The sequence below is a fragment of the Salegentibacter profundi genome, assembly GCF_054121475.1.
The window spans coordinates 216307-331649 of record NZ_JBSYGG010000001.1; the positions used below are offsets into that span (position 1 = coordinate 216307).

A 115343-nucleotide genomic window follows, 5' to 3' on the forward strand; every position below is an offset into this window, starting at 1 on the left:
GTACTACCAGCAGGACAATCAAGTAAAATTTCCTTTGGTTTAAAGGGAGGTTTAAGCACCTTTGATGCTAATCTTGCAGGTCTTTCTGTAGTCGATCCGGGTGATCCAGCATTGCAAAATGTAAATGAAGTATTTCCTGTATTTGGTGTAGGAGCTTTCTGGTTCGGAGACAACTATTATTTAGGTGCCTCTGCCCCCAACCTTTTTACTTCAAAATACATTGAAAATGAACAAGGTCTTCAGGCATTGGGTAAAGAAGAAATTCACTATTACCTAACTGGTGGTTATGTCTTTGATATAAGCCAGGATGTACGCCTAAAACCTGCATTTATGGCAAGAGCTGTTCAAGGGGCTCAATTAGCGGTGGATGTTACTGCAAACGTGCTCCTTTACGACAGACTGGAAGCTGGAATCGGGTACAGGTTTAACGAAACTATTACGGGACTTGTGAACTTCAAGATCACTCCTTCCTTAAGAGTTGGTTATGCCTATGATCATTTTACTTCAGATTTCCTGGGGTATAATGTGGGAGGAACCCATGAGGTTATGTTATTATGGGACATCGACCTCTTCGGCCTTACAAAAGGATACGACAAATCACCTAGATTCTTCTAAAAACCGCGAAACATGAAAAATATATATAATACATTTTTATTATTGCTAATAAGCATTACTGCCATTGGACAGAGCTCCCAGATTAGAGAGGGCGATAAGCTTTTTGCGCAACGGGCGCTTATCGATGCAGCAGAGGCTTATGAGCAGGTTGTAGATAAAGACAAAGAGGTATTGCAAAACTTAGGTGATGCCTATTTCTACACCAACCAAATGGAAGATGCAGTTGAGACTTATCGACTGCTTTTCCTAAGACATGAAGCTGAAGTATCTCCTGAGTACCGATTCAGATTTGCACATGCATTACGGGGTACTGGAGAAAATGAAGAGGCTGATGAGCATATGAGCGAATTCACTGGAAAGGATGTTGATTTTGATCAGTTCCAGAGAGAACTCGATACTATCGCTCCTCATGTTTACACTACTGATCAGATTATGAACAATAGTGCAGCTGCCGATTTTGGAATTGCTTATATGGGGGACCGTATCGTTTTTGCTTCTACAAGAAATCAAGAACGTCCTATTTATCCCTGGAATAAGAAGCCTACTTTAGATTTATATAGCGCAGAAATGACCGACGAGGGTGAATTGGTTGATATCCTCCTTTTTTCCGAAGAAATCAATACAGATTCTCACGAAAGTTCTGCCACATTTAATGAGGATGGAACCGTAATGTACTTTGATCGCACCAGCGAAAAAAGAGTGAAAAACGAAGAAGGCGTACGAGTTGCTCACATTAAACTTTACCGTGCTGAATTGGTAGATGGGGCCTGGACCAACATCGAAGCGCTTCCATTCACCAGCGACGAGTACTCTACCGAACACCCTAGCCTTAGTGAAGATGAGAGCAAACTATACTTTGCCAGCGATATGCCGGGCTCCGAAGGCTCTTTCGATATCTATGTAGTAGATATTAATGAAGACGGAACTTACGGAACTCCACAAAATCTTGGTACTGGAATTAACACGCCGCAGCGCGAGCAGTTTCCCTACATCAGCGAAGAGAATGTTCTTTATTTCGCTTCAGATGGACACCAGGGATACGGAAATCTGGATGTTTTCAGAAGTGAAGGAGATTTCTCAGAAGCTCAAAACCTTGGTGCGACTGTAAACTCCAATCGTGATGACTTTGCTTTCGTTATTAAAGAAGGTGACGAAAAAGGTTACTTTGCCTCTAACAGAAGAGGAACAGACAACCTTTACTTATTTGAACGCGAAGACTACGAGCCTCCAGTTGTTGATTACGATGATCGAGAAACCAATCCTGAAACAGGAAGACAACAACTTAGAGGAGTAGGAAATATCTACTTCGATTTTGATAAAGCAACAATTAAGGACGAATCTAAGCCCACTTTAGATAAGGTTGTAGACATTATGAACAAATATCCTTCAATCGACATTGAGATAGGTTCTCACGCTGATGCCAGAGGTTCTGACCAGTATAACATGGGACTGTCTGAAAGACGTGCAGCTTCTACTCTGGAATATCTTGTTGAGAATGGAATTGACCGTAATAGGTTAACCTCTAAAGGTTATGGCGAAAGCATGCCGCTTAATGATTGTACCCAACCAACTGGTTGTACCAAAGAGCAATATGCTGTAAACCGTAGAAGCGAATTCACTATTATGAATGAGCAAGGTCAGCCTGAAGATAGAGATGACTACCAAACTAACGAGGAAGAAGTAGAAGACGAAAATTAATTCGCTTAGCTAACTAACCAACCTTTAAAAGCCCCGGAAATTCCGGGGCTTTTTGTTTGCCCTGCATGCAAACAATTCCGGGACTTGAAAGAAAGTCTGCTCACCTGATCGGAGGGAAGAGCAATGCGAAGTCAAGTGCGTCACTGGCAACGGTGGGGTGTAAAGGAAGACTTAGCAAGTTAGTGGAACATAGAGAAATCGAACCGATTCTGGCATATATTGGGGGTAAGGTTGCAAAAAGTGCCAACGCCCAAAATCCGAATGGCAATATATGTTAAAACGGATGGCTTCACTACCAGGAATGTTTTAGCTTAACAGGGGAAGCCTGATTATTCGCCTTTCTAGGCTAAGCAGAAACAAGTCGAGAGACAAGGATTTGTTATGGAAAATCAGGTGACAGATGAGTCCGTAGTAGTGAGAAAATTTGGGCCTGAGAAGCACTGGTAACAGCGTGGAGGAGAAAACCCGAATGACATTACACAAGAATCGCATAATCAGTTGTAATGACTGTCACAGATTAGATGTGACGGATGCGAAGGGATGAAGTTAAATCAAGTACAGGAAGTTCTTTAGAAGGATTAGCTATAAGCGAAGACAATCGGAATTGAAACATTCTGAGGAATTGCAGCAAAGAGGAGTGACGAGCTAACTCTGGCTGTTAATCCGCGCGAGCATTGAGTAGTAAGATTTTTTTTTTTTTTTACTGTTATAGATTGCCACAGTGCTAAAGACAACAGTATACCTTATGAACAAACAATCTATCTAATTCTGCTGAAGAAAATAAACCGTACTGCAAAGAAGAGAAAGTTTCATTATGCGAAAATGGTACAGTCTTATAGACAAGGTATATGCATTACCGAGACTGGAACAAGCCTACCGTGAGGTAAGGAAAAATAAAGGTTCCAGAGCCAAGGGAGTGGATAACCAAAGTATAGCTGATTTTAGTTCAGCTTTAGAGGAGAATTTGTGCCAACTCTCCAGGGAACTGAAAGAGGGGAGGTATAAGCCACAGCCGGTAAGGCGGGCCTATATCGACAAACCAGACGGGAGCAAGAGAGGATTGGGTATCCCAACCATCAAAGATCGTATTGTACAACAATCGCTGCTTAATGTGTTGCAACCTATCTTCGATCCCGAATTCCATCCCTCCAGTTATGGGTATCGTCCTAAACGAAGTGCTCATCACGCCATTGCCAAAGCAGAGCGCTTTAGTCGGTACTATGGTCTGGATCATGTAGCAGACATGGATTTATCCAAATGTTTTGATACTCTAGACCATCGGCTGATAGTGCAAAGCGTGGGCAAACGGGTAAGTGATGGAAAGATACTTAAACTGATAGGGAGCTTTTTAGAATCCGGCGCACTCGATGGAGAGCGCTTCACACCTACAAAGAAGGGGAGCCCACAAGGGGGAATTATCTCACCGCTCCTGATGAATATCTATCTGGACGCATTCGACCAGCATATGAAAAATTCAGGCATACGAATGGTGAGGTTCGCCGATGACGTCTTGTTGTTTGCGCCAACCAAAGCTCAAGCTGGAAAATATATGGCTAAAGCCACGAGTTATCTGGAAAAAGAGCTTCGGTTAGAAGTGAATAAAAACAAGAGCAGTCTGACAAACCTCGAAGAAGGCATTCACTATCTAGGTGTGGTAATAAAGCCCTTTGGAGTAGTGGTATCCCACAAAAGCATCAAGAGGTTCAAAAAGAAAGTAAAACTACTAACCCCTAGAACTAAAGGGCAAAGTATAGCTTTCTATATTAAAGAACTGAACCCGCTATTAAGGGGCTTTGCCAACTACTTCCGAATAGGCCTGACCAAAAAGCTGTTCCAGGATCTTTTAGGCTGGATCAGGAGAAGGTTACGAATGATGGTGATGAAAAGCTGGAAAAGTTGGAAACCTCTTCACCGACAACTAAGGCGTATGGGTTATAAGGGGAATTTTCTTAAGATATCGGTAACCCGATGGAGAAACTCCTCCACCAATTTAATACACTACGCCCTGCCAAATAAGTACTTCTCAGAACTAGGGTTGTACGCCATGGACACAGTTGAAGGGAATACTTTGCATCAGTACTATCAAACAGTACTGAATAAGATTTAACATGAGCCGTGTACGAGACCCGTATGCCCGGTTCTGTAAGAGGGATGAAGATAATAAATGCTCAAATATTTATTATCTTCACCCTACTTGATTATTTAAAAATTTTCATGGAGAACCCCTTACTCAAAGTTATATTTGTCCCCAAGCTATTTACCCTATGCCTCCAATAATTAAAGTAATAATCCCAGCTTTTAACGAAGAAGCCTCGATCGCCAAGGTAGTTGCTGAAATCCCTAATTTCGTAGAGGAAATCATCGTAGTCAGTAACAACTCTACTGATAATACCGAAAAAAATGCCCATGCAGCTGGGGCCACAGTTTTGAAAGAAGAAAGAAAAGGTTATGGTTACGCCTGCCTAAAAGGGATAGAATATCTTGAAAGACAGCATATCCAAACCAATATCATAGTCTTTCTCGATGGTGATTATAGCGACTATCCTGAGGAACTAACAAAAATTATATCTCCCATTTTAGAAAAAAATATGGATATGGTCATTGGTACCAGAGTAAAAGAATTACGGGAAAAAGGTTCTATGACCAAGCCACAGATCTTCGGAAACTGGCTTGCAACTTTTTTAATGAAATTATTTTTTGGAGCAAGATTTACAGATCTGGGACCATTCCGGGCTATTAAATTTGAAAAATTACTTGCCTTGCAAATGGAGGATAAAACCTATGGCTGGACTGTAGAGATGCAGTTGAAGGCCCACAGGAAAAATTTAAGCTATTCAGAAGTCCCGGTAAGGTATAAAAACCGTATCGGCACTTCAAAAGTTTCAGGCACCGTGAAAGGTGCTATCTTTGCAGGAGTAAAAATCCTGGGATGGATCTTTAAATACAGTTTTAAATAATGGAGATAGCAATTCTAATTTTATATACTCTTGCTCTACTGATTATTTTCATCTACAGTATATCACAACTCCAGTTATTACTAAACTTTCACAAAGCCAACAAGAAAGCCCCCACCACAGAGAAATTTGATTTAAACGAAAAAAATCAGATCCCCCTTGTAACTATTCAGCTTCCTCTTTATAATGAATTATATGTAGTCGAGCGGCTGTTGAATAATATCTCTAAAATTGAATACCCGATAGAAAAAATGGAGATCCAGGTTTTGGATGATTCCACCGATGAATCGGTAGCCATAATAGCCAAAAAAGTTTCAGCAATGAAAGAAGCTGGTTTCGACATCAAACATTTACATCGGATTACACGAACTGGTTTTAAGGCAGGGGCTTTAAAAGAAGGCTTAAAAACAGCCAAAGGGGATTTCATTGCTATTTTTGATTCCGATTTTTTACCAAAAAACAACTGGCTTCTACAAACCGTCCCTTATTTTAAAGATCCAGAAATAGGGGTGGTACAAACTCGCTGGGTTCATATCAATAGGAATTTTTCCTGGCTTACAAAAATTCAGGCTTTCGCACTCGATTTTCATTTTATTCTGGAACAAACCGGTAGAAATTTTGCTCGGCATTTCATAAATTTTAATGGTACAGCAGGGATCTGGCGAAAAGAATGTATTCTGGATGCAGGGAACTGGAGTGGCGATACCTTAACCGAGGATCTGGACCTTAGTTACCGGGCACAACTCCGAAACTGGAAATTCAAATATCTCATGGATGTTGAGACCCCAGCTGAACTCCCGGTAGCGATCAGTGCGGCAAAATCTCAACAATTCCGCTGGAATAAAGGAGCAGCCGAAAACTTCAGAAAAAATTACCGGGAACTACTCAAAGATAAATCTGCCTCCTTTAGCACCAAATTCCATGGTTTTTTCCATTTACTGAATTCCAGTATGTTTCTGATCGTATTATTACTGGCAATTTTAAGCCTCCCCGTTTTATACATAAAAAACCAGAATACACAGTTAGGCTGGTATTTTAACTGGATGGGAGGATTTCTAATAAGCACCATCATTTTTTTCTTTTGTTATTTTGCAGCCTGGAGAAAGATTCACGGTGGAGGATTTAAAAGCTTAATAAAATTTATTGGAATGTTCTTAAGCTTTTTTACCCTTGTTTTGGGATTTTCCCTGCATAATTCCATAGCAGTTATTGAAGGGCATCTAGGTAAAAGATCTGAATTTATTCGAACACCAAAATTCAATATAAATACCATTAACCAAAACTGGAAAGACAACAAATATTTAAGTAAGAGAATAGGTCCACAATTATTTTTGGAAATCGGTCTATGGCTGTATTTTGGCTTTGCTCTATATAGTGGATTCTTATTAAAAGACTTTAGCCTGGCAATTTTCCATTTAATGCTATTTATCGGTTTTGGGTTTGTGGTCTTTAAAACGGTTAAACCTTAATTGGAATAATGAAGGTATTCTTTCATAATCATCGCTTCAGTATTCTTATAGCATTAACTGGTTTCGCTTTTTATGTCTCCTTCGCTTACCAACTTGACCGAAGCAACTTCATAAAACTCATTGGCCTCTATGGAGGACTATTTTTTATGAGCGTCAAATTGATTCAGCTCAAAAAGTTCAATTTTTGGTTTCTCGCTAGCATAGCGCTCTTCTACAGGCTCATCTTTCTTTTTGCCTTACCTAGCCTATCCCAAGATTTTTTTCGTTTTATCTGGGACGGAAAACTGATTCTGGAAGGAATTAACCCTTATTTGCACCGGCCATCTGAACTCATTGGAAGTTTCCAGGGTATTTGGAATGAGCTTTATGCAGGCATGGGAGACCTAAGCTCAGGAAATTATACCAGTTATCCACCGGTAAACCAGTTTATTTTTACCCTTTCAGCTTTATTGGGCGGAAAAAGTTTACTTGGCCCTGTCCTGGTAATGCGCCTTGTTATTATTTTAGCCGATCTCGGCACGCTCTTTATCGGCAAAAGATTGCTTGAGCATCTCAATCTCCCACAGCATCAAATTTTTTGGTATATTCTGAATCCCTTTATCATCATAGAACTTACCGGAAATCTCCATTTTGAAGGGGTGATGCTGTTTTTCCTGATTCTTGGGTTGTATTTACTTCACAAAGGAAAGTGGATCTGGAGTGCAGTAGTGTTTGGAATTTCGATTTCGGTAAAATTAATTCCACTGATGTTTCTGCCATTTATTTGGAATTATTTTCAGAAAGGACAGAAACTGGAAAGTAAAAAATTAGGAGCTTATTATCTCGTGGTCGGAATTACTATTTTACTTAGTTTTCTGCCATTCCTTTCATCGGAACTAATCTCAAATTTATCATCCAGTATATTGCTCTGGTTTAAAGAATTTGAATTTAATGCCAGCATTTATTACATAATTCGTTGGATTGGTTTCGAACTTAAAGGCTATAACATTATCGCCACCACAGGAAAAATATTACCAATTGTAACACTCCTAATTATTCTCGTCTTAGCTTTCTTTAGAAGAAATAACTCTATTAAAAAAATAATAACTTCTATGCTATTAGGGGTCACAGTTTATTTCTTTCTTTCCACTACTGTGCATCCATGGTATATAGCTACTCCTCTTCTGCTTTCGGTCTTTACAAAATATCGGTTTATGATTTTATGGTCATTTCTTATATTTCTTAGTTACTTTGCTTATTCCAATGCCGAGTTTAAGGAAAATTACTGGATGCTTCTGGTAGAATATCTTACCGTTTTCAGTTATTTATTTAAAGAAATTTACAACAATGAGTTCTTAATAAAAAAGCCTGCAATTTGAATTACAGGCTCCCTTACAATTAAAAATATATCTCTTTTACATATCAAGTAAATAGGCGAATACCAGGGGTGCCACAATGGTCGCATCACTTTCTATAATATGTTTTGGTGTGTCGATATCCAGTTTACCCCAGGTAATTTTCTCATTGGGAACGGCCCCTGAATAAGAGCCGTAGCTGGTAGTAGAATCTGATATCTGACAGAAATAACTCCAGAAAGGAGTATCGGTTCTTTCCATATCCTGATACAGCATAGGCACTACACAAATTGGAAAATCTCCGGCAATACCACCTCCTATCTGGAAGAATCCAATACCTTTTTTAGAATTATCGGTGTACCAATCGGCAAGAAAGGTCATATATTCTATACCGGATTTCATAGTACTGGCTTTAAGCTCTCCTTTTAGAACATAGGATGCAAAGATATTCCCCAGGGTACTGTCTTCCCAGCCAGGCACCACCATAGGTAGATTTCTTTGGGCAGCAGCATACATCCAGGAATCTTGGATATCAATCTCGTAATGATCCTCTAAGACACCAGAAAGCAACAACTTATACAAAAATTCGTGTGGAAAGTAACGCTCCCCTTTTTCTTCAGCCTCTTTCCAGATATCTACGATTCTATGCTGAATTCTTCTGAAGGCTTCTTCTTCGGGAATACAGGTATCAGTAACCCGATTGAGGCCTTTTTCAAGCAAATTCCACTCTTCTTGAGGCGTAAGGTCACGATAATTGGGAACACGTTTATAATGAGAATGTGCCACAAGGTTCATGACATCTTCCTCCAGATTGGCCCCGGTGCAAGAAACGATATGCACCTTATCCTGGCGAATCATCTCTCCGAATATTTTACCAACCTCTGCAGTGCTCATAGCTCCAGCCAGAGAAACCAACATTTTTGATCCTCTTTGCAGCTGCTTTTCATAATCCTTAGCAGCATCTACCAAGGCGGCTGCGTTAAAATGTAAATAGTATTTTTCTATGAATTGCGAAATCGCTCCTTTATTCATCTTCGTCTTCGGGATTATGATTTAAATACTTGAATTTGTAGCTTAACATTTTATAATAAAGTTTTGCCGCAAGAAAATCAGATGATTTCTCATTTTCATTTGGAGAAAGTTCTACGATATCAAATCCTACTACATTTTTCTTCTTAAACATCAACTTGAGAAACTCTAAGGTTTCATACCAGAAAAGCCCACCTGGTTCAGGGGTTCCGGTTGAAGGCATAATAGAAGGATCGAAAGCATCCAGGTCTATCGTGATAAATACATTAGGTGTCATTTGACCTATAGCATCCTCCATCCAATCTTCATAAAGATCATCCGCAAAATAAACCTGGTTCTCATCCATATGTTCCACTTCGGAGATATCCATAGACCTTATGCCCACCTGGACCAGGTTTGTTCGTTTGCTTGCCTCGTATACCGCACAGGCGTGGTTACAAGATGATCCTTCATATTCCGGTCTAAGATCAGCGTGAGCATCCAGCTGTACCACGGTTAGATCCTCAAAACTTTCATTAAAAGCACGAATTGTTCCAATTGAAACCGAATGCTCCCCTCCGAAAATTGTAACAAACTTTTCTTGCTTTATATAATTCTTTACGGTTTTATGAACTGCTTCCACCATCTTCTCAGGAGAGGAGTTTTCTGTAACAGCCGGAGCCAAATATACTCCCTTTTTGTACACCTCACTTCGTGTCTCAATGTCATAAAGTTCCATGTTTTCTGAAGCTTCTAAAAAAGCTTTCGGGCCTTTATCTGCACCTTTTTGCCAGGAACTTGTTCCGTCATAAGGAACAGGAATTAATACCACTTTTGCATCGTCTATGCGAGAATACTTATCTGGTATCCCGGCGTAATTCTTTTTGTTCATTTTAAAAGTTGATTGAATAAGAGTTAGTTGTATAAAGTTATAAAAATTTTAGTTGCTATTATAACCAAGAATTTGCAACATATCTTCGGCTTTTTGCTGTTCACTGAATAATTCGGTCTTAAAATTCCCATCTTCATCTTTATCAATGAGGATATGTTTTGGTTGTGGGATTAAACAGTGATGTAACCCTCCATAACCACCAATAGTCTCCTGGTAGGCACCCGTGTTGAAGAATCCAATATATAGCGGTTTATCTTTTTTATACTTTGGAAGGTAGATCGCATTGACGTTTTGTTCCGAGTTGTAATAATCATCGCTATCGCAAGTCAATCCTCCCAGTAATACTCTTTCATACTCATCATTCCACCGATTTATGGCCAGCATTACGAATTTTTTGCTTATCGCCCAGGTATCGGGAAGCGTGGTTATAAATGAAGAATTAATCATATTCCATTTCTCACGGTCGTTTTGCTGTTTTTGATAAAGGATTTCATAGATAGCGCCACCACTTTCACCTACAGTAAAACTACCGAATTCAGTAAAAATATTTGGCACCTGAACTTCCGCATCATCACAGGCTAACTTTATCTGATTGATGATCTCATCTACCATATACGCATAATCGTATTCAAAATGTAGCGAATTCTTTACAGGAAAGCCCCCGCCAATATTTAAACTATCTAATGTCGGACATACCTTCTTAAGGGCGATATACACTTTTAAACACTTATTCAACTCGTTCCAGTAATAAGCAGTGTCACGAATACCTGTATTGATAAAGAAATGTAACATTTTAAGTTCTACCTGCTTATTTTCCTTGATTTTCCGGTTATAAAAAGGCACAATGTTTTTATACCCAATTCCTAAACGAGAAGTATAGAATTCAAATTTTGGTTCTTCTTCCGATGCTATTCTGATCCCGATGGGATACTTCCCTTCTATGCTATCCGACAAAAGATCAATTTCTTCGAAGTTGTCGATAATCGGGATACAGTTTTTATGGCCATTGTTAAGTAAGCGAGCAATATTTTCTATGTATTGATCTCTTTTAAAACCGTTGCAAAGCACATAAGTTTCATCTGTGATCTTCCCTTTTGCTTTTAAATTCTCAACGATATTAATATCAAAAGCTGAAGAAGTTTCAATATGAATATCATTTTTCAAGGCTTCATTCAACACGTGCTCAAAATGGGAACTCTTGGTGCAGTAGCAATAATTATAGGATCCCTTATAGGAATGTTTCTCCATGGCATCAGCAAACCATTTTTTAGCCCTTTGGATATTATAAGAAATTTTTGGCAGGTAATTAAATTTAAGGGGAGCACCGTATTTTCGTACAAGCTCCATAAGATCAATCCCGTGAAACTTTAATTCATTATCAGCCAGAGTAAATTCCTCCTGGGGAAAATAATAGGTCTGGTCTATCAGATCGTTGTATTTGGTATTCAATGATGTAGTTTAAGTGTTATAGAGGTAAAAATTAGGGATTATATTATCGCATCAAAAGATTAGATTGGTAAAATATTGTTAAGATGAATTTAAAAACCGCCTGGTCCAATCATGGAAATTTTAAAAAACCTGAGGACCTGCGGAAAAATACTCAAAGAGTATAGCCAATTTTACTGGTACATCAGAATTTAGAAATTAAAAAACCCGGATTCTCATAGGAAGATCCGGGTCAAAAATATTAAAAAACTTAATACGAATATTTTTTTTATAGCATTCCAAGATTAATTACTTCCTGTTCGGTTAGTCTTCTAAAACGTCCTCTGGGAAGGTCTTTTTTGGTGAGTCCACCGAAGACTACACGATCGAGTTTTTCGATTTCATAACCCTGGCTCTTAAACAGTCTCTGGATTACATGGTTTTTTGTGGAGTTTGTTTCCAACCCCACTTCATTTCTGGGCCTCTCAGCAATATAACTAATATCCTGAACCTTAACCTTTCCATCTTCAAGAGTTACGCCTGCTTTAATCTTATCGAGATGTTCCGGAGAAAGTGGCTTAGTTAGACTTATATGATAAATCTGCCTTATTCCGTTCTTAGGCTTTCCTAATTTTTTGGCTAAAGTACCATCATTGGTAAAAAGCAATAATCCCATTGCCTGGGTATCTAGCTTGCCAACGGGATCAAGTTTTGCTTTAGTTGCCTTAGTCATAAGATCCATAACGGTTTTACCTCCTTTTTCCATGCTTCCGGTGACATAGACGCCTTTGGGTTTATTGAGTAAAAAATATTCTGGTTTTTCCGGATTCAAGGTTCTACCGTCAAACTTTACCTCATCGGTGAGTTTTACTTTGTACCCCATCTCCGTAATGACTTTTCCGTTAACTGTTACATTTCCAGAAGAAATATAGATATCGGCATCACGGCGTGAACATATTCCAGAATTCGCTATGTATTTATTGAGCCTGATTCCATCAGCTTTTTTACCGGAAGTGGGGTTAGCAAAAACCTTGTTACCTGTCTTTTTTACCGGAGCATTTCCCCGAGTATATGATTTTTTCCGTGGTCCACCACCTTGTCTTCCGCTAATTTTTCCTCCTGAAGATTTATCGTTTCTGCTCATAAGGCTAATTTTTTGCAAAGGTACTGTATAAGTACAGATTAACTAAATTATAAAAGAATAATATAAAGAATTCAGGTTTCCTTTAAAACACACGGCCAAGTACTTCGCGAATATCGATGAGCAGGATACTGAATACTCCAGCCACAATGATCAATTTAAGAATGTTATGCAGAAACAAATATTGCCATTTTGCTTTACTGAAATAGAGAAATAACACAAAGAACATCAATAAGGCAAGAGATGTATAAAAATAATAATTCATATACCCTGTATCAAACCTAAGTAGAAGCAAAGTAGGAACTATTGCGATTAGTGTTAATACTGATAAAAAGAATTTACTCCATTTTTCTCCATAAACCACCGGTATGGTTTGATAGTTCTGCGCCAGATCCCCCTGCATATTCTCAAGATCTTTTACCAGTTCTCGCATAACGATCATAAGGTAAAGAAAGGTAGCATGTATAAAGATGACAGTCTGAAAATTCCTGTAATAGACGAAAATGACGAAAAAAGGAGTGATGGTAAGGATCGATGCAACCAGATTTCCCAAAAACAGTATTTTTTTTACCCGATGAGAATAAAGCCAAATTGCAAAAATGTATATTGAAAAGAAAACTACGGTTTTAAAAGACACATAACTTGCAAAAATAATGGCAAGTAAATTTAAAATAAAATAAACTGATAATTTTGTGCGCTGACTGACAATTCGATCCAGCATTGTTTTTTTAGGTCTGTTGATCAGGTCTTTTTCGCTATCGTAAAAGTTATTGATAATATAACCTGAAGCAATAGTAGTTGCTGAAGAAAGGATAATAAAGAATAAATTATCATCAAAGAGAATTTTCCGCAGTGGTAATTCGGGAGCAAGAATAAAAGCAGAGGTAAGATACTGGGCAATAATCAGTACCAGAATATTATATCCACGCACCACCGAAAACAAACTGAGCATTTTCAGCAACAAACGTTTGTTGGAGATGGAAACCATTATGAGGTTGTTTAGAAGTTGTAGACCACTTCTAATTTATACTCTTTTAATGCTTTTCTTGCCTTTTCTATGTCCTGTGTAAAACCGAGAATGTAACCACCCCCACCTGAACCACAGAGTTTAAGGTAATAATCATTGGTTTCAATACCTTTTTGCCAAAGCTTATGGAACTGTGCGGGAATCATAGGTTTAAAATTATCCAGCACTACGTGAGAAAGACTTTTTACATTTTTAAAAAGGGACTTTACATCTCCCTTCAAAAAGTCATCAACACAGGCATCGGTATGTTTTACGAATTGATCTTTAAGCATTCGCCTGAAGCCTTCCTGCTTCATGTTTTCCATAAAGATACCCACCATTGGCCCAGTTTCCCCCGTACTCCCGCTGTCTAGTAAAAATACGGCTCCCTGACCGTTTTCAGTCTGGGAAGGTATTCCTGCAGGTTCAATATTGTCCTTGGAATTTATAAGGATTGGAATACTTAAATAGCTGTTTAGCGGATCTAAACCTGAAGATTTCCCATGAAAAAATGATTCCATTTCCCCAAAGATCTTTTTCAGCTTTAATAATTTATCACGAGTAAGATTTTCAAGGACCGTGATTTTATCGGTAGCATACTTATCATAGATCGCTGCCACCAGGGCACCACTGCTTCCTACTCCATATCCCTGTGGGATGGTGGAATCGAAATACATTCCTTTAGCAATATCCGCCTTCAAAGAATTAAGATCGAATTTAACCAGCTCAGGATTTTCCTGTGACAGCTCCTTAAGAAAGTCGGCGAATTTACCTAAACTCCTGTTAGATTTTATAGCAACCTCAGAGGGATTCTCATCCACCTTCAAGGCACCATTATAAAAATTGTAAGGGATTGATAAACCTTTGGAATCTTTAATAATTCCATATTCTCCAAAGAGAAGGATTTTTGAATAAAATAAAGGTCCTTTCATAAGCTCAGGTATAAACTGTACCGGTTTAAGGCAGAGAAATTTGCGTAAATCTACAATTTTTTCGCTCCTTTTCCAATACTGTCGCAAATATACTGCCCTTTTTCACAATAGGCAACCAACTCATTCTTAATGAATTCCAAAACTTCTGTCGTATGTTCTTTTGGATAAAGTACATGTACATTGGCTCCGGCATCTAGAGTAAAGCAGACCGGGATTCCTGTGGATTCCCTGTAATTCCATATTCTATTGATTATTTCCAAGGTATGGGGTTTCATTAAAATAAAATAGGGGTCACTGCTCATCATCATAGCGTGTAAACTCAGTGCTTCGCTTTCTACTATGCTTATAAATTCAGCCAAATTTGCTGTCTCAAAAACCATTTGTAACTTTTCCAGATTGGCATTGGCCTGTGCAAAACGAGCTTTAGAATAAGGATGCCCATGCATCAAATTATGTCCTAGGCTACTGCTCACCTTTTTTTGGCCTTTATCTACCAGTAAAATCGTGTCTTGAAATGATTTAAAAACCTCATCCACTTTATATGGATACTTTATTCCAAAAAGATCGCTACTACCCGCTATGGCCTGGTGCTCCCCCCATTCTATGAGTTCCCCTTCAATGCTTCTACAGGCGCTCCCGGATCCTAACCTGGCAAGGAAGGATGCCTTTTTCATAAAATAATCTTCTGTTAGACCAGGATTCAACTCCCTTTCCAAACTCATAACACAAAGGGCCAGAGCACTCATTCCACTGGCTGAGGAAGCAATACCACTGCTGTGAGGAAAAGTATTTTCGGTATGAATAAAAAACTTATAATCCTTTAGAAATGGAGCATATTTTTCTATACGTTCAAAAAATCCTTTGATTTTTGGCCTAAAGTCCTCCTTTTTTTCTCCTTCAAAAAACAGTTCAAAATCAAAATTTTGACCTCTGGTTTCTTTCTTATGAAACTCAAGCCTTGTAATGGTTTTACAGTGTTGTAAAGTGAAACTCACCGATGGATTGGCCGGGATCTGATTTTCTTTCTTTCCCCAGTACTTCACCAAAGCAATATTACTTGGTGATTGCCAGGTCACCTCTCCAGATTGCAACAACTTCTGAAAATCTCCCGGAATAAAATCCTGTTCGTGCATCATAAAAAATTTTAGCAAAGATAGTTTTTAACCTGAGATTGCCCATAACATAAGTTGTATCCTGAAAGTTTCATAATTGAATTTAATTCCTATTTTAGTGGTACCTAACCAACTCGAAGATGACAAGGAAACTTCTCATACGTAGTTCTATTGCTATTGGCATTTGTTTGCTCTTCGGATTTGTGGGTGCCGTTGCCACCCAAACGGCAATGAATGGCTGGTATTCAGCTTTAGATAAATCTTGGTTTGATCTGCCAGAATGGATCTTTGGCCCGGTATGGATGTTAATGTATGTGCTTATGGGAATCTCAGCCGGGATAGTTTGGAACAGAGGTTTTTACCACAAATGGGTAAAAACGGCGCTTTACCATTTTGGATTCCAACTCCTTTTCAATGGATTTTGGTCACTGCTTTTTTTCGGGCTTAACAAACCATTTTGGGCCTTACTTACTGCCATTGTCCTGCTTATTCTGGTTATACTTACAATTAAATGGTTTAAAGTTGTAAATAATATCGCGGCCTACCTTCTCTTACCATATGCTCTCTGGGTGCTTTTAGCCCTGACTTTAAATTTTGAAGTGTGGTATCTTAATTAGCGCTCATTGCCCTGGCAGCAAGAAACGCGCCGGTCCAGGCATTTTGAAAGTTAAACCCGCCGGTAATGGCATCAATATTCAGAATTTCCCCGGCCAGAAAGAGGTTTTTATGTAATTTACTTTCGAAGGTCTTAAAATTCAACTCTTTGAGATCCACCCCACCAGCAGTAACAAATTCTTCTTTAAAAGTGCTTTTACCATTAACCTCGAATTCCCCTTCACAAAGTTGCTGGATTAAGGTTCCCAGCTGCTTTTTATTAACTTCGGACCAGGTACACTCCGAATTTATTCCTGCTTCATGTACCAAACGCTGCCATAAGCGTTTTGGAAGGTCAAATCTGTAATAATTTACCACCTTTTTTCTGGCCTCTTCAAGTTTAATGGCTTTTAATTCTTTTTTAATTTGTTCGAATTTTAACTCCGGCAACCATTTCACTCTTATTTTAAACCTATAATGCTCAGCATTAAGTTCCCGGGCACCCCAGGACGATAACTTGAGGATGGCGGGTCCGCTTAACCCCCAATGAGTGATCAGCAAGGGACCAGTACTTTCCAATTTATCCTTTTTAGAATTAAGTTCCACCCCTACAGAAGCTTCAGTGGAGATACCTGCGAGTCCTTTTATTCGGTTATCCTGAATATTAAAGGTAAACAATGAAGGTACAGCTGGAACAATTTTATGTCCAAGCCTTTCAAGCAGTTTCCACATTTTAGGATTACTCCCTGTGGCCAGCATAATTTTTTCTGCTTTAAAATCTCCCTTTTTAGTCCTTACCCTCCAGTTCTTTTCCATTTTTTCAAGGTCAAGAACCGGATGGTTTTTTAGCACATTAATCTTTAATCTTTCAGTTTCGCTCAAAAAACAATTGATTATACTATCTGAAGAATCTGAAACCGGGAAGACACGACCATCGTTTTCAATCTTTAAATCAATTCCTCTCTTTTCAAACCATTCCATAGTATCGCCTGTCATAAAACTATGAAATGGACCCAGCAATTCCTTCTGCCCACGAGGATAGTTGCGGCTAAGTTCCCTGGGGATAAATTCAGCGTGTGTCACATTACAGCGGCCTCCTCCAGAAACCCTTACCTTGGAAAGCACTTCCTTTCCTCTTTCCAGAATAACGATTTTCAACTTCCGGTTCCTATCGGCAATATTAATCGCGTTAAAGAATCCCGCGGCGCCTCCCCCGATTATAATTACATCGTATTGCTGCATTTATATATTTTAATTGACTATTGAATTCAGCCTGTCCGGAAAATCCGAAATAATACCGTCTACTCCGAAATCCTTCATTCTGATGATATCCCTAAAGTCGTTAACCGTCCAGACATTTACCTTAAATCCTGCCTGGTGGGAATAATTAACATTATCTCTGGTAATTATCCCTAGAGAAGGGTGGATGGCTTGTGCCTGCAACGATTTACCCAGATCGATAGCTTCGCTCACACTAGCCTTACTCAAAACCCCCATTGGAATTCTCTCATCAAGACGCCGAATTTGAAAGAGTTCATTTTTCTGAAAACTGGAAATGATAAAATCCTGATATTCCCAGTTTTTTTTAAAGATATAATACTTAATAATCTCCGATGTCCCTTGTGCTGTATTTAAGCCTTTGAGTTCAATATTTATTCCACATTTCCCTTCAAGAAGATCAAGAACTTCTGTGAGCAGAGGTATAGCATAATATTTCTCCACCTTAAGCAATTTCAATTCCTCCCAAGGTTTATTAGCAATTTCTCCGGTTCCATTAGTGGTACGATCCAAAGTAAAATCATGAAAAACCACGATTTCTCCAGTTTTACACCGATGGACGTCGATTTCAACTGCATCAACCCCTAAGTCAATTGCTTTTTGTATACTTTCCAGAGTGTTTTCTGCAACCAGGCCTTTGGCGCCTCTATGTCCTATTTTTAAAATAGATTTCATTGAGACAAAGGTAAAAGCTTTCCTGTAATGAATTAAGCTTTAAACAAATCTTTAGAAAGGCTTATTACTACTTAACATTTTTTTAATGTGAGGCTTCCTTAAATTTATGAATACAACTAAAACCATCTAAAATGAATAAACCAGAGAAGTTCCCAGAACAAACGCAACCTCAGCCTGGTAATGAGTATGAAATGAATCCTGAACCAGAGATCATAAGAAACAATTACCGTGGTAGTGGGAAATTAAAAGGCAAAACCGCACTTATTACAGGCGGGGATAGTGGCATTGGCCGAAGTGTAGCCGTACATTTTGCCAGGGAGGAGGCCGATATTGCAATCATTTATCTCGAAGAAGATGAAGATGCCCTAGAAACAAAAAAACTCGTTGAAAAGGAGAATCAAAAGTGCCTCATTTTAGAAGGAGATTTAAAAAAGGAAGATTTTTGTAAAACGGCAGTTCAAAAAACCATTTCCGAAATGGGCAAAATAAATATTCTGGTCAATAACGCCGCCGTACAGTTCCCGAAAGAGAATGTGCAAGATCTCAGTTCAAGGCAAGTCAAGGAAACTTTTGAAACCAATATTTTCCCATATTTCTATATTACAAAAGAGGTTTTAAAGCAAATGAATGAGACAGATTGTATTATCAACACCACCTCGGTTACTGCATACCGTGGGAGTGAGCATCTTCTGGATTATTCCAGCACTAAGGGGGCCATAGTCAGTTTCACAAGATCTCTTTCAAAGATGTTAGTGAAAAAAAATATCAGGGTCAATGGGATTGCTCCCGGTCCTATCTGGACCCCTCTTATTCCTGCAACCTTCAAAAAAGTGGCGGAATTTGGCCAGGATACCCCCATGGGTCGTGCAGGTCAGCCCAGTGAAGTAGCACCGGCCTACGTTTTTCTCGCCAGCCTGGATAGCAGTTATATTACCGGCCAGGTAATTCATATTAACGGGGGAGAAATAATCGGAGGTTAAAAAATGGCTGTCGGTTTTAATTGAAAATCATCAAAATTTATCAATAAGGAATCTGCCAGTTAAATTTTAAATATCTAAAAATGGAAAAATGGTTTGAATCCTCTACAGAATCTTTAATCGCTATAACGATAACTGCTGTCGGAATTTACTTCGCGGTCATTCTTTTCACCCGAATAGCCGGAAAACGGAGTTTTTCGAAAATGTCCAGCTTTGATTTCACGATGACTGTTGCCGTGGGATCTTTAATCGCCGCAACCATCCTGAATTCTTCCATTAGCTTGGTGGATGGAGTTACCGGTTTAGCCTCGATTTATGCTCTGCAGATCTTTATCGCATTGATACGTCGTCACACCTTCCTGCAAAAGGTAATTGATAATGCTCCCCTACTTCTTATGGATGGATCAGAAATACTGAATGAAAACCTTAAAAAAGCCCGTCTTACCCAGGGAGACCTCCGGTCTAAACTGCGGGAGGCCAACGTAACTAAGCTATCCCAGGTAAAAGCAGTGGTTTTTGAGACTACCGGTGACATCTCAGTTTTACAACACAATGATGGAAACCTGGAAGTAGAATCGTGGCTACTAAAAGACGTTGAACGATGAATTGGACCGATGTATTAGGATTGACAGCCGGATTTTGTACTACCGTGGCTGTCATACCCCAGATCAAAAAAGCCTGGAAAACCAAAAAAGTGAAGGATGTTTCTCCGGGAATGTTCACTATCTTAATTATAGGTGTTTTCTTATGGGTGATATACGGTATAACCCAAAAGGATATACCGATAATTGCCACAAACGGTGTTTCCCTGGGGTTAAATGGAATAATGCTATATCTCATGATTCGCTATCGAAACACAAATGAGGATCAATAGGTGTTAATCTTCTCAAATCTTAATTTAAAGTCTTCTTAAACCCTTGCAGAAAGTTTATGAATACCATTATTTTTAAAAAAAGTAAAAATGATGAATGCTGTAGGCGATAAAACACTAAAAAAGAAGAATTCCAGAAAAAAAACTTATAAAAAATTTCGGGAGTTTATAATGGAAAACGACCATCCATGTCTGATGGCTCAGACAGTATTCAGTATGGATAAGGCGGAAATTCATAACTATGATAATTTCGGATCTATTCAAACTGCAAGAGCGATTATAAAGGATCTCGAACAATACCTGGAAAATTACGATTTTTCCTCCAATGAATTTTACACATTTATTGCGGTTTTCCCGGATCAGGAATTTTTATCTGAAGTGAAATTTGAAACATTACTTTGGAAACAATTGCAATTAATTCATCAGGCCGATGAGAAGGACTGGGATCCAAATGTAAGCATAGACCCAGAAGATAAAAACTTCAGTTTTAGTATCGCCGGAAGATCATTTTATATTGTAGGGCTACATCCCAATAGTAGCCGAAAGGCTAGACAAAGTCCTTATCCGGCGCTCACCTTCAACTTGCATTGGCAGTTTGAAAAACTCAGGGAAATGGGAGCCTATCAAAACGTTCGGGATAAAATACGGGAACGTGACATCGAACTCCAGGGAGATTTAAATCCAATGTTAGAAGATTTTGGTCAAAGCAGTGAGGCTAGGCAATATAGTGGGCGAAAAGTTGGAGAAGATTGGAAATGTCCGTTTCTTCACGGGAAAAATAAATAAATGTACCAACCGAAGAAATACCAGAAAAAAGACCTCAGTTACATTTATAGTTTTATACAACAACATCCCTTCGCTACCTTTATTCTAAATGGATCCCGGCTTTTGGCGACTCATATTCCGGTTTTAACTGAGGGCGACTATAGAGATTTCAGACTTTACGGTCACATTGCCAATCACAATGAACAATTACAACATCTTAAAAACGGAACTGAAGTCTTGTTAATTTTTCAGGGGGCACATGGATATGTTTCTTCATCCTGGTACAAAGAAAAAGACATTAGCACATGGGATTATTCGGCTGTTCACGTCAATGCTAAGGTTATTATTCAATCAAAGCAAGAATTGGAACAATCGCTGATTAACCTGGTTCATAAATTCGAAAAGGATCAGGAAAAACCCTTATGGTACAAAGATATTCCTTCAAAGATAATTTCAGACCATTTACCACAAATTACCGGTTTTTGGTGCGAACCTTTTAAGATTGAAGGAATAGCCAAACTTCATCAGGGTCACGATTCCGAAGACCTCATACGAATCAGAAAAAAACTAAAGGAGCGTGATGACCCGATGGATCCCGTACTTGAAAAGAATTTAAGAACTGAGAATGATACAAAAGATTAATAAACAAAGTGGCGCGGCCTTTCTAATTAAAAAAGGACAAAAATTAAAGGTGATGAGCCCGGAAGCCGAACAGGTAAGTGACATGGTCTTATTTAATGGCAAGGACACCAGAGAGAAACTCTCATCTGGTAAAACCCTGGATTTTGAGGAAAGCATCCTTATTTCAAAAGGAAATTTTCTCTGGAGTAACCGAAGTCGCAAAATGATGGAGATATTGGAGGATACCAATGGGCGAAATGATTTTTTGCTCGCTCCATGCAGCCCGGAGACTTTCAAAATCATGTATGATTATAAAGGCTACCACCCGAGTTGTTTTGAAAATCTTTACCGTAACCTTGAGGAGTTTGGTATTGAACCGGATGATATCCCCACGGCATTCAATATCTTCATGAATGTACAGTTTGACAGCAAAGGAAAATTAAGAGTAGACCCTCCACTAAACAAAGCCGGAGACTATCTGCTCTTTGAAGCAAAAACAGACCTCATCGTAGGTCTCACAGCTTGTTCTGCGGAAGACAGTAATCATGGAAGTTTCAAACCAATTCATTTCGAGATTATTAGCTAAACCTCTAGAATGTGAATATATCCAGTGAAAAAGTCACATTAGTGACACAACAAGCTTAAATACGAGCTGATTGGTAAAATAAAGGCCATTCAATGACGAATGGCCTTTATAATTATCAACTGCGCTAACTTATTAAGAGACCGCTTTTAACTTGTTAATAGTAGATTTATTGAGTTTATCCGCAGCGTAATCACGATCCACAATCAGCTTTGACTGATTACTTTCAGGCATCTCGAACATCGCATCGGTAAGTATAGCCTCACAAAGGGAACGTAGTCCTCGTGCGCCAAGTTTATATTCAACAGCTTTTTCCACGATGAAATCCAGAGCTTCTTCAGTCATATCGAATTCAATATCATCCATCTCAAAGAGTTTCTGGTATTGCTTTACAATCGCATTTTTAGGCTCAGTAAGTATCGATCTAAGGGTCTTCTTATCCAGAGGATTCATATAAGTTAGGGCTGGTAACCGCCCGATAATTTCAGGAATAAGCCCAAAGTCCTTTAAATCTTTTGGAATAATATATTTAAGTAGATTAGTGCGCTCTATTTGATCTTCGTCTTTTGAGGCGCTAAAACCAACAGCCTGCATATTGAGGCGTTTACTAATGTTTCTTTCGATACCATCAAAAGCTCCACCTGCTATAAATAAAATATTTTCGGTATCGACTTCAACAAATTTCTGATCGGGGTGTTTACGTCCTCCTTTTGGAGGTACATTTACCGTCGTTCCTTCCAGTAATTTGAGCAAAGCCTGCTGAACACCTTCCCCAGATACATCCCTGGTAATTGAAGGGTTATCACTTTTCCTGGCAATTTTATCAATTTCATCGATAAATACGATTCCACGCTGTGCTTTCTCGACATTATAGTCGGCGGCCTGAAGTAATCTGGTTAAGATACCTTCTACGTCTTCTCCAACATAACCAGCTTCAGTAAGTACAGTGGCATCAACGATGGCCAAAGGCACATTCAGCATCTTTGCAATGGTTTTTGCAATAAGAGTTTTCCCGGTTCCGGTTTCCCCAACCATAATAATATTACTCTTCTGAATCTCTATATCATCATCCGATTTCGGTTGCAACAATCGTTTATAATGATTATAAACCGCCACCGACATTACTTTTTTGGTTGCCTCTTGACCAATTACATACTCATCCAAAAAGGATTTGATCTTCTTGGGTTTGCTTAACATTAGATCTGAAGAAAGCTCACGGGCCTCGCCTTGTTTTAGTTCTTCCAGAACAATGCCATGAGCTTGCTCAATGCAGCGGTCACAAATATGAGCATCCAGACCTGCGATGAGCAAATTGGTTTCAGGTTTTTTTCGTCCACAAAAGGAACATTCTAATTCTTCTTTCGCCATTTAGTTTAATTTAGTGCAAATTCAGGAAATCTGACTTGCTTAAATTATTTTCCTTCTCTCGTTAGTATCTCGTCTATCATTCCATATTCCAGTGCTTTTTCAGCTTTCATCCAGTAATCACGATCACTATCTTCCTCAATCTTCTCATAAGTCTGTCCTGAATGCTTAGCAATAATCTGGTATAACTCTTTTTTTAGAGTTAAAATCTCCCTTGCGGTAATCTCGATATCACTAGCCTGACCCTGGGCGCCTCCAAGAGGTTGATGAATCATTACCCTGGAGTGTGGCAAGCCGCTTCGTTTGTTTTTCTCTCCAGCACATAAAAGCACTGCACCCATTGAAGCCGCCATTCCCGTGCATATCGTTGCCACATCAGGCTTAATAAATTGCATGGTATCGTAAATTCCAAGTCCCGCGTAAACACTCCCTCCTGGTGAATTGATATATATTTGAATATCCTTAGAAGCATCTGTACTTTCCAAAAACAACATCTGCGCCTGTACTATATTAGCCACCTGATCACTTATTCCGGTTCCTAAAAATATAATGCGATCCATCATAAGTCGTGAAAAAACATCCATAGCCACCGCATTCATCTGGCGCTCCTCAATAATATTGGGCGTCATCCCTAATGGGTTCATACTGCTTACGATCTTAGCGTAATAATTACTATTTATGCCGTGGTGTTTGGTGGCGTATTTTTCAAATTCTTTTCCGTAGTCCATTACTATACTTTTTTCTCGTGTTAAAAAGAGGGGTTTTCTAACCCAAAAAGGCGTTATTCCAAACGGTTTAACGCCTTAAAGATAGGTATAAAATTCTGAAATTTCTTATTGATAGATCTCTTTCACAAATTCATCATAAGTCACTTCTTTCTCCTCAAATTTCATATTTTCCTTGTAAAAATCCAGAAGTTTTTCATTCATCAACTGTTCTGATAAACGCTTAACTTCATCCTGATTTGAAAGGATTCTTGCCGCGATATCATCAAGTTCCTTTTCTGAAGGATTCATTTGACCGAATTGGGCCATTTGTTGTTTGATCTTTTCATGAGAAAAGGCCTTCAGATCTTCAAAATTGACCTCAAGGTTATTATCTTTTATGATCTTTCCTTCAATTAACTGGTAACGCAGCCCTTTTTCACTCTTTTCATATTCTTCTACAGCTTCCTCTTCTGTAAGAGGTTTTTCTCCCACTGTACGAATCCATTTCTGAAGAAATTCTTTTGGAAGCTCAAATTTTGTTTCTTCAATCAAAGTTTCAGTGACATCATTCATCAACTGTTGATCACTTTGCTGTTTAAACTGCTTGGCAGCATCTTCCTTGATCTTATCCTTGAGTTCAGTTACGGATTTCACCTGATCTTTCCCAAAAAGCTTATCAAAAAGTTCCTGGTCAAGATCGGCCAACTCTCTTTTGTTTACTTCAGAAACGGTAAAATCAACCTCGATATCGAGATCATGAGCTTTATCGTGTTCTATACCAAGAAGCTCAATTAACTGGTGGTCATCCTTGAAAAGATTTTTGGTTTTCAGGGTAAGGGTATCTCCAGCCTTGGCGCCCATGAATTTATCAAGATTCTTTTTCCCGTTAATCTTTTCCAATTCCACAGAAGCCTCTTTCTGAATTCCTTCCTCCTCATTTTTGAAAGTTCCGGCAACAATATCGGCCTGATCATCAACTTCATTTTTGGAGATAAGTTTTCCATATTGTTTCTGAATAGATTCGATCTGATTATTGACCATTTTTTCATCGGCAACAATGTTATAGTTGGTAACCGGCTTTTCAAGATCAAGATTTACCTCAAATTCTGGGGCTAATCCAAGTTCGAATTCAAAACTGTATTCCTCCTTATTCCAATCGAAGTCTTCCTGCTCTTTTGGGATAGGGTTCCCTAAAACATCAAGTTTTTCCTCCGTAAGATATTTATTAAGGGCATCCTGTAGAAGTTTGTTCACCTCATCTACCAAAACTGCCTGTCCGTACTGTTTTTTCACCATTCCCATTGGAACATGGCCTTTTCTAAAACCGGGTATATTGGCGTTTTTACGGTAATCTTTTAGTATTTTCTCTACTTTAGGGGCATAGTCTTCCTTTGCGATATCAACTTTCACTACCGCATTAAGCTCATCAATATTCTCTCTGGTAATATTCATCTTGACTTGTTATAAAAATTGGAGTGCAAAATTACACTTTTTTCCCAAGCCCGCAAAGTTTCAAAATATTGAATTTCAGCCTAATTCTAATCTTTCCCAAGTAGGGAAAACAAGATGGATTGAAATAGTGATAAAAGCAGACTAAAAAGGATGGCGATAAAAAATCCATTCACTTCAAACCCACCCACGAAAGCATCAGCCAGAAGTATGATAATCGCATTTATAACCAAGAGAAAAAGTCCAAGAGTGAGAATGGTCACCGGTAATGTAAAAAGCACTAAAATAGGCTTAACCAACAAATTTAAAATTGCCAAAACGATAGCCACAATGATTGCTGTTAGGTAGCCGGCGACAGTTACGCCAGGTAAGAATTTAGCCAGTATAACAACGGCCAGAGCGGTAAGTAAAATTCTTAAAATGAAGTTCATAGCTTATGATGTTAGTTTTACAAATATGCAAAAAACGCCGGACTATCCGGCGTTTAAAGAAAATATCGATAAAGAGAGTTTTTTAATTCACCTCATCATTAAGTGTAATAGTTGGATAGTTACCTATATTAACCACAGGAACCGATGATTTATAGGTACTGTTTATCTCTTTAATCAACTCATTGGCTATTATTGCATTACCCCTGGGGGTTAAATGAATTCCGTCCAATGAAAAGACACCACCTGTAGCAAAAGTAGAAGTCGCGGTACCAGCATCAAAATTATAACCATTTTGAAAAATATCATTAAGTAAAGAATTTGCATCCAGCAAAGCCAGTCCATTGGCATCTGCAATTGCAGAAATAGCTTGATTATAGGCTGCAGTAGCATTGTTGATATTTTCAATTTCTCCGGCATCAAGCACATCGGCATCAGTTATTCCAGAAACCGCATCAAAAAGCGTATTTACCTGTTCTTGGGTTGGCTGTCCACCACTTTGAAGAACACCAAGGACCTGCATTACTTCCGGAGTTAATTTCACAGAACCATACCCCTGAGCTAAAGCTCCCTGGTCTATAGTCAAAAGCAATAATTCCTCTTCAGTCATTTGACGGAAACCAAGAGGATTCATATCTGAAGGTTCTACAGCAATCACAAATCGGTTAGGACCTTCACTAAAGGTTAAGGCATATTGACTAGCCATGGCCATGGCCTGTTCTTGGGATGCGCCTTGTTGCATTAAAACCCCTGCAAAAACCTGTGAAACAGCCTGGAAAAATCCGGTAAGGTTCCCAGCAGTTTCAGCGTCCAGCACTAAGGCATTGTTTGGTACCGTAGTAAAATATGGTGCCGAGGTTACATCTGGAATATTTACCAGTGCGCCACCGGTAGCGGTTGTAGTTAAGGTCTCCACAATTCCTGAATAAACCGAAGCAAAAACATTAGCATCCGTAATATCATTTGGGCCATAAGTCGAAGGATCTGTATTGTTGGTTTGATCTTCTCCTGTTCCACCCGAGGTAGCGTAGCCAAGCACATCATTATTCCCAATCCAAAGGGAAAAAAAGCTAGGATTCATCGCCATTGCATCAGCCAGAACTGTAGTAGAACCAGATGTAGCAAATCGGGCGAAATATGGATTTGCCATTCCAGCAGCAACTCCTTCAGTATTACCATAACCTGGTGCCACCAGATGATAGCTCTTAGCACCAGGAACACCCATATTACTGAATGGTCCTTCAAGGGTGTTCACGATATCTGTTGTAGGCTGGCTCCCTGTATAACGTTCTGGTCCAGGATTACCGTTTCCATCAACAGCCAAAACCAAACGGTTTTCTGCGATAACAGTGCCACCAAATAAAAGTCCACCAGTATTGTCTTCCACATATGGTATCGTGAACTCATTAGTTTCCTGGGTAAGCGCAAATTGTTGCGCCATTATATTAGGATAAGAATTTTTCTGACCAGTAACATACAAAGCCCCATCTGCATAACCAGCGGTTAAAGAGTTTCCAAGTGCTACATAATTTGAAAAATCCGCTTCCCCATTGCTATAAGTCCCCAACTCATCGACTGGGGTTTCCAACTCCGGTTCACAGGACAACATCCCTGCCGCCATTACTACTGCTATATATCTATAATATTTTTTCATTGTATTCAATTAGATTTTATAAGTTAAACCAAGACCAGGAATAAAAGCGGAAGTTTTATAAGAACCTTCAAAAGGCACTCTTTGTCCATCCTCACTATAGTAATCATAAGATTCATCTACTTCCTTATAACGATTATATAGGAAAGAGGCATCTATTGACAATTTGTCGTTAACATTCACAGAAAGACCACCGGTAAAACCGTGGGCATCATTTCGGGGAGTTTCAGGAGCAAAATAGCCCGATTGTACCGGGGATTCATCATAGTAATAACCTACCCTGAGGGTAAACATTTCATTGGCCAAATACTGCATTCCGAATCGATAGGTAGCCGCATCCTTATAATTCCTTGCATTTTGCGAATCAGGAATATTTGGATTTGTAAAATCAATATCTAAGGATTTATATACACTCCAGTATGTCCTATTATAATCCACAGCCAACAACCATTTATCGAGTAATTGATAAGAAATTCCAACCGAAAGTTCAGCCGGAAGCGGCAGGGAAGCGTCGAAAGTAGTATTTTCAAAAGGAGTCAAAGAAGACTTAGGGATATTTTGGAAATCCGCATCCCCATCTTCAGCATCCATTATTATCTCGGAGCGGTAATTAAGACCAAGGGTCAACCTTTCTGTTGGTTTATACATTGCACTGGCAGACCACCCAAAAGCACTTACACCACTTGCATCCACAGTAACGTTAGCCCGGTTGCCCTCAAGATCGGTTAAAGTTCTGTTCAGATTTCGGTTAAAATTCACTCCACCTGTGACATAAATTGGGCCGCCGCCAACACTTAAATTATCACTGATTTTCACCGAGGCCAGCGCCTGAATATAAATGGCCTTTAGGTCGATATTATTCACCAGGTGTGAGCCTGACCAATCAGTAGGCCACTCCACCGTACTCCCATACGGAGTATAGGCCGCAAGGCCAAGACTCAACCAATCGTTCATCCTGTAAGAAAAATAAGCATAAAAAGGAGTACCTACCGGGCTATCGGTACGATAAGTTTCTCCAAATTGTTCATTTTGCCATACTACTTCAGAGAATACAGCACTGGCCCCAACGGCCATATTAATTTTATTTTCTAAATAAACCAAGCCTGCTGGATTAAAGAAAGCGAGTTCGGCATTGTTCACTACAGCCACACCGGTATGACCCATTGCAAGAGAACGCTGACCCTGGAGACTGACCCGGTAACCTCCGGCATATGTAACGGATGCAGCCAAAGCAAAAAGGCACAGAAATAATAGTTTTTTCATAATTGAATTGGGATTAATAATGGTATTTAATAAAATAGTCTCTTCAAAAATAGAACAAATTAGAAAGTATGCAATGAATCAAAGCAATTTATTATGCATACATAATATATTTGGAGTGAATTTAAAGAAAATTCATCACGGCCTCATAAAAAGATTCACTATTCTCGGCGTGCACCCAGTGACCCGCTCCCGGAATACTGGTAATTTTTGCTTTTGGAAATTGTTCTTTTATAGTAGCCTCATCTTCTGAAGTAATATAGTCTGAAAGCTCCCCTTTGATAAATAAGGTTTCCCCCGAATATTGGTGTTTCTTTGGTAATGCTTCTCCTATTTTCTCGATATTTGTTTTTAGTGCGGAAAGATTGAGTTTAAGACTAAGCTTATCCTGTGATTCCCTTTCCAGGTTTTTTAGTAAGAACAACCTGATACCTTTGTTCGAGATAAATTCCTTTAGGAGATTTTCTGCTTCTTTTCTGGAGCCCAGGTGAGCTTCTTCCAGGGCAGTTAATCCATCTAGAATTTGCTGGTGATGAGGTGGATAATATTTAGGAGCGATGTCTACTACAATGAGTTTCTTCACCAAATCAGGGTTTTGTGCGGCTACCATCATAGCGGTTTTTCCACCCATGGAATGTCCAAGTAAAACAATCTCAGAGAGCTTATGTTGCTTACAATATGCCACTATATCATCCGCCATTATTTGATAGTCAAAGTCATCGTGATGTGGACTTTTCCCGTGATTCCTTTGGTCTACCAGATGAACCTGATACCCTGCCTTGGCAAATTGGCCACCGAGGGTTTTCCAGTTATCTCCCATCCCTAAAAAACCGTGCAAAAATAGAAATGGCGACCCCTTCCCTATGATATTTGAATGTAATTTCATGATAAGACTCCTATTTTAAAAGTTCAAGATACCTTTTTACTGTGGTTTCCAAGCCTAAATATAAAGCCTCGGAAACTAAAGCATGCCCTATTGAAACCTCATCAAGAAAGGACACTTCCTGGTTAAAATATTTCAGATTATCAAGGGAAAGATCGTGACCTGCATTGACACCCAGTCCAAGATCATGAGCTTTTCGAGCACATTCTGCGTAGGGTTTTACTCCTGCGCTGTGATTTTCAGAAAAAGACCGAGCATAGGCCTCGGTATACAATTCAATACGATCAGTCCCGGTCTTTGCAGCTCCATCGATTTGATGAACTTCTGGGTCTACAAAGATCGAAGTACGTATGCCGTTATTTTTAAACTCCGAGATAACTTCTCGTAAAAAATCAAGATGTTTCAAGGTGTCCAAGCCTGCATTAGAGGTGATTGCATCTTCAGCATCAGGAACCAAAGTAACCTGCGCAGGCTTCACTTCTAGAACGAGGTCGATAAATTTATTAATGGGATTACCTTCGATATTGAATTCTGTTTTAAGTACTGGTTTAAGCTCCCTTACATCGCTGTAACGGATATGTCTTTCATCGGGTCTCGGATGAACGGTTATTCCTTGGGCTCCAAATTTCTCTATGTCCAGAGCAGTTTGCAATACATTAGGAATATTCCCTCCGCGTGCATTTCTTAGGGTAGCAATTTTATTGATATTTACGCTTAGTTTGGTCATCATTTTGGCTTTAGATTAACAAAAATACAAACTTGCCAATGCCCTAATGAATTTTATTTTAATTAATTTGCAGAAATAAGGACAAGGGTTATGAACATAGAAGATTTTATTATTAACGATGTCTCGATTTGTCATTTCTCCGATAAAGTTGGAGAGATCCAAAATTTGTTCAATCAGCTCACCTATTCCCATCTCCCGGTAGAAAACAATGGGATCTACATGGGTTGTATTTCCGAAAATGACATCCGATGTTTTGAGGCAGATAAAACACTGGAAGATTATCAGTATGCCCTGGAAGGATTCTTCGTCAGGGAAAGCGGTTATTGGTTGGATATTCTGGATGCTTTTGCTCAAAATAACACCAATATTCTACCTGTGTTAAATGAGGAAAATAAATATTTGGGTTATGTAGAGCTCAATGAGATTATCGCGATTTTTAATGAAACACCTTTTTTAAGTGAACCGGGAAATATCATTGTCCTCGAAAAAGGATTTAAGGATTATTCCTTCAGTGAAGTGAGCCAGATTACAGAGTCCAACAATGGCAATATTCTTGGTGTTTTTGTCTCCAAATTTGAAAATGATCTTGCCCAAATCACATTGAAAATCAGCCCCACTGGCATCAACGAAATCATTCAGGCCTTCCGGCGGTACGGGTACAAAGTGGTTTCCGAGCATCAGGAAGACAGTTTCAACAAAAACCTAAAAGACCGCTCAAAATACTTAGATAAATACCTCAATATTTAATATGAAAATTGGCATCTACGGACAGTTCTATCATACCAATGCCGGAGAATATATCGGGCAGCTTTTAGAATTACTGGACAATGAAAATGTAAAAGTTATAATTGAGGAGAAGTTCTTTCAATTAATTAAACTGAATGAAACAGTCCCAGAATCAAGGAGTAATTATGAAACTTTCACCTCATTAGACAGGTCATATGACCTTTTTTTTTGCATAGGAGGAGACGGAACCATTTTAAAGTCCATCAATTATGTAAAAGATATGGAAATTCCAATTGTAGGGATCAACACCGGAAGACTGGGCTTTCTGGCCACCATACAAAAAGAGGAAATTAAAGGTACAATTCATAGCATACTAAGCAGGAATTTCAGCATTTCCCCCAGGAGTGTATTAAAAACCGAATGCCATCCCAGCACTCAGGATCCTGTATTCAACAATGTAGCTCTTAACGAAATAGCCGTTAGCCGAAAAAATACCACCTCAATGATTACCGTCGACACCTGGCTTGATGACCAATATCTAACCTCATATTGGGCAGACGGGTTAATTATTTCTACCCCAACCGGCTCTACCGGATACTCCTTAAGTTGTGGTGGTCCCGTAATCACTCCTAATACAGATTCTCTTGTAATTACCCCTATCGCACCACATAATTTAAATGCCAGACCGCTAGTTATTAAGGACAACACAAGGATTACCCTGCGAGTTTCAGGAAGGGAAGACTCCCATTTACTCTCTATGGATTCCCGAATCGCATCATTAGAGAACGACACAAAAATAACCATTACCAAAGCACCCTACACCATTAATATTGTCGAACTCAATGAACAAAGCTTCCTTTATACTCTACGTCAGAAACTTTTATGGGGTGAAGATAAACGCAATTAAGCAATAAAAGTTTTCAAAAACTGTTTATGAATATGTACAAAACTGCTCAAATTATTGTAGAGCAAACATTATTGTTATATTTGCAAACTTTTGAAAACCTATGAGGTACCTAATAGCTTTTGTAATCATGTTTGCTTACTCGGCTAACACATATTCCCAAACCTTTGAGGCAGGCCCATTTTTAGGAGGAGCTAACTACATAGGTGATGTAGGTAGAACTAATTATGTTTTACCCAATTCCCTGGTATTTGGTGGCCTTGTAAAATGGAACCGCAGCCCTAGACATGCATTTAGATTATCCTTTCTTTTCGCTGAAATTAATGCAGACGATAATAAATCTTCTGAAAATCGAAGAGTTCAAAGAGGCTATTCTTTCAGCAATAACATTGCAGAGGCATCCTTAGGTGTAGAATTTAATTTTTGGGATTTTGACCTTCATCAGGGCCATCCGCAAAGTTCGCCTTATCTTTACACCGGACTAACCTATTTTAAGGCAGATCACCTTTATTTAAAGAATGGTCGCGGTGGAAATTTGGTTAACGAAGGCACCAACTGGTCATTTGCAATCCCGATGGTCATCGGTTACAAAGAGAGCATTACCAAACATATTGTTGGGGCTTTTGAAATAGGAGCTCGTTATACATTCACCGACAACCTTGATGGTAGTTGGCCCGAAGAACTATTAGACAGGCGGGATCCGCCAATTGAATTTGGAAACCGAAATACAAACGACTGGTATGTATTTACGGGGGTGAACTTCACCTTTTCCTGGGGTCGAAGACCTTGTTATCGGAATTTTTAATATGGATTACAGAGAAAAAATCAACCTTAAAAACCTACCTGGCCATATTGCCTTAATTATGGATGGTAATGGTCGCTGGGCAAAACAACAGGGTTTTTTAAGGATTAAAGGGCACGAACAAGGCACCAAAGCAGTACGCGACGTCGTGGAAGGTGCTGCTGAGATAGGTATAGAGTACCTTACCCTTTATGCTTTCTCTACTGAAAACTGGAACAGACCTAAACTGGAAGTTCAAACCTTAATGAAGCTTCTGGTTTCTTCACTCCGGAAAGAAATTACTACCCTTCAGGAAAATAATATCCGTTTAAATGCCATTGGAAATTTAAGCAATCTCCCCAAAAAAGCATATCGCGAATTACGGGAAGTAATTGAAAAAACCAAGGATAATAATCGCATGGTCTTAACCCTGGCCTTAAGTTACGGCTCGCGGGAAGAACTAACCAGTGTAGTGAAAGAAATAAGTCTGAAAGTTAAAAACAACGAAATATCTGCTGAAGCTATTGATGAATCAGTTATAAATCAGCATCTTTACACCCGAAATTTACCAGATGTAGATTTGCTGATAAGAACAAGTGGAGAGCAGCGCATAAGCAACTTCCTTTTATGGCAGATCGCATATGCCGAGTTATATTTTACAGAACTATTATGGCCGGATTTCAGAAAAGAAAATCTTTTTGAAGCCATTTACAATTATCAAAATAGAGAACGAAGATTTGGAAAAACCAGTGAGCAACTCAGTTAGCGCATTTATGACGAAGAAGTTTATTGCACTAGTAGCATTTTGTATATTTTTAGGCACCTCCACCCAGGCTCAAGACCTGCCAATTTCCGACGGTAAAAAATACGTTTTAGGAGACATAAAAGTAACTGGTAACGTCAGTTATAACGAACAAACCGTAATTGCTTATACCGGTCTTCAAAAGGGAGAGGAAATTTATATTCCCGGAGATAAATTGAGTGGTGTCCTAAAAAAACTATGGAAGCTGGATCTTTTCAGTGATATTAACTTCTACATCACCAATGTAGAAAATGGAGTTGCCGACCTCGAACTTGAAATTCAGGAAGTTCCCAAACTTTCCAAAGTAAGAATACAGGGATTAAAAAAACGGGAAAAAGAAGAACTCCTTGAGGAAAATAAACTTAGAGAAGGTGCGAAAGTAACTGAGAACCTTATCACTACTACTAAGAATTACGTCGAAAGTAAATATCGCAAAGAAGGCTATTTTAATGCAAAAGTTTACGTGAATACTACGCCTGTTCCAGACACCGCTGATACTAAATCAAACCTGGTTAATATGGTGGTGGATGTAAATAAAGGCGACAGGGTGAAAGTTGACGAAATCGAATTTGCCGGAAATGAAAATTTTTCAGATGCAAAGCTTAAACGCAGCATGAAAAACACAAAACAGAAAAACTTCTTTAGATTCTGGAAGAGATCAAAATTCGTACAAGCAGATTACCAGGAAGACAAGCAATCTATTATCGATAAATACAAAGAAACCGGATACCGGGATGCCCGGATTGTTTCGGATAGCCTAATTAGAATAGATGACGAATCCGTAGCACTTAATCTACAAATTGAAGAGGGAGATCAATACTATATTGGTGATATAGAATTCTTAGGAAATTCAGTTTATTCCGACGATCAATTACAGCGAGTTCTCGGAATCAATAAAGGTGATATATACAATGGTGTATTACTAGACAAACGCATTATGGATCAAACCAGACCAGATGCCCAGGATCTTTCCAATCTGTATAAAAATAATGGTTATCTTTTCTCTAATATCGACCTTGTTGAAACCAATGTTTATAATGACACCATAGATTTTGAAATAAGAATTATGGAAGGTAAAGAAGCTTATTTCAATGAAATAAGAGTCACCGGAAATGACAAGACAAAAGATCATGTGATTTACCGGGAATTAAGAACCAAACCGGGACAGAAATATAGCCAGGAAGATGTTGTTTCCACGGTTAGGGAATTAGGACAGCTAGGCTTCTTTGATGCAGAACAACTCGAGCCTAATTTTGTTGACCCCAATCCCCAGACTGGTACGCTGGATCTTGAATATTCTGTAGTTGAAGCAGGAGCAAGCCAAATAGAGTTACAGGGAGGATATGGAGGAGGAGGTTTCATAGGAACTCTAGGCCTTTCCTTTAATAATTTCGCATTATCGGGTCTGTTTGATAAAGAAGCATATAAACCTCTTCCGATGGGCGATGGACAATCACTTTCTTTAAGAGCACAAGCCAGTACTTTTTACCAGACTTACAGTCTTAGTTTTATGGAACCATGGCTCGGCGGTAAAAAACCGGTTAGCCTTCAGACTTCTTTCTCTTTTACAAGGCAGTTTCTGTTTGATTATCTCACTCGTAGAGCAGATAAAAGCAGAAGTTTTGACATTCTTGGGGTAAATGTTGGTTTAGCCAAAAGGTTAACTGTGCCCGATCCCTATATTACGGTTTCTCATGCCTTAGGATTTCAAAGATATAATCTCAATAATTACAATACAGGCCTCTTTACCTTCGGGGATGGCCATTCGAATAACCTGAGTTATACTTTTGGACTTACCAGAGACAATACTTATGTTAATCCGATTTTCCCTACCGGAGGATCCAAATTTAAATTAACTGCTAAACTCACACCTCCCTATTCACTATGGAATGATGTAGATTATGCAAATCTTGGTGAACAGAGAGAATTCCAGTTAGAAGATGAAAATGGGAACCTTATTGATCGTGATGGCGGACGAGTAACACCTGAAAATGCCGTTCCGGATCAAGGAAAAATAGACCAGGAGAAATTCAACTGGTTAGAGTTCTACAAGATAAAATTTAGCGGCGAATGGTTTACACAAATCTATGACAAGCTTGTCCTACGAACTTATGCTGAATACGGTTTTCTTGGAGCTTATAATAACGATCGTGGAGTTCCACCATTTGAGCGCTTTTTCCTAGGAGGAGATGGTCTTGGAGCCTTTAGCCTTGACGGGAGGGAAACCGTTCAATTAAGAGGGTACCCCAACCAATCGGTAGTGCCTATTGACAGACCTACTGGATCGACGGATGACGGGGCTACTATTTTCAATAAGTATTCCCTTGAATTAAGATATCCCATTACTTTAAAGCCTTCTGCCTCTATTTATGCTTTAACATTTTTAGAAGCGGGTGCCTCTTATGACAATTTTAGAGATTACAATCCCTTCCAGCTTAACAGATCCGCAGGAGCAGGCCTAAGAATTTTCATGCCGGCCTTCGGTTTATTAGGTATTGATTTCGGCTATGGGTTTGACCCCATAGTTGGAGATCCAGGAGCAAATGGTTGGGAAACGCATTTTATCATTGGTCAACAGTTTTAAATTGGCATGATATTTTCTATATTCGGTAATATGAAAAAAATTCTCCTTATATCTTTAATGATCCTCATCGGGAATTTTGGGGTAAATGCCCAAAAGTCCTTCCGAATTGGTTATGTGGATATGGAGTATATTTTGGAAAATGTCCCCGAATATCAGGAAGCCTCCTCCCAGCTAGACACTAGAGTAAAAGAATGGCGAAAGGTTGCTGAAAATAACAGGAAAGAAATTCAAGCTTTAAAAGAAGAACTTGAAAATGAAAAACCGCTTCTAACCAAAGAACTTATTGAGGAAAGAGAAGAAGATATCGCCTACCGTGTAGAACAAGCTACAGAATATGAACAAAAAAGGTTTGGACCGAACGGAGATTATATCATTCAGAAAAAACAATTGGTACGGCCAATCCAGGACCAGGTATTTACTGCTGTTCAGGAAATTGCCGAAAACAGAAATTTGGATATAGTTTTTGACCGCACCTCGGAAAGTGGTATGATTTATGCCTCTCGTCAATTGGATGTAAGCGATCAGGTCCTAAGAAGCATCAACAGGGCCTCAAACCGTCGCCAATTAGATTCAAAAGAAGAAATCGAGCAATTTGAAAGAGAGGAGAATCGAACCGTAGAGGAGGATGCTGAAATTGCTGAGAAGGAAAAAGCCGTTAAGGAAAATAAAAGTGAACGCGAAGCTCTAATTGAGGAACGAAGAAGACAGCGGGATTCTATAAAAGAAGCCAGGCAAAAAGAATTTGAGGAGCGTCGTAAAAGAATTCTTGAAGAAAGACAAAGAAGAAAGGATTCTATTCAGGCAATCAGAAACCAAAAAGACACGATAAACTAAATAAATTTAACCTTTAATAATTAATATCCCTTTAAAATGAAACAATTCAAAACACTTTTTATAGCTTTAGCTTTAACTCTTGGTGCTACCGCTTTTACCAATGCGCAATCCAAAGTAGCTCACATCGCTACTCAGGAACTCGTTGAATCCATGCCTGAATACAAGAATGCCATGGATCAACTACAGAAGCTGGAAAAGACATATGATGCTGAGATAAAAGACATGTTGACCGAAGCACAAAATACGATGCAACGTTACCAGTCTGAAGCTGAAACCCAAACAGAAGAAGAGAATGCTAAACGTGCAACTGAACTTCAGGCTACTGAAAGACGAATCCAAGAGCATAGCCAGAAAGCAAGACAGGATCTTCAGAAAAAGGAAAATGATCTTATTCGCCCCATAATTGAGAAGGCACGTGAAGCCATTCAAAAAGTTGCCAGAGCTCAAGGTTACGATTATGTACTTGACTCTACTACCGGTACTGGGGTTATCCTTGCAGATGGAAAAGACCTTATGGCCGATGTGAAAAAGGAATTGGGAATGTAATTTCATTCTCGGTATCTATTCAAGAACAAATAATGAATAAAACTGCGCCCGATTGAGGCGCAGTTTTTATTTTTGTGATTATGAGTTCAACCCAACCAATTGGTATCTTTGATTCAGGTGTAGGCGGTACCTCCATTTGGAAAGAAATACACGAACTTCTTCCTTTTGAAAAAACGATCTATCTTGCCGATAGCAAAAATGCACCATATGGGGAAAAACCCATAGATGAAATTATTAGCCTTAGCAAAAAGAATACTGAAAAGCTCCTGGGAATGGGAGCAAAAACAATTGTTGTAGCCTGTAACACGGCAACAACCAATGCTATTAAAGAACTAAGAAGCACTTACAAGGTTCCATTTATCGGAATAGAGCCCGCTATTAAACCGGCTGCCTTACATTCCAGGACAAAAGCTATCGGTATTTTAGCCACCAAGGGTACTTTAAGTAGTGAACTCTTCCATAAGGCTTCAGAATTATATTCCAAAGACATAAAAATTATAGAGGTAGAAGGCAATGGCCTGGTAGAGCTTATAGAAAGCGGAAGAAAAGACTCTCATCTTACCAAAACTTTACTCATAAAACTTCTAAAGCCAATGATGAAACAATCGATAGATTATTTGGTTTTAGGATGCAGCCATTATCCATATTTAGTGCCTGTATTAAAGGAAATTCTTCCTAAAGATGTAAGGGTAATTGATTCTGGTGTAGCCGTGGCAAAACAAACGAAAATGGTGCTAAAGCAAAATAATCTTCTCGCCCCTGAAATAGGAATTCCACCCATTCCTGAATTTATCAGTAATACAAATCCAAAAGTACTTGCTTCTCTGATTGGGGCTAATCAACGAAATTACGTGGTTTCGCAGCTTGATTTTTAATTAACTGCAGGACACTTGCAATCATATCGCCCTCGGTTTTCACCGAAGTCATACCCCAGGGTTAGCTGATGAAATCCATTATTACTTAATACCATTGAATTAAATTGATGAGTGTAGGTGTAACCAAATACAAAGCGTTTATAATCTATTCCTAAAAACGGGGTTAAATACCGTAATTGTTGAGTTTTAACCTCCTGCCCCTGACTGGTATACTCAGCACCTTCAAAACTGTTTCGATAAGATAAACCTCCCCAAACCTGACCAAAATCAACTTCATGATAAAGCTTCATGTTAATATCAATATTCTTTTCAGCTGTTTGTTCACGTAATTGAAAGAGCAATGAAGGCTCATAACTCCAAGGTCCCTCGCTTTCAAAAACATACCCACTAGAAAAGAGATACTTTCGTTGGTTGCTCGGTACGGCATCGGAATAAAACAGTTCTCTTTTAACGGATAAAATATTTTTAGCTGCAAGGTGAGCATAGAAATTAAGGTAATAATAGGATAGGCCAAGATCCATATTTCCATACATGTCCGCCTGATCATCACCTCCTAAAATGGGATCAAACTCCGTAAAGCTACTCTGATCCAATCTATGCTGAATCACACCCGCATTTAAACCAAATGATAATTGATTAAGGTCAAATTCACTCCGGGAAAACCTAAGATGGTAGGCAAAAGTGAAGTAAGCCCCGATTTTCGAAAAATTCCCATTCTGGTCATTAAACAGAATTCCTCCCAACCCAACACGCTCTCCTGTACGTGCATTTACTGCAAGGGTTTGTAAGCTAGGTGCATTATCTACGTCAAACCATTGCTGCCTAGCCGTAAGCCTTATTTGATTAGAATTGGCAGCACCTGCCATGGAGGGGTGTAATAAATAAAGGTTGTCTGTAAGGTAATCAGAATAAGTTGGAATTACCTCCTGAGCATTAGCACCAAACCCTAAAAATACCAAAATAAATAAAGGTGTTTTAGAGGCGAAAATTAGCCTGACACCATTGGAAAGTTCTGAAAAACAAAAAATTAATTGAAAAACTAATCTCATAAGGAAAGTAAAGATATCGATTAGCTAAGTTTTCTTTACTACTTTTGCACAAAAATTTTACTATGAGCAATTTCCATATTAATATACAACAAACAGATAAACCCGGGATTATTAAATTTGAAGCCAACAAATTTCTTACCCGGCATAAGAGTTTTGAATTTCACAATATCGATGAGGCAAAGCAATCCCCTCTTGCACAGCAACTATTTTACCTTCCATTTGTAAAGACTGTTTATATCGCTCAAAATTTTATAGCAATTGAAAAATATGATATTGTAGAATGGGGTGATGTGCAGGAAGAAGTTGCCAGCCAGATTATGGACTACCTTAACAAAGGAGGGCTGGTGGTTGAAGAAGAAACAGAGGAGAAAAAAACGGTCCCCGTTACCGTTTATGCTGAGAGCACCCCAAATCCTGCAGTAATGAAATTCGTAGCCAATAAAAAACTAGTGCTCCAAGCAACCGAATTTAAGAATATCGATGCGGCTAAAAATGCACCATTAGCCCAAAAACTCTTCTATTTCCCTTTCGTAAAAGAGATCTTTATGGATGAGAACTATGTTTCTATTCAGAAGTATGATATTGCAACTTGGGATGAAATAACCATGGAGTTAAGGGAATTCATTCGTAATTTCATTCAGGATGGAAACGAGGTGATTACGGATGAAAGTCTGGACAAAACTGATAAAATGACCGGAACAGAAAAAGTGAAACCCCAACTTGATCTTGACAGCCTGGACGACACATCACAACAGGTGATTGCTATATTGGACGAATACATTAAACCGGCAGTTGCCAGTGATGGAGGAAATATTCTTTTCGATTCTTACAATTCACAAAGTAAAACCGTAAAAGTAATCCTCCAGGGAGCTTGCAGTGGCTGCCCCTCCTCTACCATGACCCTAAAAAGCGGTATCGAAACTATGTTACGGGATATGCTTGGCGGTAAGGTAGATTATGTAGAAGCAGTTAACGGCTGATAAATTTACAAGGTTCGCTTTGCCTCATTATTAAACTCCTGAAACAATTGAAGTAAACTCATCGTAGAACTTATCAGGTCCTTTGTTTCAAGCAATAACCCAAAATATAGCTTTGTATTCTTTGGACTGGTTTCAGAGGTTCGGATACGATTAATTTGTTTCTGTATCAACTCGGAAACATAATCCAATAATTGTTGCTTTTCAGCGAGGATCTCCTCGATATTCCCAAATTCGTGATTATCGAAAGTTTCCTTGATATCGTCGAACAAAACCTGCATTTTTTCATCTACCTTTTTAAGGTCCCTGACTTGGTTAAACTTAAGGTTTTTATGATTGTTGTTTACATGATTATAGGAATTACGTGTAATAAACCCAATGGACTGTACCATATCCTGTAAGTTATCAAGAATCAGTATATAGAATTTACTTGCTTCAACCGAATCTTCATCCAGGGACTTGATAAAGTAGAAGATATTACCTTTAAGCTCATCAACCTCGGATTCCAGCTTTTTAATTGCTTTACTATTTTTCTTTAATTTCCCAAGATCGTGATAACCCAGATTATCAACGGTTTTTGTGTACATTTTATTTACACCCCCGATAACACTAGAGATGTTTTCTGAGCTTTCCGCGGTAATTTCATTTATGGTAATTATATCCGTCCTATTATAGCGTTTCCGGCTTTCCTTCTCCCTGGTTTTTTTCGAATGGATCATGGTACTTCTCACCACTAAAACCACAGCAAGTATGATAAGCAGAGCAAGGGCAATCATTCCTCCAAAATATATAATTGCCACAAAAATAGCTGCAGCACTGAAAGCTACCAGGGCAGTAACAAACCAACCACCAACCACATTGAGTACACCTGCCACCCTGTAAACTGCACTTTCACGATCCCAGGCTCGATCCGCCAGAGATGTCCCCATTGCTACCATAAAAGTGACATACGTGGTAGAGAGTGGAAGTTTCATACTGGTTCCAATAGAGATAAGAATACTGGCCACAACAAGGTTCACTGAGGCTCTGACCATATCAAAGGCCGGAGCATTAGCTCTTTTACTTCTCACATGAGTTGTAGACTTTTCAAATTTTGATTCAATTTTTTTCTTTAATCTTAACGGAAGTATAACCGAAATTGCATTACCGAAAACCACGGAATAACGAACAATACTACGGGAGAGGAAATTAGGTTCAAAGCGCTCAGAGCCGTCTCCCTGTCTTGCGAGATCAACCCCGGTTTCAACCACAGTACGAGCTTTACCGGAAAACCAAATAGTGACCACCATAATCAAACCTGCCATGACAAGCAATAGTTGCGGAGTGGGGACACTCCCAGATAGTTCTGTCATCAGAAGGTCGGAAGGCATCACTCCTGTAGCTTGGTAAGCAGATTGCCAGATATCGAAAGATTGCCATGCGGCTATGGGAACCCCAATAAAATTCACCAGGTCATTTCCTGCAAAGGCCAGAGCCAGTGCAAAAGTTCCGATTACAATCACAACTCTTAAAATATCCATCTTAAGAACACTCATTATAAACTGGGAAAGAAGGGTGAAAACTACAAAGCTTACCCCAATTATAATTAGAGTATTATCGTTGAGGTAATCCAAAAAAGTGTCGGGAATGAAAGATACCCCCTTAAGGCCTTTCATAAGTATAAAATGTAGAATTGCTGTAAGGGAACCCCCGCCAAATAAAGCGCCTACATACTTTATTTTTCTTTCAAACTGAAAGGAGAAAATAAGCCTGGAGATATATTGAATAATCGCCCCCAAGGCAAAAGCAATAATCACAGCCATGAGGATTCCAATAATGATTTCCGTGGCTTTTGCCGTATTGATATAGGAGGTCAGCTGGCTGTAATCACCCGTTTCCATATAGATTTTAATCATAGCCATACTGACAGCTGCACCCAATAGCTCAAATACTATGGAAACAGTCGTAGAAGTAGGTAGACCAAGAGAATTGAAGAAATCCAATAGTAAAACATCAGTAATCATAACCGCCATAAAAATGATCATGATCTCTTCAAAGTAAAACTGATCTGGAACAAAAATTCCCTTCCTGGCTACTTCCATCAGGCCACTGGAGAAAATTGCCCCAACCGCAACTCCCAGACTTGCCACTATCAGGATAGTCCGCATAGAAACCGCCTTTGAACCTATTGCGGAGTTTAAAAAGTTTATTGCATCGTTACTTACTCCAACCACAAGGTCTGTGATTGCAAGTGCAAATAATGCGACCAACATTACAATGTATACGTCTTCCATAGGCTTTAAATAAACGCAATCTACAAAATTGATTTTTTTTTTCGGAAAGTTTGGTTCTATAAGATTATTAAATCTTTATTTAATAAAAGTTTACATTTTTTAAGTTCTTCTTGTTTTGTATCTTCCTAAAAACCGTATCCATTAATATTTTAACATCAGTTCACTACTCAAGAGTAAACACCAGAAAGATGAAAAAAGAGGAATCTAGACATACCAATGAGCTCATAAATGAAACTAGCCCTTACCTGCTGCAGCATGCCCATAACCCTGTGGAATGGAAAGCCTGGAATGAAGAAAGTCTGGAAAAAGCAAAGAAGGAAAATAAACTTTTAATAATTAGCGTGGGTTATTCAGCCTGCCATTGGTGCCATGTAATGGAACATGAAAGTTTTGAGGATTCCCGGGTAGCCCAAGTAATGAATGCCGACTTTATAAACATTAAAGTAGACCGGGAAGAACGGCCTGATATCGATCAGGTTTATATGAATGCTGTGCAGGTAATGACTGGCACCGGAGGTTGGCCAATGAATGTTGTTGCACTTCCGGATGGGCGTCCGGTATGGGGTGGCACCTATTTTAGAAAGGAACAATGGGTAAACGCGCTAACTCAGCTTTCAAATTTATATCAACAGAAGCCGGAACAATTATTGGAATATGCAGAAAAATTGCAGGATGGTCTCCAAAAATTGCAAATCATAGACCTACCGGAGGAGGTACAAGCCTTTTCCAGGGATTTTTATCCTAAAATTATTCAGAAATGGAAATCTGATTTTGACCTTGAAAATGGTGGTTACAAAGGGGCTCCGAAATTTATGATGCCAAATAATTATGAGTTTTTATTAAGGTATGGATTTCAACAGAAAGATGAGACAATACAGAATTTCACGGAAAAAACCCTTACCAAAATGGCCTGGGGTGGAATTCATGATCCGGTGGGCGGTGGGTTCTCCCGGTACTCTGTAGATGAGCGTTGGCACGTGCCACATTTCGAGAAAATGCTATACGACAACGCACAGCTAGTTAGCCTTTACAGCAAGGCTTATAAAAATCATCAAAATGAGCTCTATAAAAAGGTGATTAAAAAAACCCTGGAATTTATAAAGGAAGAATTAACCGCACCCGACTATGCTTTTTATTCAGCTTTAGATGCAGACAGCCTGAATGAAAAAGGCAAATTGGAAGAAGGCGCCTTTTACACCTGGACTAAGGCAGAACTTGAAAATCTACTTCAGGAGGATTTTTCTCTGTTTTCAGCATATTTCAACATCAATAATTATGGAAAATGGGAGAAAGACAGGTATGTACTCATCAGGACACAAACACGGCAGGCTATCGCTTCAGAATTTAATATTTCAGAAGAAAAACTTCAGGAGAATATTAATTCCTCGATAAAAAGACTTAAAGAATATAGAGAGAAAAGAAATAAACCTGCCCTGGATGATAAGACGCTCACTTCCTGGAATGCCCTTATGCTTTCCGGTTATTTAGAAGCTTATACAGCTCTTGAAGAGGAACAGTACCTGGAAACTGCTTTGAGAAATGCCGATTTCATAAAGACCAAACAAATAGCAAGTAATGGTAGACTTTTTCACTCTTATAAAAAGGGAAAAAGTTCAATTAACGGCTATCTGGAGGATTACGCTTTTACAATTGAAGCATTTATTAAACTTCATGAGGTTACTTTTGAGCCCTCATGGCTAATCCTTGCCAATAAATTATGTGAAATATGTATTGAAGATTTTAGTGAGGACTCCCCGATGTTTTATTTCACTTCAAAAAAGGATAGAAAGCTTATTACCCGAACCCTGGAGGTTACGGATAATGTGATTCCGGCTTCCAATTCAGTGATGGCGAAAAACCTCTTTAAGCTTGCAAGTTTATTGAATAAAGAGGAATATAATAACCGGGCAGAGAAAATGCTTAATAGTATACAACCCCAAATTAAAAGCCACCCCGGATCCTGCTCCAACTGGTTAGACCTAATGCTGGATTTCACCCATCCATTCTTCGAGGTTGCTATCACCGGGCAAAATGCGCAAGTCTTAAATAGGGAGCTTCAGAAAAAATACTTACCAAATATTTTAATCACAGGAACCGATAGTGAAAGCAGTTTGCCATTATTACAACATCGGTTTAAGAAAAATAAGGACTATATCTACGTTTGCAGCGAAGGAAAATGTGACCTCCCTCAAATAAGTGTTGAAAAATCTCTGAATTTAATTAAACAGTTTTAACAAAATTTAAACAAGGAATTTTCTGAAAATTTTATTTAATGTATTCTCTTTACAAAAAACATTAAAATGGATAAATTAAACGATTGGGGCGCTATCGCAAAAGAATACGCAGAAAAGTTTATTGATTACCTCCCTACTTTATTAGGTGCACTGGCATTGTTAATCATTGGTCTCTGGGTTATTGGATTAATTGTAAAATATGTCGATAAACTATTTCAAAGGAAAGATTACGATAGGACATTAGAGATATTTACTCTAAATTCCATTCGGTGGGGACTCCGAATTATTCTATTTGTACTGGTAATTACTCAATTGGGTGTAGAAAGCGCATCCCTGGTAGCTGCTATTGGTGCCGCAGGTTTGGCCATTGGACTTGCCATGCAGGGATCACTTTCTAACCTTGCAGGGGGTGTGTTATTAATAGTTTTAAAACCATTTAAAGTAGGTGACTGGATAGAAGCCCAGGGAGTTTCAGGTTCAGTAGTTGAAATCACTTTATTTTATACAAAAATAGACACATTTGGAAACCAGCGAGCGGTAATTCCTAATGGAGAATTGAGCAATGACAATATAATTAACTACAGCTTTAACGGCACCAGAAGAGAAACATTAAGCTTCGGCATTTCATATGATGATGATCTTAAAAAGGCAAAACAAGTTCTTAGAGACCTTGTTGAAGAACAGGAAGATATTTTAAAAGACCCTGAGCCACAGATTATTGTTGCTGAACTGGGAGCCGATTCTGTGAATTTCTCGGTAAGGTATTTTGCTGAAAATAGTAAGTTCTGGGACCTTCACTGGTATATGATCGAAGAAGGAAAAATAAGACTTGAAGAAGCCGGCATGACAATTCCTTATCCGCAGCGTGATGTTTATCTTTATGACCAGACAAAGATGAATGGTACCAAAGAAAAAAAATCGCAGATTAATAAGGATTCAAATACGACCAATTAACCCACTTTGAAATCTTTAAGATAATAAGGTTCAAAATAAGCGACATCCTCTATGTCGCTTATTTTATATTTTTCTACTGCTAAGGTACACATCTCTTTTGCCGATGGCAGCGATTCAGGAACAAAGGCAGCATTGGGATGGCTGCAAATTGCCTGGAATTTTGTCACTCCTGAACCAATAAAGACCACTTTACCTTTTTCCAGATATTCATTATAGAGATCTGTTTCAAGAATTTCAGCACGAGTTTCCCTGATTTGTTCCAATTCAGTATTAAATACCGCAGAATAAACTTCCATTCTACGAGCATCGATTAATGGAATGATTACGGCCTCCCTATCTATAACCTGGAGTGCAAGTGCTCTAAGAGTGGCGATGGATATAAGAGGGATTCCCAGAGAGAAACACAAACCTTTAGCTGCTGAAACCCCAATTCTCAATCCAGTGTATGATCCAGGACCTTTACTAATGGCCACCGCATCCAGATGAGCTGTCTTTAGGTGATTCTCCCTAAGAATTTCATCTATAAAAACGTGGAGTTTTTCGGCATGGGAATAATTATTACTCTTATCTTCCTTAATATCAAGCATTCCTTTTTCTGAAGCAATAGCTACTGAACAGTTTGTACTGGAAGTTTCTAAACAAAGGATTTTTGGCAAAACAGTAATTTTTAAAACGGGAGATTATTTCTCCCGCCTAAAGGCAAAATTACTAATTTTCTTTTGATGTTGCTTTCACCTTATCACCATCTTCCAATGATTTGGTGACAAGAGTATAAGGACCCGTTATGACCTCTTCCCCTTGCTCAAGACCCTCAATGATCTCGATATGGGAACCATCTTGAATACCAGTTTCCACAAGGCGAAGTTTAGCCTCATCATTTTCCTTAACAAATACAGCTTCAAACATTTCATCTCCCGAATTTGCTGTTGAATTTCCATTGGCGGTAGTATCAGTTTTTATCACAATAGCACTAATAGGTACTCCAATAACATTTTGTTGTTTATTAGTGATGATATCTACCGTAGCAGTCATCCCTGGCCGAAAAGGCGAATAATTTTCCTGTTTGCCTTCAACAAGGTCTCTATAGGATTCTTCAAGAATTCTAACTTTAACTTTGAAATTAGTCACCTGATCCGTGGTAAGCTGACTATCGGCGGAATTGGAAATTTCAGTAACCAAACCTTTAAATTCTCTGCGTAAGTATGCGTCAACTTCAACAATAGTGGAATCTCCAACTTCAACTTTCACAATATCATTTTCATTCACATCAACTTCAACTTCCATATTTGCCAGGTTTGCCACCCTCAAAATCTCCGTTCCTGCCATTTGCTGGGTTCCAACCACTCTTTCTCCCAATTCCGCATCTAAACGGGAGATCGTACCGCTCATGGGTGCATAGATCGTTGTACGAGCAAGATTATCTCTTGCTTCTGTAACGCTAGCCGCTCCACTTTGCATATTATAGTAAGCCGATTCTTTGGCAGCCTGCGCTACTTCGTAATTTGAGACTACAGCATCCCATTCGGCCTGCGATATTACACCATTTTCAAAAAGAGTTTTATTTCTGTTATAATCCGCTTCAGCTTGTTTCAAATTAGCCTGGGCCTGATTGTAATTTGCTTTCATATTCTGTAGGCCTGCTTCCATTCGCTGAAGATTGGACTGATAAATATCAGGATTAATTTTGACCAGAAGGTCACCTTTTTCCACACTTTGGCCTTCCTTGATCGGAAGTTCAATAATTTCTCCCGAAACTTCCGAAGAGAGTTTAACTTCAACTTCCGGTTGGATTTTTCCAGTGGCTGCAACAGTTTCCGTAATATCCATAGGTTCTGTTGTAGTAAACTCAACTTCTTTTACATTGGCTGAATCACCAAACCAGCCTGCTCTTTTACCGATTACCAGTAAAACAACCACGACCAAGGAAACCCCAATAATAATGAAAAGTGTCTTTTTTTTCATAATTTAAAATTTAAGCTCTGTTGCCGGTACCCCGAAATAAAGCTCTATGACTTTAAGTTTAAAAATATAATCGTATTTTGTTCGTACTACTTCACGCTGGGCATTTTCATACCTTAGTTTAGATTGACTATAATCAAAAGCATTGGTTAGCCCAACATCGTATCTTTGGGTAGCATAATCATAAGCCTGTTCCTGGGCTTCGGCAGAAACAAGAGCTGCTTCATAAGCTTCGAATGCACCTTGGGCATCTACGTAGGCTTGATAAATATTAGCTTCCAGATCAAGTTCCGCCTGTTCCATTTCATATTCAGCTCGCCTGGCATTTACCTGAGCTCTTTTTACCTGGTTCCGAGTGGAAAAACCATTAAAAATCGGGACACTTAATTGCACCCCATAGGTCATACCATCATTCCTTTGAAGTTGTTCAAAAAAAGGTAATGGACTTCCAATAGTACTCATTGTATTGGGCGCAACTACAACCTCCCCTGTACTCTCCACCACTCCAATCTCCCGGGTTGGATCCTGTGGATCAATGGTCACACCTGTGATCCTTCCCATCCCGGATTCACGGGTATTGTAGTTAAAGAAAGCTCCAAGACTTGGCATATAAGCTCCTTTGGCTATCTCAACATCCTTCAAGGCAAGATTGCGATTGGCCTCAGCTATTTTAAGCTCCGATCGTTCCTGTTTGGCTTGCTCAATAATTTCATACACCGAATTTTCAAGTATATCACTTCCGAAGATGTCATAATCGCGATCTACAACATCAAAATTTTCATAATCATCTATTCGTAAAAGCTGGGCCAGATTGATAAGGGAAATCTTAATATTATTCTCAGCAACTATCATGCGTTGTTTCTCATCTGCATCAGTAGCCTTTATTTCCAACAAATCACCCCGGGGAAGAGATCCGGCTTCAACAAGTTCACGAGTGCGTTCTAATTGCTGAAGGGTCACCTCGTTTTGCAACTTTAGTACTTCCAGATTTTGTTTGCTAAAGAGCACCTGAAGGTAGGAATCAGCAACAAAAAGAGTGATGTCGTCTTTCATTTTTTCCAATTCATACTGAGCGGATAGCTGGGATATTTTGGAGCGCTGTATTTGTTTAAAATTACGCAAACCATCAAATAAATTCATGCTAGCCGTTATGCCCGCTGAAAAGTTTCTTGTTGTTTGTGTTTGAAGGATTCCCGTGGTTACATTTTGTGTAAGCCCCGTATTCCAGGAATTGGTAGCAGAGGCATTAAGATTTGGCAAAAGGTTTCCGATAGCATCGAGCTCTTCAATTTCAGAGATTTCCAGATTTAGTTCTGATTGCTTTATCGAAATATTATTCTCCAGGGCATAATTAACACATTCCTGCAGGGTCCATTTTTCGGTTTCTTGTGCTTTAACAAAAAAAGCTGAAAATAAAAATAGGGTTAATAAGCTGTATTTTTTCATAATCGGAATTGTAGTTGATGAGTCTGTGAAATTCTAAACTTGTTACATTTTGATATAAATATCTAACTTCCGGCAAATTCAGGAGTTGGTTTTACCTTATTCCAAACCTTTATCCTATCATCCTTAGAAATCCCCTTTTTCACCTCAACCTGAATTCCATCACTAATTCCTAATTCTATATCCCTTCTTTCGAATTGCTGGTCTCCGGTTTCTACTTCCACAAATGGATCCTGGGATTTTGAATCGAATTGAACCAGGGCTTCTTTAATGGCCAATACATCATCCGCTCTATCTAAAATAATAGATGCATTTGCACTTAAACCTGCACGAATAAAAGTGGTATCAGCCTTATCCAAGGTTCCTTTAATTTCAAATTGTATCGCTCCGTTTTCGTCTACTCCTTTTGGAGCGATATAATCCAAGACCGCATTAAATGTCTTGTTCTCTATTGCCCCAACCGTAACTTCAAGAGGTAAATCCTCTTTAATTTTTCCAACCTCACTCTCATCAACTTTTCCTTCAAAAATCATTTGGTTAACATCGGCAAGTGTAGCCAAAGTAGTACCATCGTTAAAATTATTGCTTTCTATTACCTGGTTTCCGACTCTAACTGGAACATCGAGAACCATACCGTCTACTGTTGATCTAATAAGGGTATTGGCCGCACTCCCAATTCCACTAGTAGTTCCTGTTTGTACAATTTCAAAATTTTGTTGTGCTGATCGATAATCCTGCGACATTCTTTTAAAGTTGGCTTCAGCATTATCAAAATCGTTTTGGGAAATCACTCCTTTTTTAAATAAGGCTTTTTGCCTTTCAAATGTCTTCTTTTCGTTATCCAAATTGATTTTAGCAGTAGCTACGGCATCCTTTGCGCTTTGTAGCGAATTTACATTTGGAATCACCCGAATTTTAGCAATAAGGTCTCCAGCGTTTACTTTCTCACCGGCTTCGATATATATTTCATCGATAATTCCAGAAATATTCGGCTTTATAAGCACTTCCTCCCTCGGAACAATGTTACCCGTAGCAACGGTTTTCTTCACTATAGTTTCTATAGATGCCTGGTCTGTTTCGTAAACAGTCGGATCCTCCTGATTTTTCTGAAACAAATAGTATAAAGCGCCTGCAAAAACCACGACGATTAATACTAAAATTGAGATAGTTACTGTTTTTTTCATTTTTAGATTGTATTTTATCTTCTTTAATTTTCTTATTATTCAGTTCTTAAGGCATCTACCGGTTTTATTTTTATGGCATTTTGTGCTGGAATTAGACCAGCCAACAAACCTGAACATACTAAGATTGCCAGGGCTGTAAGCACCACCCCTAAATCAACACTGGGGTTAGCAAACATCATTTCAGTAGTATCCATTCCACTTAAAGCATAATTGATTCCGGCGATTACTCCTGTAGCGAAAATAATTCCGGCCATTCCTGAAATAATTGTTAGGAAAATAGATTCCATTAAAATTTGGCCGCGAATAGACCAGGGAGTCGCCCCAAGGGCTCGTCTGACTCCTATTTCATTGGTTCTTTCCTTTACCACGATTAACATAATGTTACTGATGCCAATTATACCTGAGAGTAGGACCAGAGTTCCGACGAAATAGGCTACTGCTTTTAGTGCCACGAACAAACCATTAATCTTGTTGAATTCTTCATATAAATCAAAGTTCCCTACTGCTCTATCATCTTCAGGATGTATAGAATGTCTGCTTTTTATAAGATCCAGAATTTTTGATTTTAAACTTGTGATAGAATTTCCATCCTGAGCAGTAATTGCCATCCAACCAACGTTATCTCCCATGTTAAAAGCTTGTGAGAACGAAGTAAAAGGAACATAAATTTCCTTTTGAGCTTCTTCAGAATTTCCTCCACCACCTTTTTTCTTATAAGTTCCAATAACCATAAAATTGACACCGTTTATCTTAAGATATGTTCCTAGAACCTCCTCATCTTTTTCATAGAGTTCTCTTCTTACCCCATCTCCAATTATGGCAACTTTTCTTTTTTGTTCAATATCCAGGTAGTTAATAAATCTTCCTGAAGTTATGTCCATTGTCTCCTGCTGAATTATTTCTGGATAATCTCCATAAACATTGAAGGCCCCGGTTTGTAAACCCCTCACCACATTATTGTTTCCTCCAAATCCACCTAATTGATTTCTTGGGGAAACAAACCGAAGACCTGGCACATTTTCCCGCAAGGCCTCGACATCGGAGGTTTTAAAATTATAGCGACGCCCTTTAGGCAAACCTTTATATGGTTTTGATGGAGTTTGGGTCCACATAAACATCGTATTGGTAGCTATACCACTAAAACCTTGTTTTACACCATTTTCCAGACCTTTACCAGCAGCCAATAAAATAACCAGGATAAAAATACCCCACATTACACCAAAAGCTGTGAGTATGGTTCTAAACCAATTCGCAGTTAATGCCTCTATAATTTCGCTCCACTTATCCCTACTAAACATATTATTCGTCTCTTAGTGCTACAATAGGTTTGATCCTTGCGGCTCTCCATGCCGGAAAGAACCCGGCAATTGCACCGGCGAAAACTAGAATAAAGACGGTAGTAAGTGCCACATTAAAATTAACCGCTGGATTAGATATATACTGTGTTTCTATGAGAGGACCTACTAGTTCAAGTAGGAACAAACTTGTAATTAGGCCAATGAAACCGGCAATTGCAGTAACAAAAATAGACTCATGCAAAACCATTCCAACAATAGAAATGGGTTCTGCTCCCAAAGCCTTCCTAATTCCAATTTCCCTGGTTCTTTCTTTAACGATAATGAGCATGATATTACTTACGCCAACTACCCCGGCGATAATGGTACAGATACCAACACCCCAAAAGAAGAATTTTATCATATCCATAAGATCATAGAATCTTTTGGCATTCTCCAACGAATTATTAATACTTATCGCACTTTCATCATCTGGAGCTATGGTATGTGTTTCTTTAAGCTGATTTTCAATATCTGCGGAAAAATCATTGGAAGCGGCAAGGGCAGCCTCAAAATTATCCTCAGACTCTAAAGTGAAAGCCATATTAGCAATATTATTAGCCCCACCGAATACGCGTTGTGCGGTGGAAATGGGCATGAAAACCAGGCTTTCTTCCCTTTCCCCACCGGGATCAGTAAAAACACCAATTACTTGAAAGTTTATTCCGGATATTTGGATATACCGGCCAAGAGGATTTTTTTTATCTTTAAAAAGATCATTTCTTACTTTATTCCCTAGAACTACAACCTTTTCAAAATTTTCGTGATCCTTATAATTGACAAATCGCCCCTCTATCATATCGCTGTTCTCCAAAAACTGATAATCTGGATAAACACCTTCCACTCGATAAGAACCTGACTCCTTTTTATAGTTTACTATACCATTCCAAATACGGAAAATAGAGGATTTATATTCTAATTCATCCTGATGTTTTAAGGCCGTATAATTAAAGTCTTCATTTTTCAACTGAATTCTCCTGCCTGGGTTTAGCCCTTTGTATTCCTTTGAGGTAACACCTGTATACACATAAATGATATTAGCAGCGTCTCTTTTAAACTCCTGTGAAATTCCGTTCCGCATTCCTTCACCAATACCCAGAAGAACCACTAAAATAAAAATACCTGAAGCTACTGAAAGGCCGGTTAAAAAGGTTCGTAATTTGTTTTTACGAATCGTATCAAAAATCTCTTCCCAACGTTCTAAATCAAACATTTTGCAGTGCTCTTACCTGGTTGACCTGAGTATCCTGGATTATTCTCCCGTCTTTCAAATTAACAATCCTTTTGGTCATTGCTGCGATATCAGGTTCATGTGTTACTACAAGAATAGTCCGACCTTCATCGTTGATTTCCTGAATTAAATTCATAACCTCATAAGATGTCTTGGAATCCAATGCTCCGGTAGGCTCATCGGCTAATAGCACTTTAGGGTCGCTAGCAAGTGCCCTAGCAATAGCCACCCGTTGTTTTTGCCCTCCGGAAAGTTCATTAGGCAGATGCTCTGCCCAGTCGGATAGGCCTACCTTTTCCAGATAGGACATTGCCTTATCAATACGTTCCCTGCGTTTAATTCCTTGGTAATACAACGGAAGCGCCACATTATCCAGCGCATTTTTATAGGAAATAAGATTAAAAGATTGGAAAATAAAACCCAGAAATTTATTACGATAACGGGCAGCAATTTTTTCGTTAAGATTTTTTATAGGAACCCCATCTAAGGTATAAGACCCTTCATCGGCTTCATCGAGCATCCCCAGAATATTCAATAAGGTAGATTTTCCAGATCCTGAGGATCCCATGATAGAAACAAGTTCACCTTCGGCTACGCTAAAGTTAATTCCTTTTAAAACGTGCAGAGAATTACTGCCCATTCTATAGGATTTATGAAGATCGTTAATTTCTATCATCGTAGTAAAATTACAGGTTAGAGACTTTTAACTAATAAGTCTCACCCATAAGACTCTACGGAATGGAAAACGTTACATCTTATTCAAGAAAAAATTTTTAATTGTTCAAGCTTCCTCCGTTTTTCCGGCTTTCTTCCGAGAACGATAAATAAAATAACCTATTCCCCCGATGAGGATATAAGGGAACATCATCAGGTACAAGATGCCATTATTTATTCCTTTAGCGGTACTTTGATCACTCTCACTCTCCAAAACAGCTCTACACATAGAGCATTGTGCTTCAGAAGCCATTGGGATTAGTAAAAGCAGAAGTAATATAAATAAAAACCTTTTATTCATTTTATTTAGTTAAAGTACAAATTTAAAAATTTATATAGGTCCCATAAAAGATTTAACATGACGAGGACCTAGTAATAAGGCATCATAAAAATATAGACCAAAACACCCGTTAGCGTAACGTACAGCCAGATCGGAAAAGTCCACCTGGCAATTCGTGCATGCTTGTTATAATCTCCGGTCAAACCTCGGTACATGGTAAAAAGGACCAGAGGAACAATTATCGCTGAAAGGAGAATATGGGTAATAAGAATAAAAAAGTAGAAATATCTCAAGACTCCTTCGCCTCCATAGGGGACGGGGTCATTTCCAATTTTTGAGATCACATAACTTACTAGAAAAATTGCAGACAGAAAGAATGCTGTAATCATAGTATTACGGTGCAATTTATATTCCTTAATTCTCATAAAAAAATAGCCCAACATCAGCAAGATAGCTGTGGATCCATTGAGTATGGCATGAAAAAAAGGTAAGGTGCCGGCCCGGATACTCAAAAAGTTAAATCGTTCAGGGAGATACATTAAGATAAGTACGATTAATGGCACAGCAACAGAAAGGGCAATTATCACCGGCACTGCAATTTTATCGGTTTTAGTCAGAGGTGTTCTCACAATAAGTTCTTAATATCTTCAATTAAAATATCAATTTCTGGTGCTTCTTCACCCTCGGCTACAGATTTATTTCTTTCCACATAACCCCGGTAAAATATAATGGGATTACCATAAGCATCCCTGCGTGACCTGATGTAGCCCTCCTGGTCAATTAGGGCAAACATTCCCTGGTGAGCAAAGCCACCAGGCGCGCTCTGGTCTTCCCCGGCATAAATATTAAATCCAGAATTAGCCAAATCATAGATTTCCTCCTTATCTCCGGTCAAAAGATGCCAGTTGGGATTGGTGATACCATACTTTTCGGCGTATGCCTTAAGAACCTGGGGGGTATCGTAAGTCGGATCAATGCTAAATGAAGCGATCCCAAAATTATCTTCATTATTAATTTCATCTTGGACCTCCACTAAATTGCTATTCATAATTGGGCAAATAGTAGGACAGGTAGAAAAGAAAAACTCAGCAACATATACTTTTCCAAGATAATCCTCATTGGTGATGGTATCTCCATTTTGATCAATAAGTTTGAAATCAGGAGCTTTCTTACGCTTCCCATCGATCTCTATGTAGGCAAGCTTATCAGATCGCGCAGATTTCCTTTCAGCTCCCCTTACATTCAAGCGATCAGACTCCACTACTGAATCATTGCTGATTCGATCAACGATTTTTGGAATAAAAATGATCCCAAAAATCAAGATGATTAAAGATATTCCTATATATGAATAATTCTTCATTATAAATGTTTTTGATATGGTTGTCGGAAAAATTAGTTCTTCCTTTCTGCATTATTCTTTTTAAGAGCTAATCGATATTCAGCCAGTATAACCTTCACGTCATCATTCATTTTATTACTAAGGTCAGCAACAGAGCTGGCATCATAGCCATACATCTTTCCATAATCCTTGTCATCTATCCTACCCCGAAGGTTTCTGTCCTTATCGACAATAAAAACATAAGGAGTATGAAGGTTTTCATCCAAGACAAAACCAGAGTCCATGCTGTTAAAAACTGATTGCACTTTTTCTTTGGAAGCGAAAACAAATTTCCAATTTTGCGGATTTCCTATGGCCTCAAATTCTTCAGAAAAACGAATAGCGCTCTCCCGGGCAGACTCCGGCAAAACGATTACGAATTGAAAATCATTAAAATCATAATATTTTTCCAGAATCTTTTGGTCTAGATTAAAGGTATGCCCCTTTATCTGATCCAGATCTTTTCCAAAAAATGCTACAATACTAATCTTATCCTCTAAAGCAACCTCTCCCTGGTTTAAGCTTTCCAAACCTTTTATTTCCTCAATATTTTCTGTGAGCACGGGGAGTTTCGCAAAATTATTCTGGCCAGAAGAAAAAAAGAGGTAAGCGATAATGGGTAAAGCGAATAGTACTAATAGTACAAAAAACTTTTTCATAAACCTGATTATACTTAGAGGTACAAAAATAAAAAGACGGCTTTATAAAACCGTCTTTTCTTTATAATTTAACTTTCAAAAGTTTAAAAATCCCATGCTACATGGTTCGATTTAAAAACTTCATATACATAATCCCCTTCGGTAAGGAGTATAAAAATCAAATAACTTATTAGAAATACTCCGGTCCATACAATTGCTCTTCGTAACCCCTTCACTTCTCCTTCAAGATGCATAAAAGCCCAGGCAATATAATATGCCTTAAACAAGGTTAGGATTATAAAAATCCAATTAAGAAGACTCATACTGAAAAGATCTGTATGAACAAGAAAACCTGGTTTGATGATTCCTAAAAACACCTCTACAATAGTTAGAACTGAAAGAATTCCAAAAACAATCCAGATCCTTTTGGTATTAGATTCGTGATGATGTGCGGTTTCGTGTGCCATAATATTGTTTGTTCTGTCTTAGAAAATTAAACCAGATAAAAGAAAGTAAATACAAATACCCAAACTAAATCCACAAAGTGCCAGTAAAGCCCTACTTTTTCCACCATTTCATAACTCCCGCGTCTTTCGTAAGTCCCAATTACCACGTTGAAAAAAATGATGATGTTTATTAGAACCCCTGAAAAAACATGGAATCCGTGAAATCCAGTAATAAAGAAAAAGAAATCAGCAAACAGAGGTGGACCGTATTCATTTTGAGAAAGATTGGCTCCCTCTACAACTCCAACTGCTTCAGCATCTAATTTTCTCAGAGATTCTTCTCTGCTAAGAATTGTTTTCTCGCCTTCTTCAGTTAAAGTTTGCGTTCTTATCAAAATATTTTCATTAGCTGTAAAACCAGCTTTAACCTCTTCAATGGAGTAAGTTGGAAGGGCTGCCCCTTCCTCAAACCATACACCGCTCTCCCGGGTATGAGGTACGCGCTCAGTAGGCATCACCTGTGCCACATCGGCAAGAGCCACCCTGTGACCTTCGTTATCAACAAACTGAAGAATATTTCCTCCCTTGGTACTTACCGCTCCATATGTACCATTAATAAAATTTTTCCATTCCCAGGCTTGAGAACCAAGGAATATAAGTCCACCAATAATAGTAAGGAACATGTAAAAAATTACTTTCCCTTTTTTCATCTGGTGTCCGGCATCTACTGCCAGAACCATGGTTACGGATGAAAAAATCAGGATGAAGGTCATTAAGGCCACATAATACATTGGAGCATCAACCCCATGAAGGAAAGGGAAGTGGTTAAATACCTCATCGGCTATAGGCCAGGAATCAATAAATTTGAACCTTGAAAAACCATAAGCTGCAAGGAATCCTGAAAATGTTAGCGCATCGGAAACGATGAAAAACCACATCATCATTTTACCATAACTCGCTTTAAGAGGTTCATTTCCCCCGCCCCAGGTTTTACCTTCGGTGCCTGTTCTTACAACAGTCGCGTCCATAGAAGAGTTTTTAGTTTAGTTTTTGAGTATTGCGCAAAAATAACGTAAATTTTGTTATCTGAAGAAATATAAAAATAAAAACAGATAAACCCACAAAAAATCTACAAAATGCCAGAAGGTGGCACCTAGCTCGATACCAAGCATTTGGCCCGGCCGATAGCGTTGTTTAAAATGGTTATAAATTACAACCAATAATACTATTAAACCTGAAGCTAAATGAGCCAAATGCACCAATACCAACACGTATATAAAAGAGGTGGTAATATTGCTTTCACTACCGGTAAAATAATAGCCCTGGGAAACAATATTATTAAATCCTTGAAACTGAAGTGCTACAAATAAAAGAGCCAGGATTAAAGTCCCAATCAAAAAAGCTGTTCCGTTTTTTGGTCTAGAAGAAGCTATGTTTTTTTTGGCCAGAAAAAAAGTAAAACTACTGGCCACAATCACAAAGGTACTCCATAAAAAAGCATCCGGAAGATCAAAACCGGTTAACCAATCTGGCCTAGTTTTACTTACCACGTAAGCACTGGTAAGACCAGCGAAGGTCATCACCATACTTATAATTCCAAACCAGAGCATCATTTTTTTCGCTCGGGCAAATTTACTTTTATCAGTTCCTTGAGTTAAATCCATGGTCTTATAAATTTATCCAACACATAAATAATTTGAAGTAAAGTTATGTATGATACGCTGGCAAACATTAATTTTTTAGCCGCTTGGGCTGATTTTTCCTTATAAAGATTAATTGCATAATATAGCATCCCCATGCCGAGGAGAAATATTAAAATACCTGCAACTGGAGTAAGATATAGCTTTCCTGTGACTCCAAAAGCCGGTATCAACGAAACAAGGAGAGTCCAAATGGTATAAAGAACAATTTGTATTGCCGTTCCTTTATTTCTTTTACCCGTGGGCAACATAAAAAAACCGCCCTTTTTGTAATCATCATACAGCCACCAGCCCAAAGCCCAAAAATGTGGAAATTGCCAGAAAAACTGTATCATGAACAAAATACCTGGTTCAATGCCAAAACTATCTGTAGCAGCCACCCAACCTAACATAAAAGGAATCGCGCCAGGAAAGGCTCCGACAAACACAGAAAGTGGAGTCTTAGTCTTTAACGGGGTATAAATACTTACATATATAAAAATACTAAGCGCACCAAACATCGCCGTTTTAGGGTTGATAATATAAAGTACAATCAAGCCAAGAATAGTAAACACACTTGCGATGATGAAAGCATGGGTCACAGTCATTCTGCCGGCCGGGACTGGTCGATTCTTTGTACGGTCCATCAAAGCATCAAGATTTTTCTCGATGATTTGGTTAAAGGCATTCGAAGCTCCAACCATAAAATACCCCCCGACTGCCAGCAAAAGAACTACTACAAAATCTATGGATTCTGCTCCAAGAAAATATCCCGCAATAGAAGAAAACACCACGCTAACGGCAAGCCGCATTTTGGTAATTTCTTTAAAATCAGTTAAACGGGAAACAGTTGGGGTATGTACGCCGTAGCTACTCAAAAGCAGTTTTTTAAATTGGCGCAAAGATAGCCCTTAATTAGTTTTAGACAAGGCCTGACAAATGTTAATTTAGGAAAGCACTTATAGCTTTAATAATCATAGTACCAATTAAATATATCTGTTCTAATTCCAAAGTTAATCCAGATAGTAGAATTCTCAAACTGGTTAAAGGTTTTTACCTCCGGCTTAAAATTTCGATAAATAAAGTTACCATATAATTTAAGGTTCGTGGCGGGATTAATTATAAAGCCAGTCTCCACTTCAGCAAAAAGCGAAATAGAAGTATTCCCCTGACCAATCTTAACACCAGTATCAAGGTTCTCAGGCCGATCTCTTTCACTTCCATAAATATCACCACCATAATTATAATTATCCGCAAAATTATTGAAATTATACCCACGGGTACCGTAGATAAGTTTTCCATGGCCATACCACCTGTCTTTTTTGTACCGGGCTATTGCCAGAATTTCCCTGAAACTAGCACCCCACTGATGGGCCATTGACTGGTTATTATGGCCGTAGTTGAGTACTCCGGTATTATGAGAATAAGTATAGGGCCTCACCTGGTTATACTCGGCTCTTAGGAATAATCCTGGCACTGAAAAAGCATTGAAGTATTTAACCCCAAACTGATAACCCAACTTATTTTTCCAACTCTGTTCCCCCCCAAAAACATCAGTAGAAGAGAATTCATCTATTACCCATTGTCCGTAAACATTTACTTGATTACTAACTTTATATTTGCCGGTAAGCCCAATTATGGCATTTCCGCCCCGAGCACCCGTCGAAAATTCAATTGCCCGGTAAAAGATTACGGGGTTTAGATAATTTAGATCAAATCCTCGGTTATTATCGTTTTCCCATACCACAGATTCAAAGAAACCAAGGTTAAGCCTCTTCGTAACATTGTAGCTCAAATAATGATTTGCCATGTATTTAGTACGGAAAGAACCGCTTTGGGTCACCTCAGGACGTACATCTCGCAGGGACATCCAGGTGTTCGTGTATTTTATCTTCCAAAAAGCAGTATTGAGTTTGAAATAAGGATATGGCGAAGCATTGTCACTCATCAATAGCGAACGATAACCATCCCCGATAAAATTTTTTCCATGACCAAATTCAAGATTGAAGAATTTCCCCGGGGTATATGTAAGGTAGCCTTCAGCTACCGGATAATCATATCCGCCATCCATAAATGGCTTTGCGATTCCGCGACCGGGTATAATTGCGGGATCCCCTCCATCTGGTTTTATCGATTCCGCATAGCGATTGAAGTAATCAGCAAATCTTCCCTGGTTTTCATATACTACTGAATAAAAATTTAATTTTTCCCCAAGTCCTCCCTGAAAGATAGCGGCTCGGGTATTGTTATAGGTGAATTCGTACTGGGTTTGTTCAAAATCTTTACCAAGTTGCAGATCCATAGCGAAATCAATGGTAAACCAATAATCCTCGGTTTGAAACCTTATTAAATGTTCGTTCCAGATTTTACGACCAAGCGTCGAACCTGCAGGTTTCAGCAACATCGCTTCCTCAGCCCCAAAATCGTAATAGGGAGCAACCTCATCAAACCTTAAAGGCTTTGAGGCCGAATGGGTGTTAGTGCCTACTTGATTAAAATCAGCATCAAACCTTGAATAATATTCATGACTCAAAGGAATGTTTATTCGGCTTTGATATCTGGGATTTGTAAAATCACCAGACTTGATGCGGTCATATTCCTTCAAAGTTTGGCTTTTAGATTTCATTCTAGGTGCAATTCCCATCCCGGAAAGTTCATCCGATTTTTCCTCATGCTGGGCAGGTACTTGCTCCAGAGAAACCTCCAATGGAATCTTCAATTTCATCTTAAATTGCATAAAAGAAGGCCTGGAATCATATGTAGCTGGAGCAATGTTAGGAAGAAGAGTGAACACACGATGTAGCTCTTCCTTAATTTCTGAATATGCCGCTTCAATATACAGAGGATTAAAAGAACCCGTTTCATCGACCTCAAACACAACAGTAGCAATTCCTCGGTAATTTTCAGCTTCTACTTTTGCTGGCATCTGAAAGTTGTCAATGACAAAGGCCAAAAAGCTCTGCTTAAAACAATCAGCTTGCTGCTGGTAAGCAATATTCTCACATTCAGAAAACCGAGGGTAAACCTCTAAGTTATGGTTGGTTTGTGCAGACAGGTAGCCCGAGGTAAGAATCACAAAAAGAAGTAGTGTATACTTCATACCACTTGCAAGTAGGTTAGTTTCACAATGGAAATATACATTTTTTAAAACAGAGTTCTAGAATCAAAACAAAAAAATCCCGGGAATTCCCGGGATTCGAAATAAAAAATAAATATTATTTAATCCTGAACCTGAAATACAATTGGAAGAGAGTACATAACCCCTACAGCCTTACCGCGTTGTTTACCGGGTTGCATTTTAGGTAGTTTATTGATTACCCTCGCAGCTTCCCTTTCAAGTCTGGGGTGTGGAGCACGAGACATCACATCCACAATATTTCCTTTTTCGTTGATCTTAAACTGAACGATCACCCGGTTTACTCCAGACAATCCGAGTTCTGAACCCAGGTCTTTATTAAATTCCCTGTTTACGTGCTGTTGAATCTTTTGACTCATACATTGCTTACGCTCCTCATTGTTATTCATGTTTTCACAACCAGGATAGATTGGCACATTTTCAATAACAGCAAAAGGAACATCTGCAACTTCTTCTTCCACTGGAGCTTCAACTACCTCTTCAACCTCTACAATTTCTTCAAGATTGGTTTCGGTAGACTCTATCTCATCTTCTTCGACCTCTTCCTCATCTTCAACAACCTCAATCACCTCTGGCGCCGGTGGCGGTGGTGGTGGCGGTGGTGGAGTATTTTGCATTTCTGTAATTGGAATTTCTTCATCATCCAATTCATCTAAATTAAGCTGACCGGTATCGAGGGCTTCCTTGTCATAGGTTTTCCACTCAATAGCCTGCCAAGTAACAAAAAGGACTAAAATAAGACCCAACTGAAGAAACAATACGCTTCTCCTGGTTAGATCTGCTTTAGGATTTTTCTTTGGTTCCATAATGGGTTATTGATTAATAAGGATTGCTAAAATAAATATTTTTTCTAAAAAACTAAATTAATCTTGCTTTTTAACCTTTGCAGGACTCTTTTAGATAACAGTAGTAACATCGCGGCACTCATCACACCCAAACTATTGGCTAAAATATCATACCAATCGGGTTCTCTGAAGCTGGTAAGGGCTCCTTGTAAAACCTCAATTAACATACCAAAAGCAATAGCAAGAACAGATATCTTTAATAAATATGAATAATAGTGTTTAAAATCCCGCTCTCTAAAAACAATATAAAACTGCCATAGTATAACCAGTACAAGATAGGCTATAAAATGCAAAAATTTATCAGTGGGGTTAAAATTACCCACACTGATTTTTCCCAGTCGCACCAGGGAAGCAATAGTAAGGGCAAGGGTATAAAGACTTGCACCGGATAAAAGGATTCTAGCGACCAATAATTTCTTTGTAGGCTTCAGGGGTTAAAAGATCTTCCAGTTGAGAAGCATCAGAAAATTTTATTTTAACCATCCAGCCATCTCCATATGGATCTGAATTCACCTTTTCAGGTTCATCTTCCAGGCTGTCATTAAATGCTACAATCTCACCGGAAAGCGGAAGATAAAGATCAGATACTGTTTTTACGGCTTCTACCGTACCAAAGACTTCTTCTCTTTCCAGAGTCTCATCCAGAGTATCTACTTCAACGTAAACGATATCACCTAATTCTCCTTGAGCAAAATCGGTTATTCCTATCGTTGCGGTATCGCCTTCAATTTTAACCCATTCGTGATCTTTGGTGTACTTTAATTCTTGAGGTATGTCCATAATTAAATATTATATATGCGCAAAGGTAATTTTTTAATGCAATTGTTCAAACAGCCATTATTTAATTTCCAAAATTATATCGTAATGTAATCCCAGACCTTATAGTAGTCTGAGGAAAAGCAGTTGAGACGGCGTATTCAGAGAAACTATGATCATAATAAAATATTGCTGTGAGATTCTGAGATAAAGCATAGTCAGCAGTGAAATTAATGCCCCATATATCCTGACCTGCAATCACCTGACTGGTTTCTAAATCTAAATACCTAATTACGGTATTATTCCTTCTAAAGGACACATCTCCTTTAAAATTAAGGTCACTGCTTAAGATCCTATTTTGACCAGCTAAACTCGTTGCTATTTTCAAATCCTTGATACGATATCCCATTCCAAGCCTATATTCATTCCCGCGAGTTTCTGTAAGCAGGTTATTATCAAAACTTAAAGCCAGAGCCCTGTCTTTTCGAATTTCGGCAAGCACCTGTATAGAAGATTTTGTTTCCAGATCCACTCTTAGAAGAGGTGTAAATAGTTCAGTTAAGACTATATTAGAAAAGAGCATAGGATTTTTGAAATCTCCCGCCTGGTTAACCGCAAATACATCATCAGGATCATAATCAAGATTACTTTGAAACTGATTAATTGTATAATTGGACTGATATCCGTGATTTAAAGATATTCGCCTGAATTTATCCCTAAACCAACCTATTCTCATAAGACCTGTATACTTAAGGTCCCAGTTAGGCAAAGGCACATCTCGAAAGGCTCCTAATTTCACATTATCAGGATCAACCCCGGCATAAGCCGAGATAAAGGCAGGTAATAGCACAGCTTGGTTGGTTTTTCCTAACCCAACCGGGTATCCGTCATCATCGGTTTCATTAGGGTTAAGTCCTCGTTCTTCAGCCAAGCGGCGGGCAACTGTCAATCTATTCTCCCTGAAGGTCTCAAAAGTTTCTGAAGATGTCTCAGAAGATTGATTAAAGGCCGTCTTTAGCAAGATCGTCGAAACATTGAAGTTCCCGTAAGTATAAGGTGTGAGAGATTGATATTCGAGCGTCGTGGGATCCACCTGGTAATTTTCATTAAACGTTTCTGCATAATTTCGGTTGGCACTGATATCTATTGTAAGATCTGGAAGAAGGTCCAGGGAAGCCTGAGCAGTAAGCTGTTCATTTTCTACTGTGGTATATTGTTGATTAAAATCCTGGAAAAGAGTGAGCCAACCTCGTCTGGCGGCCATATACCTGACTTCATCCTGAAGCCCGAAGGTAAATCCCATAGATGGCTTTAAGGTTCCCATAAAACCTATTTCTGGAGTGTATCCTGGCAAAAAGGTGCCCTGATTGTTCCTGTAGTTCACCTGGATTCGCTTTAAGGAAGTAATTATCCCGACAAAAGTATTATATCCTTTATACTCCTTTGTCTCTGGAGGAGATGCTTCTTGCGGATCATCGGGTGTCTCATCGAGGGTAGGCACGCCGGCACTGCGTTCTTTTATTGTGCTATTACCCGCAGTTTTCTTCTCCACTAGTCCAAGGTAATCATATAGATTTTGTAAATCAAGGTTCGCATTGACTTGATGGGTATTGGAGTTCTGAATAGAATTTCCGATATCCGGTATACCTTCAAGGTTATCATAAATCCTGGAACCTCGCTGCCACTGAAAATCACCGGTAAAAGAATAAGTGGCCTTAAGAAATCGCAGTATTGGAAGTTTTTCCAGTGGCAAATCATAATTTAGCTGAAGGCTCTGATAATGGAGATTAGGCTCACCAATACTAAAGAAGTCGTCCCATAATCCTATGCTGTTATCAGGAATACCTTCATCGGTTATATAGTTTCTAACCACCCGGTTATTGGATGCATTAAAACTGAAATTCAAAGATTTGGTCAAATTATAATTAACACCATAATCCCAGTTAAATAAGTAATTCCGCTGATATAGAACCGGAATCCCGAGATCGTTTTCAGACAATTCAAGACTTCGGAATTTCTGTTCATTATACTGGCGAAGAATATTCGAACTCGCATTAATATTGGTAGGGAGAGGATTAAAATTAAAATCTTTTATAATGGTGAAATAATCACTACTATCTAAAACAGCTACATTCTTGAAAGGTTCAATGGGTTCATTGGTAAAATTAAATTCATAAGTTCCTCCCACCCTAACATTTTGATCCAAGCTTTCTTCTATTTCAAAATCCCGATGATCTACCTGATTAAAGGAGGTGGAAAAGGTAAAATTTTCGATATCATATGGCATAGGTTTGGCTTCTCCGGTCCTCTCTTTTCTTAATCCTATCACATTTATACTTTGACGTTTCGTATAAGATTGCGATTGCTTTCTTACCCTATCTCGCTCTACCGGATCAATAATATCATTTAACCTGGTTTCCAATTCCACATCCAGGAATTCCTGATCGTACTTTGGGGTTACAAGCTCTTCTCCACGGCTATAGTTTACAGGTATTCTCAGACCCCACTTTTGAGGAAATAATTGCCCCATATTTAAATTGGTAACCACATCATACTGCTGAACATCCTCCCTGCTTCGCTGATTAGGTCCTTGATCTAGCGTACCAAAGCCAACAGTGCTCTTCCGCCCCGTCGCCGCCAGATTAGCAAAATCGGCAAGGTTGGTATCCATATTAATAATACTTGCCCAACCTCCTTCATTATTGAGGTCCGAAAGTCTTAGTTCATTAAACCAGACCTCTCCGCAGATATCCTGTGCACTATTATTTGGCATCCCGTTTTTTAAACCAAGCATCAGCACACGAACATTTCCAAAACTGGGATTTCCCTTAATACCAATCCGCATCTCTCCCGGATCATAAGGACTTTCCGGATCTGTTAATTCAAGGTCCCGTGTGTAGAAATTAAGATCCCCAGAATTTAAAGAAGGGTCCCCCAAAACACTGGTTTTAACCCTTTTGAGCAACTCCAACGGAAGATCAAGCTGATTTACTGCTGGCCAAATTTCTTCGGCAGACTGTGCCCCGAATAAAGTTGGGCTTAAAGGAATTTCAACCTGATAGAAGTTATCGGTAAAGTCAGTTCCAATTCTAAGGAAAGCCACTAATTGGCCATCTTTTAATGGCGAATGGTTCACAAGGGATTCAGCGTGCAGGAACATTTCAAGATTTTTATATTGCCGCATGTCAATCTGAAAATTCTTATACACTGCACGGGAATCCTGGGGCTCCAGATCGCAAACCCTTAAGGCTAATGATTGTTCATTCTGCCTTATATTGGTATTGCTTTCAAAAAGTTCTTCCCTGATTACTCCCGGTGGTAATACATAAGGAATGGGCTGTCGGTTCTCATTTTCTTCAATGTTAACGGCAGTAACCTCAAATAAGGTATTGGAGTTTTCCGGCCTAGCGTTCTCAGTTTGAAGGCTTTGATTATACCTGCGGTAATCCCCCCTGACAAGTTCCATGGTTCCAAATCTCAATAATGTCGGATCTTGAAAATCCGTGAGAAACATCCTCATAAACCTAATCGATCTGAAATCCGCAATACCTCCTTTGCTATCTGTAGGCTCATAGATCGGTATCTTGAATTGGAGCCACCTAACAGGAAGTTCCTGACCATTTCTTAGGCTAACATTAAGCTCCTTGACATCAGTAATATACTGATTATTATCGATATCCATACCCGGGAAGAAAGGAACTTCATACTCAAAATAACTATCTATGGTATTCATCGTATTATCCCGGTTAATATCCTCGGTAGTAGGCAAAGTAGTATTTCCCCGATTAGTATCTCCTACTTCGGTTGGGGAATTTCCCTCAATCCCGTTATAATCCCTATAGCGATTTACAATACCCCCATCTCTGGAAAGAAAATATTCATAATTGTCCCCGGCAGGATCTTCCAGGTTACCAAATTCTGGAAATTCTACAGCCTCTTCCTCATCGGAAAGACCATCGTAACCTACATCCTGATTTAATCGTTCTTGACCTTCGGAATCAAAAGCATACACCAAAGACTGATCGGAAGGTACTTTCCCGAAATTTGTTGATATTGTATTACTATCGCCCCCGTCTTTTGGCAAACCATTTTCGTACTGTTTTCTTCCATCTTTCAAAACATCTTCGGAAATATTGCCTAAATCAAAGCGGATGGTCCCTCCTGAATTCCCCTGGTTTTCACCGTAGATATAAGGATCCATCACCCAGAATTCAATGAACTCTACGTTTGACTGTTCGAAATTTGTAGCACTTATTCCCCGCATCATTCCTCCAAAATTATCGCCAGGATTTGGTAGTGTATTTTCATTAGAAGCAGCTGGGTTAAAATTATAGGGCCCCCGCTGACCTGGAAAATAGGCCACATCCATAGTATAGACCACCATAGGTTGTCCTTGCACCACATCTGTATTAGGAAAAATTTCGCTCATTGAAACACGCCGGGTAGCATAGGAAGAAAGGTCAGCATCTGTGACACCGGCCGGTCGACTACTACTGTAAAATATAGGATCTATAGTATACCATGCTAATTTTGCCCTTTTAAATCCGACATTTACATCACCATTGGATAGTTCCCCCCCAAATCCCAAGGGTACACTGGAAAGTTCCCAGCTTAAGGGGGTATTAATGCCAATAGAGGTTTGAGCGGCCTCAAAATCATCTATATAAGTGGTCGTTTCTCCTCCGAAATCATTAATAGTGGGTGATCCTGGTTGTAAATAAGCAAATTCACCTGTCACTGCAAAGTTAGACTTCACCTCAGTATCTATATTGGGGAGTTTATTAACCATGCGGGTGAAGAAGGGAACTTCAGTAGAATAATTTATGTTAAAACCGTAAATCGAGTTATTGAGCGGTTCATAACTGTAATTAGCTTTTTGAGTTAAAGGACGTTCTTTCAAATTTAGAAAAGTGGCCCCAACCAGAAAGTTCTCATTGAAAAGATGTTCTACATTAACTCCGGTAAAACGTTTGGTCTGCTGTCCGAATAGGGCATTATTTTCCGTGTTAACCTGAATGGGAATATTTGAAGCAAGCAAACCTTCATCAAGGATTTGAACCCGACCGAGTTCATAGTTCACTACATAATCGACTCCCTCCTGAAGTATTCGGCCTCCAGCCGTTACTGTTACCGAACCAGGCGGAAGATTAAATCCAATGGGGATTCCTTCTACTTCTGCTGATTTGTATCTCCCTTTTAATTGAAATTTATTTTTTTCTGCCTCTTCCTGCTCGGCCTGTGTTTTCGTTGTACGGTAGAGTGATCGGAAGACATATTTTCGTTGGTTTGCATTCCAGGTATCTTTATCAGCATAATCTTCCATACCGGTATTCGGGGTATAATCCAATTTCTTGAAAAGGTATTCGCCAAAAGGCTCTACCGAAGTAAAGATAACATTCCCATTTCGGGGGTCTATGGTAAGACCAGGTACAAAATCAAAGAATCCATCACCACCTACTATTGGATCATTATTGGAATTAAGCTTATCCAAATTAAAAACTCTCAAAAGTGGTGTTTCGCTAACATCTTCAGGCAATTCTGATTCTCCTGCCGGTTTGATATAATTAAGTGGCTGAGGATCGGTATAAAGAATATTCATTCTAAAATCATCTCTTTCCAGCTCATAAGCTCCCAGACTGTAGATATTCTTCATCATCAAGTCCCAAATAGGCTCATTTACATTGGTAATAGTGCTTTTAAGTAGTTTTACAACTAAATTACGATTCGATCGAGGATTGATATTTTGCTCACTCTCCTGCTCTGTTTCATCAGGGGAATCCGAACCGGTAGCATTCACCCCATCGTTAGCGAATTCTCCAACCTGATAAACCTCGCCGTTAACAGTGAACTGAAATGCTACGGCCAGCACCTCATCATTACTTAAACGTTGATTTAATGAGATATAGCCTAATTGTGTATTAAGGGTATATTCATTAGGCTTTAATTGCCTGGCATTTTCGAGTTTAATATAATCCAAGCCTTCTGAAACCTGGACACCCCCAAAGCCACTTTCTATTGTGGAAATATCCCTTATAGCAGGAGTTAGGACAGATTCTTCGGGCCCACTGATTCCAAAGGGGTTAAAATCATTATTTCTGTTGTCTGGATAAGAACCTTCAGGCTGATTAAAGAATCCACCAGGTGGATTCTCTAAACCAATATTCCCTTCTATAAAGGTTTCCCCAAGATCTTGAATTGCCACAATATTACGTGTATCCTGTAAGTTCTGAATGTTATTGGTTCGATTGGTCACCCACACCTGAATTCGCTGTACCTGGATATTCGAATTAATAAATGGATAATCCTTTAAAGCCTGATCATAGTGGTCTCTGAAGTAGTGTGCAAGGAAGAAATGTCGATCCTGATCGTATTCCAGGATAAACTTTTCAAAATCTTCTATGGTGGCCCCTCCTTCAACATTCACTGTTCGCCGCTCTGATTTTTGTTCTGAAAACACTCCAGTAATCCTGGTTTTTCCGAATTGGAGTTCCGTTTTAAATCCAAAAAGACTTTGGGCTCCCTGCATTAGAGCATTGTTCAAGGGCATATTCACATTACCTACCTCGATCTTTTGAATAATATCATCTTCATTGGGCGTATATTCTAATTTCAATTGATTCTGAAAATCAAAGGTGGATTCCGTATCATAATTAGCAATAATTCCAAGACGCTCCCCTACCCGCCCCTGAAGGCTTAAACTGATGCGCTGATCGAAATCGAAGGTGAGGTTCTTTCGATTCCTTGGGGAAAAAGCTGGGTTATCCTGTTTGGTAAATAATAATCCCAAATCCATTTCAACAGTACCCTGGGGAACAATCTCAATCTCGTTTCCTCCAAAAACACTCTCAAAAAAACCAGAATTCACATAGAAATCCGGCAACATATCCTTCTGGATTTCTTCGGACCCTTTTTTATTACCCGCCAGGGCATCCCCTTTTAATTTGAAGTAATTTTGAATCTCCTCCCTAACGACGAGTTCTTCAAATTCTTCAGGAGTAAGAATAAGAGGTTGTGATAAACTGATGTTTCCGATGCTTTCACGAAAGATATAACGGTCTAAGATCGGATCATATTCATATTGTGAAGAAAAACTCTCGGGATCAGGCAATGAAATAGTTCCCAAATCATATCCGGTTCGGGTAGTGTCCTGCAAGGTCTCCTGTCCTGATAAATTTGTTGAAATCACCAGAGACAATAGGAGGGCAAGCGGGACCGAAGTTGACAATTTCAAGTAATTGTTCTTCAATTTCTACAGATTTTTAAGCGCAAGTTTTATAAGAGACTCTACGGTAGGGCTTGTAGATTCCTTTAAAATCTTATCTATAACTTTCCCTGCTTGCTTTCGGGCAAAGCCCAGGGTTTCTAAAGCTGATAACGCTTCTTCTTTAATTGTATTGTCCTGAGAAACAAAAACTTCATCTCCTCCTTGTACTTTCAGGATCTTGTCTTTTAAATCTAAAATAACCCGCTGAGCTGTTTTGGCTCCGATGCCTTTTACACTCTGAATTGTGGCCACATCAGCCGTTGCTATAGCTTCCCTTACCTGACCAGGCTCCAGTGATGACAACATCGTTCTTGCAGTACTTGTACCTACCCCCGAGACCGAGATTAGCAACCGAAAAACTTCTCTCTCATATTGGTCACTAAACCCAAACAGGGTATGGGAGTCCTCCTTCACCTGCAAATGCGTAAAGATATGTATGGCTTCAGCATCAGGAAGTTTAGAAAAAGTATTCAGTGATATATTTAAAAAATAACCTACTCCGTTACATTCTACTACCACATGAGTGGGATATTTTTCAATCAATTGCCCCTTTAAATGATGAATCATAAATCAATTCAAGCTTAGAGATCAAATGTAGTAAAATTAACTTAAGCCTGAAACGCTTATTTTACGGGCTTTTTGATCAAGTTTCTATGACTTTTCTTTTTGTTTCTTTTTTTCTTTCTCCTGGGCATCTACTACGGCAACAGCAGCCATATTAACCATTTCCTCCACACTAGCACCAAGCTGAAGGATATGTACCGGTTTTTTCATTCCCATCATTATTGGCCCAATAGAATCAGCTTGATTTAACTCCTTAAGCATTTTATAATTACTATTGGCAGAATCAAGATTAGGGAAAATTAAGGTGTTTACCTTTTTTCCGGCTAATTTAGAAAATGGAAATTTACTCTGAAGCATTTCCTTATTAAGTGCAAAATCTGTTTGTAATTCTCCATCGGCTTTCAAATCTGGCTGCCAACGATGAAGATAAGAGACTGCTTCTTTAACTTTTGAGGCATGCGGATCCTTGGATGACCCAAAATTGGCATACGATATCATCGCTATAACTGGTTCAAGTCCAAAAAGCTGCACTGTCCTGGCTGTCATTTGTGCTATTTTAGCCAGATCTTTTGCGGGAGGGTCAATATTGATGGAGGTGTCACTGATGAACAATGGACCCCTGGAGGTGTTCATAAGGTTTGTCGCGGCCACACGACTCACTCCTTTTGCCATCCCTATGAGTTCAAGCATAGGTTTTACTACAGTAGGGTAGGCCCTTGAATACCCTGAAAGCAATGCATCAGCATCCCCTGTATTGACCATCATTGCCGCAAAATAATTACGAAGACGCATAAAATTCTCGGCATCGTACAAGGTTACTCCACTACGATTGCGAGTTTTCCAGTAAGCTTCAGCATAGGCATTACGCTTTTCTTCCTGTTCATCCGATTTAGGATCAAGAATCTCCACATCGGCATCAAAATCTATTTCCTGCATTAGTTTCTGAATCACCTCTCTTCTTCCAAGAAGAATAGGGATTCCAATTCCCTCATCATTAACTATTTGGGCAGCCTTAAGAACATCAAGATGATCCGCTTCTGCAAAAACAATGCGCTTAGGATCCATTTTTGCCCTATTCATTAATAAACGTGTGATCTTATTATCACTTCCCATTCGTTCCAGCAACTCTTCCTCATATTTCTCCCAATCCTGAATCGGATATCTGGCACATCCGCTTTCCATAGCAGCACGCGCAACAGCAGGAGGAACTTTGGCGATAAGTCTTGGATCAAATGGTTTCGGAATAATATAATCGGGTCCAAAATTCATACGAGTCTCCCCATAGGCTATATTCACCTGTTCAGGAACCGGCTCTTTGGCAAGTTCAGCCAGGGCTTTTACCGCCGCCATTTTCATTTCTTCATTTATCTTAGTAGAACGAACATCCAGTGCGCCTCTGAAAATAAATGGGAAGCCAAGAACATTATTAACCTGATTAGGATGGTCACTGCGCCCGGTTGCCATTATCAGATCTTTCCTTGTATTAATAGCCAGATTGTAATCGATCTCAGGATTTGGGTTGGCCATGGCAAATACTATAGGCCTTTTTGCCATGCTTTTCAGCATTTCAGGAGTCACGATATCTGCGATAGAAAGACCCACAAAAACATCTGCACTTTTCATCGCCTCTTCCAGGGTATCGATCTTTCGGGATGTGGCAAATTCAGCTTTTTCTTCGGAAAGGTTCGGCCTATCTTTTCGAATAACCCCTTTACTATCCAACATTACAATATTATCGGATTTGGCTCCAAAGGCTTTATATAATTTGGTACAGGAAATTGCTGCAGCTCCAGCACCATTAATTACTATTTTTACCTTTTCCATCTTTTTTTTAGCCAGTTCCAGTGCATTTAACAACGCAGCTGCTGAAATAATTGCAGTTCCGTGCTGGTCATCATGCATAACAGGGATATCAAGCTCTTCCTTGAGTCGTCTTTCAATTTCAAAAGCTTCGGGAGCCTTAATATCCTCCAGGTTAATTCCACCAAAGGTGGGGGCTATATTTTTTACAGTTTCAATGAATTTATCAATATCTTTCGTGTCAACTTCGATATCAAATACATCTATATCAGCAAATATTTTGAACAATAAGCCCTTCCCTTCCATAACAGGTTTGGAAGCTTCCGGACCTATATCGCCTAAACCAAGCACGGCAGTGCCATTGGAAATCACCGCCACAAGGTTACCCTTAGTGGTATACTTATAGGCATTTTCTTTATCCTTTTCAATCTCTAAACAAGGTTCTGCCACCCCCGGAGAATAAGCAAGAGACAGGTCTCTTTGTGTCGAATATTTTTTCGTGGGAACTACCTGTATTTTTCCTGGTTTCGGTTTCGCGTGATAAACTAAGGCTTCACGTCTTTTTCGAGGATTGCTACTCATAATTATTCTATTTGGCTATAGATACAAAGTTAGGAAGGTTGCATAAATAAAAGACACAAACCAACAGGAAAAAGCCAGCGAAACGCAGCATTTCCAAATTACAGTAAAAGTAAATCAATTGAGTCCCTTTCATGAAACCCAATTATTGTTTCCTTCAGAAACTTTCTCTACTATTTTTAAATTAAAGTTAGGTTTTTAGGAAAGCAAAGTAACCGGATCCTCTGGCAAGACATAAAAATAGATGGAAATAAAATGACAAAAACTTCCCAGTAAAACGAAAAAATGAAAGATTGCATGGTTGAATTTTATCCTTTCCAAACTGAAAATAATCGCTCCCAATGTATAAGCAATTCCACCTGCGAACAACCATACAAGACCCAAAAATTCAAGATTATCTAAAAGAGGTTTTACGGCAAAAACAATTATCCATCCCATTGCCACATACATAATTGTAGAAAGGGTTTTATACCTACCGGTAAAAAAAAGCTTTAGAATTATTCCCGTAAGGGCCAAGCCCCATACTACTCCAAAAATACTCCACCCCAATACACCCTTCAAAGTGACTAAGGCAAAGGGAGTATAAGTACCAGCAATAAGAACATAAATTGAGGCGTGATCTACAATATTCAGTCGATATCTCCAAATTCCATTACTGGTAGCGTGATAGAAGGTGGAAGCCGTATAGAGCAAGATCATACTTGCCCCGAAAATACTAAAACTCACAAGATGCCTAATATCTCCAAGGTCGTTTGCTCTTAATATCAGAAGAATTAAACCAATTATACTTAACACCAATCCAAAACCATGAGAAATAATATTAAATTTTTCCTCTACCGGTGGATAATAATGACAATTGTTTTCTTGTTCCATTCCTTATTATGCTCTCATTAACTCTTCCATATCTTTTATGGTAGTTTCTAATTTTGCCAGCAACCTTCCGTACACGATTTCCGTCGTAAGACGATAACAAAGAATTCCGAGTAAGGAAAGAAATAAAGCCAATCCTAAAATAACCAGAATTTCCGAAAAAATTTCGAGACCTTCAAGTTTTGATAAAACTCCAGCGCCGCGGAAGAAAAACCAATAGGCCGGTATTGTTACTAAAGGTAAACCAATCCCAATTAACCAGGTTGAATACCTTATAATGTTTTTCAGTTGATGTTTATAATCCAGGAGATATCTATAGGTACTATCTTTTACATCCAGAGTTTCAAGGTTTTTCAGCATCTTTTGGTTCACTAAGAACAATGCAAAAATAAGAGTGGCCCCATATATTCCCCCCATGGTTTCTCCAAAAAATGCAAAAAGTCCAAAAAAGATAAGCGCTATAGGAAGAAGGCTCAAATTATCCTTTTTTGAGGTGCTGTTTATTTGCCGGATAATCAATTTGGACTTTTTCTTGTATAAATTGGACACTATTGGAACTGAAAGCTTTTTTTCCGCTTCAAATCCTTCCCTCCAAATATTTTCAATAGATTTTTCCATCGAGTAAATTTTTAAGTTGTTTTTTAATGCGAGTGATTCTCACTCCAATATTATTCGGTGTTGTTCCAATAATAATGGCTATGTCTTTATAGGTGTTCTCCTCCAGATAAAGCAAAATAATAGCCCGATCTATCTCGGAAAGCTGACGTATGGCGCTGTACAAAAGCTGTAAGGATTCATCCTGGAAATAATGTTCCTCAGCAGGAATGTTTTGGACCTTTTCATTTCCCGTAAAGTTAGATGGTTTCCTTTTTCTCTTTTTTAAAAGGCTCATGCATACATTTAGCGAAATCCTGTAAACCCAGGTAGACCATTGAGATTTCTCTTTAAAGTTCTTTCGGCTTCTCCAGATTTGTAAACATACCTCCTGGTAATAATCCTGAAAATCTTCCTCAGTATCGGTATAGGCCCTACATATCTTAATAATTATACCGGAATAAGGCAAAATAAACTGGGTATAGAAATCTTTACTCAAAATTGTCTTTACCTAATTAGTGATAAAAATCCTTCTTTATTACAGACCATGAAAAAATTATGTTTTTCCCTGGCTAACCGTAACATTAAATCAAGATTTTTAACTGCTTAAAAAATCAATATTCCTCCTCAAACCTTCATACTTTGTCCTCTTCACCGCTGATTTTTTAAAGATCTCATTGAAGGTTTCTTTAGTAATCTCTTCCCAGTCTTTTTTATCGTTTTCTAGTAAATCTGGATGTGGATTAAACAAGGGCTCATTATGGGGTTGAGAAAAACGGTTCCAAGGGCAAACATCCTGGCAAATATCACAACCAAACATCCAATCTTCAAACTGCCCCTTAAAGGAGTTTGGAAGTTCATCTTTCAACTCAATGGTAAAATAGGAAATACACTTACTTCCATCAACTTTATAGGGTTCAACGATAGCATTGGTAGGACAAGCATCAATACAAGCTGTACAGGTTCCGCAATGATCGGTTACCGGAGTATCATATTCCAGCTCCAGATCTACAATAAGTTCAGCAATGAAATAGAAGGAGCCTGTTTGCTTAGATAATAAATTAGAATGTTTCCCTATCCAGCCCAAACCGCTTTTGGCAGCCCAAGCTTTGTCAAGTACCGGGGCGGAATCAACAAAAGCACGACCTGCTATTTCTCCAATTTCCTTCTGCATGACCTCCATCAATTCCTTAAGTTTAGTCTTTATTACAAAATGATAATCCCGGCCGTAGGCATATTTACTGACCTTATATGAATCTTGTTTTTGAATTTGATGAGGGTAATAATTCAATAGCAAGGAAATTACCGATTTTGAACCTTCTACAAGTTTAGTAGGATCCAATCGTTTATCGAAATGGTTTTCCATATACTTCATCTGGCCATGCATCCCCTTATTAAGGTAATTCTCAAGTCGAGGAGCTTCCTCTTCAAGGAATTCGGCTTTTGAAATTCCACAAGATAAAAATCCGAGGCGTTTAGCTTCGGATTTTATTAATTGCGTATATTTTTCTTTGGTTGAGATTTGCATCTATTTAAAATAAATCTCCTTGACTATGACCTTTAGTCCTGCCCAGGTGTCTGTAGGCAGCTTCTGTAACCTCCCGCCCACGGGGAGTTCTATAAATGAAGCCCTGCTGAATTAGAAAAGGCTCATATACCTCCTCAATGGTTTCTGCGCTTTCGCTAACCGCAGTTGCAAGTGTGGTAATGCCCACTGGCCCCCCTTTAAATTTATCTATAATAGTTTCCAGTATCTTATTATCCATTTCATCAAGGCCGTGCACATCTACATTAAGTGCTTTGAGACCGTATTTGGCAATTTTTATATCTATTTTTCCTGTCCCTTTAATCTGGGCGAAATCACGTACCCTCCTCAACAAGGCATTACCGATTCGAGGAGTACCCCGACTTCTTCCGGCAATCTCTATTGCAGCGTCAAGACTTATTGGAACCTTAAGAATTTCGGCACTCCGTTGAACGATATCTGAAAGCAACTCTGTGGTGTAATACTGGAGTCGGCTGGAAATTCCAAATCTGGCACGCATAGGCGCTGTAAGAAGTCCCGAACGGGTAGTGGCCCCAACAAGGGTAAAAGGATTTAAATTTATCTGAACAGTTCTAGCATTCGGTCCAGTTTCAATCATAATGTCAATCCGGTAATCTTCCATAGCCGAATAAAGATATTCTTCAACTACCGGACTAAGACGGTGTATTTCATCAATAAAAAGGATATCTCTTTCGTCCAGGTTCGTAAGTAGTCCTGCAAGATCTCCCGGTTTGTCCAATACAGGGCCTGAGGTTACCTTAATTCCGACACTAAGTTCATTGGCAAGAATATGAGCCAGTGTAGTTTTACCTAATCCCGGTGGACCATGAAAAAGCGTATGATCCAAAGCTTCCCCTCTTAGGTTTGCAGCTTCAACAAAAACCTTAAGGTTTTCCAATACCTGGTCCTGACCGGCGAAATCATCAAATTCAAGTGGCCGAAGGGCCCTTTCTATATCAATTTCTTCGGGAGAAAAATTTTCTCCACTTGGATCCAGGTTCTCATTCATAATTCACAATAGGACTTTGGACAAAGATAAAGAAAAGGAAATAAGGAGGAATATTGAACTTTGGGAAAAGGAGAAACACTTCTAAAGGGGAATTCCTTTACTTATTTACTCAACTCAAATAATTCTACCTCTTTAAAAGGAGAAATCTCTATCTTCTCCATCTTCAACCTATATTCTGGCCATTTAGTTTCAAAAAATAAGTTTACTTTTTCTAAGGCCTCTCGTAAATCATTTTCAGCATGAGCCATTAAAGTATTTTCAGTAGAGGTCAGGCCATCTGGCCGACTCCTTACATAATATCTGGCCTGATTTAATCTTGAATGAACTGTCATTTCGCGGCTTCTAACAATACCCTGTCTTTCATCTTCTTCTCCCAGGAATAGGGCAATTTTATTCTCAATAGTGTCGACAATTGTCTGGGAAATCTTAATTTCGTTTTTATATTTTAATGAATCTTCCTTTTTTAGCTTTTCCTTGAACGTACTCGCAGTATTCTTACTTTGAACGAGTTGTTTTACGGCATCAGCTGCCACCTGCGACATTTCTTCAATTTCCTTCTCGGTATCATAAAGCTCAGAAATAGCTTTTTCGGAAATATTCAATCGAGGATCCATTTCTACGTTTATTTCCGCTTCTGATTCAAGTATTCCATATTTCATTACCACTCGATAGGTGCCCGGTCTTACAGCAACTCCACCAGGCTCCTCCTTTGAATCAATAATCTTTCGCGTAGGAGACTCAGCACCTTTCTCATCCATAGCCCAAGAAATGGTATAAACGCCTACAGAATCAGGTGCTTCTCTTTTCAGGGTTCGAATCAACCTTGCACCATCGTAAATATTCAGGCTTAAAGTATCCCATTCTGAAGCTTTTTCACGCTTTTGTTCCTCTTTAGTTTTTTCTTCTGAATGATCTTCTATCACCGCTTTTTTTGGCCTTATAAAATAGGAGATTCTTGCACTTTTACCACGGTTTTCACCGCTATAAATAGCATCAGCTGGAAATCGGCTTCCAGAGGGTTGCTGGTTAGCGGCAAGGTAAGCAGTGGGAGTTGGAAAAACTTTAAGTCTTGGTTCATCTACCTTAACCTTGGTGATTATAGCTTTGTCTTTAGCTATTTCCCGCAGAGGTCTGATATCATCAAGAATCCAAAACGACCTTCCGAAGGTTCCTATTATAAGATCATTTTCCCTTGGATGAATAACCATATCTTTCACCGGTACCGTTGGAAAACCATTGGTCCATTTCTCCCACTGGTCCCCGGCATCAACGGAAACATACAGTCCATCATCCGTACCTAAGAATAGGAGATTCTCTTCTTTTGGGTCCTCAACGATAGATAGTGCAAAACTGAGGACATCTTCTTTATCAACGATACGGTCCCAACTTTCCCCGTAGTTACGCGTGCGATAAACATAAGGGGTATAATCATCCCTTCTATAATTATTAGCAACCAAAAGAGCTTCACCCTTCTTTTTATTGGAAGCCTTAATTTGGGCGATCCAGCTTCCTTCGGGCAAACCTCTTAAATTGCCGGAAACATCAACCCAGTTTTTACCTGCGTTTCGGGTATAGTAAACTTTACCATCATCAGATCCTGTCCAAAGCATATCCTTTTCTATTGGGGAGGGCTCAATAACCAAAAGAGTAGTATGATTCTCAGCGCCGGTGGCATCAATTGTTAAACCCCCACTTTCCATCTGTTTTTGTTTTTGAGGATCATTTGTAGTAAGATCAGGTGAGATCACCTCCCAGGTGAGCCCCTTGTCGGATGACTTATGAACAAACTGACTACCAAAATAAAGCGTATTACTATCAAAAGGGTCGATATGAATAGCTGCATTCCAATTATACCGAAGTTCTACATCCGGATCCGGATGAGTAGGTTTAACTACATAATTATTTCCTGTTTGAGAATCATACCTTGCAACATTACCTTGTTGGCTCATGGACCAGCCATAGCGGCTATTGTCAGGATCGGGGACTACATCAAAACCATCTCCAAAGGAAATTTCTTGCCAATAAGAATTCCTGATTCCCTGGGATTTCCAGACATAGGCAGGTCCTTTCCAGCTCCCGTTATCCTGCATACCTCCATACACATTATAAGGGGTTTCATTATCTACAGCAACATGGTAAAATTGACCAACGGGAATATTTTCTACGAATTGCCAAGTTTGGCCACCATCCCGGGTAATATTTAATCCTCCATCATTTCCGTCAATCATAAAGTTGGGATTTTCTGGGTGGATATACCAGGCATGATGATCCGGATGTATTCCGTTATTGGCACCGTAAGAAGGCATTAGTTCCTCGAAGCTATGTCCACCGTCCTGAGATACATTTACAAAAGTAAAAATACTATAAACACGGTTTTCATTATTGGGCGCAACATATATTTCTGCGTAATAAAAAGGCCGGTTACCAATCTCCCCCATATCATCGTTGACTAAGTCCCAGGTTTCTCCTCCATCTTCAGAACGGTATAATCCATTCTTTTTTGATTCGACATAAGCATAGACCACCTGAGGTTTTCCAGGAGCTATGGCTAGACCAATACGGCCAAGTTCTCCTTCGGGCAAACCATTTTTTTCGGTTATCTCCTCCCACGATTCCCCTCCGTTATAAGTGACATATAATCCTGAACCAGCCCCTCCCGACTTAAAGAACCACGGCTCCCTTTTATGTTCCCAAATAGCAGCAAAAAGTTTATTTGGGTTTTCCGGATCCATAACGAGTTCAGCTACTCCAGAGTTTTGATTGGTATAAAGTATTTTTTTCCATGTCTGTCCACCGTCGGTTGTTTTATAGACGCCGCGTTCAGTATGCTCTCCCCAAGGTGAACCGATAGCACCAGCATATACGGTATTTGGATTGACTGGATCTATGACCACACGATGAATATGCCGGGTATTCTCAAGTCCCATTCTCTCCCATGATTTACCTCCATCAAGAGATTTATATATACCTGCGCCACCATTTAGACTGTTCCTCGGGTTACCTTCACCTGTACCTACCCATACAATAGAAGGATTGGATTGCTGAATGGCAATAGCTCCAATTGAGGCGGTCTCTTCATCTTCAAACACAGGTTCCCACTTCACTCCGCCTGATGTTGATTTCCATAATCCTCCAGAGGCTGAACCAGCGTAAATTATATCAGGATTAGCAGTTACAGCATCAATAGCGGTAATCCTCCCGCTCATCCCTGCTGGACCAATATTTCTTGGCTCCATATTTTGGACCAAAGACATATCGAGTTTTTGGCCAATAACAAAAAAAGGGGAAATCAAAAAAATGAAGAGCAGCTTTTTATTCATGTTAACGATTTGATGGGTTATTCCCAAAAATGCTAAAAGATTACAAAATAAACAAATGGGAAGACCTTGAAATTTAAAGATACAGATATATTAAACCAACAACCTCCGGAGGTCATCCGGAGGTTATTAAAATAGTCACTCAAAAAAGCTATAAAATTTTTAGTGATTTAATTCTTCCTCATTTTCCTGCAGTGGTACATCCTGAGGCACAAAATCCTGTCCCTTTATCACATATTCTCCGTCTTCATTGGTCTTACTGTAATCATAAGGCCAGCGATAGACGGATGGAATCTCTCCAGGCCAGTTTCCATGAATGTGTTCCACTGGAGTAGTCCATTCCAGTGTAGTAGCGTTCCATGGGTTCTGAGTTGCTTTTCTTCCATTGAAAATTGAAGCAAAGAAGTTCCATAAGAAGACTACCTGGACAGCTGCAGTGATAAGTGCGAAAACAGTGATGATAACATTTACGTCTGCAAGATCATCAAAATAAGGGAAGGCCGTGTTAGTATAATAACGTCTTGGCAATCCGGCAAGTCCAATAAAGTGCATAGGAAAGAAAACTCCATAAGCACCCACTGCGGTCACCCAAAAGTGTACGTACCCGAGGTTTTTATTCATCATACGACCAAACATCTTAGGGAACCAGTGATAAACACCGGCAAGAAGCCCATAGATAGCCGAAATACCCATTACGAGGTGGAAGTGTGCTATTACGAAATAAGTATCGTGTACGTTAATATCCAGGGTTGAATCCCCAAGGATTATACCTGTTAAACCACCGGTGATAAAGGTAGAAACAAAACCTATGGAAAACAGCATGGCAGGGTTCATCTGCAAATTACCTTTCCATAAAGTAGTAATCCAGTTGAAAGCTTTTACAGCGGAAGGGATAGCAATAAGCAATGTAGTAAAGGTAAAAACTGAGCCAAGGAATGGATTCATTCCAGAAACAAACATATGGTGACCCCATACAATCGTTGAAAGAAATGCAATTGCCAGAATTGAAGCAACCATTGCACGGTATCCAAAAATAGGTTTACGTGCGTTGGTAGCCATAACTTCAGAAACAATACCCATTGCTGGTAAAATTACAATATAGACTTCGGGATGACCAAGGAACCAAAAAAGGTGTTCAAACAATACAGGAGACCCCCCCTGATGACTTAAAACCTCTCCTGAAATATAGATATCGCTAAGAAAGAAGGAAGTTCCAAAACTACGATCCATGATAAGCAACAGGGCTGCCGATAATAAAACCGGAAAGGATACTACTCCAATAATAGCAGTTACAAAAAATGCCCAAATAGTAAGGGGGAGCCTGGTCATAGACATTCCCTTAGTTCGAAGATTTAGTACAGTTACGATATAGTTCAAAGACCCCAGCAATGAGGAGGCAATAAAGATAGCTAGAGAAACAAGCCAAAGTGTCATTCCCAGCCCTGATCCACCAATTGCCTGCGGCAAGGCACTTAAGGGCGGATAAATAGTCCAACCTGCATTTGCCGGACCTGATTCAATAAAAAGGGATGACAACATAATTACCGAAGACAGGAAGAATAACCAGTAGGAAAGCATATTAAGAAATCCTGAGGCCATATCACGAGCACCAATTTGCAGCGGAATAAGTAAATTACTGAAAGTACCACTTAAGCCCGCGGTTAACACAAAAAATACCATAATAGTACCATGAATAGTAACCAGGGCCAAATATATAGAGGGTGTCATTACTCCGTCAGGTGCCCATTTACCTAAGAGCGCTTCAAAAATAGCGAAGGACTCCTCTGGCCAGGCCAGCTGCATACGGAATAAAACAGACATCATAATTCCCACGATCCCCATTATAATACCTGTAATGAGGTATTGTTTGGAAATCATTTTATGATCTGTACTAAAGATGTATTTAGTAATGAAGGTTTGTTTATGATGATGTCCATGATCATCGTGGTGATCCTGAGCCGGTGCTGTTGCTAATGCTGACATATCTTAAAGTATATTCTTTTAATATTGTTAATTTTCCATGAATTCCCCGAAAGTAGACTGCTCGCTCAACCACGCGTTGTACTCCTCTTCAGTTTCCACAATTATCTTCATTTGCATATTGTAGTGAGCTTCTCCACAGATCTTATTACAGGCAATAAAATAATCGAATTCGTAAGGATCGAGTGGCATTTCACCTTCGGCCCTAAGTTTTTCGCTATTCTCTTTCCGAATTTCATTTATGGTTTGAACTTTATCTACCATATACTCGCTTTCTCTCATTTCCTCGGAGGTAATTGTAGGAGTAAATCCAAATTGAGTGACCATTCCTGGAACCACATTCATCTGTGCCCGGAAGTGTGGGAAATAGGCAGAATGTAGAACATCCTGAGATCTAAATTTAAAAAGAACTGGTTTATTTACCGGAAGATGCAATTCCGTGGTAATCTTGTCGTCCTGTCCATATGGATCACTTTCGTCAAGACCTACATTATTTCTTCCTTCAATAAACCTAACATTGGCTTTACCAAGCGTATTGTCGTTTCCAGCATAACGTGCCTGCCAACTGAATTGTTTTGCGTAGATTTCAATGACAATAGGATCACTATCCTCATCGATGTTCATGATATCTGACCAGGTAAATAGGCCGTAGATAATTAAACCTGCAAGGGTGATGACGGGGATGATGGTCCAGATAAACTCCAGCTTATCATTATCAGCGAAAAACAAGGCTTTATTCCCTTTTTTCCCTTGATATTTGTACGCGAACCAATGCAGCAACGCCTGGGTCAACACCTGAACTATCATAATAATAGCAATGGAAATAAACATCAGGGTATCCACCTGACTACCATGATCTGATGCAGCCTCGGGAAGATATAATTTACTCCATTTCCAAAAGCTATAGGCCATACCGACATACAGGAAAATCATAAACCACAGCATATATTTTGCTTGCTGACGGTTGTCGTTATCATTGGCAATTTGCGTTGAATCTGCACCCGGGCCTTTGGAAAGCTCAAAAATCTTCGATAATTGCCATCCAGTTACGGCAAGTAGGGCAAGTACAATTATTACTAAGAATACGGTCATTTTATAATTTCTTCTTTAAACTAAAAATCTTTATTAATAATGGAAATGTTCACTTTCTTTGATGAACGGATTTCTTTTGGCCAACAACGGAGCTTTGGTTAGAGCGTTGAAAACCACAAAAATAAACATTCCTGCAAATAATAAAACTGCACTTATTTCAGGAAGTCCAATAAACCATGATTCACCTACTGTGGAAGGCATTATCATTACGAATACATTTAGGTAATGTCCAACCAGAATAACAATTCCTGTTAAAACCACAAACCAGTTCACACGTTTATAGTCGCTATTCATTAGCATTAATAACGGGAATATAAAATTAAGAGCAACCATTCCGAAAAACGGCAGTGAATAATTTTCAATTCGGCTTATAAAATATACAACTTCCTCAGGGATATTAGAATACCAGATCAGCATAAATTGAGAGAACCAAAGGTAGGTCCAGAATATACTTATACCGAACATAAACTTGGCAAGATCATGTATATGACTATCATTTACAAAAGGAAGATAACCTCTGGATTTTAAATAAATACTAATTAAGGCAATTACGGTGATTCCAGAAACGAACAGGCTCGCAAATACATACCATCCGAATAGAGTACTAAACCAGTGAGGATCAAGACTCATTATCCAGTCCCAAGACATCATTGATTCCGAAACTATGAAGAATACCAGGAAGCCTGCAGCAAGTTTAAAATTCTTTTTAAAATAATAATTATCGGTTGCCTCATCAAGCCTTCGTGAGTTCCTAACAAGGAAATGTCTGAAGATAAACCATCCTCCAAGATAAATTGCTGCCCTTATTAAGAAAAAAGGTACATTAAGATAACTTGATTTATTTCTTATTATAGCATCATGTTCAACGACCTCCGGATCCATCCAAATAAATAGGTGGTTCAAATGCATTCCAGAAAGTACAAGTAGTACAAACAATATTATTCCACCAGGAACTAAATAGGCGGTAATAGCTTCCATGACTCTAAATAGAACAGGAGACCAACCGGCCTGGGCTGCATACTGGACCGCATAAAAAGCTAAAACCCCTAAAGAGATCATAAAGAAAAAGAAAGCCGCCACATAGAGTGCAGCCCATGGTTTGTTTTGTAATTGATGTAAGGTATGTTCCAGATGTTCATCATCATGAGCTGCCTGGCCATTTTCACCATTTGACGTAGTCTCCCCTTCCAATAACATATCGTGTTCTGCTTTAGCAAAATCAGCTTCTACCAGCTTGCTTTCTGCCGGTTCAGCATGGTGTTCTTCCGCTGCCAACATCTCCCTGACATCTTCAAGGTTTGAGGGTGCCTGAAGAAATCCTATAACGAGACCTATGGCACCAACAATTACAAAAATAATTGCTGTTAACTTTAATTTACTGGATAGCGTGTACATATTTATAGATCTAAATGCTTTATTTCTTAATTTTTGCTTTCATCTTCTGTAAGAACAGTCCCTTCTCCAACATTTTCCTGGGCTGCCTTAACATCCGGGTCATCGGGGCTTACCGTTGGCCCAACTTCATCATATTCCCTTTCCGGATTTCCCTCCAACTGATCCTTAAGGTTCATTACGTAATGAGTGATCTGCCATCGCTCTTTTTCATCCGTTTGAGAAGCATACGATCCCATAGAATTAAGACCATGGTAGATAACGTGGTACACACTACCTTCAGTAATTGCTCTACCCACATCATCATAAGAAGGAACTCCAAGAATTTTTTCCCTTTCAGCTAGAATGCCTTGACCATCCCCTGAATCACCATGACAAACTGCACAATAAATGGTATATAATTCTTTCCCTTCAGTAAGATTTTCTTCTGTATAAGGCAAAGGGTTTTTAAGCTCTGTTTTAGCTAGATCACTCCCCTCGGGAGTATTGTCATATTCATAAGGTTTCCACCCACGAGCTACGGTGCCTTCGACTGGTTCCATAGCAGATTGGCCAGCTGGAAAAATTCCGTACTCGCCATAAGATTCATATCCTACTGACTCGTACATATCTGGCATAAACTGGTAGTTTGGTCGATCACTATCGGCACAGGATGTGACGAAGCCGCCCAGAATAAACAATACTATAGATTTATGGAAAAAACTTCTCATTTTGTCTATTTATTATCAATTATTTTTATTTCTGATGCCCCGGTTTTATATAGAAAATCCGAAAGATCATCAACATTCAGATTACCTGCATTTACCTCCATAAGAAACTTGTCATCAGTAGTTCGTATATCTGGATTTTCAGCACTCTTAAAGGGCCATAATTTACTTCTCATGTAAAAAGTAATAACCATAAGGTGAGCCGCAAAAAACACCGTTAATTCAAACATGATAGGCACAAATGCGGGCATATTCTGAAGAAAGCTAAAACTAGGTTTTCCTCCAATATCCTGAGGCCAGTCCTCTATCATTATAAAGTCCATCATTAAAATAGAAACAACAAGGCCTACTACACCGTAAAGAAATGAAGTTATTGCCAATCGAGTTGGTGCAAGCCCCATAGCTTTATCCAAACCGTGAACCGGAAATGGTGTATATATTTCACCAATATGATAACGGGCTTCACGAACCTGCTTTACTGCTAGTAAAAGCACATCGTCGTCATTATAAATAGCGTGTATAACTTTTGATGCCATCTTAATTACTTATTTTTTAGTTTACCTGCCTGTGCAACCCAGTCTTCTCTTTGAGCAGTATTAGGGAAGTTTTCTATTACTTCATCCAGCAGTTCGAAATCGTCCTGAGTTAAATTACTAACCTGTACATAGGTATAAATTCCAACCTGATGCAGACGTTGTTCAAGAAGAGGTCCAACGCTTTTTAATTTCTGTAAATCGTCAGCATTTTGGTTATCCGGATTAAAAGTTCCAATTCTTTCCAGCATAGCATCAATCCTGTCTCTAACAACCTCCGAAACAACAAGACCATCTACATTAACGGTTTCATTATGAGTATCATCATCTCCTGTTACGTCATAATCCTCTGTATCCTGCAATTTTTTATGCACCCCTTCTTCAGTATTAGAAACGGGTTCTCTTACAATTGGGTCATAATGTTTCACATCATCTCCGTGTTCTGCTCTTAGGTTCTTATATTTCTCACCAGATGATTTTAATATTGTTTTTACTTCAGCCTGTGCAATAACTGGGAAGGAACGAGCATAAAGTAAGAATAACACAAAGAAGAAACCTATAGTTCCTATAAAAATACCTATATCAACAAAGGTCGGAGAAAACATTGTCCAGGAAGAAGGAAGGTAATCACGGTGAAGCGAGGTTACAATTATAACAAATCGCTCAAACCACATACCTATATTCACCACTATGGAAATAAAGAAAGAGAACATAATACTGGTTCTTAGCTTCTTAAACCACATAAACTGGGGGGAGAACACATTACAAGTCATCATAGCCCAGTAAGCCCAGGCATAAGGCCCGGTTGCCCTGTTCAAAAATGCGTACTGCTCATATTCTACACCGGAATACCATGCAATAACCAACTCGGTAATATAGGCGACACCTACAATTGAACCGGTGATCATAATCACGATATTCATTAATTCAATATGCTGAATGGTAATATAATTCTCTAGGTTCGAAACCTTCCTCATAATTATAAGCAAGGTATTTACCATAGCAAATCCAGAGAAAATAGCACCCGCAACAAAATAAGGAGGAAAGATCGTGGTGTGCCAACCAGGAATCACCGAGGTAGCAAAGTCAAAAGATACAATAGTATGTACTGAAAGTACCAGAGGAGTTGCCAATCCGGCAAGCACTAGTGATACTTCTTCAAAACGCTGCCAGTCCTTAGCGCGGCCACTCCAACCGAAACTTAAAATTCCGTAGATTTTTTTATTAAAAGGTGTGATCGCCCGATCACGGATCATCGCAAAATCGGGAAGCAAACCAGTCCACCAGAAAACAAGAGATACCGATAAATAAGTTGAAATAGCAAATACATCCCAAAGCAATGGTGAATTAAAATTCACCCACAAAGACCCGAACTGGTTAGGAATTGGGAGCACCCAGTAAGCAAGCCAAGGTCGGCCCATGTGTATTAAAGGGAATAATCCAGCCTGCATTACAGAAAAAATAGTCATGGCCTCTGCAGAGCGGTTAATGGCCATCCTCCATTTTTGACGGAAAAGCAAAAGTACCGCTGAAATAAGTGTTCCGGCGTGACCAATTCCTACCCACCATACAAAGTTGGTGATATCCCAGGCCCAACCTACGGTTTTATTAAGACCCCAGGTTCCAATTCCTGTAGCAATAGTATAGATAATACTACCCACACCCCAAAGAAAGGCGACAAGTGCAATAGAAAATACAATCCACCAGGTTTTATTAGCCCTTCCTTCAACCGGAGCGGCAACATCCACAGTAACATCGTGGTAGCTCTTATCCCCGGTAACTAAAGGCTTTCGTATAGGTGCTTCGTAATGAGACATATCCTTTTAAAATTGATTTCTTTAATAGTTGATTTTATTAAGCTTCTGTGGTATTTCTGATTTTTGTCTGGTACATCACATTTGGCTTTGTACCTACATATTCCAACAAGTGATACATCCTGTCATCCTCCTTCAATTCCCTAATCACAGCTCCATCATTATTTATATCACCAAAAGTGATTGCTCCTTTATCACAAGCAGCTGAACAGGCTGTATAGAATTCTCCATCCTCGATTTCCCGTCCATCACGTTTAGCATCCAAGATAGTTTTCTGGGTTATTTGAATACACATAGAACATTTTTCCATAACCCCTCTTGAACGTACCGTAACATCAGGATTAAGCACCATACGACCTAAGTCGTTGTTCATATTATAATCAAATTCATCATTTTGAGCATAGTTAAACCAATTGAAACGACGCACTTTATAAGGACAGTTGTTAGCACAGTACCGGGTCCCTACACATCGGTTATAGATCATTTGGTTTTGTCCCTGACGACCGTGGGATGTTGCTGCTACAGGACAAACCGTTTCGCATGGTGCGTGGTTACAATGCTGACACATAACGGGCTGGAATACCACCTGAGGATTATCTGAAGGCTCCTCCATTTCTTTAAATTCTGAAAGGGAACTCCCCAGACCGGAAATATTATTTTTCTTTTCAAGGTCATCTCGGAAATTATCTTCAGAAGAATAATAACGGTCAATTCTTAACCAGTGCATATCACGTGATCTCCTTACTTCGCTTTTACCAACAACCGGAACGTTGTTTTCAGCGTGACAAGCAATCACACAAGCCCCACATCCAGTACAAGCATTAAGGTCAATCGACAGGTTAAAATGATGTCCTACACTTCTGTCATAGCCTTCCCACATATCAACTTCCGGAGAGGTTACAGGTTTTTCAATATGGTCCAGAGATACCTCTGGCACCTTATTCCAGACATGAACATCTTTTGTATTAAAGATTTCAAGAGTTGTTTCCTTAATGATATCTCCTCTCCCCATTAAGGTATTATGTAACTGAACAGAAGCAAATTCGTGCATACCAGAAGCCTTTTCAAGGCTAACACGCTGCACAGATTTGAAATCTTTATAAAGAGGATAGGCATTTACTCCTACTTGCATTTCTTCCTGTATGGCTTCCTTTTTACCATACCCAAGAGCTAAGCCAACAGAACCTTTTGCCTGTCCTGGCTGAATCATTACCGGAACATTTTTAACTATGGTATCATCTAATTTGATATGGACGTAACTACCATTTAAGGCACCATTAGAAACATGCTCGTTCACAAGACCAAGTTCTTCAGCATCAGCTTTGGAAACCATAAGATAATTATCCCAACTAGCCCGTGTAATTGGATCAGGCAATTCCTGTAACCAAGGATTATTGGCTTGCTGACCATCTCCAAGGGCAGTATTTGTAAAAAGACTAAGCTCTAGATCATTATTATCTTCAGCATTTTCAAGATTTCTTGCAGCTGAAGACAGATCAACATCTGTTCCTTCAGGGTTTTCAACAGAAACAGGGGATGAAGCTTTAAAGACTCCATCATGCAATGCATCATTCCAGGATTTATCTCCAAAACCATTTGCCCAGGTTTCCTTCAAATATTCATAATAAGATTGATTATTATCACTCCATTTTAAAAGACAATCCTGAAATTGACGAGTATCAAATAAAGGCTTAATGGTAGGCTGCATTAGGCTAAATTCCTGCTCGGTATATTGAACGTCCCCCCAGCTTTCCAGATAGTGTGGAACCGCAGCAACATACTTGGAAAGTACAGCAGTTTCATCGGGCTTCAGACTGAAGGAGAGGGTAACTGGTGTATTGCTTAAAGCAGCAACAAATTCCTTTGCATCAGGTAAGCTATAGGCCGGGTTAACACCAGCCATAAGAAGTGCTCCTACCTTTCCGCTATTCATATTTTCGACAAGCTCTTTTACGGCCTGGGCATTCCCTTGGCGAATCATTCTCGGGTTGGCCGTATCCATAACCTTACTTCCTAGAGCCTCATTAATTGCAAGTACCAGGGCCTGCGCATCGTCATCAGGTATACCCGAAACCACGACTGCACCACTTCCTGCATTTCTTAATTGGCTTGCAGCCTTCACCACGGCATCATCTACCGCGCCGGAAAGTTTACTTGTAGAGGAGCCTCCAGCAATGTATCCGTATAAGGCAGCCAGAATGGCTTTTTGTTGTGACGGTTTTACCGGTACACGCTTATCGGCATTGGCTCCAGACAAAGTCATATTGGATTCAAATTGAATATGACGGGACATCTCACCATTTTTCGGAATACGTCCTTTAGCATAAGCAGCATCATAACCACCACCCTGCCAGTCACCAAGAAAATCAGCGCCTACAGAAACAATGGTTTCAGCTTTGGAAAAATCATAATTTGGTAAAGCACGCTTTCCGTATTTAGCTTGAAATGCATTAAGAGCGGCATCTTCAGATACCGTATCATAAATTACGTGGCGTACATTAGGATACTTTGAGGAAAACTCCTCAATAAGTTTAGTGGTTGAAGGACTAGCAAAGGTTTGTGTTAACAATACAATCTCACCACTTACCTTTTCCAAGTCAGCTCTAACTTCCCTGTCAAATTCCTCCCAAGAAACATTTCTTCCCTCTATCATTGGACGCTTAACGCGCTTGGTATCATATAACGAAAGTACAGAAGCATGAACCCGGGCATTAGCACCGCTTTTTGCTACTGATAGATCATTATTCTCTATTTTAATAGGCCGTCCCTCACGGGTTTTAACTAATACGCTGGCAAAATCAAAACCATCAGCGATAGTAGAGGCGTAATAGTTCGCCACTCCAGGCACGATACGCTCGGGTTGTACCACATAAGGAATAGATTTAACCACAGGCCCTTCACAAGCAGCCAATGAAGCAGCTGCCGTACTAAACCCAACATATTTAAGAAAGTCCCTACGTGAAGTCTTTGAGCTTTCAAGAGAATTTTTATCTCCTAAAAATTCATCAACAGGAATTTCTTCTGTAAATTCTTTTTGTTGGAGCGTCTCAACAACAGAGCTATTTTCATTTAGCTCTTCAACACTTTTCCAGTATTTTTTGTTTGATGACATATATATCTAGATATTAACTTAGAATTTGAGCCCCGCATTGCGGGAATATATTTTTTAATAGTGACACTTTGCACATTCAAGGCCACCCATTTGCGCAACGGTTAGTTCTTCAACCCCGTATTTCTTAGATAATTCCTCGTGAATTTTCTCGTAATATTCATTGCCTTCCATTTTTACCTCAGTTTCACGGTGACAATTTACACACCATCCCATTGTAAGGGGAGCATCCTGATAAACCACTTCCATTTCCTGGATTGGACCATGACAGGTTTGACATTGAACTCCACCAACGCTTACGTGTTGAGAATGATTAAAATATGCAAAGTCAGGAAGGTTATGTATCCTCACCCATTTAACAGGCTGAGTTTCTCCGGTATAAGACTGCGTTGAAGGATCCCATCCAACTGCATCATAAAGTTTTGCGATTTCACCATCATAAAATTCTTTAGAATGCTCTTCAGTGGCCGTTTCAGGAGCAACTTCGGAAATGGTCTTATGACAATTCATACATACATTCAGAGATGGAATCCCTGCCTGCTTCGAGGTTCGCGCAGAGGAGTGACAATACTTACAGTCAATCTGGTTGTCACCAGCATGAATTTTATGAGAATAATGAATCGGCTGAATAGGTTGATAGCTTTGATCTACCCCTACCTGCATAAACCAACCATAGGCAAAATAACCTACGGCCAGCAAAACAATAACCGAAGTCACAAGAACCAGGAATTGGTTTTCAACAAAAGCTTTCCATAAAGGTTTCTTCTTAGTTTTTTCCGGCAAAACTACACCAGAAGCTTCAGCAAAATTCTTGAGGGTTTTATTCACAAGGAATAAAACCACAAGAAGCATAACAAGAACAAACACCAGAATAGCGAGTACAACGTTCATGGACACACCACTCTGCGCCCCTCCTGTCTCCTGCCCTCCTGCTTCGCCCGTTGAGGCAGCAGCTGGCTCTGGTTTTGGTTGCTCTACATAAGCCAGAATATCATTGACCTCGGATTCACTTAATTGCGGGAAACCAGGCATAGGAGTATTATTATACTCCTCAAAAATAGCAACAGCTTCCTCATCTCCACTGGCGATAAGATCAGCACTGTTCTCTATCCACTGATACAACCATTGCATATCCCGTTTTTCGGTTATGCCATGAAGCGCCGGTCCAATTGACTCTGAATAAGGCTTATGACAGGCAGCACAAAGTGAATTAAATAAAGATTTTCCATTGGCGGGATCGCCCAGCCCTGAAGCTTCAGCTTCTTCCACCTGTTCTTCTTGTACTTCAGCATCGGCGCCTTGCTCAGCCTCCTCCTGAGACCAACTCAGGAAAGTACACGAAATAAAAAAAGCTACACTTAAGAGCCACAATCGCGAAGTTGAATTTCGGTATTTCACCTTTTTCATATTATAAAGTTGAATTAAGGTCTAAACTTTGGCACGGTATTTTAACGCAAAATAACAATTAAATCTGTTCGCACCCTTAATTTGGTGGACAAAAGTAATATTTAAAGTGGAGTTGCGGAATGTTACTTTCATGTTAACACATAATTTATAATTGTTCTAAATAATAAAATTCCATACTTTCTGTTATTAAATTTTACTTTTGTTCTAAACAAATAATTATGAGAAAACTAAATCTAAAATACATAGGCCCAAGCATCATTTTAGGAGTCCTTTCCATCACCGGAATTCACGCGCAAGAGGGATCCGTCAATCTTATCCAGGATAAAAAAATAGATACTTTGCTGAATTTAAAAGCTGAAATGACAAAGGATAATGAAATCGGCGACCGTTTTAAAATCCAGTTATTTTATGGCGATAACGGCGAGGCAAATGAAGTTATTAAGGAATATAGAAGTAAATATTCTTACCCTTCTTTAATCGCTTATGAAGCTCCAAATTATAAGGTGTGGGTTGGAAACTTTAGAAATAGACTGGAAGCTGATCGGGCCTTATTGAAAATCAAAGAAACCTTCCCCTCTGCTTTCATCCCGAAACCACGTAGACGATAAGGTGAATATTTTAAAATAAAAAAGCTGTTTCGAAAAACGAAACAGCTTTTTTATTTGATTAATTCCGAATTACTTTAACTTCTTCTTCACCTCCACCTCACGGAATGCTTCAATTACATCCCCTTCTTTTATATCATTATAATTCTTCAATTGCATACCGCAATCGTATCCTTTAGAAACTTCCTTCACATCTTCTTTAAAGCGTTTTAAAGAAGCTAGTTCACCCGTAAAAATCACAACACCTTCACGGATAAGTCTGATTCCGGAATTTCTATATATTTTACCCGATGTAACCATACACCCGGCAATAGTTCCAATTTTAGATATCTTAAAGGTTTCCCTTATCTCTGCGGTACCTGTGATCTCTTCTTTCAGTTCTGGTGAAAGCATTCCCTCCATGGCATCCTTAAGATCATTGATAGCATCATAAATAATCGAGTAGGTTCTGATATCGATTTCCTCCTTATCAGCGACTTGCCTGGCGTTTCCTGCAGGTCTTACATTAAATCCAATTATTACGGCATCAGAGGCGGAAGCAAGAAGAACATCACTTTCTGTAATGGCCCCAACCCCTTTATGGATGATGTTTACCTGGATTTCTTCGGTAGAAAGCTTTAGGAAGCTATCGGTAAGCGCCTCAACAGACCCATCAACATCCCCTTTCAGAATAATATTAAGTTCCTTAAACTCACCCAAGGCAATTCGACGCCCTATTTCATCAAGGGTAATATGGCGCTGTGTTCTAACGGACTGCTCTCGTTGCAATTGAGTGCGTTTGGCGGCAATATCTTTAGCTTCTCGTTCATCCGTCATCACTTTGAACTTATCACCCGCTTGTGGTGCTCCATCAAGTCCCAATATTGACACCGGAGTAGAAGGACCAGCTTCTTTAACTTCGTGACCGCGCTCATCGTGCATCGCCTTAATTTTACCGCTATGTCTTCCGGCTAGCACATAATCTCCAATTTTTAGAGTTCCTGTTTGCACCAGAATTGTAGACACATAACCCCTACCTTTATCCAGGTAGGCCTCCACAACTGTACCAGTTGCAATTTTATTAGGATTGGCTTTTAATTCCAGTATTTCGGCTTCAAGAAGAACTTTCTCAAGCAGTTCTTCAACTCCGCTTCCCGTTTTAGCAGAAATATCATGTGACTGCACTTTGCCGCCCCAGTCTTCCACAAGAAGGTTCATTCCTGCTAATTTCTCCTTGATTTTTTCAGGATTAGCAGTTGGAAGATCTGATTTGTTTATGGCAAAAACGATAGGAACTCCAGCTGCCTGAGCGTGAGATATAGCCTCTTTTGTTTGCGGCATCACATCATCATCAGCTGCGATCACAATAATGGCAATATCTGTTACTTGCGCACCACGAGCACGCATTGCCGTAAAGGCTTCGTGACCCGGAGTATCAAGAAATGTCATTCGCTCTCCATTCTTCAGCTCTACACTATAAGCTCCAATATGCTGAGTAATACCCCCGCTTTCACCTGCAATTACATTTTCTTTACGGATATAATCCAGCAAGGAAGTTTTACCGTGGTCAACATGTCCCATTACAGTCACAATTGGCGCACGATCTTCAAGATCCTCAGGATTTTCTACTACCTCATCGGTTGTTTCTTCTATATCTGCAGTAACAAAATCAACTTCATAACCAAATTCATCCGCGACAATAGAAAGCGTCTCTGCATCCAGACGTTGATTCATTGTCACCATCATTCCCAAAGACATACAAGCGGAGATAACTTTAGTTACCGGCACATCCATCATTGTGGCGACTTCACTTACCGTTACAAATTCGGTTACCTTAAGAACTTTACTTGCAGATTCTTGTTCCGCTAAATCATCTTCTGAACGTTGACGATGCTGATCCCTTTTATCTCTACGGTATTTAGCTCCTTTTCCTTTTCCTGATTTTCCCTGAAGTTTTTCAAGAGTCTCACGTACCTGCTTCTGCACTTCTTCCTCACTAGGCTCTTCTTTTGCGATAGGCCTCGCGCGTTTACGACCTCCCGTCGCACCTCCTTTTCTGGTAGATTGACCTGGTGCTCCAGGCTTAGCATCTTTACTTATACGACGGCGACGCTTTTTACGCTTATCTTTTTTATCATCTTCAGCTTTCTTATCCTCTTTTTTCTTTTCGGGTTTTTTAAATTGAGAAAGGTCAATTTTTTCGCCCGTAAAATTAGGTCCGTTAAGCTTGGTATATTTTGTTCTAATTGTAGAGTTTTCCTCCTCTTCAGCCTTGGCTTGTTTTTCCTTCTCAGGTTCAGGAGATTTATCTTTAGCAACAGGCTTAGATTCCGGAGTTGGCTCGGGCTTGGCTTCTTCTTTCTTCTTTTCAGCTTTTGATTCTATAGGCTTCTCTTCCTTCTTCTTCTCTGCTTTCTCCTCCTTCTGCTCTTTTTTCTCGCTAGGTTCCTCAGCTTCTGCAGGTTCTTGTTTTTCAGGAGCTTCAGGCTTCTTATCAAGGTCAATCTTTCCTACTTTTTTAGGGCCAGCAAGCTTAGCTTTAGAAGAAATCACCTCCTCCTGCTCTTGCTCCTGCTCTTTAGCTTCTTCAAGCTTACGCTTCTCCTCCTGTTCTTTCTCACGGGCTATACGCAGCTCTTCCTTTTCCTTACGCTTTTCTTCACCGACTTCTTTGGAAGCTACCTTTTTGCTTTTATCGGTTTCGAACTCATCAGACAGCACCTGATAAATCTCAGGGGAGATCTTTGTAGTAGGACGCGCTTCAATATCGTGACCCTTGGAATTAAGAAATTCCACTGCTCGGTCTAACGAAATATTGAATTCACGTAAAACTTTGTTTAATCGCATTGTTTTTGCTTCAGCCATAAATTGCCCTCTAAATTAACCTGTATTGTATAATCTATTTAATCTTATTCTTCGAATTCTTCTCTAAGCACTCGGATAACGGCACGAATAGTTTCTTCTTCCAAATCGGTACGCCTTACCAGGTCATCCAAATCTTGTTCCAAAATACTTTTTGCCGTATCAAGACCTATCTTAGAAAATTCTGCTATTACCCAATCCTCAATTTCATCGGAGAATTCATTCAACTCAACATCCTCTTCTACACCTTCTCTAAACACATCAATCTCATAACCGGTCAACTGTCCGGCAAGCCTAATGTTATGTCCTCCACGCCCAATGGCTTTAGAAACCTCCTCAGGTCTAAGCATTACTTCGGCAGTTTTATTTTCTTCATCCAATTTCATGGAGGTGATCTTGGCAGGACTCAAGGCCCTGGTGATAAATAACTGATCGTTATTTGTATAATTGATCACGTCAATATTTTCATTGCCCAATTCACGGACAATACTGTGTATTCTCGAACCCTTCATCCCCACACAAGCTCCTACTGGATCAATTCTGTCATCGTAAGAGTCCACGGCGACCTTAGCCTTTTCTCCTGGAACTCTTACCACCTTTTTAATGGTGATTAGCCCATCAAAAACTTCCGGGATTTCTTGCTCAAAGAGCTTTTCCAGAAAACCTGGAGCAGTTCTAGAGAGAATTATACTGGGTTTATTACCTTTCAGTTCCACACTTTCGATGATCCCTCTAACATTCTCTCCTTTTCTAAAAAAATCTGAAGGAATCTGACGATCTTTAGGAAGTATGATTTCATTCCCTTCATCGTCCAGCAAAATTATAGCTCGATGACGAATATGATGAACTTCCGCAGTATAAATTTCACCTTCAAGATCTTTAAAGTGCTTATAGATATTGGTATTATCGTGCTCGTGAATCTTCGATATAAGATTTTGCCTCAAAGCTAAAATAGCACGACGCCCAAGATCAACAAGTTTTACTTCTTCTGAAACATCTTCACCTACCTCAAAATCGGGTTCAATTTTTCTGGCTTCGGTTAATGAAATTTCCTGGTTCGGATCTTCAACTTCACCATCAGCAACCACTACTCGGTTTCTCCAAATTTCAAGATCTCCTTTATCTGGGTTTACAATAATATCAAAATTATCGTCTTCTCCATATTTTTTCTTCAATGCATTCCTGAAAACCTCTTCCAGAATCGCCATAAGGGTAACCCTGTCTATAAGCTTGTCATCCTTAAACTCTGAAAATGACTCAATCAAAGCGATATTCTCCATATCAATTTGCGGTTAAAATGTTATAATAACTTTTGCTTCTACAATATCTGAATAAGCAATCACAGCTTGTTTTTCCACTGTGTGTTTCCCTTTTCCTACTGGTTTAGGTTCTCTTGCTTTCCAGTTCAATGTAATATCCTGCTCTGTTGCCTGGCTTAAATCACCCTCAATCGTTTCTGAAGAGGTCTTTATTTTTAGTTTTCTACCAATGTTCTTTTTGTACTGCCTTGGCAAATGTAGTGGCGCGGAAACACCAGCTGAACTAACCTCAAGAGAAAAATCCTCTTCCTCTCTATCCAAATTATGCTCAATCTGGCGACTTACGGTTATACAATCATTGACAGAAACGCCCTGATCTCCATCTATGATCACCGAAATATGATTATTGGAAGGATTAACCTCAAGGCTAATTAAAAATAAAGAATTATTCTCTTCTAAAGCTTCCTCCAGCAATTTTTCTACTTTATCCTGCAACATAGCTTATAAAAAGAGGGGACTTTCGTCCCCTCGCTGTACTTTTTTTAGTTTCAACGATGCAAATATAATAATAAAAACGGAGATAGAAAACCACACCCACCATCAAATTTTAAGGCATATCATAAAATAAGGTTTTCATTTCTAAAGCTTTAGGAAAGGGCATCATTACCTCCTGGGCCGGATACCCCTATCAGGATGTATTCTCCATTTTGTTTCTACGGAATTTGAATCTTTCCATTATGACTTAACTCATAAAAAGACAGATTCTTAATAACCATCTTTGTTCGAATAAAATCAAAAATTGTTTACCCAGTATAAAAAAGTACTGTTTACTAAAAACACCTGAATTATGGAAAATTTTAAAACAAAGACGGTAGCTCAATTAGTTACCGAAAACATCGACACAGCCCACGTTTTCAAAAAACACGGAATTGATTTTTGTTGCGGCGGAAACATTCCGGTTTCGGAGGCCTGCAAAAATGCAAATGTAGATTACGCTTCACTCGAGCTAGAATTACTCAATGTAAATCCTACAGCAAACAGGGCGAACAATTACAATAGTTGGGAAATTGATTTTCTTACCGATCATATTATTAATGTGCACCACACGTACGTGGAGGAGAACATTCCACTTCTTTTACAATATTCAGCAAAAGTAACGACCGTTCATAGTCACCACGCCCCCGAATTAAATGAAATACATGACCTTGTTTCAGAAGTGGCTGGAGAGCTAAGTTCGCACATGAAGAAAGAAGAGCTTATACTTTTCCCCTTTATTAAAAAACTTGTAAAGGCAAAACGAGAAGAGACCGAAGTTCCTAAGCCACATTTTGGCACAGCAGACAATCCTATTAAGATGATGGAGGCAGAACATGAAACAGCAGGGGAATTATTGAGGAAAATCTCAGCATTAAGCAACAATTATACTCCTCCGGAATTTGCTTGCAACACCTATAAGGCCTTCTATTCAAAATTGGAAGAATTTGAACAGGACCTTCATCAGCATGTCCACCTGGAAAACAATATTCTTTTCCCTAAAACTTTGGATTTAGAAAAGGAGTTAAACCAATCTTAGGTATTGAAGAGTTTTTTAAAGCACTTAGGACAATAATAAAAAAGAAGAGACAAACCAGGAGAGTCTCTTCTTTTTTTAGACAAAATTTTATCCCAGATCAAAGTATTTTGAATGCTCCACTTTGATAAGCAATAATTTTTGTAGAGATAGTTCCAAATAAAATCTTTTTCTCTGCCTCCCATTATTCCATACTTATCCATGGTTAATTTCCTGCATAAATTCCGATCCATCATGTCTTAGGTTTCATAGTACCTGGAACATGTTTACCTTTAAAAGGAAATACCGAAACATATTTTTTTGTACATTTATTACCAACTTATAGGTTTGCATGCACATGAAAAGAATACTTGTTCCCACAGATTTTTCAGATCAGGCTGAAAATGCACTTAAAGTTGCTGCTCAGCTTGCTCGTAAATTTGATAGTGAGATTTATCTCCTGCATATGCTGGAATTACCATTACAGCTAATCGATCCAGTTCAGGGAAGTAACGCGCATAATCTTCCGGAATCAATATTTTTTATGAAACTCGCTCATCAACGCTTTTCAAATTTGATGTCAAAGCCCTATCTGAAAGATCTAAAAGTAAAGGAAACAGTATTATTTCACCAGGCCTTCGAGGGCATAAAAGAAGTTAGCGAAGAAAGGGAATGTGACATTATTATTATGGGCTCTCATGGCGCAAGTGGTTTTAAAGAAATGTTTATTGGGAGTAATACGGAAAAAGTAGTCCGATCTTCCACAGTGCCGGTCCTGGTCATCAAAAAGGAAGAACACGAATTTAAAGTTGAAGATTTTGTATTTGCTACCGATGCCGATGAAGCCAATCGTCACACCTTAACCCAAGCCAGGGAAATTGCCAAAAAACTATCAGCAAACCTGCATCTTCTATTTATTAACACTCCTAATAATTTTATCACCACCAAAGAAGCTTATGAAATGCTCGAAAGATTTACCACGGGCTCTGAGGTAAACGTAGATCAGATAAAAATGCACGTATATAATGACACCAGCGTAGAGAAAGGAATTCTTAATTTCGCCCGAAATTTGGACGCCGGATTAATTGGAATAAGTACCCATGGCCGAAAAGGCATCGCACATTTTTTTAACGGTAGCGTGAGTGAAGACCTGGTAAATCATGCTAATCGGCCGGTAGTTACTTTTCGAATCTAAAAGAAAGATTTTAAGGCTCCTGATTGTATCATCTTCCATAAGTAATTCCAGAATGACCTTGATTTATCCCGGTTTACTTCAATCTGCTTTTGTCTAACGTCATCAGAAATCGCATCATTATTCATGATAAGATTTGTTAAGGCTGATAGGAATTTATTTTTTTGTTTCCCATCCTCTTGAAGAACTTCCACCTTAAAGTTTTTATAAACAAGGCTCATATCACCTGAAGCTTTTGTGTGATTCCCGGAGTATTCAAAAGACATATCCTCTATACTCCCCTTGGCCAAAACATTCAAAGCGGGTTTCATAAACCGATTCATAGCTTCTTGAGAAATTTTATCCATATTTCCTGAAATATTAAATCGGTCATTTCTATTCTTAATATTGAATTCCCAATTCACTCCGAGCGATGCTTCTTGCATGAAATTGGTTTTAACTTCGATTACTGTCCTCTTAAAACCTTTAGCCTGCATATTCCTATTAGATAAATTATAAATACTGGCATGCAGGTTACTAAAATCCACTTCGCCTGGAGAGCGGTCTTTGGCTAATAACTCTTCGTATTTAATATACGTATCACTAATTCTTATGGTGTCCAGGCTTAGTGTAATGGGCAGTCTTCTAATCATTTCACTATACATCGGTTTTGGCCGAGTATCGTCAGGCTGTAACTTATCCCTATAAACCTCTAGATTTGCATTTTTAATCTCCAAGAGGGGGTTTGCTATAGAAAGACTATCGTTGGCAAAACCCCACTTTAAGTCACTAAATATTATTTCTTCTATTGCCAAATCAAAACGATCAAGTTCATGAGGAATATGTTGTTGAAATTCCTGTTTACCATAAATAGGGATAATCTGGAAATCATTTAAAACAGCACGGCCTTTTTCAATATTAACCTTTCCTAAACTTAGATTATGCCTGGGGTCAAGTTTAAAAAAAATTGAATCCGCATTTAAGTTGTAATCTTTATAAGAGAAGGGAATGGGTTTATTCACACTACTGGAATCAACCTTAAACTCCCTAACCTCAAGATGATTGAATTTTACATAAAAAGAATTCTCTGAAGAGTCATTTTCAACTATGGAAAAATCCCCGTTAGTGATTTTTAGATTTTTGATTATTAGGTTCTTTCGAAAAACCAATGAAGATGTCTCTCTGGATTTGAAATTTTCACTCTTATTAAATGTAAAACTAGGATCCTCTATAGTGACTTGCCCTATCTCCAAATCCTTATTATCCTTAAGAAACCTAAGGATCCCAATATTATCTAAACTAAGTTTTTCGGCATTAAAATTTTCACCATTCAACGAGAAGGAAGGGGATTTCAATGCTGCCTTTCGGCTAAGGAGATTAACATCAAGTTCTTCAAATTTCAAATTAATTTTCGATGATGTCTCTTCAATCTCTTTCTTAAGCTTTTCCTCAATAAAATAATTCAGCGTAAAAAGAATAAGGATGGCCAGAATAATTCCTGCTAGCGAGTAAAAAATTTTCTTTGTGTTTTTCTTCAATTTCTAAATTTTATTAAACCCAAATTACAATTCTAATAATCACCCCTAAAGCGTTTAAGAATTTTTAACTTAAAAATTTAACCGCGATATTTCTACATCGTTAAATTTAAGTCAAACATTGAAAATCTGGATTTTGGAGGGATATTTGATTATATCTTTGAACCAAATCAAGAAGGAAAAATGTTTTTAAAAATTAGTGTGAAAATATTATTTATAGCTATAGAGATCTTCCTAGCATTCTATAGCCTTGCAGTAAGCGACAGTTTATTGATCAAGTTTCTGTTCTTTGCTGTAACCGCACTAATTGTGGCCTTCGGCATAACCAAATTAATTACTAAATTACTCCCAATAGATAAGGATTATACCTCTCCAGAACTTGAAGAGGAAGAAAAGTAAGGCTGGTAAGAGCGGATTGTGAGTAAAATGAAGATGAGGATATTTATGGAGAATTCGTTTTTACAGAAAATCCGGTGAAAATCTCACCGGATTTTTTTTATCTTTTGAGTATAAAACATCTCCGATTAAATGAAGTTAGTATGTATTGGTGACACCCATAATAAACACCGGGAAATAACAATGCCTAAAGGTGACGTATTAATCCATGTAGGGGATTTTACTGAGGCTGGCACCAAACCTGAAACCCTGGAATTTTTAGAGTGGTTTATAGAACAACCCTTTAAACACAAAATTTTTATTTCTGGTAACCATGATTTTTTCATGGAAAAATCAGGTCTATCCAATATTAAAAGGCTCCCATCTAATATTTACTACCTTGAGGATGACGGAATAGAAATTGAGGGAGTGAAGTTTTGGGGTTCTCCCGTAACCCCGGGGGATGGAACCTGGGCCTTCAATCGTGAACGGGGAAAAGAAATTCGTAAGCACTGGAACATGATTCCTTCCCAAACGCAAATACTGATTACACACACACCTCCCTATAGCATAAAGGACAGCCTTAGCAATAAACGCCATGTTGGCTGCGAAGAGCTCTTCAAAAAGATCAAACAGCTTCAACTACCTTTGCATATTTTTGGTCATATCCATAACACCTATGGTAAAACCAGGATTTCTCCTACCACATATATAAATGCTTCCAGCCTCGATGATCAATATCGATTTCACCATTCTCCGATCATTTTTGAATTTTAATAGCTATTTAAATTGAATATTATAAATTTACGTAGGAATAAACTTACGTTTTGGGACGATATAGTTAAGGAATTTTATATAATGGAGTTAAACTTTTATTAATCAAAACACTATTAGATTTTTTTTAACAGCAAATGAATAAGCTAATGCTAATTTAGCCTGTGTAATAAGATAAAGATTACTAACCAAAATAACCATTCTTAATTATGAGTACGATTACGCAGGAAAGCCCCATTATTGATGAAGTTAAGAATTTGATCACTTATAGTATCTCTAATCCCGACATAGAAATGACTAATTTCAATACTATGCACAGGGCAATTGTCAAAAAATACTTTGAAGCCAAAAATGTAAAGATCAATTATGCCGAACACACAGTAGAAATGCAAATTCCTGTTGGGAAAAGGCAGTATACCAGCATTACATTTGAATGCCAAAACCTTCAGCGGTTTTTAAAAGCCTGCATCAGAAAAGATGAAAAAAGCCTGGAATTTTACCAGAGTTTACTTACTCATTATAATGTTACACACGCTGCCTGAAACAGAAAAATAAAAACCAAAAGACACAAAGCTGCCGGCCCATGCCCGCAGCTTTTTTAATTCCTGTTATAAAATATTTCCTTTCCGACCCAGTTAGATATTTTTAATTAATTTTGACTCCGTAAACAAGAGCCCTTATGAAGAAAAAAGTAAAGGAAAAAGATCAACCAGAACAGCATTTTGTTTTTGGAAAAAAGAATTACATCTATATGTTCGTGGGCTTGTTCATAATAGCTCTCGGTTTTATTTTAATGGCAGGGGGAGGCAGCGATGACCCCAATGAATTTAATGAGGCCATTTATAATTTTAGACGCATACGCCTTGCGCCTACTTTAGTTCTATTAGGTTTCGCCATTGAAGTTTATGCTATTTTATTGAATCCTTACAAAAAATAATCATCCTTGAACGAATTTGATGCTGCAATTCTTGGAATTATCCAGGGACTTACTGAATTTTTACCTGTTTCCTCCAGTGGCCACCTTGAATTGGGGAAAGCTATTCTAGGAGATACTAGTGTACCGGAAGAATCACTTTTATTTACCGTTGTTTTACATTTCGCCACTGCATTGAGCACCCTGGTTGTTTTTAGAAAAGATGTGGCCGAGATCTTTCGCGGTCTTTTTCAATTCAAATGGAATGAGGAAACCGAGTTCTCTGTGAAAATTATTGTTTCCATGATTCCTGCCGCTTTTATAGGTTTTTATTTCGAGGATGAACTTGAAGCCCTTTTTGGAGGAAATGTTTTATTTGTTGGCTTTATGCTAATAATAACTGCTCTTCTTCTATGGTTGGCGGATAAAGCTAAAAATACGCAGAAAAAGGTAAGTTATTCCAATGCTTTTGTAATTGGTGTTTCTCAAGCAATTTCAATTTTACCTGGAATCTCAAGAAGCGGAGCAACTATTTCTACTTCCGTCATCCTTGGCAATGATAAAACGAAGGCCGCCAGGTTTTCTTTCTTAATGGTGGTGCCCCTTATTATTGGTAAAATCTTTAAAGATCTTATAGACGGTAACCTTGCGCAAAGCACTACAGATGCTTCCCTGCTAATTATCGGGTTTTTAGCAGCCTTTCTCGCGGGACTTGCAGCCTGCACCTGGATGATTGCCCTGGTTAAAAAAAGTAAACTTTCCTATTTCGCTATTTATTGTTTTGTCGTAGGGGTTGCAGCTATTATCTTCGGATATTATAATTACTAAATGAAACCAGAACACTTCACAGCCGATGACTTTAAAAAAGGTAGGATACTCCTATTTGATAAACCTCTGGAATGGACCTCTTTTCAATTGGTCAATAAGGTACGATGGCTTATAAGAAAAAACTGCAGCATCAAAAAAATTAAGGTAGGCCATGCAGGGACACTTGACCCCCTTGCCAATGGTCTTCTCATTATTTGTACCGGAAAGTTCACCAAGAGAATCCAGGAATTGCAAGGCCAAGAAAAAGAATACACTGGGACCTTCAGCCTAGGCTCGACCACTCCATCTTATGATTTGGAAACTGAACCTGACCAGGAATTTCCTGTTGATCATATAACAGAAGAAGACCTTCGTAATACCGTTTTGAAATTCACGGGTGAATTTCAGCAAAGGCCTCCGGTATATTCAGCATTAAAGAAAGACGGGAAAAGACTGTATGAGTTTGCCAGAAAAGGAGAAGCAGTTAAAATTAACAGCCGGTCAGTAGAAATAAGTGAATTTGAAATTGATACAAGTAGGTTCCCGGAAGTAGATTTCAGGGTGGTTTGCAGCAAAGGCACATACATCCGAAGTTTAGCTCACGACTTCGGAAAAGCACTTAAAAGCGGGGCACATCTTTCGAGATTAAGACGAACCAGGATTGGGAAATATGAGGTGGAAGATTCCTTCAGTATTGATTCCTTTAAGAATTTATTACCTTCACAGGAAAACTAATAAAGAAAGAACTCAATTTTAGCTCTGGCACATTTTTTTTAAGAATTCTTAATTCTTACAAGAAAATCACGACAAAACTAAAATAAAAGTTTCGCAGTCAAGTTTTATTAGCCATGGATTTTTTTGATAGACATAAAGCTTTGATTATAACTATCCTGTTTTGTTCAGTAGTAGTGCTGGGCTTATATAATTTCACCTTATCGGAAAAACAGAAACGGATAAGCGAGATGATTGTAGATTTGGAAGATTTTGAGGCAGAACGCAAAGAAATTCCCAAACCAGCCGAGAAAAAAACAGAATCTCCCAAAACTACAGAGATGACTACTCATCGCGCCTTTGATGAAAACCAGGAAGCACGGGAGAAAAATTTTGAGCGGGAAATAGAGGAAATATTCGAAAAAAATAGTGCAAAAAGTGAGGAAATCTCAGAAGATGATAACGAATCTAATGAAGGTGAATACAATTTCCCAAAGGCATCAGAAAAAAATCAAGAGGCTTCTCATGGAAATGAAACTTCTCGGAAAATTTCAAGGAAATCCGGTAGCCTAAGAAGCAGCTCAATTTCTTTTTCCTTAAAGGGCCGTAATGCGGTCAGTATCCCTAATCCTGTCTATACCTGTGACCGCGCAGGAAAGGTGGTAATCAATATTCGTGTTGATGCCAGCGGAAGGGTTCTAGAAACCTCTCTGAATAAGGCCAGCTCCTCCACCACAAATCAATGTTTAATCGATAATGCCCTGCGATACGCTGCCGATGCCTTATTTAGCCAATTACCCGGCAGGGATAACCAACCAGGTACAATCACTTATGAATTCCAACCTTAAGAAAACAACACATCGGTGCGGATGGTGCCAAGGAGATCCTTTGTATGAAGCTTATCATGACCAGGAATGGGGAGTTCCTGTTTATGAGGACCAAAAGATTTTTGAATTCCTCATCTTGGAGACCTTTCAAGCAGGATTAAGCTGGATCACTGTACTTCGTAAAAGGGAAAATTTTCGAGAAGCCTTTGATAATTTCGACTATAAAAAGATCGCGGATTATTCTGAAAAAAAGATCCATGAGTTACTTAGTAATCCTGGCATTATACGGAATAAGTTAAAAGTATATGCCACAATAACGAATGCACAGGCATTTTTGGAAACTCAGATGGAATATGGAAGTTTCAGCAAATATATCTGGAGCTTCGTTGATGGCTCACCTATTCAGAATAGGGTCCAAAATTATAAAGAAGCTCCAGCTACCACAGCAATTAGCGATAAATTAAGCAGGGATTTAAAAAAACGTGGATTTAAATTTGTAGGCTCTACCATCATTTACGCACATATGCAAGCTACCGGAATGGTGAATGACCATGAAATAGATTGCTTCAGGTATAAGGATATCCATCCCAAATTATAGCTCAGGTTTATTATCAGTAGGATTCATTTTTGGACTTTCTGTTCCCATTAATTTATCCCAAAACGTAAAATAGAGGCCATAATTGGTATTGAATTCTGCATGATGAAAATGATGGTGGGTGGCTCCAATTAGTAATTTTCCCAACCAGGTTTTCTGAAATGTTTTCGGGTAGATCTCAATATCCAAGTGATTAATTACACTGCTAATGGTCATTAGAAGCAGATAAAAGACCAACACATAAATATTAACCGGAACAATTAATAGGATAAGGGGTAGAATTATAGCTTCCAGGAAGCTCTCCCAGGGATGAAAGGAAAAAGCAGTCCAGGGGGTGGGCGTCAAGCTATCATGATGAACCTTATGCACGCTTTTATAAATGCTGGGGTGATGCATCCAACGATGTACCCAATAATAGTAAGTTTCGTGTATAAGCAGAACAAGGACAAGACTCACCCCTAAATACCAGTAGCCATACTTTTCAGGATCAAGGTATATTGCGGTTAAATCTTTTGTCCATAACCAAAAGGTAAGTGTCCCGGCAAAAGCAAAAATCAATGAAGCCTTTATACTCCAAATAATTTCTTTTTTAACCTGACCTTTCTTAAACTTCCTTCTGCTCAACTTTTTAGCATTGAACTTTTCAAAGTTCCAGACATAATAGTAATAGTAAAAAATTCCAGCGGCAAGAAAATATCTCAGGAGAATTGCAAAAAAGAAAATCACCAGGTAAAAAAGAAATAGGGTGCCTGTGTTGATTTCGGTTACCATAAATTCGCTGTTAAAGATTAAATTTACATAAATAGCTGATTGTACTGCCCTTTTTCCTTGCTTTCTCGATAGGGAGATTTTTTACACTCACTTTAGGAAATTTAAAAATGTTTTTCGGGGTATTTCCTCAGCTCCAAGGCTGGCAAGATGATCAGTATAGATCTGACAATCAATAAGTCGTACATCTTCGGTTCTGAGTTTTTCCACAAATTTTATAAATCCAAATTTGGAAGCATTACTCATTTTTGAAAACATGCTCTCTCCGCAGAAAACATTTTTATCCCTAAGGTATATTCCGTAAAGTCCACCCACGAGCTTTCCATCTTTCCAAACCTCAACCGATTGTGCAATATCAAGTTCGTGTAATTTTTGGTACTGTGCTTTAATCTCATCTGTGATCCAGGTACCAACCTGTCCCGGACGTTTTATATTGGCACAATTCTCCAGAACTCCTGTAAAGTCCTTGTTAAAACTAACTTCAAAAATTTCCTTTCTCAGTACTTGTTTCATGCTTTTGGAAATTTTAAGTCTATGAGGGAAAAGAACCATTCTTGGATCTGGACTCCACCATAAAACTGGTTGTGAAGCATCATACCAGGGGAAGATTCCCTGGTCATATGCGGCGATTAGACTTTGAACATTCAAGTCTCCTCCAACGGCAAGTAATCCATGCTCATCAGCATGATCAATTGAAGGAAAAGGATCGCCACTTTTAAGAAAATTCAACTAAATCTTATTTAAATAATTAAAAAGCCCGATAGAATACTATCAGGCTTGTAAATTAAAAAATTCTTTGATCTTTTCAGAAATTAGAACGGTAAGTCATCATGTTCTTCTTCATTAAAATCACTGGCCGGCTCAAACTGGTCTGGTGGCGGTACCTCCTGATTTCCTGTTTGCGCTTGAAGATTTTCTATCCTCCATCCCTGTATAGAATTGAAGTACTTAGTTTCTCCTTGCGGAGAAACCCATTCACGACCACGCAGGTTAATTCCTATCTTAACAGGTTGTCCCACCTGGTAATGATCCAAAAGGTCGGTTTTATCCTGAACGAATTCGACCAATATGTGTTGGGGGTACTGTTCCTCGGTAGTAACCACAAGTTCTCTCTTTCTAAAACCATTGCTGCCAAAGGTTTTAGTTTCACCAATTAGTTTAATCTTTCCTTGTACTTCCATAAATCTTTATTTTGCTAATAGTATTTTCCAGGCTGTTTCCAGTTTATTCTGCCTGAGCAGCTCCTTCGCCTTTAAATGAATTTTATTTTTATCTCCGCTTTTAATTAGGGTTGCAATTTCTGAATTTTCATTTAGAAAACCTTGAATTTCTTCCTCGGAAGGTAGACGTTCCACATTTCCCAACCTTCCCAGATCGTTTCCGGTAAGGACCTTGCTTTCCCTGATTTCAACTGAAATGGAATCCACACCTATACCCAAAGTAGAAAGTGGCTTTGGCACTTCGAACATTCCCATATTGGCACGCGTATACCAATTTCCTCCCATTCGTGCTACCTGGTCTATTTTATGTTGATCAATAAAGCCGTGTTCATCTAAAATTTCTTCTTTAATATGCATCTTCAATACTTCACAGATAACCAAATTACCGGCTCCGCCTTCTTGCCCTAATTCTACCACCTCTTTTACCTTACATTCAAACTGCACAGGTGATTCAGCAACTCGAAAAGGCTTTACTAAATCAGATTTAAGCATGGTAAGCCCAGCTTTTTCGAACTCGTTTACCCCTTCTCCGTATTCAGTACTTGATAGTGACATCTGCTGTACCATTTGGTAATTGACAATATTTATGACCACCTCATTGTGAGCCTTAACATTATTATATGTATGCTTAACTGTATTATCTCTACCACGCCTTGCAGGGGAAAATATAAGCGTAGGAGGATTTGAGCCAAAAACATTGAAAAAACTAAAAGGCGATAAATTAGGCCGTCCTTGTGAATCTACTGTACTTGCAAAGGCAATAGGCCTTGGCCCTACAGCACCCAGTAAATACTGATGTAATTTACCAGTGCTAAGCTCCCCGGGAGTTATACTTATCATACTTTGAATTTTGACAAAGGTAACGAAAGCCTCAGGGAATGAAAAGAGCACTGAGGCAATAAAATATATTTAAAAACGCTTATCTTTAAATTATAAAACCATTAATACTACATGAATTTTACCGATGAGCGAAGTTTTAACCGCTGGTTTATAGTAATATCCTGTTTAGTGGTGGTCGCTCTTGTTCTATGGAATACTTCTATATTTTTTCAACGCCTTAAGGAAGATGAGCGCGCAAAGATGAATATTTGGGCAAAAGCGCAGCAAGAACTTGATAATGCTACAGCTGATTCAGAGATTGATTTAATTCTGGAGATCCTTAACAACAACACCACCATCCCAATAATTCATACCTATGCAAATGGAGAGGTAGCTTATACTACCAATATAGATCCTGCAATTACACAAAACGAGAAAAGGTTAAGAAAATACCTCAATCGCATAAAGGACGAAAACGAACCCATTGTTATAAACCTGGGCGAAGGTCAGGAACAATATATCTTCTACGGAAATTCCCCTGCCTTGAATAAACTAAAATACTATCCTATAGGCCTCACCCTTATTGGTTTTTTGTTTGTGGGAGTGGTTTATTTCTTTTACACCACCACAAAATCCAGTGAACAGAATAAACTCTGGGCAGGAATGGCTAAGGAAACCGCCCACCAGATCGGAACTCCTTTATCTTCATTGATTGGATGGACAGAAATCTTGAAAGATGAAAATGTCAATTCATCTTATATTGAGGAAATGGAAAAGGATATTGACCGATTGAAAACCATTACAGAACGTTTCTCAAAAATCGGTTCTGCACCTCTCCTTACAAAAACGAATATTGTTGAAGAAACTCAAAATGCTTTTGATTATTTAAAAACCAGAAGCTCCAATTTGATCAAATTTCAATTAATTGCTCCAAAGGAATCAATTTACGTAAACCTTAACCAACAGCTCTACAGCTGGACCATAGAAAATCTTGTGAAAAATGCGATTGACGCAATGCGGGGAAAAGGAAACTTGACTATCGAGATAAAGCAAGACAACCACTGGGCTTTTATTTATCTAAAAGATAGCGGAAAGGGTATTGATAAAAACAGGTTCAAACTAATCTTCGAACCTGGACATACTACTAAAAAAAGAGGTTGGGGTTTGGGTCTTTCTCTTGCTAAAAGAATAATTGAAGAATATCATCGAGGAAGAATTAAAGTTGTCCACAGCGAAATAAACAAAGGAACTACTTTCAGAATTGCTCTACGGAAGGTTTAATTTAATGTTTCTATTTCTCAAAATCTACTAGGAAAAATCACCTAGAGGTTGACATGAATAGACTGGGCTAATTTTTCAAACTCTACTTCACTCATTTCGATATTATTTGAAAAATCCATATCTTTCATAGAGTTCAGCGGAATTAGATGAACGTGCGCGTGCGGAACCTCAAGACCTACTACTGCCATTCCTACACGTTTACAGGGAACAGTTTTCTCCAATGCAATAGCAACTTTCCTTGAGAACCGCATTAACTCCTGGTATATTTCTTCTTCAAGATCAAAGAGCCTGTTTACTTCTTTCTTAGGGATACAAAGTGTATGTCCTTTGGCATTTGGATTTATATCGAGAAATGCAAGAAACTGACTGTCTTCGGCGATTTTATATGCCGGAACCTCTCCTTTAACTATTTTACTAAAAAGTGTAGCCATAAGTTTATAATTTATTTGTTTTATTAAATATAAAATCCTTTTCTTTCTTCCTGAGTTAAGGAATTGGAAAAGGATTTCATCTAACTGTTAAATAAACAAATTATTCTCTCCAGATTTCAAGAATTTCAAATTCCATTTTTCCGCTAGGAACATCAATTTGGGCAGTATCTCCAACTTTTTTGCCTAGCAGGCCTTTTCCAATCGGAGAATCTACTGAAATTTTTCCGGACTTAAGATCAGCCTCGCTTTGGGCTACAAGTTTATATTTCATTTCTGAACCGTTACCAAGATTTTTAATCCGAACAAAAGAATGTACAAGTACTTTAGAAGTATCCAATTGAGATTCATCTATAACACGAGCATTCGCAACAATTTCTTCCATTTTGGATATTTTCATCTCCAGCATCCCCTGGGCCTCTTTAGCTGCATCATATTCAGCATTCTCACTAAGATCCCCTTTATCGCGGGCTTCAGCAATCGCCTCAGAAGCTCTTGGCCTTTCAACATCTCTAAGCTGATTTAATTCATCCTTCAATTTTTTCAGGCCCTCTGCAGTATAATAAGATACTTTGCTCATAACTTCATCGTTTATATAAATAGAAAAAATCCCATAGCGTGACGGGATTTGTTTAACAAATATAATAAATTTAAGCTTTGAAAGCAATTATATTCTTTTAGTAAGAAATGTGGATTTTATGAAAAACATACTCCTGAGCTTATTAACTTCTGTCCTCCTGGCAGGCTGTTCTCCCGAAGAAAATAATCGGATTAATAATCCTAATCTCCCGGACCTGAATTTCAGGATTCAGCTCAGTTTAGACCTTCCCGAATACAACAACCTTCAATATCCTGGAAATTCCTATTCCACCTACACCGAGGGAATTAAAGGAATAGTCATTTACAACATCAATAATTCCCAGTACACTGCCTTTGAACTAAGTGATCCAAATCATCCACCAAATAATTGTTCTGCAATGCAGGTAACTGGAATTACTGCCAAATGTCAATGTGAGGATGGGAATGAATATAATATTGTAACAGGAGAACTTACGGCCGGTAAGGGAGAGTTTACCCTAAAACCCTACCGCATAGAGCGCATAGGGAATGTTATCGAGGTTTATAATTAGAATAGAAGAACCTTGCCATAAACAATATGGCAAGGTTCCTGATCAATTAAAATTTCAAGGTTACCCCAAGTAGAAAATTAGTAGTTGCCTGTGGATAATACCCCGCTCCATCATAGGTTTGTAGTCCACTGGAAAATTCTGGATTTGGCAATTCGTAAGTGTAATAGTACCCGTTAGAAACATACTCCACACCAAACAAGTTATTTACTAGCCCCGTTATTATTATTTCCTTAAAAAGCGGTGCTTCCTTCCAATTGTATTGCACATTAAGATCATTAACAAAATAACTGTCCAGTTTTGAGGCTTCAGTTTCAATATTGCTCATATACTGTTCTCCTACGAATTTTGAAAGAAAGTTTACTTCCAATCCTTCAAAAGGCGTATACCCAAATAGGTTTGCAGCAACTATTGAAGGTGAATACGAAATCTCAGTATTTCCAAAATTAACAGCTTCCCCGTCCCAGGTTGAAACGAAGTCGATATTTTGGTTCCTACTAAGGGCCAGGTTTGGACGAAGATTAATTTTATCTGATATCCTAATAGTGGCATCTATTTCTAGTCCCAACCTGTAACTCTCTCCGCTATTTTCCCGAATAAAGGCACCGACCTCATCGAGACCACCGGTAAGTACCAACTGATTTTGATAATCCATAAAATAAAAATTGGAGTTCACCTGAACATTGGGGGAATTATACCTCCAACCTAGCTCAAAGTCATTGAGTTCTTCCGGTTCAGGATCGCCATTCTCATAGTCATTTCGGCTGGGTTCTCTGTGAGCTCTGGCAAATGAAAAGTAAAATTGATTGCCGGTATTCAACTGATAAGTCAGTCCTGCCTTCGGATTAAAGAAATTTAAGTTATCATCTACCGGAAAACTACTTCCATCGGAAAGAATCCCCTCTGTCTCATAAGTTATAGTTCTCAATTGAAGATCAGCATAACCTGCTAACTTATTAGTTATCGCGAAATTTGCTTTTCCATAGATATTAAAGTCTGTTTTTGTTGCCGTATTCTCATAGTAAGGTTGATTAGGTCTTTTATTACTGGCAAATTGGGTATAGATAACCTCTCCGAAATGATCACCTATATACTTATTCCATCCCCCGCCCAGAACGACATCCCAATCACTTTCCTGGTAATTCAGATCATATGTTGTTCCGAAAAAATGATTATCTAACCATTTGGTACCCACCAAATCTGAATTAGTAATCATTTCACCTCCAGCTTCAAAGGGCTCCAAATCAAATTCGGTAAGACTGGCATCCTCTTCATACTCTTCATAATAACCCCTACCATAGGTATAATGAAGAGCAAGGTTAGATGACCAGTTGGAATCGTATTCCTGATTCCATAATAATTGGTAGTGATCCTGCTTATAATTATCAGTTTGGTCTTCGTAAAAACGTATTGCTCCATTTTTGTCTTCATAGAGTCCTGCGGGATTAAATGTACGATCATTTCTAAGGGTTTCTGCATCGATGCCATACCAGGCCTGGTAAGTTCTTTCGCTACCACCAAATGTGAGGGCTTTTACCAGGGTATTGGTATCCACATAAGTCCCTTGGAGAAAATATGACTTCAAATCGGTTGCAGCACGATCGATATACCCATCACTTTTTATCTGAGAGGCTCGACCGGCAAATTCCCAATGTTCATCTAAAAGCCCGGTACTGAATTTTAAAGTGTGTTTTCTGGTGTTATAGGAACCCACACTATTAGCAAGTTCTGCAAAGGCTTTTTCCTTATATCCGTCTGTAAGAATATTGAGACTCGCCCCGAAGGCACCTGCTCCATTTGTGGAAGTACCAACCCCACGCTGAAGTTGCATGTTTTCCACCGAAGAAGCGAAATCTCCAAGGTTCACCCAAAAACTACCCTGGCTCTCAGCATCGTTATAAGGAATCCCGTTAATAGTAACATTTACCCTAGTCCCATCACTACCTCGAACCCGAATTCCAGTATAACCAACTCCCGCTCCTGCATCGGACGTAGAAACCACATTGGGCATATAATTCATAAGTACAGGAATATCCTGACCTAGATTTCGGTTTTCAATTTCCTCGTTAGTCAGGTTACTATAAGTAATAGGAGACTGAGCATTTACCCTTAATGAAGAGAGAAATACCTCATCCAGGACTTCTTTTGCATCGGAAAGATCTACATTGAGAACTTTATTGTCAAAAAGATCTACTTGGACAGATTTCTGATTCCCGTAGGAAAAAACGAGATTGTAGGTTCCATCTTCGAGTTCCAAACGATAATTACCATCCGCATCGGTTTGTGTACCTCCCCCTGATTCCTGGGTGTAAACTAAAACTCCCTCTACAGGTACCTCATTCTGAGTAACTTTTCCTTTTAAAATGTGAGTTTGTGCTATGGCCTGAAAGGATAGTAAAAATAGGCCAGCATAAAATAATACAGTTTTCATTCGTAAATATTTATTACGAATAAAAGGGGCGATTATTCTTAGTTTAAAATTAAATAAAAAATCCTGAAATTGCCCACCGGTGATTTGGCATTTTCAGGAGTACATACTTAGTTAGCGCACTTTGCGCGATCCCTTGGCAGCATTACCTGCCCAGGTTCATTGGGTATGATCTCAGCCTTGATTTAAAGGCACCCCTTGTGAGATTTGGGGCAAATGTATAAAGCTTTTTGGGAATTCCCATATTTTTATTGCATTTCATTTAATTGGTGTAATTTTAGCGGAAGTTAAGTTATGCAAAACACCAAACGTTCGATCACCTTTAAGGTAGTAGCTGGGTATTTTCTGATAGCTGCCCTAGCTGCCCTATCCGTCTGGTTCGTTTATACCCAGGTGGTCGCCTTCACAAATCTCGCTGATTCCAATACCAATAATAATGAGAAACTCTTCTTAGTTAGTGACATTACAACAGAATTATATGAAACTGAAAATATTAGTCGACGGCTTATTCAGACCGGGGAGGAAAGTGATCTTAAGCTATATCAGGACCATTTAGAGTCCATTAGAAATAATATCAGTTTACTTAAGGAATCGTATAAGGATGCTCAAATGAAAACAGAACTGGACAGCATCTCAGCCCTACTTTCAAGAAAAACCGACAACCTCAATGAATTATTAAAATTAAGAGCACAGGACCGCAATACAAGCTACTACACTCAAGTAATAGAGGAACTTCGAAAGGTAGAACCTT

Annotated in this window: 104 protein-coding genes (2 of these 104 only partly in view); 38 read left to right on the forward strand and 66 right to left on the reverse strand. The window is 38.9% G+C overall.

Going from position 1 to position 115343, the window contains the following annotated elements; translation table 11 throughout:
* The 6 genes from ACW6NC_RS01090 to ACW6NC_RS01115 all read left to right on the forward strand — a co-directional run.
* A protein-coding gene (locus tag ACW6NC_RS01090) for a PorP/SprF family type IX secretion system membrane protein (protein ID WP_457863188.1) crosses the window boundary here: on the forward strand, positions 1 to 615 show its 3' portion. The gene continues 327 nt to the left of window position 1, outside the view; only the last 615 of its 942 coding nucleotides appear in the window; its start codon lies off the left edge, out of view; it ends in the stop codon at positions 613 to 615.
* Positions 616 to 627: 12 nt separating this feature from the next.
* Positions 628 to 2313: an OmpA family protein gene (locus ACW6NC_RS01095; protein WP_457863189.1), complete on the forward strand. Its 1686-nt coding sequence runs from the start codon at positions 628 to 630 to the stop codon at positions 2311 to 2313.
* 814 nt (positions 2314 to 3127) lie between these two features.
* Positions 3128 to 4420: a group II intron reverse transcriptase/maturase gene (gene ltrA, locus ACW6NC_RS01100; protein WP_457863190.1), complete on the forward strand. Its 1293-nt coding sequence runs from the start codon at positions 3128 to 3130 to the stop codon at positions 4418 to 4420.
* Between the two features lie 157 nt (positions 4421 to 4577).
* Positions 4578 to 5270, forward strand: coding sequence for a glycosyltransferase family 2 protein (locus tag ACW6NC_RS01105; RefSeq protein ID WP_457863192.1), 693 nt, complete (start codon positions 4578 to 4580; stop codon positions 5268 to 5270).
* Complete coding sequence (locus ACW6NC_RS01110; protein WP_457863194.1) at positions 5270 to 6736, forward strand: cellulose synthase family protein; 1467 nt, start codon at positions 5270 to 5272, stop codon at positions 6734 to 6736. Before ACW6NC_RS01105 ends, ACW6NC_RS01110 begins: the two co-directional genes overlap by 1 nt.
* A gap of 8 nt (positions 6737 to 6744) precedes the next feature.
* Positions 6745 to 8094: a glycosyltransferase 87 family protein gene (locus tag ACW6NC_RS01115; RefSeq protein WP_457863195.1), complete on the forward strand. Its 1350-nt coding sequence runs from the start codon at positions 6745 to 6747 to the stop codon at positions 8092 to 8094.
* A 36-nt stretch (positions 8095 to 8130) separates the two neighbouring features.
* Here the strand turns inward: ACW6NC_RS01115 and ACW6NC_RS01120 are convergent, their stop codons facing one another.
* From ACW6NC_RS01120 to ACW6NC_RS01150, 7 genes are all read right to left on the reverse strand, one after another.
* Positions 8131 to 9102 (reverse strand): deoxyhypusine synthase family protein, encoded by a 972-nt coding sequence (locus ACW6NC_RS01120; RefSeq protein ID WP_457863197.1) that lies wholly within the window; start codon positions 9100 to 9102, stop codon positions 8131 to 8133.
* Positions 9095 to 9970 carry an agmatinase gene (gene speB / locus ACW6NC_RS01125; protein WP_457863199.1) on the reverse strand — a complete coding sequence of 292 codons (876 nt, stop codon included), beginning with the start codon at positions 9968 to 9970 and terminating at the stop codon, positions 9095 to 9097. The genes ACW6NC_RS01120 and speB overlap by 8 nt, the downstream gene beginning before the upstream one ends.
* A gap of 48 nt (positions 9971 to 10018) precedes the next feature.
* Positions 10019 to 11419: an arginine decarboxylase gene (locus ACW6NC_RS01130; protein WP_457863201.1), complete on the reverse strand. Its 1401-nt coding sequence runs from the start codon at positions 11417 to 11419 to the stop codon at positions 10019 to 10021.
* A 265-nt stretch (positions 11420 to 11684) separates the two neighbouring features.
* On the reverse strand, positions 11685 to 12539 hold the full coding sequence (locus tag ACW6NC_RS01135; RefSeq protein ID WP_457863203.1) for a pseudouridine synthase: 855 nt from the start codon (positions 12537 to 12539) through the stop codon (positions 11685 to 11687).
* 82 nt (positions 12540 to 12621) lie between these two features.
* Positions 12622 to 13524 (reverse strand): geranylgeranylglycerol-phosphate geranylgeranyltransferase, encoded by a 903-nt coding sequence (locus ACW6NC_RS01140; RefSeq protein WP_457863205.1) that lies wholly within the window; start codon positions 13522 to 13524, stop codon positions 12622 to 12624.
* Positions 13525 to 13535: 11 nt separating this feature from the next.
* Entirely contained in the window at positions 13536 to 14474 is a 939-nt protein-coding gene (locus ACW6NC_RS01145; protein WP_457863207.1) for a mevalonate kinase family protein, read from the reverse strand.
* A 50-nt stretch (positions 14475 to 14524) separates the two neighbouring features.
* Positions 14525 to 15610, reverse strand: a complete 1086-nt coding sequence (locus ACW6NC_RS01150; RefSeq protein WP_457863209.1) for a diphosphomevalonate/mevalonate 3,5-bisphosphate decarboxylase family protein — start codon at positions 15608 to 15610, stop codon at positions 14525 to 14527.
* Between the two features lie 116 nt (positions 15611 to 15726).
* On the opposite strand from ACW6NC_RS01150, the gene ACW6NC_RS01155 reads away from it, so the two are divergent.
* Entirely contained in the window at positions 15727 to 16203 is a 477-nt protein-coding gene (locus tag ACW6NC_RS01155; protein ID WP_457863211.1) for a TspO/MBR family protein, read from the forward strand.
* Here ACW6NC_RS01155 and ACW6NC_RS01160 read toward each other — a convergent pair.
* Together ACW6NC_RS01160 and ACW6NC_RS01165 are read right to left on the reverse strand one after the other, a co-directional pair.
* Positions 16196 to 17422 carry an NAD(P)/FAD-dependent oxidoreductase gene (locus ACW6NC_RS01160; RefSeq protein WP_457863213.1) on the reverse strand — a complete coding sequence of 409 codons (1227 nt, stop codon included), beginning with the start codon at positions 17420 to 17422 and terminating at the stop codon, positions 16196 to 16198. The genes ACW6NC_RS01155 and ACW6NC_RS01160 overlap by 8 nt on opposite strands.
* Before the next feature lie 9 nt (positions 17423 to 17431).
* Positions 17432 to 18133 carry a glycerophosphodiester phosphodiesterase gene (locus tag ACW6NC_RS01165; RefSeq protein ID WP_457863214.1) on the reverse strand — a complete coding sequence of 234 codons (702 nt, stop codon included), beginning with the start codon at positions 18131 to 18133 and terminating at the stop codon, positions 17432 to 17434.
* Between the two features lie 131 nt (positions 18134 to 18264).
* Here ACW6NC_RS01165 and ACW6NC_RS01170 point away from each other — a divergent pair, with 131 nt between their 5' ends.
* From ACW6NC_RS01170 to ACW6NC_RS01195, 6 genes are all read left to right on the forward strand, one after another.
* The gene (locus ACW6NC_RS01170) at positions 18265 to 19113 is read left to right on the forward strand and encodes an SDR family oxidoreductase (RefSeq protein WP_457863215.1); all 849 of its coding nucleotides are present in this window, start codon (positions 18265 to 18267) and stop codon (positions 19111 to 19113) included.
* Positions 19114 to 19193: 80 nt separating this feature from the next.
* Complete coding sequence (locus tag ACW6NC_RS01175) at positions 19194 to 19715, forward strand: DUF421 domain-containing protein (RefSeq protein ID WP_457863217.1); 522 nt, start codon at positions 19194 to 19196, stop codon at positions 19713 to 19715.
* Positions 19712 to 19984 (forward strand): SemiSWEET family sugar transporter, encoded by a 273-nt coding sequence (locus tag ACW6NC_RS01180; protein ID WP_457863219.1) that lies wholly within the window; start codon positions 19712 to 19714, stop codon positions 19982 to 19984. Before ACW6NC_RS01175 ends, ACW6NC_RS01180 begins: the two co-directional genes overlap by 4 nt.
* Positions 19985 to 20071: 87 nt before the next feature.
* Positions 20072 to 20767 (forward strand): guanitoxin biosynthesis heme-dependent pre-guanitoxin N-hydroxylase GntA, encoded by a 696-nt coding sequence (gene gntA, locus ACW6NC_RS01185; RefSeq protein ID WP_457863221.1) that lies wholly within the window; start codon positions 20072 to 20074, stop codon positions 20765 to 20767.
* Positions 20768 to 21388 carry an FMN-binding negative transcriptional regulator gene (locus ACW6NC_RS01190; RefSeq protein WP_457863222.1) on the forward strand — a complete coding sequence of 207 codons (621 nt, stop codon included), beginning with the start codon at positions 20768 to 20770 and terminating at the stop codon, positions 21386 to 21388. It begins immediately after the preceding gene.
* Complete coding sequence (locus tag ACW6NC_RS01195) at positions 21372 to 21953, forward strand: DUF1989 domain-containing protein (protein WP_457863223.1); 582 nt, start codon at positions 21372 to 21374, stop codon at positions 21951 to 21953. The genes ACW6NC_RS01190 and ACW6NC_RS01195 overlap by 17 nt, the downstream gene beginning before the upstream one ends.
* A 132-nt stretch (positions 21954 to 22085) precedes the next feature.
* On the opposite strand, the gene clpX is transcribed toward ACW6NC_RS01195, so the two are convergent.
* The 8 genes from clpX to ACW6NC_RS01235 form a co-directional block, all read right to left on the reverse strand.
* On the reverse strand, positions 22086 to 23318 hold the full coding sequence (gene clpX / locus ACW6NC_RS01200) for an ATP-dependent Clp protease ATP-binding subunit ClpX (RefSeq protein ID WP_457863225.1): 1233 nt from the start codon (positions 23316 to 23318) through the stop codon (positions 22086 to 22088).
* Between the two features lie 44 nt (positions 23319 to 23362).
* Complete coding sequence (gene clpP / locus ACW6NC_RS01205; RefSeq protein WP_457863227.1) at positions 23363 to 24043, reverse strand: ATP-dependent Clp endopeptidase proteolytic subunit ClpP; 681 nt, start codon at positions 24041 to 24043, stop codon at positions 23363 to 23365.
* A 105-nt stretch (positions 24044 to 24148) separates the two neighbouring features.
* Positions 24149 to 25474: a trigger factor gene (tig, locus tag ACW6NC_RS01210; protein WP_457863229.1), complete on the reverse strand. Its 1326-nt coding sequence runs from the start codon at positions 25472 to 25474 to the stop codon at positions 24149 to 24151.
* Positions 25475 to 25560: 86 nt separating this feature from the next.
* On the reverse strand, positions 25561 to 25902 hold the full coding sequence (locus ACW6NC_RS01215; protein WP_457863231.1) for a phage holin family protein: 342 nt from the start codon (positions 25900 to 25902) through the stop codon (positions 25561 to 25563).
* A gap of 82 nt (positions 25903 to 25984) precedes the next feature.
* Complete coding sequence (locus tag ACW6NC_RS01220; RefSeq protein WP_457863233.1) at positions 25985 to 27553, reverse strand: G-D-S-L family lipolytic protein; 1569 nt, start codon at positions 27551 to 27553, stop codon at positions 25985 to 25987.
* A gap of 9 nt (positions 27554 to 27562) precedes the next feature.
* Positions 27563 to 28813 (reverse strand): OmpP1/FadL family transporter, encoded by a 1251-nt coding sequence (locus tag ACW6NC_RS01225; RefSeq protein ID WP_457863235.1) that lies wholly within the window; start codon positions 28811 to 28813, stop codon positions 27563 to 27565.
* 121 nt (positions 28814 to 28934) lie between these two features.
* Positions 28935 to 29696, reverse strand: a complete 762-nt coding sequence (locus ACW6NC_RS01230; RefSeq protein WP_457863237.1) for an alpha/beta fold hydrolase — start codon at positions 29694 to 29696, stop codon at positions 28935 to 28937.
* A gap of 10 nt (positions 29697 to 29706) precedes the next feature.
* Complete coding sequence (locus ACW6NC_RS01235; RefSeq protein ID WP_457863663.1) at positions 29707 to 30420, reverse strand: pyridoxine 5'-phosphate synthase; 714 nt, start codon at positions 30418 to 30420, stop codon at positions 29707 to 29709.
* Between the two features lie 90 nt (positions 30421 to 30510).
* Between ACW6NC_RS01235 and ACW6NC_RS01240 the strand changes: the two genes are divergently transcribed.
* The 8 genes from ACW6NC_RS01240 to murI all read left to right on the forward strand — a co-directional run bounded on the left by ACW6NC_RS01240 (position 30511) and on the right by murI (position 38472).
* Entirely contained in the window at positions 30511 to 31167 is a 657-nt protein-coding gene (locus ACW6NC_RS01240; protein ID WP_457863239.1) for a CBS domain-containing protein, read from the forward strand.
* Position 31168: 1 nt separating this feature from the next.
* Positions 31169 to 32053: an NAD kinase gene (locus ACW6NC_RS01245; protein WP_457863241.1), complete on the forward strand. Its 885-nt coding sequence runs from the start codon at positions 31169 to 31171 to the stop codon at positions 32051 to 32053.
* A gap of 100 nt (positions 32054 to 32153) precedes the next feature.
* The gene (gene porG, locus ACW6NC_RS01250) at positions 32154 to 32855 is read left to right on the forward strand and encodes a type IX secretion system protein PorG (RefSeq protein WP_457863243.1); all 702 of its coding nucleotides are present in this window, start codon (positions 32154 to 32156) and stop codon (positions 32853 to 32855) included.
* A 1-nt stretch (position 32856) separates the two neighbouring features.
* On the forward strand, positions 32857 to 33597 hold the full coding sequence (locus ACW6NC_RS01255; RefSeq protein ID WP_457863245.1) for an isoprenyl transferase: 741 nt from the start codon (positions 32857 to 32859) through the stop codon (positions 33595 to 33597).
* Positions 33598 to 33604: 7 nt separating this feature from the next.
* Entirely contained in the window at positions 33605 to 36217 is a 2613-nt protein-coding gene (locus tag ACW6NC_RS01260) for a BamA/OMP85 family outer membrane protein (protein ID WP_457863664.1), read from the forward strand.
* A gap of 30 nt (positions 36218 to 36247) precedes the next feature.
* A complete protein-coding gene (locus tag ACW6NC_RS01265) occupies positions 36248 to 37051 on the forward strand; it encodes an OmpH family outer membrane protein (RefSeq protein ID WP_457863247.1) in 804 nt (267 codons plus the stop codon).
* 36 nt (positions 37052 to 37087) lie between these two features.
* Positions 37088 to 37597, forward strand: coding sequence for an OmpH family outer membrane protein (locus tag ACW6NC_RS01270; protein WP_457863249.1), 510 nt, complete (start codon positions 37088 to 37090; stop codon positions 37595 to 37597).
* A gap of 80 nt (positions 37598 to 37677) precedes the next feature.
* The gene (gene murI, locus ACW6NC_RS01275; protein ID WP_457863251.1) at positions 37678 to 38472 is read left to right on the forward strand and encodes a glutamate racemase; all 795 of its coding nucleotides are present in this window, start codon (positions 37678 to 37680) and stop codon (positions 38470 to 38472) included.
* Here murI and ACW6NC_RS01280 read toward each other — a convergent pair.
* Complete coding sequence (locus ACW6NC_RS01280; RefSeq protein ID WP_457863253.1) at positions 38469 to 39521, reverse strand: PorP/SprF family type IX secretion system membrane protein; 1053 nt, start codon at positions 39519 to 39521, stop codon at positions 38469 to 38471. The two genes, murI and ACW6NC_RS01280, sit on opposite strands and share 4 nt — an antisense overlap.
* A gap of 62 nt (positions 39522 to 39583) precedes the next feature.
* Between ACW6NC_RS01280 and ACW6NC_RS01285 the strand changes: the two genes are divergently transcribed.
* The gene (locus ACW6NC_RS01285; protein ID WP_457863255.1) at positions 39584 to 40501 is read left to right on the forward strand and encodes a NifU family protein; all 918 of its coding nucleotides are present in this window, start codon (positions 39584 to 39586) and stop codon (positions 40499 to 40501) included.
* Between the two features lie 5 nt (positions 40502 to 40506).
* Here the strand turns inward: ACW6NC_RS01285 and ACW6NC_RS01290 are convergent, their stop codons facing one another.
* Positions 40507 to 42771, reverse strand: coding sequence for an anion permease (locus ACW6NC_RS01290; RefSeq protein ID WP_457863257.1), 2265 nt, complete (start codon positions 42769 to 42771; stop codon positions 40507 to 40509).
* Positions 42772 to 42959: 188 nt separating this feature from the next.
* Here ACW6NC_RS01290 and ACW6NC_RS01295 point away from each other — a divergent pair, with 188 nt between their 5' ends.
* Positions 42960 to 45005, forward strand: coding sequence for a thioredoxin domain-containing protein (locus ACW6NC_RS01295; protein WP_457863259.1), 2046 nt, complete (start codon positions 42960 to 42962; stop codon positions 45003 to 45005).
* Positions 45006 to 45071: 66 nt separating this feature from the next.
* The gene (locus ACW6NC_RS01300; protein ID WP_457863260.1) at positions 45072 to 45959 is read left to right on the forward strand and encodes a mechanosensitive ion channel family protein; all 888 of its coding nucleotides are present in this window, start codon (positions 45072 to 45074) and stop codon (positions 45957 to 45959) included.
* Here ACW6NC_RS01300 and tsaB read toward each other — a convergent pair.
* The 36 genes from tsaB to ACW6NC_RS01480 all read right to left on the reverse strand — a co-directional run bounded on the left by tsaB (position 45956) and on the right by ACW6NC_RS01480 (position 92559).
* Positions 45956 to 46615, reverse strand: coding sequence for a tRNA (adenosine(37)-N6)-threonylcarbamoyltransferase complex dimerization subunit type 1 TsaB (tsaB, locus tag ACW6NC_RS01305; RefSeq protein ID WP_457863262.1), 660 nt, complete (start codon positions 46613 to 46615; stop codon positions 45956 to 45958). The two genes, ACW6NC_RS01300 and tsaB, sit on opposite strands and share 4 nt — an antisense overlap.
* Positions 46616 to 46667: 52 nt before the next feature.
* Positions 46668 to 47921 (reverse strand): efflux RND transporter periplasmic adaptor subunit, encoded by a 1254-nt coding sequence (locus tag ACW6NC_RS01310; RefSeq protein ID WP_457863263.1) that lies wholly within the window; start codon positions 47919 to 47921, stop codon positions 46668 to 46670.
* A 3-nt stretch (positions 47922 to 47924) separates the two neighbouring features.
* Complete coding sequence (locus tag ACW6NC_RS01315; RefSeq protein WP_457863265.1) at positions 47925 to 49364, reverse strand: TolC family protein; 1440 nt, start codon at positions 49362 to 49364, stop codon at positions 47925 to 47927.
* A 62-nt stretch (positions 49365 to 49426) separates the two neighbouring features.
* Positions 49427 to 50545, reverse strand: coding sequence for an efflux RND transporter periplasmic adaptor subunit (locus ACW6NC_RS01320; protein WP_457863267.1), 1119 nt, complete (start codon positions 50543 to 50545; stop codon positions 49427 to 49429).
* A gap of 35 nt (positions 50546 to 50580) precedes the next feature.
* Positions 50581 to 51843 (reverse strand): ABC transporter permease, encoded by a 1263-nt coding sequence (locus tag ACW6NC_RS01325; protein ID WP_457863269.1) that lies wholly within the window; start codon positions 51841 to 51843, stop codon positions 50581 to 50583.
* Between the two features lies 1 nt (position 51844).
* Positions 51845 to 53092: an ABC transporter permease gene (locus ACW6NC_RS01330; RefSeq protein ID WP_457863270.1), complete on the reverse strand. Its 1248-nt coding sequence runs from the start codon at positions 53090 to 53092 to the stop codon at positions 51845 to 51847.
* Positions 53085 to 53786, reverse strand: a complete 702-nt coding sequence (locus ACW6NC_RS01335; RefSeq protein WP_457863271.1) for an ABC transporter ATP-binding protein — start codon at positions 53784 to 53786, stop codon at positions 53085 to 53087. The genes ACW6NC_RS01330 and ACW6NC_RS01335 overlap by 8 nt, the downstream gene beginning before the upstream one ends.
* A gap of 105 nt (positions 53787 to 53891) precedes the next feature.
* Positions 53892 to 54125, reverse strand: a complete 234-nt coding sequence (locus tag ACW6NC_RS01340; RefSeq protein WP_457863272.1) for a hypothetical protein — start codon at positions 54123 to 54125, stop codon at positions 53892 to 53894.
* Between the two features lie 68 nt (positions 54126 to 54193).
* Entirely contained in the window at positions 54194 to 54733 is a 540-nt protein-coding gene (locus ACW6NC_RS01345; protein ID WP_457863273.1) for a DUF420 domain-containing protein, read from the reverse strand.
* Positions 54730 to 55464, reverse strand: coding sequence for an SCO family protein (locus ACW6NC_RS01350; protein ID WP_457863274.1), 735 nt, complete (start codon positions 55462 to 55464; stop codon positions 54730 to 54732). The genes ACW6NC_RS01345 and ACW6NC_RS01350 overlap by 4 nt, the downstream gene beginning before the upstream one ends.
* A gap of 32 nt (positions 55465 to 55496) precedes the next feature.
* A complete protein-coding gene (locus ACW6NC_RS01355) occupies positions 55497 to 56141 on the reverse strand; it encodes a hypothetical protein (protein WP_457863275.1) in 645 nt (214 codons plus the stop codon).
* A gap of 83 nt (positions 56142 to 56224) precedes the next feature.
* On the reverse strand, positions 56225 to 56587 hold the full coding sequence (locus ACW6NC_RS01360) for a cytochrome C oxidase subunit IV family protein (RefSeq protein ID WP_457863277.1): 363 nt from the start codon (positions 56585 to 56587) through the stop codon (positions 56225 to 56227).
* A 26-nt stretch (positions 56588 to 56613) separates the two neighbouring features.
* Positions 56614 to 57594, reverse strand: coding sequence for a cytochrome c oxidase subunit 3 (locus ACW6NC_RS01365; RefSeq protein WP_457863279.1), 981 nt, complete (start codon positions 57592 to 57594; stop codon positions 56614 to 56616).
* A 54-nt stretch (positions 57595 to 57648) separates the two neighbouring features.
* On the reverse strand, positions 57649 to 58230 hold the full coding sequence (locus ACW6NC_RS01370) for a cytochrome c oxidase subunit 3 (RefSeq protein WP_457863280.1): 582 nt from the start codon (positions 58228 to 58230) through the stop codon (positions 57649 to 57651).
* Positions 58221 to 59123, reverse strand: a complete 903-nt coding sequence (gene cyoE / locus ACW6NC_RS01375) for a heme o synthase (protein ID WP_457863281.1) — start codon at positions 59121 to 59123, stop codon at positions 58221 to 58223. The genes ACW6NC_RS01370 and cyoE overlap by 10 nt, the downstream gene beginning before the upstream one ends.
* Before the next feature lie 89 nt (positions 59124 to 59212).
* Positions 59213 to 61345, reverse strand: a complete 2133-nt coding sequence (locus tag ACW6NC_RS01380) for a gliding motility protein RemB (protein ID WP_457863282.1) — start codon at positions 61343 to 61345, stop codon at positions 59213 to 59215.
* Between the two features lie 119 nt (positions 61346 to 61464).
* The gene (locus tag ACW6NC_RS01385) at positions 61465 to 62187 is read right to left on the reverse strand and encodes an energy transducer TonB (RefSeq protein ID WP_457863284.1); all 723 of its coding nucleotides are present in this window, start codon (positions 62185 to 62187) and stop codon (positions 61465 to 61467) included.
* A 44-nt stretch (positions 62188 to 62231) separates the two neighbouring features.
* Positions 62232 to 62636, reverse strand: a complete 405-nt coding sequence (locus ACW6NC_RS01390) for a VanZ family protein (protein WP_457863286.1) — start codon at positions 62634 to 62636, stop codon at positions 62232 to 62234.
* Positions 62626 to 63006 (reverse strand): glycine cleavage system protein GcvH, encoded by a 381-nt coding sequence (gene gcvH / locus ACW6NC_RS01395; RefSeq protein WP_457863287.1) that lies wholly within the window; start codon positions 63004 to 63006, stop codon positions 62626 to 62628. Before gcvH ends, ACW6NC_RS01390 begins: the two co-directional genes overlap by 11 nt.
* 61 nt (positions 63007 to 63067) lie before the next feature.
* Positions 63068 to 70228, reverse strand: coding sequence for a T9SS outer membrane translocon Sov/SprA (sov, locus tag ACW6NC_RS01400; RefSeq protein WP_457863288.1), 7161 nt, complete (start codon positions 70226 to 70228; stop codon positions 63068 to 63070).
* 3 nt (positions 70229 to 70231) lie between these two features.
* Positions 70232 to 70813: a Holliday junction branch migration protein RuvA gene (gene ruvA / locus ACW6NC_RS01405; RefSeq protein WP_457863290.1), complete on the reverse strand. Its 582-nt coding sequence runs from the start codon at positions 70811 to 70813 to the stop codon at positions 70232 to 70234.
* An 84-nt stretch (positions 70814 to 70897) separates the two neighbouring features.
* Positions 70898 to 73192: an NADP-dependent malic enzyme gene (locus tag ACW6NC_RS01410; protein ID WP_457863292.1), complete on the reverse strand. Its 2295-nt coding sequence runs from the start codon at positions 73190 to 73192 to the stop codon at positions 70898 to 70900.
* Positions 73193 to 73387: 195 nt separating this feature from the next.
* The gene (trhA, locus tag ACW6NC_RS01415) at positions 73388 to 74062 is read right to left on the reverse strand and encodes a PAQR family membrane homeostasis protein TrhA (protein ID WP_457863294.1); all 675 of its coding nucleotides are present in this window, start codon (positions 74060 to 74062) and stop codon (positions 73388 to 73390) included.
* Positions 74063 to 74068: 6 nt separating this feature from the next.
* Entirely contained in the window at positions 74069 to 74677 is a 609-nt protein-coding gene (locus ACW6NC_RS01420; protein ID WP_457863296.1) for a hypothetical protein, read from the reverse strand.
* On the reverse strand, positions 74661 to 75152 hold the full coding sequence (locus ACW6NC_RS01425; RefSeq protein WP_457863298.1) for an RNA polymerase sigma factor: 492 nt from the start codon (positions 75150 to 75152) through the stop codon (positions 74661 to 74663). The genes ACW6NC_RS01420 and ACW6NC_RS01425 overlap by 17 nt, the downstream gene beginning before the upstream one ends.
* A gap of 99 nt (positions 75153 to 75251) precedes the next feature.
* Positions 75252 to 76181 (reverse strand): tRNA epoxyqueuosine(34) reductase QueG, encoded by a 930-nt coding sequence (queG, locus tag ACW6NC_RS01430; RefSeq protein WP_457863300.1) that lies wholly within the window; start codon positions 76179 to 76181, stop codon positions 75252 to 75254.
* A 4-nt stretch (positions 76182 to 76185) separates the two neighbouring features.
* The gene (gene ruvB, locus ACW6NC_RS01435; protein WP_457863302.1) at positions 76186 to 77208 is read right to left on the reverse strand and encodes a Holliday junction branch migration DNA helicase RuvB; all 1023 of its coding nucleotides are present in this window, start codon (positions 77206 to 77208) and stop codon (positions 76186 to 76188) included.
* 101 nt (positions 77209 to 77309) lie between these two features.
* Complete coding sequence (locus ACW6NC_RS01440) at positions 77310 to 80528, reverse strand: WD40/YVTN/BNR-like repeat-containing protein (RefSeq protein ID WP_457863304.1); 3219 nt, start codon at positions 80526 to 80528, stop codon at positions 77310 to 77312.
* Positions 80529 to 80687: 159 nt separating this feature from the next.
* The gene (locus tag ACW6NC_RS01445; protein ID WP_457863306.1) at positions 80688 to 82508 is read right to left on the reverse strand and encodes a cytochrome c oxidase subunit I; all 1821 of its coding nucleotides are present in this window, start codon (positions 82506 to 82508) and stop codon (positions 80688 to 80690) included.
* Between the two features lie 27 nt (positions 82509 to 82535).
* Positions 82536 to 83597 (reverse strand): cytochrome c oxidase subunit II, encoded by a 1062-nt coding sequence (locus tag ACW6NC_RS01450; protein ID WP_457863307.1) that lies wholly within the window; start codon positions 83595 to 83597, stop codon positions 82536 to 82538.
* Positions 83598 to 83630: 33 nt separating this feature from the next.
* Positions 83631 to 84992, reverse strand: coding sequence for a quinol:cytochrome C oxidoreductase (locus ACW6NC_RS01455; RefSeq protein WP_457863308.1), 1362 nt, complete (start codon positions 84990 to 84992; stop codon positions 83631 to 83633).
* A 26-nt stretch (positions 84993 to 85018) separates the two neighbouring features.
* Entirely contained in the window at positions 85019 to 85699 is a 681-nt protein-coding gene (locus tag ACW6NC_RS01460) for a c-type cytochrome (protein ID WP_457863310.1), read from the reverse strand.
* A gap of 5 nt (positions 85700 to 85704) precedes the next feature.
* Positions 85705 to 86232 (reverse strand): DUF3341 domain-containing protein, encoded by a 528-nt coding sequence (locus ACW6NC_RS01465; RefSeq protein WP_457863312.1) that lies wholly within the window; start codon positions 86230 to 86232, stop codon positions 85705 to 85707.
* A gap of 5 nt (positions 86233 to 86237) precedes the next feature.
* A complete protein-coding gene (nrfD, locus tag ACW6NC_RS01470; RefSeq protein WP_457863314.1) occupies positions 86238 to 88046 on the reverse strand; it encodes an NrfD/PsrC family molybdoenzyme membrane anchor subunit in 1809 nt (602 codons plus the stop codon).
* Between the two features lie 37 nt (positions 88047 to 88083).
* Positions 88084 to 91155: a TAT-variant-translocated molybdopterin oxidoreductase gene (locus tag ACW6NC_RS01475; protein WP_457863316.1), complete on the reverse strand. Its 3072-nt coding sequence runs from the start codon at positions 91153 to 91155 to the stop codon at positions 88084 to 88086.
* Between the two features lie 54 nt (positions 91156 to 91209).
* Positions 91210 to 92559, reverse strand: a complete 1350-nt coding sequence (locus ACW6NC_RS01480; RefSeq protein WP_457863318.1) for a cytochrome c3 family protein — start codon at positions 92557 to 92559, stop codon at positions 91210 to 91212.
* Between the two features lie 218 nt (positions 92560 to 92777).
* On the opposite strand from ACW6NC_RS01480, the gene ACW6NC_RS01485 reads away from it, so the two are divergent.
* Entirely contained in the window at positions 92778 to 93167 is a 390-nt protein-coding gene (locus tag ACW6NC_RS01485) for an SPOR domain-containing protein (protein WP_457863320.1), read from the forward strand.
* A 69-nt stretch (positions 93168 to 93236) separates the two neighbouring features.
* On the opposite strand, the gene infB is transcribed toward ACW6NC_RS01485, so the two are convergent.
* From infB to rimP, 3 genes are read right to left on the reverse strand one after another with little or no spacing between them, the layout of a single operon-like run.
* A complete protein-coding gene (gene infB, locus ACW6NC_RS01490) occupies positions 93237 to 96008 on the reverse strand; it encodes a translation initiation factor IF-2 (protein WP_457863322.1) in 2772 nt (923 codons plus the stop codon).
* A gap of 44 nt (positions 96009 to 96052) precedes the next feature.
* Complete coding sequence (gene nusA / locus ACW6NC_RS01495; protein ID WP_457863324.1) at positions 96053 to 97285, reverse strand: transcription termination factor NusA; 1233 nt, start codon at positions 97283 to 97285, stop codon at positions 96053 to 96055.
* Between the two features lie 12 nt (positions 97286 to 97297).
* Positions 97298 to 97762, reverse strand: coding sequence for a ribosome assembly cofactor RimP (rimP, locus tag ACW6NC_RS01500; RefSeq protein ID WP_457863326.1), 465 nt, complete (start codon positions 97760 to 97762; stop codon positions 97298 to 97300).
* 349 nt (positions 97763 to 98111) lie between these two features.
* Between rimP and ric the strand changes: the two genes are divergently transcribed.
* Positions 98112 to 98837: an iron-sulfur cluster repair di-iron protein gene (ric, locus tag ACW6NC_RS01505; RefSeq protein WP_457863327.1), complete on the forward strand. Its 726-nt coding sequence runs from the start codon at positions 98112 to 98114 to the stop codon at positions 98835 to 98837.
* A gap of 334 nt (positions 98838 to 99171) precedes the next feature.
* A complete protein-coding gene (locus ACW6NC_RS01510) occupies positions 99172 to 100008 on the forward strand; it encodes a universal stress protein (protein ID WP_457863329.1) in 837 nt (278 codons plus the stop codon).
* Here ACW6NC_RS01510 and ACW6NC_RS01515 read toward each other — a convergent pair.
* A complete protein-coding gene (locus ACW6NC_RS01515) occupies positions 100005 to 101522 on the reverse strand; it encodes a hypothetical protein (protein WP_457863331.1) in 1518 nt (505 codons plus the stop codon). The genes ACW6NC_RS01510 and ACW6NC_RS01515 overlap by 4 nt on opposite strands.
* Before the next feature lie 198 nt (positions 101523 to 101720).
* Here ACW6NC_RS01515 and ACW6NC_RS01520 point away from each other — a divergent pair, with 198 nt between their 5' ends.
* From ACW6NC_RS01520 to ACW6NC_RS01555, 8 genes are all read left to right on the forward strand, one after another.
* Entirely contained in the window at positions 101721 to 101918 is a 198-nt protein-coding gene (locus tag ACW6NC_RS01520) for a hypothetical protein (protein ID WP_457863333.1), read from the forward strand.
* A gap of 129 nt (positions 101919 to 102047) precedes the next feature.
* Positions 102048 to 102671 carry a metallophosphoesterase gene (locus ACW6NC_RS01525; protein ID WP_457863334.1) on the forward strand — a complete coding sequence of 208 codons (624 nt, stop codon included), beginning with the start codon at positions 102048 to 102050 and terminating at the stop codon, positions 102669 to 102671.
* A gap of 206 nt (positions 102672 to 102877) precedes the next feature.
* Entirely contained in the window at positions 102878 to 103210 is a 333-nt protein-coding gene (locus tag ACW6NC_RS01530; protein ID WP_457863336.1) for a hypothetical protein, read from the forward strand.
* 137 nt (positions 103211 to 103347) lie between these two features.
* On the forward strand, positions 103348 to 103605 hold the full coding sequence (locus ACW6NC_RS01535; RefSeq protein WP_457863338.1) for a DUF3098 domain-containing protein: 258 nt from the start codon (positions 103348 to 103350) through the stop codon (positions 103603 to 103605).
* Positions 103606 to 103611: 6 nt separating this feature from the next.
* Positions 103612 to 104409, forward strand: a complete 798-nt coding sequence (locus ACW6NC_RS01540; RefSeq protein ID WP_457863340.1) for an undecaprenyl-diphosphate phosphatase — start codon at positions 103612 to 103614, stop codon at positions 104407 to 104409.
* Positions 104410 to 105123, forward strand: a complete 714-nt coding sequence (gene truB / locus ACW6NC_RS01545; RefSeq protein WP_457863342.1) for a tRNA pseudouridine(55) synthase TruB — start codon at positions 104410 to 104412, stop codon at positions 105121 to 105123.
* Between the two features lie 113 nt (positions 105124 to 105236).
* On the forward strand, positions 105237 to 105947 hold the full coding sequence (locus tag ACW6NC_RS01550; protein WP_457863343.1) for a hypothetical protein: 711 nt from the start codon (positions 105237 to 105239) through the stop codon (positions 105945 to 105947).
* Positions 105931 to 106524 (forward strand): DNA-3-methyladenine glycosylase I, encoded by a 594-nt coding sequence (locus ACW6NC_RS01555; RefSeq protein ID WP_457863345.1) that lies wholly within the window; start codon positions 105931 to 105933, stop codon positions 106522 to 106524. The genes ACW6NC_RS01550 and ACW6NC_RS01555 overlap by 17 nt, the downstream gene beginning before the upstream one ends.
* Here ACW6NC_RS01555 and ACW6NC_RS01560 read toward each other — a convergent pair.
* The 4 genes from ACW6NC_RS01560 to ACW6NC_RS01575 all read right to left on the reverse strand — a co-directional run bounded on the left by ACW6NC_RS01560 (position 106519) and on the right by ACW6NC_RS01575 (position 109349).
* Positions 106519 to 107292: a sterol desaturase family protein gene (locus tag ACW6NC_RS01560; protein WP_457863347.1), complete on the reverse strand. Its 774-nt coding sequence runs from the start codon at positions 107290 to 107292 to the stop codon at positions 106519 to 106521. The genes ACW6NC_RS01555 and ACW6NC_RS01560 overlap by 6 nt on opposite strands.
* Before the next feature lie 87 nt (positions 107293 to 107379).
* The gene (gene aat / locus ACW6NC_RS01565; RefSeq protein ID WP_457863349.1) at positions 107380 to 108018 is read right to left on the reverse strand and encodes a leucyl/phenylalanyl-tRNA--protein transferase; all 639 of its coding nucleotides are present in this window, start codon (positions 108016 to 108018) and stop codon (positions 107380 to 107382) included.
* A gap of 83 nt (positions 108019 to 108101) precedes the next feature.
* Positions 108102 to 108470 carry a DUF3127 domain-containing protein gene (locus tag ACW6NC_RS01570; protein ID WP_457863351.1) on the reverse strand — a complete coding sequence of 123 codons (369 nt, stop codon included), beginning with the start codon at positions 108468 to 108470 and terminating at the stop codon, positions 108102 to 108104.
* A 6-nt stretch (positions 108471 to 108476) separates the two neighbouring features.
* Positions 108477 to 109349, reverse strand: coding sequence for a flavin reductase family protein (locus ACW6NC_RS01575; protein ID WP_457863353.1), 873 nt, complete (start codon positions 109347 to 109349; stop codon positions 108477 to 108479).
* Between the two features lie 111 nt (positions 109350 to 109460).
* Between ACW6NC_RS01575 and ACW6NC_RS01580 the strand changes: the two genes are divergently transcribed.
* Positions 109461 to 110609 carry a sensor histidine kinase gene (locus ACW6NC_RS01580; protein WP_457863355.1) on the forward strand — a complete coding sequence of 383 codons (1149 nt, stop codon included), beginning with the start codon at positions 109461 to 109463 and terminating at the stop codon, positions 110607 to 110609.
* Between the two features lie 41 nt (positions 110610 to 110650).
* On the opposite strand, the gene ACW6NC_RS01585 is transcribed toward ACW6NC_RS01580, so the two are convergent.
* Both ACW6NC_RS01585 and greA read right to left on the reverse strand, forming a co-directional pair.
* On the reverse strand, positions 110651 to 111040 hold the full coding sequence (locus tag ACW6NC_RS01585) for an HIT family protein (protein WP_457863357.1): 390 nt from the start codon (positions 111038 to 111040) through the stop codon (positions 110651 to 110653).
* A 100-nt stretch (positions 111041 to 111140) separates the two neighbouring features.
* A complete protein-coding gene (greA, locus tag ACW6NC_RS01590) occupies positions 111141 to 111617 on the reverse strand; it encodes a transcription elongation factor GreA (RefSeq protein ID WP_457863359.1) in 477 nt (158 codons plus the stop codon).
* Between the two features lie 118 nt (positions 111618 to 111735).
* Here greA and ACW6NC_RS01595 point away from each other — a divergent pair, with 118 nt between their 5' ends.
* Positions 111736 to 112167 carry a hypothetical protein gene (locus tag ACW6NC_RS01595; protein ID WP_457863361.1) on the forward strand — a complete coding sequence of 144 codons (432 nt, stop codon included), beginning with the start codon at positions 111736 to 111738 and terminating at the stop codon, positions 112165 to 112167.
* A 46-nt stretch (positions 112168 to 112213) separates the two neighbouring features.
* On the opposite strand, the gene ACW6NC_RS01600 is transcribed toward ACW6NC_RS01595, so the two are convergent.
* Complete coding sequence (locus ACW6NC_RS01600; RefSeq protein WP_457863363.1) at positions 112214 to 114595, reverse strand: TonB-dependent receptor; 2382 nt, start codon at positions 114593 to 114595, stop codon at positions 112214 to 112216.
* A 291-nt stretch (positions 114596 to 114886) separates the two neighbouring features.
* On the opposite strand from ACW6NC_RS01600, the gene ACW6NC_RS01605 reads away from it, so the two are divergent.
* Positions 114887 to 115343 carry the beginning of an ATP-binding response regulator gene (locus tag ACW6NC_RS01605; protein ID WP_457863365.1) on the forward strand. It continues 1964 nt past the right edge of the window, so only the first 457 of its 2421 coding nucleotides appear in the window; it begins with the start codon at positions 114887 to 114889; its stop codon lies off the right edge, out of view.

Bases quoted from the DNA above. Each gene is read 5' to 3' on its own strand.
- ACW6NC_RS01095 (WP_457863189.1), top strand. From the start codon at position 628: ATGAAAAATATATATAATACATTTTTATTATTGCTAATAAGCATTACT.
- ltrA (WP_457863190.1), top strand. From the start codon at position 3,128: ATGCGAAAATGGTACAGTCTTATAGACAAGGTATATGCATTACCGAGA.
- ACW6NC_RS01105 (WP_457863192.1), top strand. From the start codon at position 4,578: ATGCCTCCAATAATTAAAGTAATAATCCCAGCTTTTAACGAAGAAGCC.
- ACW6NC_RS01110 (WP_457863194.1), top strand. From the start codon at position 5,270: ATGGAGATAGCAATTCTAATTTTATATACTCTTGCTCTACTGATTATT.
- ACW6NC_RS01115 (WP_457863195.1), top strand. From the start codon at position 6,745: ATGAAGGTATTCTTTCATAATCATCGCTTCAGTATTCTTATAGCATTA.
- ACW6NC_RS01120 (WP_457863197.1), bottom strand. From the start codon at position 9,102: ATGAATAAAGGAGCGATTTCGCAATTCATAGAAAAATACTATTTACAT.
- speB (WP_457863199.1), bottom strand. From the start codon at position 9,970: ATGAACAAAAAGAATTACGCCGGGATACCAGATAAGTATTCTCGCATA.
- ACW6NC_RS01135 (WP_457863203.1), bottom strand. From the start codon at position 12,539: ATGAGCAGAAACGATAAATCTTCAGGAGGAAAAATTAGCGGAAGACAA.
- ACW6NC_RS01140 (WP_457863205.1), bottom strand. From the start codon at position 13,524: ATGGTTTCCATCTCCAACAAACGTTTGTTGCTGAAAATGCTCAGTTTG.
- ACW6NC_RS01145 (WP_457863207.1), bottom strand. From the start codon at position 14,474: ATGAAAGGACCTTTATTTTATTCAAAAATCCTTCTCTTTGGAGAATAT.
- ACW6NC_RS01150 (WP_457863209.1), bottom strand. From the start codon at position 15,610: ATGATGCACGAACAGGATTTTATTCCGGGAGATTTTCAGAAGTTGTTG.
- ACW6NC_RS01155 (WP_457863211.1), top strand. From the start codon at position 15,727: ATGACAAGGAAACTTCTCATACGTAGTTCTATTGCTATTGGCATTTGT.
- ACW6NC_RS01160 (WP_457863213.1), bottom strand. From the start codon at position 17,422: ATGCAGCAATACGATGTAATTATAATCGGGGGAGGCGCCGCGGGATTC.
- ACW6NC_RS01165 (WP_457863214.1), bottom strand. From the start codon at position 18,133: ATGAAATCTATTTTAAAAATAGGACATAGAGGCGCCAAAGGCCTGGTT.
- ACW6NC_RS01170 (WP_457863215.1), top strand. From the start codon at position 18,265: ATGAATAAACCAGAGAAGTTCCCAGAACAAACGCAACCTCAGCCTGGT.
- ACW6NC_RS01175 (WP_457863217.1), top strand. From the start codon at position 19,194: ATGGAAAAATGGTTTGAATCCTCTACAGAATCTTTAATCGCTATAACG.
- ACW6NC_RS01180 (WP_457863219.1), top strand. From the start codon at position 19,712: ATGAATTGGACCGATGTATTAGGATTGACAGCCGGATTTTGTACTACC.
- gntA (WP_457863221.1), top strand. From the start codon at position 20,072: ATGATGAATGCTGTAGGCGATAAAACACTAAAAAAGAAGAATTCCAGA.
- ACW6NC_RS01190 (WP_457863222.1), top strand. From the start codon at position 20,768: ATGTACCAACCGAAGAAATACCAGAAAAAAGACCTCAGTTACATTTAT.
- ACW6NC_RS01195 (WP_457863223.1), top strand. From the start codon at position 21,372: ATGATACAAAAGATTAATAAACAAAGTGGCGCGGCCTTTCTAATTAAA.
- clpX (WP_457863225.1), bottom strand. From the start codon at position 23,318: ATGGCGAAAGAAGAATTAGAATGTTCCTTTTGTGGACGAAAAAAACCT.
- clpP (WP_457863227.1), bottom strand. From the start codon at position 24,043: ATGGACTACGGAAAAGAATTTGAAAAATACGCCACCAAACACCACGGC.
- tig (WP_457863229.1), bottom strand. From the start codon at position 25,474: ATGAATATTACCAGAGAGAATATTGATGAGCTTAATGCGGTAGTGAAA.
- ACW6NC_RS01215 (WP_457863231.1), bottom strand. From the start codon at position 25,902: ATGAACTTCATTTTAAGAATTTTACTTACCGCTCTGGCCGTTGTTATA.
- ACW6NC_RS01220 (WP_457863233.1), bottom strand. From the start codon at position 27,553: ATGAAAAAATATTATAGATATATAGCAGTAGTAATGGCGGCAGGGATG.
- ACW6NC_RS01225 (WP_457863235.1), bottom strand. From the start codon at position 28,813: ATGAAAAAACTATTATTTCTGTGCCTTTTTGCTTTGGCTGCATCCGTT.
- ACW6NC_RS01230 (WP_457863237.1), bottom strand. From the start codon at position 29,696: ATGAAATTACATTCAAATATCATAGGGAAGGGGTCGCCATTTCTATTT.
- ACW6NC_RS01235 (WP_457863663.1), bottom strand. From the start codon at position 30,420: ATGACCAAACTAAGCGTAAATATCAATAAAATTGCTACCCTAAGAAAT.
- ACW6NC_RS01240 (WP_457863239.1), top strand. From the start codon at position 30,511: ATGAACATAGAAGATTTTATTATTAACGATGTCTCGATTTGTCATTTC.
- ACW6NC_RS01245 (WP_457863241.1), top strand. From the start codon at position 31,169: ATGAAAATTGGCATCTACGGACAGTTCTATCATACCAATGCCGGAGAA.
- porG (WP_457863243.1), top strand. From the start codon at position 32,154: ATGAGGTACCTAATAGCTTTTGTAATCATGTTTGCTTACTCGGCTAAC.
- ACW6NC_RS01255 (WP_457863245.1), top strand. From the start codon at position 32,857: ATGGATTACAGAGAAAAAATCAACCTTAAAAACCTACCTGGCCATATT.
- ACW6NC_RS01260 (WP_457863664.1), top strand. From the start codon at position 33,605: ATGACGAAGAAGTTTATTGCACTAGTAGCATTTTGTATATTTTTAGGC.
- ACW6NC_RS01265 (WP_457863247.1), top strand. From the start codon at position 36,248: ATGAAAAAAATTCTCCTTATATCTTTAATGATCCTCATCGGGAATTTT.
- ACW6NC_RS01270 (WP_457863249.1), top strand. From the start codon at position 37,088: ATGAAACAATTCAAAACACTTTTTATAGCTTTAGCTTTAACTCTTGGT.
- murI (WP_457863251.1), top strand. From the start codon at position 37,678: ATGAGTTCAACCCAACCAATTGGTATCTTTGATTCAGGTGTAGGCGGT.
- ACW6NC_RS01280 (WP_457863253.1), bottom strand. From the start codon at position 39,521: ATGAGATTAGTTTTTCAATTAATTTTTTGTTTTTCAGAACTTTCCAAT.
- ACW6NC_RS01285 (WP_457863255.1), top strand. From the start codon at position 39,584: ATGAGCAATTTCCATATTAATATACAACAAACAGATAAACCCGGGATT.
- ACW6NC_RS01290 (WP_457863257.1), bottom strand. From the start codon at position 42,771: ATGGAAGACGTATACATTGTAATGTTGGTCGCATTATTTGCACTTGCA.
- ACW6NC_RS01295 (WP_457863259.1), top strand. From the start codon at position 42,960: ATGAAAAAAGAGGAATCTAGACATACCAATGAGCTCATAAATGAAACT.
- ACW6NC_RS01300 (WP_457863260.1), top strand. From the start codon at position 45,072: ATGGATAAATTAAACGATTGGGGCGCTATCGCAAAAGAATACGCAGAA.
- ACW6NC_RS01310 (WP_457863263.1), bottom strand. From the start codon at position 47,921: ATGAAAAAAAAGACACTTTTCATTATTATTGGGGTTTCCTTGGTCGTG.
- ACW6NC_RS01315 (WP_457863265.1), bottom strand. From the start codon at position 49,364: ATGAAAAAATACAGCTTATTAACCCTATTTTTATTTTCAGCTTTTTTT.
- ACW6NC_RS01320 (WP_457863267.1), bottom strand. From the start codon at position 50,545: ATGAAAAAAACAGTAACTATCTCAATTTTAGTATTAATCGTCGTGGTT.
- ACW6NC_RS01325 (WP_457863269.1), bottom strand. From the start codon at position 51,843: ATGTTTAGTAGGGATAAGTGGAGCGAAATTATAGAGGCATTAACTGCG.
- ACW6NC_RS01330 (WP_457863270.1), bottom strand. From the start codon at position 53,092: ATGTTTGATTTAGAACGTTGGGAAGAGATTTTTGATACGATTCGTAAA.
- ACW6NC_RS01335 (WP_457863271.1), bottom strand. From the start codon at position 53,786: ATGATAGAAATTAACGATCTTCATAAATCCTATAGAATGGGCAGTAAT.
- ACW6NC_RS01340 (WP_457863272.1), bottom strand. From the start codon at position 54,125: ATGAATAAAAGGTTTTTATTTATATTACTTCTGCTTTTACTAATCCCA.
- ACW6NC_RS01350 (WP_457863274.1), bottom strand. From the start codon at position 55,464: ATGAAGAATTATTCATATATAGGAATATCTTTAATCATCTTGATTTTT.
- ACW6NC_RS01355 (WP_457863275.1), bottom strand. From the start codon at position 56,141: ATGAAAAAGTTTTTTGTACTATTAGTACTATTCGCTTTACCCATTATC.
- ACW6NC_RS01360 (WP_457863277.1), bottom strand. From the start codon at position 56,587: ATGGCACACGAAACCGCACATCATCACGAATCTAATACCAAAAGGATC.
- ACW6NC_RS01365 (WP_457863279.1), bottom strand. From the start codon at position 57,594: ATGGACGCGACTGTTGTAAGAACAGGCACCGAAGGTAAAACCTGGGGC.
- ACW6NC_RS01370 (WP_457863280.1), bottom strand. From the start codon at position 58,230: ATGGATTTAACTCAAGGAACTGATAAAAGTAAATTTGCCCGAGCGAAA.
- ACW6NC_RS01380 (WP_457863282.1), bottom strand. From the start codon at position 61,345: ATGAAGTATACACTACTTCTTTTTGTGATTCTTACCTCGGGCTACCTG.
- ACW6NC_RS01385 (WP_457863284.1), bottom strand. From the start codon at position 62,187: ATGGAACCAAAGAAAAATCCTAAAGCAGATCTAACCAGGAGAAGCGTA.
- gcvH (WP_457863287.1), bottom strand. From the start codon at position 63,006: ATGGACATACCTCAAGAATTAAAGTACACCAAAGATCACGAATGGGTT.
- ruvA (WP_457863290.1), bottom strand. From the start codon at position 70,813: ATGATTCATCATTTAAAGGGGCAATTGATTGAAAAATATCCCACTCAT.
- ACW6NC_RS01410 (WP_457863292.1), bottom strand. From the start codon at position 73,192: ATGAGTAGCAATCCTCGAAAAAGACGTGAAGCCTTAGTTTATCACGCG.
- trhA (WP_457863294.1), bottom strand. From the start codon at position 74,062: ATGGAACAAGAAAACAATTGTCATTATTATCCACCGGTAGAGGAAAAA.
- ACW6NC_RS01420 (WP_457863296.1), bottom strand. From the start codon at position 74,677: ATGGAAAAATCTATTGAAAATATTTGGAGGGAAGGATTTGAAGCGGAA.
- queG (WP_457863300.1), bottom strand. From the start codon at position 76,181: ATGCAAATCTCAACCAAAGAAAAATATACGCAATTAATAAAATCCGAA.
- ruvB (WP_457863302.1), bottom strand. From the start codon at position 77,208: ATGAATGAGAACCTGGATCCAAGTGGAGAAAATTTTTCTCCCGAAGAA.
- ACW6NC_RS01440 (WP_457863304.1), bottom strand. From the start codon at position 80,528: ATGAATAAAAAGCTGCTCTTCATTTTTTTGATTTCCCCTTTTTTTGTT.
- ACW6NC_RS01445 (WP_457863306.1), bottom strand. From the start codon at position 82,508: ATGTCAGCATTAGCAACAGCACCGGCTCAGGATCACCACGATGATCAT.
- ACW6NC_RS01450 (WP_457863307.1), bottom strand. From the start codon at position 83,597: ATGACCGTATTCTTAGTAATAATTGTACTTGCCCTACTTGCCGTAACT.
- ACW6NC_RS01455 (WP_457863308.1), bottom strand. From the start codon at position 84,992: ATGTACACGCTATCCAGTAAATTAAAGTTAACAGCAATTATTTTTGTA.
- ACW6NC_RS01460 (WP_457863310.1), bottom strand. From the start codon at position 85,699: ATGAGAAGTTTTTTCCATAAATCTATAGTATTGTTTATTCTGGGCGGC.
- ACW6NC_RS01465 (WP_457863312.1), bottom strand. From the start codon at position 86,232: ATGGCATCAAAAGTTATACACGCTATTTATAATGACGACGATGTGCTT.
- nrfD (WP_457863314.1), bottom strand. From the start codon at position 88,046: ATGTCTCATTACGAAGCACCTATACGAAAGCCTTTAGTTACCGGGGAT.
- ACW6NC_RS01475 (WP_457863316.1), bottom strand. From the start codon at position 91,155: ATGTCATCAAACAAAAAATACTGGAAAAGTGTTGAAGAGCTAAATGAA.
- ACW6NC_RS01480 (WP_457863318.1), bottom strand. From the start codon at position 92,559: ATGAAAAAGGTGAAATACCGAAATTCAACTTCGCGATTGTGGCTCTTA.
- ACW6NC_RS01485 (WP_457863320.1), top strand. From the start codon at position 92,778: ATGAGAAAACTAAATCTAAAATACATAGGCCCAAGCATCATTTTAGGA.
- infB (WP_457863322.1), bottom strand. From the start codon at position 96,008: ATGGCTGAAGCAAAAACAATGCGATTAAACAAAGTTTTACGTGAATTC.
- nusA (WP_457863324.1), bottom strand. From the start codon at position 97,285: ATGGAGAATATCGCTTTGATTGAGTCATTTTCAGAGTTTAAGGATGAC.
- rimP (WP_457863326.1), bottom strand. From the start codon at position 97,762: ATGTTGCAGGATAAAGTAGAAAAATTGCTGGAGGAAGCTTTAGAAGAG.
- ric (WP_457863327.1), top strand. From the start codon at position 98,112: ATGGAAAATTTTAAAACAAAGACGGTAGCTCAATTAGTTACCGAAAAC.
- ACW6NC_RS01510 (WP_457863329.1), top strand. From the start codon at position 99,172: ATGAAAAGAATACTTGTTCCCACAGATTTTTCAGATCAGGCTGAAAAT.
- ACW6NC_RS01525 (WP_457863334.1), top strand. From the start codon at position 102,048: ATGAAGTTAGTATGTATTGGTGACACCCATAATAAACACCGGGAAATA.
- ACW6NC_RS01530 (WP_457863336.1), top strand. From the start codon at position 102,878: ATGAGTACGATTACGCAGGAAAGCCCCATTATTGATGAAGTTAAGAAT.
- ACW6NC_RS01535 (WP_457863338.1), top strand. From the start codon at position 103,348: ATGAAGAAAAAAGTAAAGGAAAAAGATCAACCAGAACAGCATTTTGTT.
- truB (WP_457863342.1), top strand. From the start codon at position 104,410: ATGAAACCAGAACACTTCACAGCCGATGACTTTAAAAAAGGTAGGATA.
- ACW6NC_RS01550 (WP_457863343.1), top strand. From the start codon at position 105,237: ATGGATTTTTTTGATAGACATAAAGCTTTGATTATAACTATCCTGTTT.
- ACW6NC_RS01555 (WP_457863345.1), top strand. From the start codon at position 105,931: ATGAATTCCAACCTTAAGAAAACAACACATCGGTGCGGATGGTGCCAA.
- ACW6NC_RS01560 (WP_457863347.1), bottom strand. From the start codon at position 107,292: ATGGTAACCGAAATCAACACAGGCACCCTATTTCTTTTTTACCTGGTG.
- ACW6NC_RS01570 (WP_457863351.1), bottom strand. From the start codon at position 108,470: ATGGAAGTACAAGGAAAGATTAAACTAATTGGTGAAACTAAAACCTTT.
- ACW6NC_RS01575 (WP_457863353.1), bottom strand. From the start codon at position 109,349: ATGATAAGTATAACTCCCGGGGAGCTTAGCACTGGTAAATTACATCAG.
- ACW6NC_RS01580 (WP_457863355.1), top strand. From the start codon at position 109,461: ATGAATTTTACCGATGAGCGAAGTTTTAACCGCTGGTTTATAGTAATA.
- ACW6NC_RS01585 (WP_457863357.1), bottom strand. From the start codon at position 111,040: ATGGCTACACTTTTTAGTAAAATAGTTAAAGGAGAGGTTCCGGCATAT.
- greA (WP_457863359.1), bottom strand. From the start codon at position 111,617: ATGAGCAAAGTATCTTATTATACTGCAGAGGGCCTGAAAAAATTGAAG.
- ACW6NC_RS01595 (WP_457863361.1), top strand. From the start codon at position 111,736: ATGAAAAACATACTCCTGAGCTTATTAACTTCTGTCCTCCTGGCAGGC.
- ACW6NC_RS01600 (WP_457863363.1), bottom strand. From the start codon at position 114,595: ATGAAAACTGTATTATTTTATGCTGGCCTATTTTTACTATCCTTTCAG.